The sequence below is a fragment of the Algoriphagus sp. PAP.12 genome, from assembly GCF_026652115.1.
Taxonomy (GTDB): domain Bacteria; phylum Bacteroidota; class Bacteroidia; order Cytophagales; family Cyclobacteriaceae; genus Algoriphagus.
The window spans coordinates 1-115343 of record NZ_JAPPSQ010000007.1; the positions used below are offsets into that span (position 1 = coordinate 1).

At 41.7% G+C, this 115343-nt stretch carries 112 protein-coding genes, 2 pseudogenes and 1 riboswitch (1 of these 115 running past the window's edge); of the genes and pseudogenes, 88 read left to right on the top strand and 26 right to left on the bottom strand.

The genetic code is table 11. The features are described 5' to 3' along the window. A partial coding sequence (locus O0V13_RS09930) for a hypothetical protein (protein WP_268034828.1) occupies window positions 1-380 on the top strand: 380 nt, incomplete at its 5' end. Between the two features lie 342 nt (window positions 381-722). Here the strand turns inward: O0V13_RS09930 and O0V13_RS09935 are convergent. The 16 genes from O0V13_RS09935 to O0V13_RS10010 form a co-directional block, all read right to left on the bottom strand. Beyond that, window positions 723-1793, bottom strand: a complete 1071-nt coding sequence (locus tag O0V13_RS09935; RefSeq protein ID WP_268034829.1) for a DUF3137 domain-containing protein — start codon at window positions 1791-1793, stop codon at window positions 723-725. After that, the gene (locus tag O0V13_RS09940) at window positions 1794-2603 is read right to left on the bottom strand and encodes a DUF1266 domain-containing protein (RefSeq protein WP_268034830.1); all 810 of its coding nucleotides are present in this window, start codon (window positions 2601-2603) and stop codon (window positions 1794-1796) included. 3 nt (window positions 2604-2606) lie between these two features. Continuing rightward, window positions 2607-3173 (bottom strand): LemA family protein, encoded by a 567-nt coding sequence (locus tag O0V13_RS09945; protein ID WP_268034831.1) that lies wholly within the window; start codon window positions 3171-3173, stop codon window positions 2607-2609. A gap of 19 nt (window positions 3174-3192) precedes the next feature. Next, window positions 3193-3918, bottom strand: a complete 726-nt coding sequence (locus O0V13_RS09950) for a hypothetical protein (RefSeq protein WP_268034832.1) — start codon at window positions 3916-3918, stop codon at window positions 3193-3195. Beyond that, on the bottom strand, window positions 3915-5786 hold the full coding sequence (locus O0V13_RS09955) for a hypothetical protein (RefSeq protein WP_268034833.1): 1872 nt from the start codon (window positions 5784-5786) through the stop codon (window positions 3915-3917). The genes O0V13_RS09950 and O0V13_RS09955 overlap by 4 nt, the downstream gene beginning before the upstream one ends. A gap of 18 nt (window positions 5787-5804) precedes the next feature. After that, window positions 5805-6830, bottom strand: a complete 1026-nt coding sequence (locus O0V13_RS09960) for a hypothetical protein (protein WP_268034834.1) — start codon at window positions 6828-6830, stop codon at window positions 5805-5807. Window positions 6831-6838: 8 nt separating this feature from the next. Then, complete coding sequence (locus O0V13_RS09965) at window positions 6839-7108, bottom strand: hypothetical protein (RefSeq protein WP_268034835.1); 270 nt, start codon at window positions 7106-7108, stop codon at window positions 6839-6841. Window positions 7109-7198: 90 nt separating this feature from the next. Beyond that, a complete protein-coding gene (locus O0V13_RS09970) occupies window positions 7199-8329 on the bottom strand; it encodes a hypothetical protein (RefSeq protein ID WP_268034836.1) in 1131 nt (376 codons plus the stop codon). 4 nt (window positions 8330-8333) lie between these two features. Continuing rightward, on the bottom strand, window positions 8334-9755 hold the full coding sequence (locus tag O0V13_RS09975) for a hypothetical protein (RefSeq protein ID WP_268034837.1): 1422 nt from the start codon (window positions 9753-9755) through the stop codon (window positions 8334-8336). Window positions 9756-9864: 109 nt separating this feature from the next. Continuing rightward, complete coding sequence (locus O0V13_RS09980; protein ID WP_268034838.1) at window positions 9865-10923, bottom strand: hypothetical protein; 1059 nt, start codon at window positions 10921-10923, stop codon at window positions 9865-9867. Then, window positions 10913-11998, bottom strand: a complete 1086-nt coding sequence (locus tag O0V13_RS09985) for a trypsin-like peptidase domain-containing protein (RefSeq protein ID WP_268034839.1) — start codon at window positions 11996-11998, stop codon at window positions 10913-10915. Before O0V13_RS09985 ends, O0V13_RS09980 begins: the two co-directional genes overlap by 11 nt. A gap of 2 nt (window positions 11999-12000) precedes the next feature. Then, window positions 12001-13206, bottom strand: a complete 1206-nt coding sequence (locus O0V13_RS09990; RefSeq protein WP_268034840.1) for a hypothetical protein — start codon at window positions 13204-13206, stop codon at window positions 12001-12003. 109 nt (window positions 13207-13315) lie between these two features. Further along, the gene (locus O0V13_RS09995) at window positions 13316-13882 is read right to left on the bottom strand and encodes a hypothetical protein (protein WP_268034841.1); all 567 of its coding nucleotides are present in this window, start codon (window positions 13880-13882) and stop codon (window positions 13316-13318) included. A 17-nt stretch (window positions 13883-13899) separates the two neighbouring features. Then, a complete protein-coding gene (locus O0V13_RS10000) occupies window positions 13900-14124 on the bottom strand; it encodes a hypothetical protein (RefSeq protein WP_268034842.1) in 225 nt (74 codons plus the stop codon). Between the two features lie 212 nt (window positions 14125-14336). After that, window positions 14337-15074 (bottom strand): LytR/AlgR family response regulator transcription factor, encoded by a 738-nt coding sequence (locus O0V13_RS10005; protein WP_268034843.1) that lies wholly within the window; start codon window positions 15072-15074, stop codon window positions 14337-14339. Next, window positions 15071-17260, bottom strand: coding sequence for a tetratricopeptide repeat protein (locus O0V13_RS10010; protein WP_268034844.1), 2190 nt, complete (start codon window positions 17258-17260; stop codon window positions 15071-15073). Before O0V13_RS10010 ends, O0V13_RS10005 begins: the two co-directional genes overlap by 4 nt. Window positions 17261-17652: 392 nt before the next feature. Between O0V13_RS10010 and O0V13_RS10015 the strand changes: the two genes are divergently transcribed. The 5 genes from O0V13_RS10015 (at window position 17653) to O0V13_RS10035 (ending at window position 25753) form a co-directional block, all read left to right on the top strand. After that, window positions 17653-18270 carry an RNA polymerase sigma factor gene (locus O0V13_RS10015; protein WP_268034845.1) on the top strand — a complete coding sequence of 206 codons (618 nt, stop codon included), beginning with the start codon at window positions 17653-17655 and terminating at the stop codon, window positions 18268-18270. Window positions 18271-18378: 108 nt separating this feature from the next. Then, a complete protein-coding gene (locus O0V13_RS10020; RefSeq protein ID WP_268034846.1) occupies window positions 18379-19389 on the top strand; it encodes a FecR family protein in 1011 nt (336 codons plus the stop codon). A 175-nt stretch (window positions 19390-19564) separates the two neighbouring features. Then, complete coding sequence (locus tag O0V13_RS10025; RefSeq protein WP_268034847.1) at window positions 19565-23077, top strand: SusC/RagA family TonB-linked outer membrane protein; 3513 nt, start codon at window positions 19565-19567, stop codon at window positions 23075-23077. 11 nt (window positions 23078-23088) lie between these two features. Continuing rightward, the gene (locus tag O0V13_RS10030; RefSeq protein WP_268034848.1) at window positions 23089-24855 is read left to right on the top strand and encodes a RagB/SusD family nutrient uptake outer membrane protein; all 1767 of its coding nucleotides are present in this window, start codon (window positions 23089-23091) and stop codon (window positions 24853-24855) included. Between the two features lie 55 nt (window positions 24856-24910). After that, on the top strand, window positions 24911-25753 hold the full coding sequence (locus O0V13_RS10035; protein WP_268034849.1) for an endonuclease/exonuclease/phosphatase family protein: 843 nt from the start codon (window positions 24911-24913) through the stop codon (window positions 25751-25753). A 74-nt stretch (window positions 25754-25827) separates the two neighbouring features. Here O0V13_RS10035 and O0V13_RS10040 read toward each other — a convergent pair whose 3' ends face one another. Continuing rightward, window positions 25828-26691 carry a glycerophosphodiester phosphodiesterase family protein gene (locus O0V13_RS10040; protein ID WP_268034850.1) on the bottom strand — a complete coding sequence of 288 codons (864 nt, stop codon included), beginning with the start codon at window positions 26689-26691 and terminating at the stop codon, window positions 25828-25830. 97 nt (window positions 26692-26788) lie between these two features. After that, a riboswitch (cobalamin riboswitch) is annotated at window positions 26789-26990 on the top strand. Window positions 26991-27150: 160 nt separating this feature from the next. Between O0V13_RS10040 and metE the strand changes: the two genes are divergently transcribed. Then, window positions 27151-29454: a 5-methyltetrahydropteroyltriglutamate--homocysteine S-methyltransferase gene (gene metE, locus O0V13_RS10045; protein ID WP_268034851.1), complete on the top strand. Its 2304-nt coding sequence runs from the start codon at window positions 27151-27153 to the stop codon at window positions 29452-29454. 14 nt (window positions 29455-29468) lie between these two features. Next, window positions 29469-29636 (top strand): hypothetical protein, encoded by a 168-nt coding sequence (locus O0V13_RS10050; protein WP_268034852.1) that lies wholly within the window; start codon window positions 29469-29471, stop codon window positions 29634-29636. Window positions 29637-29675: 39 nt separating this feature from the next. Here the strand turns inward: O0V13_RS10050 and O0V13_RS10055 are convergent, their stop codons facing one another. Beyond that, the gene (locus O0V13_RS10055) at window positions 29676-32300 is read right to left on the bottom strand and encodes an ABC transporter permease (RefSeq protein WP_268034853.1); all 2625 of its coding nucleotides are present in this window, start codon (window positions 32298-32300) and stop codon (window positions 29676-29678) included. A gap of 2 nt (window positions 32301-32302) precedes the next feature. Further along, window positions 32303-32641 (bottom strand): PadR family transcriptional regulator, encoded by a 339-nt coding sequence (locus tag O0V13_RS10060; protein WP_268034854.1) that lies wholly within the window; start codon window positions 32639-32641, stop codon window positions 32303-32305. A gap of 359 nt (window positions 32642-33000) precedes the next feature. Between O0V13_RS10060 and O0V13_RS10065 the strand changes: the two genes are divergently transcribed. Then, window positions 33001-33561: a helix-turn-helix domain-containing protein gene (locus tag O0V13_RS10065; protein ID WP_268034855.1), complete on the top strand. Its 561-nt coding sequence runs from the start codon at window positions 33001-33003 to the stop codon at window positions 33559-33561. A gap of 85 nt (window positions 33562-33646) precedes the next feature. Here the strand turns inward: O0V13_RS10065 and O0V13_RS10070 are convergent, their stop codons facing one another. Continuing rightward, on the bottom strand, window positions 33647-35968 hold the full coding sequence (locus O0V13_RS10070) for a DNA topoisomerase 3 (protein WP_268034856.1): 2322 nt from the start codon (window positions 35966-35968) through the stop codon (window positions 33647-33649). Window positions 35969-36298: 330 nt separating this feature from the next. Between O0V13_RS10070 and O0V13_RS10075 the strand changes: the two genes are divergently transcribed. From O0V13_RS10075 to O0V13_RS10105, 7 genes and pseudogenes are all read left to right on the top strand, one after another. After that, window positions 36299-37612, top strand: a complete 1314-nt coding sequence (locus tag O0V13_RS10075; RefSeq protein ID WP_268034857.1) for a site-specific integrase — start codon at window positions 36299-36301, stop codon at window positions 37610-37612. Between the two features lie 13 nt (window positions 37613-37625). Next, entirely contained in the window at window positions 37626-38462 is an 837-nt protein-coding gene (locus O0V13_RS10080) for a hypothetical protein (protein ID WP_268034858.1), read from the top strand. Between the two features lie 87 nt (window positions 38463-38549). Continuing rightward, window positions 38550-38831 carry a helix-turn-helix domain-containing protein gene (locus O0V13_RS10085; RefSeq protein ID WP_184496410.1) on the top strand — a complete coding sequence of 94 codons (282 nt, stop codon included), beginning with the start codon at window positions 38550-38552 and terminating at the stop codon, window positions 38829-38831. Window positions 38832-38938: 107 nt separating this feature from the next. Next, window positions 38939-39961 carry an AAA family ATPase gene (locus O0V13_RS10090; RefSeq protein WP_268034859.1) on the top strand — a complete coding sequence of 341 codons (1023 nt, stop codon included), beginning with the start codon at window positions 38939-38941 and terminating at the stop codon, window positions 39959-39961. A gap of 192 nt (window positions 39962-40153) precedes the next feature. Then, window positions 40154-41179: a toprim domain-containing protein gene (locus O0V13_RS10095; RefSeq protein WP_186300122.1), complete on the top strand. Its 1026-nt coding sequence runs from the start codon at window positions 40154-40156 to the stop codon at window positions 41177-41179. A 168-nt stretch (window positions 41180-41347) separates the two neighbouring features. Next, window positions 41348-41863, top strand: coding sequence for a LexA family protein (locus tag O0V13_RS10100; protein ID WP_268034860.1), 516 nt, complete (start codon window positions 41348-41350; stop codon window positions 41861-41863). Between the two features lie 10 nt (window positions 41864-41873). Next, window positions 41874-41969 (top strand): annotated as a pseudogene (locus tag O0V13_RS10105) (Y-family DNA polymerase); the annotation flags it as partial. 188 nt (window positions 41970-42157) lie between these two features. On the opposite strand, the gene O0V13_RS10110 reads toward O0V13_RS10105, so the two are convergent. Further along, window positions 42158-42931 (bottom strand): SDR family NAD(P)-dependent oxidoreductase, encoded by a 774-nt coding sequence (locus O0V13_RS10110; RefSeq protein ID WP_268034861.1) that lies wholly within the window; start codon window positions 42929-42931, stop codon window positions 42158-42160. A gap of 531 nt (window positions 42932-43462) precedes the next feature. Between O0V13_RS10110 and O0V13_RS10115 the strand changes: the two genes are divergently transcribed. The 37 genes and pseudogenes from O0V13_RS10115 to O0V13_RS10295 all read left to right on the top strand — a co-directional run bounded on the left by O0V13_RS10115 (window position 43463) and on the right by O0V13_RS10295 (window position 81254). Continuing rightward, the gene (locus O0V13_RS10115; RefSeq protein WP_268034862.1) at window positions 43463-44260 is read left to right on the top strand and encodes a phage integrase SAM-like domain and Arm DNA-binding domain-containing protein; all 798 of its coding nucleotides are present in this window, start codon (window positions 43463-43465) and stop codon (window positions 44258-44260) included. Next, the gene (locus O0V13_RS10120) at window positions 44257-44709 is read left to right on the top strand and encodes a site-specific integrase (protein WP_268034863.1); all 453 of its coding nucleotides are present in this window, start codon (window positions 44257-44259) and stop codon (window positions 44707-44709) included. The genes O0V13_RS10115 and O0V13_RS10120 overlap by 4 nt, the downstream gene beginning before the upstream one ends. 59 nt (window positions 44710-44768) lie before the next feature. Continuing rightward, window positions 44769-45155, top strand: a complete 387-nt coding sequence (locus O0V13_RS10125) for an ArsR/SmtB family transcription factor (RefSeq protein WP_144606302.1) — start codon at window positions 44769-44771, stop codon at window positions 45153-45155. Continuing rightward, on the top strand, window positions 45152-45541 hold the full coding sequence (locus O0V13_RS10130) for a metal-sensing transcriptional repressor (RefSeq protein ID WP_144606304.1): 390 nt from the start codon (window positions 45152-45154) through the stop codon (window positions 45539-45541). The genes O0V13_RS10125 and O0V13_RS10130 overlap by 4 nt, the downstream gene beginning before the upstream one ends. 34 nt (window positions 45542-45575) lie before the next feature. Further along, window positions 45576-45779 carry a hypothetical protein gene (locus O0V13_RS10135; RefSeq protein WP_268034864.1) on the top strand — a complete coding sequence of 68 codons (204 nt, stop codon included), beginning with the start codon at window positions 45576-45578 and terminating at the stop codon, window positions 45777-45779. A 42-nt stretch (window positions 45780-45821) separates the two neighbouring features. Beyond that, window positions 45822-46421 carry a mercuric transport protein MerTP gene (gene merTP / locus O0V13_RS10140; protein WP_268034865.1) on the top strand — a complete coding sequence of 200 codons (600 nt, stop codon included), beginning with the start codon at window positions 45822-45824 and terminating at the stop codon, window positions 46419-46421. Continuing rightward, window positions 46422-46634 carry a GDCCVxC domain-containing (seleno)protein gene (locus O0V13_RS10145; protein WP_073094976.1) on the top strand — a complete coding sequence of 71 codons (213 nt, stop codon included), beginning with the start codon at window positions 46422-46424 and terminating at the stop codon, window positions 46632-46634. 149 nt (window positions 46635-46783) lie between these two features. Next, on the top strand, window positions 46784-47164 hold the full coding sequence (locus tag O0V13_RS10150) for a hypothetical protein (RefSeq protein WP_268034866.1): 381 nt from the start codon (window positions 46784-46786) through the stop codon (window positions 47162-47164). Window positions 47165-47336: 172 nt separating this feature from the next. Next, window positions 47337-48635 carry a hypothetical protein gene (locus O0V13_RS10155; protein WP_268034867.1) on the top strand — a complete coding sequence of 433 codons (1299 nt, stop codon included), beginning with the start codon at window positions 47337-47339 and terminating at the stop codon, window positions 48633-48635. 233 nt (window positions 48636-48868) lie between these two features. Continuing rightward, window positions 48869-49303, top strand: a complete 435-nt coding sequence (locus O0V13_RS10160) for an HYC_CC_PP family protein (protein WP_442780918.1) — start codon at window positions 48869-48871, stop codon at window positions 49301-49303. A gap of 106 nt (window positions 49304-49409) precedes the next feature. Continuing rightward, complete coding sequence (locus O0V13_RS10165; protein WP_268034869.1) at window positions 49410-53234, top strand: efflux RND transporter permease subunit; 3825 nt, start codon at window positions 49410-49412, stop codon at window positions 53232-53234. Between the two features lie 10 nt (window positions 53235-53244). Further along, window positions 53245-54669, top strand: coding sequence for a TolC family protein (locus tag O0V13_RS10170; protein ID WP_268034870.1), 1425 nt, complete (start codon window positions 53245-53247; stop codon window positions 54667-54669). A gap of 21 nt (window positions 54670-54690) precedes the next feature. Further along, window positions 54691-56472: an efflux RND transporter periplasmic adaptor subunit gene (locus O0V13_RS10175; protein WP_268034871.1), complete on the top strand. Its 1782-nt coding sequence runs from the start codon at window positions 54691-54693 to the stop codon at window positions 56470-56472. Between the two features lie 147 nt (window positions 56473-56619). Next, entirely contained in the window at window positions 56620-57132 is a 513-nt protein-coding gene (locus tag O0V13_RS10180; protein ID WP_268034872.1) for a DUF3347 domain-containing protein, read from the top strand. Window positions 57133-57270: 138 nt separating this feature from the next. After that, entirely contained in the window at window positions 57271-57507 is a 237-nt protein-coding gene (locus O0V13_RS10185; RefSeq protein WP_268034873.1) for a 5-fold beta-flower protein, read from the top strand. 253 nt (window positions 57508-57760) lie between these two features. Next, entirely contained in the window at window positions 57761-58198 is a 438-nt protein-coding gene (locus O0V13_RS10190; protein ID WP_268034874.1) for a hypothetical protein, read from the top strand. A gap of 24 nt (window positions 58199-58222) precedes the next feature. After that, window positions 58223-58687, top strand: coding sequence for a nuclear transport factor 2 family protein (locus O0V13_RS10195; protein WP_221444439.1), 465 nt, complete (start codon window positions 58223-58225; stop codon window positions 58685-58687). Window positions 58688-58706: 19 nt separating this feature from the next. Beyond that, window positions 58707-59393 (top strand): hypothetical protein, encoded by a 687-nt coding sequence (locus O0V13_RS10200; RefSeq protein ID WP_268034875.1) that lies wholly within the window; start codon window positions 58707-58709, stop codon window positions 59391-59393. Between the two features lie 10 nt (window positions 59394-59403). Continuing rightward, on the top strand, window positions 59404-61758 hold the full coding sequence (locus O0V13_RS10205) for a multicopper oxidase domain-containing protein (protein WP_268034876.1): 2355 nt from the start codon (window positions 59404-59406) through the stop codon (window positions 61756-61758). Between the two features lie 10 nt (window positions 61759-61768). After that, window positions 61769-63082, top strand: a complete 1314-nt coding sequence (locus O0V13_RS10210; RefSeq protein ID WP_073094959.1) for an APC family permease — start codon at window positions 61769-61771, stop codon at window positions 63080-63082. Continuing rightward, on the top strand, window positions 63079-63792 hold the full coding sequence (locus O0V13_RS10215; RefSeq protein ID WP_014771899.1) for a PepSY domain-containing protein: 714 nt from the start codon (window positions 63079-63081) through the stop codon (window positions 63790-63792). Before O0V13_RS10210 ends, O0V13_RS10215 begins: the two co-directional genes overlap by 4 nt. After that, complete coding sequence (locus O0V13_RS10220) at window positions 63789-64379, top strand: DUF2911 domain-containing protein (RefSeq protein ID WP_245531142.1); 591 nt, start codon at window positions 63789-63791, stop codon at window positions 64377-64379. The genes O0V13_RS10215 and O0V13_RS10220 overlap by 4 nt, the downstream gene beginning before the upstream one ends. Before the next feature lie 18 nt (window positions 64380-64397). Beyond that, on the top strand, window positions 64398-66455 hold the full coding sequence (locus O0V13_RS10225) for a copper-translocating P-type ATPase (RefSeq protein WP_268034877.1): 2058 nt from the start codon (window positions 64398-64400) through the stop codon (window positions 66453-66455). Window positions 66456-66535: 80 nt separating this feature from the next. Then, a complete protein-coding gene (locus tag O0V13_RS10230) occupies window positions 66536-66931 on the top strand; it encodes a hypothetical protein (protein ID WP_219956399.1) in 396 nt (131 codons plus the stop codon). Window positions 66932-67077: 146 nt separating this feature from the next. Then, on the top strand, window positions 67078-71454 hold the full coding sequence (locus tag O0V13_RS10235) for a CusA/CzcA family heavy metal efflux RND transporter (RefSeq protein WP_268034878.1): 4377 nt from the start codon (window positions 67078-67080) through the stop codon (window positions 71452-71454). 15 nt (window positions 71455-71469) lie between these two features. Further along, window positions 71470-72672 carry an efflux RND transporter periplasmic adaptor subunit gene (locus O0V13_RS10240; protein WP_268034879.1) on the top strand — a complete coding sequence of 401 codons (1203 nt, stop codon included), beginning with the start codon at window positions 71470-71472 and terminating at the stop codon, window positions 72670-72672. An 11-nt stretch (window positions 72673-72683) separates the two neighbouring features. Then, complete coding sequence (locus tag O0V13_RS10245) at window positions 72684-73103, top strand: Fur family transcriptional regulator (RefSeq protein ID WP_442780919.1); 420 nt, start codon at window positions 72684-72686, stop codon at window positions 73101-73103. Window positions 73104-73195: 92 nt separating this feature from the next. Continuing rightward, window positions 73196-73530: pseudogene (locus tag O0V13_RS10250) on the top strand (YnfA family protein). Between the two features lie 25 nt (window positions 73531-73555). After that, window positions 73556-76057: a heavy metal translocating P-type ATPase gene (locus tag O0V13_RS10255; RefSeq protein WP_073094237.1), complete on the top strand. Its 2502-nt coding sequence runs from the start codon at window positions 73556-73558 to the stop codon at window positions 76055-76057. A 63-nt stretch (window positions 76058-76120) separates the two neighbouring features. Further along, a complete protein-coding gene (locus O0V13_RS10260) occupies window positions 76121-76300 on the top strand; it encodes a hypothetical protein (RefSeq protein ID WP_268034880.1) in 180 nt (59 codons plus the stop codon). Window positions 76301-76311: 11 nt separating this feature from the next. Then, window positions 76312-76731, top strand: coding sequence for a Fur family transcriptional regulator (locus O0V13_RS10265; RefSeq protein WP_442780920.1), 420 nt, complete (start codon window positions 76312-76314; stop codon window positions 76729-76731). A 112-nt stretch (window positions 76732-76843) separates the two neighbouring features. Next, window positions 76844-77149, top strand: coding sequence for a hypothetical protein (locus O0V13_RS10270; protein WP_084121512.1), 306 nt, complete (start codon window positions 76844-76846; stop codon window positions 77147-77149). A 23-nt stretch (window positions 77150-77172) separates the two neighbouring features. After that, complete coding sequence (locus O0V13_RS10275) at window positions 77173-77790, top strand: hypothetical protein (RefSeq protein WP_084121511.1); 618 nt, start codon at window positions 77173-77175, stop codon at window positions 77788-77790. Window positions 77791-77803: 13 nt separating this feature from the next. Beyond that, entirely contained in the window at window positions 77804-79756 is a 1953-nt protein-coding gene (locus O0V13_RS10280; RefSeq protein ID WP_268034881.1) for a heavy metal translocating P-type ATPase, read from the top strand. Window positions 79757-79796: 40 nt separating this feature from the next. Next, the gene (locus O0V13_RS10285) at window positions 79797-80132 is read left to right on the top strand and encodes an RteC domain-containing protein (protein ID WP_268034882.1); all 336 of its coding nucleotides are present in this window, start codon (window positions 79797-79799) and stop codon (window positions 80130-80132) included. Further along, window positions 80119-80628 (top strand): hypothetical protein, encoded by a 510-nt coding sequence (locus O0V13_RS10290; protein ID WP_268034883.1) that lies wholly within the window; start codon window positions 80119-80121, stop codon window positions 80626-80628. Before O0V13_RS10285 ends, O0V13_RS10290 begins: the two co-directional genes overlap by 14 nt. Before the next feature lie 2 nt (window positions 80629-80630). Continuing rightward, a complete protein-coding gene (locus O0V13_RS10295; RefSeq protein ID WP_268034884.1) occupies window positions 80631-81254 on the top strand; it encodes a hypothetical protein in 624 nt (207 codons plus the stop codon). Between the two features lie 16 nt (window positions 81255-81270). Here O0V13_RS10295 and O0V13_RS10300 read toward each other — a convergent pair whose 3' ends face one another. Next, window positions 81271-81399 carry a hypothetical protein gene (locus O0V13_RS10300; RefSeq protein ID WP_268034885.1) on the bottom strand — a complete coding sequence of 43 codons (129 nt, stop codon included), beginning with the start codon at window positions 81397-81399 and terminating at the stop codon, window positions 81271-81273. 460 nt (window positions 81400-81859) lie between these two features. Here O0V13_RS10300 and O0V13_RS10305 point away from each other — a divergent pair, with 460 nt between their 5' ends. Together O0V13_RS10305 and O0V13_RS10310 are read left to right on the top strand one after the other, a co-directional pair. Further along, a complete protein-coding gene (locus tag O0V13_RS10305) occupies window positions 81860-82330 on the top strand; it encodes a JAB domain-containing protein (RefSeq protein ID WP_268034886.1) in 471 nt (156 codons plus the stop codon). 225 nt (window positions 82331-82555) lie between these two features. After that, window positions 82556-83068 carry a hypothetical protein gene (locus O0V13_RS10310; RefSeq protein WP_268034887.1) on the top strand — a complete coding sequence of 171 codons (513 nt, stop codon included), beginning with the start codon at window positions 82556-82558 and terminating at the stop codon, window positions 83066-83068. Between the two features lie 195 nt (window positions 83069-83263). Here the strand turns inward: O0V13_RS10310 and O0V13_RS10315 are convergent, their stop codons facing one another. The 3 genes from O0V13_RS10315 to O0V13_RS10325 form a co-directional block, all read right to left on the bottom strand. Continuing rightward, complete coding sequence (locus O0V13_RS10315) at window positions 83264-83533, bottom strand: hypothetical protein (protein ID WP_268034888.1); 270 nt, start codon at window positions 83531-83533, stop codon at window positions 83264-83266. Between the two features lie 7 nt (window positions 83534-83540). Next, the gene (locus O0V13_RS10320; RefSeq protein WP_268034889.1) at window positions 83541-84287 is read right to left on the bottom strand and encodes a ParA family protein; all 747 of its coding nucleotides are present in this window, start codon (window positions 84285-84287) and stop codon (window positions 83541-83543) included. 67 nt (window positions 84288-84354) lie between these two features. Then, window positions 84355-84762, bottom strand: coding sequence for a helix-turn-helix domain-containing protein (locus O0V13_RS10325; protein WP_268034890.1), 408 nt, complete (start codon window positions 84760-84762; stop codon window positions 84355-84357). Window positions 84763-85447: 685 nt separating this feature from the next. Here O0V13_RS10325 and O0V13_RS10330 point away from each other — a divergent pair. The 28 genes from O0V13_RS10330 (at window position 85448) to O0V13_RS10465 (ending at window position 107193) form a co-directional block, all read left to right on the top strand. Then, window positions 85448-86011: a GNAT family N-acetyltransferase gene (locus tag O0V13_RS10330; RefSeq protein ID WP_268034891.1), complete on the top strand. Its 564-nt coding sequence runs from the start codon at window positions 85448-85450 to the stop codon at window positions 86009-86011. A gap of 2 nt (window positions 86012-86013) precedes the next feature. Next, window positions 86014-86940 carry a helix-turn-helix domain-containing protein gene (locus O0V13_RS21655; protein ID WP_326492715.1) on the top strand — a complete coding sequence of 309 codons (927 nt, stop codon included), beginning with the start codon at window positions 86014-86016 and terminating at the stop codon, window positions 86938-86940. 146 nt (window positions 86941-87086) lie between these two features. Next, window positions 87087-87452 carry a plasmid mobilization protein gene (locus tag O0V13_RS10340; protein WP_268034893.1) on the top strand — a complete coding sequence of 122 codons (366 nt, stop codon included), beginning with the start codon at window positions 87087-87089 and terminating at the stop codon, window positions 87450-87452. Then, window positions 87449-88777, top strand: coding sequence for a relaxase/mobilization nuclease domain-containing protein (locus tag O0V13_RS10345; RefSeq protein ID WP_268034894.1), 1329 nt, complete (start codon window positions 87449-87451; stop codon window positions 88775-88777). The genes O0V13_RS10340 and O0V13_RS10345 overlap by 4 nt, the downstream gene beginning before the upstream one ends. A 10-nt stretch (window positions 88778-88787) precedes the next feature. Further along, window positions 88788-89438 (top strand): ParA family protein, encoded by a 651-nt coding sequence (locus tag O0V13_RS10350; protein WP_268034895.1) that lies wholly within the window; start codon window positions 88788-88790, stop codon window positions 89436-89438. After that, window positions 89417-89761, top strand: a complete 345-nt coding sequence (locus O0V13_RS10355; protein WP_268034896.1) for a hypothetical protein — start codon at window positions 89417-89419, stop codon at window positions 89759-89761. Before O0V13_RS10350 ends, O0V13_RS10355 begins: the two co-directional genes overlap by 22 nt. A gap of 2 nt (window positions 89762-89763) precedes the next feature. Further along, window positions 89764-90150, top strand: coding sequence for a hypothetical protein (locus O0V13_RS10360; RefSeq protein ID WP_268034897.1), 387 nt, complete (start codon window positions 89764-89766; stop codon window positions 90148-90150). Beyond that, a complete protein-coding gene (locus tag O0V13_RS10365) occupies window positions 90147-90476 on the top strand; it encodes a DUF4134 family protein (protein WP_268034898.1) in 330 nt (109 codons plus the stop codon). The genes O0V13_RS10360 and O0V13_RS10365 overlap by 4 nt, the downstream gene beginning before the upstream one ends. A 50-nt stretch (window positions 90477-90526) precedes the next feature. Beyond that, window positions 90527-90832, top strand: coding sequence for a DUF4134 domain-containing protein (locus tag O0V13_RS10370; protein ID WP_268034899.1), 306 nt, complete (start codon window positions 90527-90529; stop codon window positions 90830-90832). Further along, window positions 90832-91113: a DUF4133 domain-containing protein gene (locus O0V13_RS10375; RefSeq protein WP_268034900.1), complete on the top strand. Its 282-nt coding sequence runs from the start codon at window positions 90832-90834 to the stop codon at window positions 91111-91113. The genes O0V13_RS10370 and O0V13_RS10375 overlap by 1 nt, the downstream gene beginning before the upstream one ends. 2 nt (window positions 91114-91115) lie before the next feature. Further along, window positions 91116-93488, top strand: a complete 2373-nt coding sequence (locus O0V13_RS10380; protein WP_268034901.1) for a TraG family conjugative transposon ATPase — start codon at window positions 91116-91118, stop codon at window positions 93486-93488. Between the two features lie 11 nt (window positions 93489-93499). Further along, window positions 93500-94162, top strand: a complete 663-nt coding sequence (locus tag O0V13_RS10385) for a hypothetical protein (RefSeq protein ID WP_268034902.1) — start codon at window positions 93500-93502, stop codon at window positions 94160-94162. After that, complete coding sequence (locus O0V13_RS10390; RefSeq protein WP_268034903.1) at window positions 94159-94812, top strand: hypothetical protein; 654 nt, start codon at window positions 94159-94161, stop codon at window positions 94810-94812. Before O0V13_RS10385 ends, O0V13_RS10390 begins: the two co-directional genes overlap by 4 nt. Then, window positions 94809-95471 carry a hypothetical protein gene (locus O0V13_RS10395; RefSeq protein ID WP_268034904.1) on the top strand — a complete coding sequence of 221 codons (663 nt, stop codon included), beginning with the start codon at window positions 94809-94811 and terminating at the stop codon, window positions 95469-95471. The genes O0V13_RS10390 and O0V13_RS10395 overlap by 4 nt, the downstream gene beginning before the upstream one ends. After that, window positions 95468-96250 (top strand): hypothetical protein, encoded by a 783-nt coding sequence (locus tag O0V13_RS10400; RefSeq protein WP_268034905.1) that lies wholly within the window; start codon window positions 95468-95470, stop codon window positions 96248-96250. The genes O0V13_RS10395 and O0V13_RS10400 overlap by 4 nt, the downstream gene beginning before the upstream one ends. After that, the gene (locus O0V13_RS10405) at window positions 96247-97401 is read left to right on the top strand and encodes a plasmid transfer protein (protein WP_268034906.1); all 1155 of its coding nucleotides are present in this window, start codon (window positions 96247-96249) and stop codon (window positions 97399-97401) included. The genes O0V13_RS10400 and O0V13_RS10405 overlap by 4 nt, the downstream gene beginning before the upstream one ends. Window positions 97402-97403: 2 nt before the next feature. After that, window positions 97404-98012, top strand: a complete 609-nt coding sequence (gene traK / locus O0V13_RS10410; RefSeq protein ID WP_144605577.1) for a conjugative transposon protein TraK — start codon at window positions 97404-97406, stop codon at window positions 98010-98012. Next, window positions 97990-98421, top strand: a complete 432-nt coding sequence (locus tag O0V13_RS10415; RefSeq protein WP_268034907.1) for a hypothetical protein — start codon at window positions 97990-97992, stop codon at window positions 98419-98421. The genes traK and O0V13_RS10415 overlap by 23 nt, the downstream gene beginning before the upstream one ends. Beyond that, complete coding sequence (gene traM / locus O0V13_RS10420; RefSeq protein ID WP_268034908.1) at window positions 98411-99634, top strand: conjugative transposon protein TraM; 1224 nt, start codon at window positions 98411-98413, stop codon at window positions 99632-99634. The genes O0V13_RS10415 and traM overlap by 11 nt, the downstream gene beginning before the upstream one ends. Window positions 99635-99640: 6 nt before the next feature. Continuing rightward, complete coding sequence (traN, locus tag O0V13_RS10425; RefSeq protein WP_268034909.1) at window positions 99641-100477, top strand: conjugative transposon protein TraN; 837 nt, start codon at window positions 99641-99643, stop codon at window positions 100475-100477. Window positions 100478-100509: 32 nt separating this feature from the next. Next, the gene (locus O0V13_RS10430; protein ID WP_268034910.1) at window positions 100510-102501 is read left to right on the top strand and encodes a type IV secretory system conjugative DNA transfer family protein; all 1992 of its coding nucleotides are present in this window, start codon (window positions 100510-100512) and stop codon (window positions 102499-102501) included. Window positions 102502-102512: 11 nt separating this feature from the next. Beyond that, window positions 102513-103142 carry a M23 family metallopeptidase gene (locus O0V13_RS10435; protein WP_268034911.1) on the top strand — a complete coding sequence of 210 codons (630 nt, stop codon included), beginning with the start codon at window positions 102513-102515 and terminating at the stop codon, window positions 103140-103142. 10 nt (window positions 103143-103152) lie between these two features. After that, window positions 103153-104079 carry a DUF4099 domain-containing protein gene (locus tag O0V13_RS10440; RefSeq protein WP_268034912.1) on the top strand — a complete coding sequence of 309 codons (927 nt, stop codon included), beginning with the start codon at window positions 103153-103155 and terminating at the stop codon, window positions 104077-104079. Further along, window positions 104057-104722, top strand: coding sequence for a hypothetical protein (locus O0V13_RS10445; protein ID WP_268034913.1), 666 nt, complete (start codon window positions 104057-104059; stop codon window positions 104720-104722). The genes O0V13_RS10440 and O0V13_RS10445 overlap by 23 nt, the downstream gene beginning before the upstream one ends. Before the next feature lie 63 nt (window positions 104723-104785). After that, window positions 104786-105511, top strand: coding sequence for a hypothetical protein (locus O0V13_RS10450; RefSeq protein WP_268034914.1), 726 nt, complete (start codon window positions 104786-104788; stop codon window positions 105509-105511). A gap of 88 nt (window positions 105512-105599) precedes the next feature. After that, window positions 105600-106091 (top strand): hypothetical protein, encoded by a 492-nt coding sequence (locus O0V13_RS10455; RefSeq protein WP_268034915.1) that lies wholly within the window; start codon window positions 105600-105602, stop codon window positions 106089-106091. Window positions 106092-106216: 125 nt separating this feature from the next. After that, window positions 106217-106720 (top strand): hypothetical protein, encoded by a 504-nt coding sequence (locus O0V13_RS10460; RefSeq protein ID WP_268034916.1) that lies wholly within the window; start codon window positions 106217-106219, stop codon window positions 106718-106720. A gap of 251 nt (window positions 106721-106971) precedes the next feature. Then, window positions 106972-107193: a hypothetical protein gene (locus O0V13_RS10465; protein WP_268034917.1), complete on the top strand. Its 222-nt coding sequence runs from the start codon at window positions 106972-106974 to the stop codon at window positions 107191-107193. A gap of 38 nt (window positions 107194-107231) precedes the next feature. Here O0V13_RS10465 and O0V13_RS10470 read toward each other — a convergent pair whose 3' ends face one another. After that, on the bottom strand, window positions 107232-107999 hold the full coding sequence (locus O0V13_RS10470; protein ID WP_268034918.1) for a hypothetical protein: 768 nt from the start codon (window positions 107997-107999) through the stop codon (window positions 107232-107234). Between the two features lie 251 nt (window positions 108000-108250). Here O0V13_RS10470 and O0V13_RS10475 point away from each other — a divergent pair, with 251 nt between their 5' ends. The 5 genes in view from O0V13_RS10475 to O0V13_RS10495 are tightly spaced (at most 13 nt apart) and all read left to right on the top strand, a layout consistent with a single transcriptional unit that may run on beyond the window. Further along, on the top strand, window positions 108251-108442 hold the full coding sequence (locus O0V13_RS10475; protein WP_268034919.1) for a helix-turn-helix domain-containing protein: 192 nt from the start codon (window positions 108251-108253) through the stop codon (window positions 108440-108442). Between the two features lie 13 nt (window positions 108443-108455). Next, entirely contained in the window at window positions 108456-110249 is a 1794-nt protein-coding gene (locus O0V13_RS10480; RefSeq protein ID WP_268034920.1) for an ATP-binding protein, read from the top strand. Window positions 110250-110252: 3 nt separating this feature from the next. Then, complete coding sequence (locus tag O0V13_RS10485) at window positions 110253-112025, top strand: site-specific DNA-methyltransferase (RefSeq protein WP_268034921.1); 1773 nt, start codon at window positions 110253-110255, stop codon at window positions 112023-112025. A 2-nt stretch (window positions 112026-112027) separates the two neighbouring features. Continuing rightward, the gene (locus tag O0V13_RS10490; protein ID WP_268034922.1) at window positions 112028-113029 is read left to right on the top strand and encodes a virulence RhuM family protein; all 1002 of its coding nucleotides are present in this window, start codon (window positions 112028-112030) and stop codon (window positions 113027-113029) included. After that, window positions 113029-115343: the 5' portion of a DEAD/DEAH box helicase gene (locus tag O0V13_RS10495; protein ID WP_268034923.1), read on the top strand. It continues 295 nt past the right edge of the window; the window shows 2315 of its 2610 coding nt (coding positions 1-2315); it begins with the start codon at window positions 113029-113031; its stop codon lies beyond the right edge, outside the window. Before O0V13_RS10490 ends, O0V13_RS10495 begins: the two co-directional genes overlap by 1 nt.

The following is a 115343-nucleotide window of genomic DNA, read 5'->3' on the forward strand; positions in this document are numbered from 1 at the left end:
TATGTAAAAAGAAGAAAGGAAATAAAGTGATTCTATCGAAATTGAAAAAAGATAAACCAACTAGAAGCAAGAATAGAGTTAATCTTATTTTAAAATGCCCATCCTACGAAATAGTTAGAATTAAAGAAGATGATAATATTCCAAATGAGATTTCATCTAGAATAAGAATTTATGATCTGATTGATCATACTAGCATGGATAATCTAAGGCAAGCCGTTCATTATCTTGAAACAGAAAAGGAGGATGAAGTCACATTGGTTGTTAAGGTGAAAACAAAAAAATTAAGATGTAACTACTTGAAATTTATTATTGAAAACAGAATGAGTTCTGATTATTACAATAGTTGTTTTGATGTTACTTGTGAATGGATTGTTGCCTGATATAAACTATTAAAGATTAACTTGACACTTTAATCCCGGGGAATTCCTCGGGATTTTTTAAATAAGGATAGTGTCTAATAAATCTTTATTACTTTTTACTTTTTAGTAAGAAACACATGATTTGGAAAAATAGTAAAAAGAATTAGTAACTTGTCTTACTCATAACGAACCAAAATAATTCAAAGGAAATGAGACTTTAAAGGTGACCTGATAATAATTTATCATTGTAACTATTTGATTGCGAGGTATTAATGTGTTTAGGTTCAAATCCTATCACCCCGACAAAGACAGTCCAAATGGGCTGTCTTTTTTGATTTAAAAAAGAGAAGGTTTTTCTTTTTTTCAAAACCTTAAATCGGCTTTTACCCCTAATGCCGTTTCTATCTCCTTTGTTAATTCCTCCAATACCTGAATCCTTTCCAAATTCCCTGACGGAAAAGAGAATAGTCCGTTTTCATTTTTGACAGCCAAGTACATTTGCTTATTCTGAAAAGAAAGAAAAATAGGACGGTCAAACTTTTCTTTCAAATCAAGAATTCTCTCCATTATTGAGGTGGACAAAACATATCGAGCCTCAACTTGATCTGTGCCATAAACAATAAAATTTTCAGTGAATCGGGGATCCTCCAAAAAGACCTCCTGCTCCTCTTTAAACCTAAAGCTGGACCATCTATCCAATTTGATTCCTTGATTTCTGGAGAAAACTACCGTATGGCCTTCAAGCTTTTTTCTGAATTTTAGCCAACAAAACATCCCTCGAAATGAATAGGGGAGATTATCCTGAAGATTATTTGAAATTAGATTTTTGAACACATATTGATAAATGACTACTATGAGATTTAAGATTGGAACCTGCCCCAAGGCTCCAATAGCTTTATTGGATAGGTTGTTTTCTATAATTCCAATGTCAGCAAGATTGAATTCCACTTCCCTCGATCTGCTTCGCATTTGACCGAAACTATAAACAGGAACATCATTTTTAAGCCAGGCAAATAGCTTGCTGCTTTGTATCTCTTTTATCGGGGCATTGGCTCCCTGGGTAAATTCTAAATCAGGAAATAGCTTTTGAACCATGTTTGCCATGGTTTTCAATTCTTGGGTTTTGAATTTCTGAAAGGCTCGAATGAAAAAGGAAGTGGAGAAATAGATCAATATCATCAACCCTGCAAATGGCAAGATCTGAGCATATGGATTATTTGCCGAAGGCTGAATCGAAGCTACAAAGTCTCCGAAAGGCTCACCTAAATCTGATATATAAGGAGAAACCAGAATGGAGATCATCCACAAAATATAAATACCCGTAATCCCCCAAGTGATTTTTTGATATAGATGCGTCTTTTTTCTCTTTGACTGAATATCCTTTAATGAGTCTTGGACCTCCGTAAATGTTTCCTGAAGTAAATGCTGATCCATTTATGAAGGCCAGTTAATGGTGTTCCAAGGGCTGGATTGATCATTCAATACTTGTTTGTAGATGTGGCAAACCTCCTGATAATAGTTGTTATAATCCCTTTTCATATCCAAGGCAAAACCCATTACAAAGCTTTTTCCAAAATCCTCCCAGGAACTGAAGTTTTCTATGGCCAAGCCTTTTGCAAAATCAATGACTTTCCAAGCCTCTTCCTCTGAAATAACATTACCAGTGAAAGCAATTCTTGCTTGGCCGACCAACATCGCAGCATCATATCCTGCCAATCCCAATTCCATGTCGGAATCAAAGGTGATAATCCCTTTTTCCTTCAAATCATTTAATATTTCACCTGAGCTTAATAAATCAAGATATTTTTGAGCCCGCTCGTTATTTCCAAACTTTTGATCCATCAATTCTTCCCATTTCTCTTTGGGTTCAGATTGGATCATTTGGGTGATAAAGTCAAAATACCAGCGTCTTCCGTCTTTCATGAAATACTCAGTCAAGTTCCAGTAACCAGCTGGGGTTTCTATGCTCCAACCTTCCAAATAGGGTTGAATAGTTTTGGCATCTTTAAAGATCAAAGTGTTGGTATAGGCTCCCCACCATTCTGATATCGGGGTATAAAGTGCGAGAGAAAAGAGCTTTTCCAGATCAATATTACTATCAGAGGAATTTTTGAATTTGGCTTTCTCAAAATCAGGTTTATCGTATTCTTCTTTGCCGATTTTAAAATATTTGTAAGCGTAGGAGGCGATTGCCAAAGCAAGGATGACATACCCGTACCAAGGTAGATTTTCGAACATTTGCATGGTTTATGAATTTAAAAGTTGATCGAGGTTTACTTCTTTTTGATCGGATTTTGGGATCTCCAAAAACAGTGATTTTTCATCTTTGCGGAGCCCTGCGATTAGGTTGGAAGGAAACATCTGGATTTGATTATTGTATTGTATCACTGCGGCATTGTATGCTCTTCGAGCTGCCGAGATTTGATCTTCCATCTCACTTACCTCATATTGAAGATGATGGAATTGCTTGTCTGCTTTGAGATCGGGATAGTTTTCTATATTGATATTCAGTCCGCCTAGCATCTTTGTCAGCTGATTGGAAGCTTTAATTTTTTCTTTTTGGTCAGTAGCTCCTTCTATTTGGGACCTGAGTTCAGTGATTTTTAGAAGAATTTCCTTCTCATGCGCCATGTATTTTTTGACCATAGCAGCCAAGTTTGGTACTAGGTCGAATCGCTTTTTCAAATAAATCTCAATACTCCCATAGGCTTGGGATACTTGATTCTTTTTGAAAATGATTTTGTTATTGATAATGACAGCAATAATTACAATCAAGGCCGTTATTGCTAAAAAGACCATTAGACTTGTGTTCATATCTTAAATAATTTAATTGTCATATGTGTAGATTTTGAAATAGCCATTTGAAAGGTTCATTCAATGATTTTATGGTTTGTAATTGAGATAATTCAAATTTTATGACTTGATTTTGGAGTACTTTCTCTTCATTTTCCTCATCACTACCGGAGGAATTTATTGTCATCTTTCTATTCTGAAAATCAATAGTATAGCTAGTTTCATTACCGGAAACCCTCTGCATATCCACTTTTTCGAATCCTGTCAATTCAAATGCTTTGTTTTGATATTTAAATCGGTATTCATAGGATGACCAGGAAGTACATTCCCTGCATTCCCATATATAAAAATTAATTAGAAGCTCACCATTTGGGCTTATCTCAATGCCTTTAAATGGTTCATCCATCACAGGAGTATATCTATTGATGATAAAGGTGTTGGATTGCAATATTTTTTTGAATTTCCCTTTTCGTTTTCCAAAGTAAATCCCTAATAATCTGTGATTTATATTTACTGTATCACTTTGATACCCATCATTGTACTCTATAGTTTCTTTTATAGGGCTTTGAATAGCAAAGACTACATCTTCGAGTCCATCCCCATTAAGATCTCCTCTGACTTCAGATAATAATTGCCAGCCCGATGGAATCAATTCTTCTATACAACTTCCACTTCCAGACAATTCAGGATATCTGGATTTGCTTTGTGCAATTAGCCCATGGGCGAGGAAAAACAGCCATAAAAAGTGAGTTTTAATATTAGTCATGGGCTATTTGTCTTTAAAAGCAATTGATTCCCTTGATATAGATATATGGCATTGTTGATAAGGGAGCTGTTTTCTTCACCGGGTTTCAATGTCAATTGGTTTGATTTAATAGAGAAAACTAGACTGTTCCCTATCTCTTGAATATCTACTATATCGATTAGGAATTTCTCTTCCTCTGTATCTTCGATATCTAGGGTTCCTATGTGTTTTAGAATGCCTTTTTCAAGAAAAAAGACCTCTCCACCAAAAGGGTATTCAAAAGCTTTTTGGCATATAATAATGATTCTATTGGAAGCGTCAGTTTTATAAAAATGGGGCTCAAAAAGATAGAAGTCGCCATAGCCTTGTGACTGAAAAATTATGTTGTTTAAAGAATCTAGGGCTACCAATCGATCACCCCAATTGTATTTTGATTCATCTGATGGATTATAATGCTTCCCCTTTTCGGGAATGTAATTGCCAGTTATGATTTTTTGACCATTTAATTCAAAAGCCTGGTCTACATGGAATTTGTCTAGTTGGAAGTTTTCTAGTTTCCGGGGATAAATTTGTGAATAGGATTTGGTTTCAATTTTACCCTCAACTTCGGAATACTTCGTGCCATCAAACTTCAGGATTGAGTTTTTGATGAGATAGGTATTTTCATATTGACAATCCTCTTCCTCATCTGTATTGTTTTTTGTTTCTGTGATTTTTTTATTGACTAAAAGGTCAAAATAGCCCTTGGTTTTATCTGGACTGGAGAATACTATTTTTTCCTCTCCAACAAATTCACCATTGCAATCGCCATCCCATTCTCCTCCGAAATCTTTAATAGAATAATTGGAAAGGATTTTTTCAAGCTTATCACCTGATTTAATGAACAGCGACAATGTTTCATTTGAATAGGGATTTACCCTTGACGATCCTAAATAATCGACACGAATTCCAAAAGCATTTTGATCGGTGGAAAGTGGATATTGGGTCGAGTCAATGCTTATTTCGAGCAATTCAATTGCATCAGAGACCCATTGATTGCTATGATTACTTTCAAAAAACTTGTGCGTTATTTTTCCGATTTGGTTGTCGAAAATTACAATATGGCTGTTGAGTTCAAAATATTGTTCCCCTTCATCGACTATTTCAGGGATGAGTAGTATTGTCTCATTCGGATTTTCGGGGTAAACCATTGTCGTGATCATATTGGATTTTGTGTTCACCCAATCCAATTTTAGTTCAGTCAAAACATCATCAATCAGCTCAAAATCTTTAAAGAATTCATTTAGGCTTGCTGCCGCTACTTTTTCAATGGTGCCATCCCATCGGATTTCGAACTCTATTTGTTCGACTTCTTTGGTATTGCCCCAATAAATTCGGTTGACCGTAAGCATGCTTTCACTGATTCGCGATACTACCTGTGACATGCTTTCGGCAATATCATCATAGGCTACCAATTCATGATCGATAATATTTCCATCAGCATTGTAATTGATGAGAATGCTTTCCATTTCATTTTCACCTTTTAGAAGAGTTACTACCACAGAATGAAAACTTTCCCGAATTGGCAGGGTGTATAGGTCGATTGCCTTGAAATTGGCATCTTCAAAATTGATTTCAGGGTACAGTCGATCTAATTTCAATGCCTTGACATCAATTTGTTTATAGTCCTTTTTATCGGTGAAACTGTCGAAATTGGTTTTCTCCAGTTGGGGTAGTTTTTTCTTTTTTGCAGAATCAAGCATATCAAAAAAGCCATTTTCAACACTTTGGGTCATAGCCTTTTTGGCTCCATCTATTCGCTCAATGGCTCCTGGAGTATTATTTTCCTGACGGTTTTTAGGACCGCAGGAAAAGATTAAAAAAAACAATGCTATAAATAGTGTTTTCATAATGGGTTTGCATCTTTGTCAATAGGCGTTATCATGATCATGATCATGATCAGGATTTAAATCAATTTCATTTTCCACTAAAACCGATATTTTGGAATCGATTAATGAGATATGATCTTGGGTGTATTCAAACAGATCGGTCTGTGTCCAAGCCCAAGATTTTGATTCCCGTAGGTTTACCTTGTCAATTTTAGATTTGACAGTAATCGTTTTTTTGAATTCATCTTTTTCGATTAGAATCTCGTCAAAAGTGCTCTGAATGGTTGCAGTATTGGGAATTGTAGGGCAGCTTTTCAGATTATCAGACGCCACGCTGTCCTTGGAAAACCACTTTCTTAAAAAGTTCAACTGGGTATCCGAACACTGATAATCCAGATTCAATGCGCTTACTATTTGGCAGTAGAGAATCCGGTTTCCATCAGAGTCCTCAGCCCATTCACATTCGTTTCCAATATTATAAGCGACATAGCCCAAAGCAGCCCTTTCCGGTTGGCTGATATTGTAAAGGAAGGATTGATTGATGACGATAGCACTGACTGTTGCCTTGACTGATTCATCATATCTATTCACTCTTGTAAGAAATTGAATAGGGAGCTTTCCAGAAGCTATTTTTTTTGCTTCAAGGACTCGTTTCTCTTGCTTTACAATCTCTTCGTCCCCAGCCATTTGAATGCTGTCCAATTTCCATTGAATGAGGATCAAGTCTCCCTGTCTGAAATTGTAATCTTGATTTTCTGTCCAATCCCAATTGTAGACAAAAGAGAGGTTTTTACCATTTTTTTCTCCGATTAGATACCGATAATCAAAGTCATCCTGGTAGTCAATAAATTTTAGGGTGTCTGTCTGGAATCTGTTAAAAAGCTTGGGGTCAAACTGAGAGATTATGCTATCAGGTTGATTTTGCTCCTGTTGATTTTCTAAAGTGTCCATCTTTTCATTTGCCAAACCCCCTTTAGAATCTTCAATCTCAGGGATGGTTTTCTTATGGCCACTTTGTTGGCAGGAATAGAGAAAAATAAAGGATAGGATAAACAGGTATTTCATTCTTTTTTTTAGATGACATCTATTACTTTTTCCAGAAAATAATGAACAATGGCTACTGATACAGTAATTGCCAATAAAACGACGATCTGAATTGTGATTTTTTGAGGGTTGTTTCTCAATTTCTTTCGGAGATAAAACACATCCAGTAATAAAAAACATGAAGCAATTACAACTCCGATCAAAAAGCCTACATGCAACATTCCGATATCAAAAAACAAATGAAGTAAATACCAATAACCATCCTCTGATACATCATTTGGACCCAATACAATCCTCATATATATCATTCCTAATAACAAGGATAATATGATCCAAAATAGGTAGGTCAATATGTGTTTTATGAGTGTCAAATTACTTGTTTACTTTATTTACTCTTTGGTACATAATACTTCCCTTTCTGCTTCCCCAGGCATCCATTTGATCTGTTCAGAAAATAAGTCGTCGGCCATATTTAATCCTTGTTTTACATCACAGACATAGATAAAAGCGTCTTCTTGATTGCTACTTTGGGTCTTGTAAACAGAATGGGTCAAGATCCAATTTTGGTCATCATAACTTATGTGATGATAGGCCTCTAATATTCCACCATCAGGAAATGCCGTGGTAATTACAAAACCGCCTGGCTCTGATTGTATGTCCACAATTTGGTTGCCTCCATCCTCTGAAAAATTGATGGTTTTAAGCGCAAACTCATATCCTTCTCCCTTTTTTATAAAGAGAAAAAGTTCATCTCCTTGATATCGCGAAGCACTTACTATTTTATCAGGAAACTTGTCGTTGTTTATATCGATATCCCTTATGAAATAGTGTTCCACATTCTCAAAATCAGATATGTTGTAGGCTTTTGATCCTTCAAAATCTATTGGATCTGGATTTTCATTGTCATCGAAAAACCCCGACTCAAAAAGCTCTTCCAATATTTCTTGTTTTGTAGGGCTGAGATAGGAGGCAAAATCGGAATCAAACTTTGGATGTGGTCCGTCGAAAAGGAAAAAAAGAACAGACTTTGCCTTGTTGGAGGATAGATTATTAATTAGCTCATACCTTTTCTCAACTTTGAGGTATTTCAATGTAAAATCTTGAAAATAATTCACCACATCCTCTTGCCAGAACCCATTCTCCGTAATACTTAATATTTTTGATTCAAATTCTCTATACCTCTTTTGAGACAGCAAATCAAAAAAGTAACGTATGTATGTGTAACTTTCTTCGTAAAGCTCGTTGGGTTGACCCCTTTTAATGTTCCATCCGAAATACTCGTGGAATTGTTGAAAATCAGCTGGAAATTGTTCTAAAAATTGAGTTTCGTTTTTGGACTTATAGGCCTCTTTTAGTTTTTCACTATCAAAAGTCTGATTTGAAATAAGCTGGTTGGTCTGAGAAGCTTTCTGTGATGATTCAATTACCCTTTCTTTATTTACATTACCATTCTTACAGCCTATAATCATCAGGGAGAAGGCTATCAATAACCCAGGTCTTATGTTCTTAAGTTTTTCCATAAGCTTAAAAACAAGTGGTTACAGGGTTTCCACAAAGTGATTTTGAATCTACCCAGCCTGTTAAACCCTGATATTCGATTTTTACCCAATCCTGCTTTAAATCGATAATATTTAAATCCGAGTCCATTGGGATTATGCCAATCTGCTTTCCAGTTTTTAGGCTGTCAAAGACCGATGTTTCTCGGTTTGCTCTAATTCCTAAATCGGTTTGATGTACCCATGCAATAACTTGCGGTATAGTAAAAACACCATCCTCTATTGACTTAATTTCTAAAACCCGCAACCAACCATTTTCTCCACTGACTATACTGATTATATAGCCATCTCCTTTTGTATTGAGAACTTGGATTACATCGCCATCAGGCTTGTCTCTTAGTTTGATTCCCTCGGTAGCAGTGCTTCTGTTATATGCCTCCAAAACAGAATATTTGGGATTCTTTAAAATAGAATATTCAAGCTCTCCTTTTTGATTTACTTGGAGGACAATGGATTCATGGCTTAGGGTATCAATATCATCTTGATTGTCTTGAAGGTCCGATCCCCAGGTCACTTTATTAAAAACCAACGAATTGTCTTTACTGGTCTTATAATCTATAGTCAGGCTTTTGCCATTGTCAAAATCCATGGCCTTTCCAATGTAGAAGGAGTCAATTACCTTGAAGTTCTGGTCATGGGAATAAAGGAAATAGTCTGAATTTGAATCTGTATGTTTCAATAGACTTAAAATAGCCTCATTGTCATTTGTCAAGGCTATTCTCTTCGAATCGAAATTTCCATTGAAATCAAATTCGCTTAAAATTTCGGGATAATAGGTAGCTACAGCTTCATTATCCAATAATCCATGGAGCGGTAAAGTGCTGTCTTGGTTTGTCTTTTTTTGTGAATCCGGAGGATTTTTCCCCTCAATATCGATGGAAATAAGATTGGTAAGATTTTCCACTCTATGATGTTCTCCCTCTCTGAAAAAATTGATTTCTCCGCAATACAGCGAACTGTCATGAAGGCATGATTCATAGTAAAACTCGGCCAACCTATAATTGATATACATGCCCAGTTCTTCACTTACAAAGCCACCCAAGTCCTCTTCATGATCTATAAAATAGCCCGTGCCGGCATCACCTAGAAATCCAATGGTCATTCCTCCCAACTCGTAAAAGTAGATGGCGTTTTCTCCCGTATAAGAAAGTTTTTTTCCGATTTTATGTTCGGACTTTAAATGCTCCCTTATTTTTTCTTTAATGGCTTCTTCTACTACTGAATAGTTCTCATCAGGGTATTTTACCAAATACAGATTGGGATATACCTCTGACTGGATAAACCGCATGTCTTTTAAAAAGAAATGGTTGATAAGGATACCTGTAACACCAAGTGCCATTAAGACAAAAAAAACCTGAATTCGATTTTTACTTTTAAAGGTCCACTTCATCAATTTAATGCCCAATAAAAGGAAAAGAATTACAAGCGTAATGAGTATGACCAGAATCAGTATAAACACAAGGTTTGTCTTTTATATTTTTCAAATTGCATTGGAAATTCTATTGATCGATAAAGGTTTTGACAATATGTATTTTGTATAAAAGCCCCTCTTCAAAATCAGAATTCTCATCGATCACCCGGATCAAATACTGCCCTTTTTTCAAAATTTTACTGAATGAATCTGTTTTGACCATATCCAAGTTTAGATATTCTTCCAAAGTGCGGAACGAATCATTTTTTAAAATCGAAAACTGAAAGTTTTGATTTGGATGGTTCGAATCCATGACTATTTCTATTTTACTGTCCTCCTCTAGAGAAATCAGGAAAAATGTAGCATTGGCATAATAACCAAATGGGCTAGATTCAAAAGACTGATTTTCATTAAAATCCACTGCATTAGCAATAAAAATTGGCTCAAAAAAATTAATGATCCTAAATTCACCGCTTTGGTCCTCACCTTGGAAGCTATAAAGCCCACTGGTAAACTTGAAAGGTAAATCAGGTTCTTTTTCCTGAAAATCTCCTTCAAATATTAATTTGGTAGGTAACGGAGTTTGGTACCAATTCTCTATGCCTGCGAAGCTATTGTATTCCACTAGCTCTAAGTAAACTTTCTTTTTGTCAAAATCCTTCGGATAAACACTCTCAATGACTTCATATTCCCCTAGATCCTGATTTAGAATTTTATTATCAATTTCCTCTTGAGAACTGCCTTCGAACATGAAAAATTGGTTTCTAAAGGTTCCGTTTTTTCTAAAAACCAAGTTTTGAATACCCTGACTGCTTTTCAGACCAAAGTGAATGAATTTTCCTTTTTTCACCTTGTAGATAGGATTGAACTCGCTGAATTTATCCGAGCAGCCCACACATTCTGATAGTAGCAATCTTTCTGGACTACCTGCCGATTTTTTCCAATTCTCCAAATTTGAAATTTCCTCATCTTGCAAAAAATCGGAAATGGTATTGGTCCCATTTCCATTTTTGATTTCAGCAAAAGGATAGTTGATTTGATTGAGGCTCTTAAAGACATTTGATTCTTCCACTGTTGGTTTGACAGCATTGCAAGAGCTCGATAAAATCAATGAAATGAGCAATATGTGAGGGGGATTAAGCCTCATGTTGCTTACTGAATTTTGTCATTTTTGCTCCAAAATCGCAGATAAACATATTGTCCAATTCATCGGCTTTTTTAGCTAATTGAGCCAGATTAGTTAGAACTTTATCATTGTGTTGGGAATACAAATCGCTGATATGGACCCGATAAGATAGAAATATCTGATTGTCAGAGATGGAGAGGCGATGTTCTCCTGTATCTGTGCGCATGATATATTCATAAATCTCTGCTAGGTTTTTCCTTGGAAGCTCATTCAATGGAGAAGTTGCAAATAGGTAGTTGTTGTCATAGACAAACATCCTAATCTCAGCACTCCCTAGATGGAATCTCCAATATTCACTTCCAGTCCTAGCCAAAACCGGATCTATTTTCAAATTCAGGATGGCCTTTTCCACTTTCTCACTGAAATCCGAGATAGGACTCTCTTCAAACAAATTTTCTTCGATGTCATTTCCACAGTTGGGGCAATAGGATGCCTTTTCAAAAATCAAGGAATTACAACTGGGGCAGCCGATGGTTAGATCCTCTGAAAGCTGATCGATGATTTCAAGTTCTTCACGGACTCTTTTCATCGGAATCGCAAATCCCATGTTGTCAGCATCAGAAAACTTTGAGGTAACGATTCCAAGTAATTCTCCTTTTTCATTGATGACAGGACCACCGCTATTACCGGGATTGATTGCAGCGTCTGTTTGAATGTAATCATTGCCTCCTATAATTTGTTGAGGGTTAGAAACAGTCCCTTCAGTTACTGTAAAAGGCATTCCGTAAGGGAATCCCATCACCAGCAATTTGTCTCTTGTAGAAACTATGGTGTTATGGTTTGTATTGACGGAATGGATAGGAATAGGGAGATTTTCCGCCTTCAAAAAAGCGATGTCTTTCCCGGGGTTTGCATAAATGACTTTTGCCAGATATCTGTTTTTCTCACCATCTTCAACGCTTACAGATAAACTACCTGAAACGACATGAAAATTGGTGATGATTACTTTGTCTTCGAAGCTGTAAAACCCTGTCCCAGAGCCAAATGCCGTATTTATTTTATAAACTGAATTTTCTAAATTTTGTATGGTGTTCATTTTCAATTAGTCTTAAAGTTTGCCATCATCTGTTGAATTGCAGCCATCGATTCTTGCATTTGAGAACCCATGATTTTGGATAGATCCATACCGAATTCGTCCCCAAATAAGGAGTCCTCCATGATGGATTCCATTCCATTCATTAAAATTGGGGCTGCAAGATTCCAATCCATTTGGCTTGCTTGGGCCATAGCGTCAGTAATGGGTTTGCTGATTGATTCATTGACCAGATTGTAATAGAAAAGGCCATAAAAGCAGGATTGTATCAGGTTGCAGGCATCTTCAAACTGGAGATTTGAAATTTTATCTTTGGCCTCGTAATAGCTATCCTCCCAGTTTTCTCTGATGTTCTCTTTTTTACCGCTGTATTTGTGTGGGACGAAAGTTTCTGCCTGATAGAGATCGGACAAGAATTTTTCTTTGGGATAGTTTTTCAGCTTTTCCAGACTTGATTTTCCATTGAGTAATCTAGTATGAAATTGAATTCTTCGATCCTGAATTCCAACCACGGCTTTCTCTATTAGTGTTCTTAAATAGCCCTGAGGTTCTGCGTAAAACTCCAACTTTTTGAAAGTGATATTGAGTGTATACCAGGCATTGGAAGATTGTCTTTTTTCCATGTAATAGGTGAACCTCTCTATACCTTCTGAGAGAATAGTCTGACTATTGTTGAATGCTTCCTCTTTTAAATTTTCAGGGAACGGCGAGATGATTGGTTCATGAAGATGCTCCGCACCAAACTTTTCGATTAATTCATCATCATAGCTGTCGGCATAAAGGCAAATCTCGCGCAAGACGCTGTAAATTTTATAAGGCTCGCAAAGATGAATGGGACAAGAAAATGTAAAAAACACCATGTCTCCCTCTAACACCAAATTGGCCAGATTGAGTGGATTCATCCGCAACTCCGCCAATCGTCTCATCAGGGGTACTTTCTTGGCATCTTCTATATTTAAAAATGGACATTTGATGATCAGTTCCTGGTCTAATTGGGAAATGAATATCACAACAGATCCGTGTGCTATTTCATAGGTATTTCCCTTTTTCTTGGTCTTCAGATGACTATCGATGTAGTCTAAAAGTGTCGGGACAACCAGTTCATATTTTCCGGAATTGAATAAGGCCATTGATTCATCCCACTTTTCATCCTTTTTTGTGGATGCCTTTTTGGGATTGATGGGAGGGAAGTAGCTTAAATTTCTATGCATGGTTTTTGTTTTTGCTAAAGTTTCAGATGACCTCTAGCTTGATTGAAAAATATTGTTTCCGTTTCCTTAAAGATTGAAGAGAAAACTTAGTTGGTTTAGTGGTCTTTCTTTAATAATCCATGGAAATGAATTCTCCATATAGGTCATAGCTATAGGTGAAGGTCGTTCCTCCATTTTCTGGCTGTAGTAACACTAGGTATTCTATCTTTGATCTTTCACCGTCTTTTGGGATTTTAACAACTGCCATTTGAAGGGAAGGATTTGGAATTTCCTTTTCCGACTCCAATTTTTCTTTGGATTTTTCTACCAACTCTCCCAATTTCCCGAGGTCGATTGGGTCACCTAATCGGAACATAAAGTCAGAGGCTTGCATGCCTACTGGTACTTCCAAAGTGATATCAGAAGTTTGAGTCCAGGTGTCATTGGCATGTGTCCACTGGCCCATTTTTAGAGAGGCTGGATCACTTGTAGCTGTCACTGCTATGATGTTTCCAATCGATTTATTATGGCTGATGTTTAGATCGGTGTAGTAGGCATTGTCACCAAATTGCTCCTTCAGTGCTTCTTCTATGACAAGAAATCCATCCGCATTTGCTTCCTGATCGTTTGCGCCACCACTACAGGCATTGAGGAATGCCAGCAAGAGAAATAGACAAAGTAGATTAAGGTTTTTCATTTCTTGAATGTTGAAGATTAGTCTTCTTCTTCTTCTTCGGTATCCCTTCCGTACATGTAGAATAAAGCTCCACCTACCCCGATCAATAGGATACGAATTACCCAGCCCATTCCAGTGCCCCACATGTCTACCCAAGCCAATAGTCTTATATTGTAATTGAAGATTGAGAGTACAATGGACATTATGCCCATCGCTGCTAGTATTAACCCTCCTTTTCCCAATTTTAATTTGATGTCTTCCATTTGTATTGTTTTTTATGGTTTTAAAAATTGCTTCAAGGGAAATACGATTCCTTGAATTCCTAACTTCTTATTTCAATATTGGAGGTTTTTAGTTTTGAAAAAATAGCCGGTCTATATCCGTCATGCCCAGCTTTATATTTGTAAAAAATCGCTGAGTTTTCGTTTTCTTAAAAAAATGGAAAATGAAGATGATTTTGGGTATAGTTGGATTTCTAGTGCCTGTTGAACTCTAGGAATGTAGCCAGGAAAGCTTCTTTTTTTCTAAAGGATACGGGTATTTGCTTTCCATTTTTTAAAAAGATGGTGCCTGATTTATCATACTTATCAATGAATTTCAGGTTTACCATGAAAGATTGATGAGGCCTGGTAAAATGAACTTTTTCAAGCTGCTCTTCATAGGTTTTGATGGGTTTGGAAGCAATGTATTTTTTTCCATTTGATAGATGAAAAGTAGTATATCCTTTGTCAGACTCGCAATACAATAATTCAGAAAGATCGATGACCTGGAAGCTGTCACTTAAAGAAAGTACAAGGGTGGAATCATCTTGATACCAAACCTTCTTTGTTCGATTGATCTCTTGTTTTTGTTGGACTGAACTTTTGCTTTGTACTTTGTTCAAAGCGAGTTGAAGCTCTTCCGGATCAACTGGTTTCATCAGGTAGTCTACGGCTCCGATTTTCAGTGCTTTAAGTGCAAATTCCTCATAGGCAGTGATGAAAATGACCTTGAAGTCCAGACTTTCAGTTTGATCCAAAAAATCAAATCCTGTTCCATCCGAAAGGTTGATGTCCAAAAATACCAGTTCGGGTTTACAGGCCTTGGCAACTATTACCGCCTCTTTTACAGATTCACATTCACCAATGATATTGATATCAGAACTCACTGAGTTAAGCAAGTTAATCAGTCCTTTTCTGATATAGGCTTTATCTTCTATGACCAGGGCATTCATGATTCTTGGGTTGGTTTGTATGGGATTGTTAAAGTCACTATTGTTCCTTTTTCATTGTGGTTGGATCTGTCCTCGATCTTCATGTCTCCTTTCATTTTCAAATCTTTGGAGAGAATTTTTAACCGCTCTGAAGTAATGGTGGTAGATAAGGATTTTTTGTTTTTTGATTGGCCTCCTTGTTGAGAGGCTATCCCTACACCATTGTCAGCAATTGTACAGGTAAGATGTTCTTCTTCATATGTAAGAGAAATGTCAATTTTACTATCCCCTGATTGTCCCTCAAAGGCGTGTTCGATTGCATTCTCTACAAATGGCTGAATCAACATGGGGGGGATCAACATGGATTTTGTGTCAATTTGCGGGTCCACATAGATGGAATAGTCAAATTGATTGTCTTCCAGATTATGGAGGGATAAATAGTTTTCTATGGCTGCAATTTCCTTAGAAAGCAAGACTAATTTGTCCCTGGAGTTTTCCAATATGATTCGAAGTAGTTTGGAGAATTTGGAAAGGTAGTTTATTGATTTACTTTCCTCTTTGTTGAGAATCATCCCCTGAAGTACAGACAGAGAATTGAAGATAAAATGTGGGGTCATTTGGGAACGAAGTAACTTTTGCTCCACGATTACATTCTTGGTTTTGGATTTTTCATTTTTAAGCTTTTCTATAAAAATCAAGGTTCCTAAAACAATAGAAATCAATAATACAGCAATGATGGCCCAAAGGTAATTTTGTCTAGTTTTAGCCAAATCTTGGGAGGTGTCCAGTACAGTTTTTGTCAACCTTAGCTCTCTGATGTTTGCCGAATCCAATGCCTGCTTGTATTTGTACTCGTATTCTAATTGGGCGATTTTCTCTACATTCTCCTTATTAAATAGACTATCATTCAGTATTTTAAACTGTTGGTGGTTTTCGAGTGCCCTCTTGTAATCACCTCTTGCTTCGTAAATTTTAGAAAGGATTTCCGAGGTTTCCTTTTGATGGTCTAAAAAACCAAAATTTTTGGATATTTCGTAGGCTTTCTGGGCATTGGACAATGCTTGATTATATTTTTTTTGTCTCGAATAAATTATGGATTTCCCAATATAGGCTCCAGATAAGGTTTCTTTGTTTTCAATGTCTTCGCTGACTTTTTCTGATTCAGAAAAGTAAAAATTTGCATTTTCAAGGTCTTCAAGAATTAGATAGATGCCGCCAATATTATTCAGGATAGGAGGGATTTCACTGATTGCCTCTATTTGTTTACTTATTTCTAAGGCTTTAGAATAACTTTTTAAGGCATTTTCATAATCCTCCAAATCTTCATAAATGGTTCCGATTCCATTTAGGGTATTGGAAATGCCCTGCTTACTATTCATTCGTTCATAGATTCCCAAGGATCTATCAAATGCATCCATAGCCTTCTCAAAGTCTTTCTGAATCTTATAAACCGCACCTATATTTCCAAGATTATGGGCCATGCTGATACTATCCGCTAACTTTTCATTCATGTATAGCGATTCTTTGAATTTCTCATGGGCGAGAGGATAATTGCCCAATTGCATATAGACATTTCCCAAATTATTTAAACTGTAGGAAACCCGTTGTTCGTTTTGATCAGCCTCAGCTATTGCACGCGCTTTATCCAAATAGGTAATGGCTTCATCAAATTCACCTAGGCCTTCATAAACAGTTCCTAAATTCAAAAGGCTTGCAGAAAGATTGTCACTTCCGATTTGTTCTTCTATGGTGATTGCTTTTTTGAAATTCGCAATCGCATTTCTGAGCTCACCTTTGTTTCTAAAGGTGATCCCCATGGCATTGTAGGAGCTAGCTATTCCTTTTTGATACTGTATACCTTCATACAGGTTAAGTGCCATATCATAATATTGAAGGGCTTGGTCAAAATTGGATTGTATTGCCTCGGTGATTCCCCTGATGTAAATTCCTCTGGCCCGTCCTTTGGTGAAATCTAGAGCATCGGCCAACATTTTAGATTCGTCCAAGTAGGCTATGGATTTGGCAATGTCTCTACTGAAATACGAAAATGCCAGGTCATTTAAAAGGGTGACTCGGATGGTATCTTTTTTTGGATGAAGTTCTAATTCTGTTTTTAGACTATCAATTGTCTGAGTTTGTGCGATTGAAACTGTCCAAATCAAAAAGAAAAACAGTAAAGTAAGAACAGTTCTAAAAGTGAATTGCATGTTTTTTCTGAGAATGTTGATTAGGATCCTTCCCAAGTTTGAAAATGGAATTTGGCAAAGGATTTATGCTCGTTATATGTCCTTTTTGGATTAGCTGAAGGTTTATGGATTCTAGTCTTGACCAAAATAATTGTTTCTATCTCTATTTGGTAAGAATGATGGAGTTTTCTGAACGAAACCTGTATTTCAAAAAATATGCGTCTCATTTCAGTCAATATTCGTTCGGCTGAGCAATTTTCCCTAAATGAGATTTTTTAATAGCGGGGAGGTAGAACGAGGAGTCTGTGAAACTTATTTTAATCCCACATTACCTTTTTATTACATGTGACAAGAGGTGTTTGAGGAGGCTTATGGATTATTTTATTTTGGATAAGGCATAATACTTTTCAATCGTGGAGAAACTTGATGAGGTCAATTTGGAGCAGCTGGTGAGTAAGATTTCCCAAGGGGATGAATCGGCTTTTGCCGAGTTATATGAGCTTTTTTCCACCAAGATTTACCATACTTCGAGAAAGATGAATCTTGAGCATGAAGAAGCCGAAGAAATCGTTCAAGAGGTTTTTTTGAAGATTTGGAAATATCGGGAAAGATTGGATCCAGAGCGATCAGTCAATGCTTATATGCTGGCCATCGTCAAATCTTTGGTCATAAAGAAAGTAAGAAAGGAAGCTCGATTTTTTGCTTTCCAAAAATACCAAATACCTATAGAAGAAGAGAAGAGCATAAGTGGTCCTGATGAAGATTTGATTTTTTCTGAATTTCACGGAATCTCTATGGATTTGATTGATCAGTTGCCACCTGCTCAAAAAGAGGTTTTTAAACTGAAACATATAGAAAATCAATCAGTTGAAGAGATTTCCCGAAAATTGAATGTTTCTCGTAGAACAGTTGAAAACCAGATTTTTCGATCCACAAAATCCTTGAAGGAAGGATTGAAAAAATGGGAAATTGTTACAGTAAGTGTTTGGTTTTTAGGTTTTGAATATTTTGTTAAACATCTTGTTAAGTAATTGTTAAGAATTATTATTTGGCGTTAACAATTATTTTCCAAATATTTTTCTTTGGTTAATGAGTATAACCATGGCTCTGGATCTATATAGGGTAGAAACAAGCCCAATATGGACTACAAAAATAAGATCAAGGATTTTTACGAAGGAAAATTGAATCAAGAAGAGGTTCGTGAGTTTTTAAGGTTTCTGGAAAGTGCAGAAGCAGAAAAGGAATTGAACCGTGAGATTATCCAATTATGGGTTTCTGATGTAAAGAATGAGCAAATCCAATGGGATCAGCAAAAGCTTTGGCATAAAATCATTTCAAAACGTAAAGAGGATTCTGAAAAGCAGATAAAGAAGAAGCCATTCCTTCGAAAGCTGGATAGTTCTACTTGGACCAAAGTAGCAGCGGCAGTATTGATCTTTGGTTTGGTCGCTTTCTATTTTTTAGAGAATCGTGTTAATCAAAATGTGCAGGAGTCTCCTTTGGTTGAGCAGCAGTTTATCACCAAATCCAACGCAAAAGGGAAAAAGACCAAAATTGTTTTAGAGGATGGTTCAGAAGTATATCTCAATTCTGAAAGTAGCATCCGATACCCCAATGACTTCAAAGAAAACCGGAATATTTCCCTCGAAGGGGAAGCCTATTTTAGAGTAGCAAAAGACTCTATTCACCCTTTCACGGTCGATGCAAAAGGAGTGCTGACTACAGCTCTAGGGACTTCATTCAATATATCCACTTTTCATTCTGATGAGATGGTAACGGTGACCCTTTTGACTGGAAAAGTGAAACTCAATCAAGAAGGGAAGGATGGTTTCATAGAGTTAAACCCGGGAGAGGAATCTTTTCTGTCATCCTTTATTCCTGTTCTTGAAAAATACCAAGTCTCTGGGGTGGACAAGATTCTCTGGACTAAGGGGATTCTGAAGTTTCAAGACGCCTCTTTGTTCGAAATGAAAGAGATTTTAGAGAGATGGTACGGAGTCGAAATTTTCGTCAAAGGACAACCTAAAGAACTGAGAGCTTCTGGGGTATTTGACCCTCAAGAGTCGCTGGAAAATGTGCTAAAGGTCATGGGGGAAACCCTTGAATTTGAATTTGAGATGGAAGATCAGATGATCACAATCAATTTTTAACTACTGCCTATGTAAAAATAAGAAAGCAAAAAAACAGGAACGTACGGCAATACGCTCCTGTCAAATCAAAACAAATTAAATCCCTGACAAATCAGAATTGCGGTCTGGAGCCAGGGAACCGATGTTTCAATCTATTCAATCCAAAAATATGCAAAAAATATTACCGTTAATAGTTATGTCTATTAAACTATTGGCCAGAGGAATAGCAGTTTTATGCTTGACTGTTACTCCACTTTTCGCAAATACTTCCAAAGCCCAAATCAAAGGGATAGATGAGGTAGTTGTAGAATTGAAAGAAGAACCAAAAACGCTTCTTCAGTTTTTTAAGGCCATCGAGAAAAATTCAGAATTCAAATTCTTCTACACAGAAGAGGCATTGAAGTATTCAGGTGAAATCGAATATCTCCAAGCTGGAAAGACTGTAGAAGAGCATTTGTACAATGTTGCCAAACAAACCAAATTGAGGTTTAAGCAGGTGAACAATACCATTAGTGTCATTGTTCAGGACGATTCCAAAGTGAATTTGATTACCAAGGAAATCGCCGAAATAAGAATTTCTGGTGTGGTAAAAGATGAATTCGGAGAGCCTATTCCAGGTGTTTCAATCTTGGTAAAAGGAACAACGAAAGGAACTGTGACGGACTTAGACGGTGCTTACAGCCTGGAAGCTCCCCAAGGGCAGGTTTTGGTGTTTTCATTTATCGGTTATGAAACTCAGGAATTGGGTATAGGAGCCGCATCGGTCATGGATGTGACATTGAGACCAACTGCCAATGATTTGGAAGAAGTCGTAGTTGTTGGATATGGCCAGCAAAAGAAAGCTAACCTAACAGGTGCTGTGGACCAAGTTGATTCAGAGGTCTTCGAAAACCGTCCAATAACAAACGTTTCCCAAGGTCTTGTTGGGGTAATTCCTAACCTTAACATCAAAATGTTGGATGGGAAACCAACTCAATCTCCTTCATACAATGTTCGTGGTACTACCTCAATTGGACAGCAAGGCAGCGCCTTGATCCTGATTGATGGAGTGGAAGGTGATCCAAGAATGCTCAATCCTAATGATATTGCGAGTGTTACTGTATTGAAAGATGCTGCTTCAGCTTCTATTTATGGTGCCCGTGCAGCATTTGGGGTAGTTTTGATTACTACCAAATCAGCAGCAGAAGGAAAGACTTCAATCACTTATTCTTCCAATTTTTCAGCAAAATCGCCAACAGCTGTTCCGGATAATATCACTGAATCTTATCCTTGGGCAAAAAGCTTTAGCGATGCCTGGTCCAATTGGAATGACAATGGAAGAACCCCTACTTCCATTAACAAGACTTTGTCGTTTTCTCCTGAATATTTAGAAGAAATCAAAAGAAGATGGGAAGATCCATCGCTACCAAGAATCGAGGTAGATCCAGCAACAGGTCAATATCAATATTTTTACAGTACTGACTGGTATCAGCAATTGTACAAGGATAGCTTTTTTGCTCAGGATCATAATTTGACATTGACAGGTGGAGACAAAAAGACTACGTTCTATGTCAGTGGTAGATATAATGGTCAGGACGGATTGTTTAGATACAATACTGACACCTATGCAATGTATAACCTTCGGGCAAAAGGTACGATTCAACTGACTCCGTGGCTTCAGGTAGAAAACAATACTGAATATTCTCATATGACTTATCATCAGCCTCTTAACGTGGGTGAAGGAAGTGGTATCTGGAGAAATATGGCAGATGAAGGACACCCATTGGCACCTTTGACCAACCCTGATGGCTCACTTTCTTTCCCTGCAGCATATACAGTTGGTGATTATTACATTGGAAAAAATGCTATCGATAATGTGCAGCGCTTCTTGAAAAACAGATTGGCTGCCAAAGCTGAATTGTTTGATAAAAAATTGACTCTTAACGGAAATTTCACTTTTCAAACAAGAGACAATAGGGCTTTCCAAAAGCGCGTGCAGGTTCCTTATAGCAGATATGAAGGTGTGACTGGTTATACCGGTACCAATACGAATGATCTTCAGGACAGAAGAAATACCACGGAGTATTACGCTACAAACTTGTATGCGAACTATTTGAAGTCATTTAACAATACTCACAACCTAGGCTTGTTGTTGGGATTCAACTACGAGACTTCTGTTTATGAGAATTTGACTACCAGAAGAAATGGTATTGTTTATCCAGATGCAGAGGATATCAATTTGGCATTGGGACAAAGTATTGTTACCAATGGAGGTTATCAAAAATGGGCCATTGCCGGAACATTCTTCAGGGTAAACTATGATTACCAAGGAAAGTATTTGTTGGAAGTCAATGGACGATATGATGGATCTTCTAAATTTCCAACCGAACAACAGTGGGCATTCTTTCCATCTGCATCAGTAGGGTGGGCCGTATCTGAGGAGAACTTCTGGGAAGTAAATCCAAAATTATTCTCGAATCTGAAAGTAAGAGCCTCTTATGGTTCTTTAGGGAATGGAAACATCCGTCCTTATTCATTTACAGAAAACTTCTCCATCTCTCAATTAGATAGAATTATCAATGGACAGCGTCCACAGTCTACAGGTATGCCAGGGGTAGTTCCTCAAGGTTTGACTTGGGAAACATCTACCACGGCCGATTTAGGTTTGGATTTTGGAATGCTTGAAAACAGACTTCAGTTTACGGGGGATTGGTACCGTCGCTGGACTTCTGATATGTTTACAAATGGTCCGACTTTACCAGCAATTTATGGTACCACAGTTCCAAAAGGGAATTACGCGGACTTGGAGACAACTGGCTGGGAAGCCACTGTGACCTGGAGAGATGAATTCACGATGGGGGAAAAACCTTTCAATTACAGCGTGAGACTTTCCATGTCTGATTACAAAGCTTATATCACCAAGTACAATAACGCTGAGAAAAACCTCACGGATTATTATGAAGGTATGCGAATCGGAGAGATTTGGGGATATCAAGTTGAAGGGTTGTTCCGATCAGAAGAGGAGATTTTGAATTCACCGTCCCAATCCAATATTCCAAATACCAATACTAGAAAGAACTATGTAGGGGACTTGAAGTTTAAAAACCTGGATGGAGATGATATTATCTACCATGGATTGAATAAAGTAGGTGATTCTGGCGATAAGACCATTATTGGCAATTCGGAGCCTCGATATACTTATGGAGTTAATTTAAATGCTGAATGGAATGGTTTCTTTATCGGGGCATTTTTCCAAGGCGTCTTGAAACAAGATTGGTATCCATTTGGAGAGTCTCGTTTCTGGGGACAGTATAACAGACCTTACAACCAATATCCAAGCTGGCATGAAGAGAATATGTTCCGAGAGGAATTGGGAAATTTTGATGCCTATCTTCCTAGGTTAGTCGGTTATATTGCTTTAGGAAACAGGGTGCTAAGTACTCCGAATGACCGATACCTTCAAAACGTTGCTTACGTGAGATTGAGAAACTTGCAAATCGGCTATACACTTCCAAAGCACCTAACAGAGAAAATCCATGCAACTGATGTGAAATTCTATGTGTCTGGAGAGAATCTTTGGACTTGGTCGCCTTTATACAAATGGACTAGAGATACAGATGTAACTAGTATCTATGGCTCTGACCGTGACTTAAGTGGTGGTACCAGTGGCGATGGATATAACTATCCTATGCTAAAAGCATTCTCAGCTGGACTAACCGTTAATTTCTAATCTGAACTATCATGAAACTATTTCATTATATACTTTCAATTTTACTGATTGCTGCTGTCACATCTTGTAATCTGGATGAATTTCCAGTAGATACAGCAGATAATCAGGCTATTTTCGGTTCAGCAAGCGGGCTGGAGCTTTATAGCAATTCCTTCTACAATATCTTGCCAGGAACCGATGTTGGTGTTTTCCAAGGAGATGACAATTCTGATTTGGTAGCAAGAAATGGTGTGGATACCTATTTGGCTGTAAATGCATTGAGTCCTGTTACCAGTTCTGGTTGGTCTTGGTCTGCTTTGAGAAATATTAATTATTTCATCGAAAATGCAGAAAATAGCCCAGTAGCTGAAAAGGATCACTATATCGGAACGGCTAGATTTTTCAGGGCCTTATTCTATTTTGATAAGGTAAAGCGCTTTGGAGATGTACCATGGATAGATCGTACCATTGATATCGCTGATAGCTTGACGCTTTATGGTGGTAGAGATGATCGTTTTGAAGTGATGGAAAAGGTTTTGGAGGATTTGGATTTTGCCATTGAAAATATAAGCTTAACCTCAGATGCTTCTTCTACCAGAATCACCAAAAATGTAGCAAGAGCCTATAAAACTAGAATTGCTCTTTTTGAGGCTTCTTTTAGAAAATACCATACTGAATACGGCATGCAAGGAACAGCAAATGCATGGTATGAAGAAGTTGTAAATACAGCCAATGAAATCACTGGGTTTACTCTTCATAAGGGTGCGAATAATGAGCTTTCCTATAGGGAAATGTTCATTGCAAAAACTCCTTATGCTGATGAGACAATTTTAGCTGTTGCCTTGGATGCAAGTTTACAGGTTTTCAGTTCTGCCAATCGTCGATTTATCAGTCCAACTTATGGGAACAGACCTAGCCTTACCAGAGGGTTTGTAAACACCTATCTCAATTTGGACGGGACTCCATTTACTTCTGATGCTGGATATCAAAATACGCCTTTTGTAGATGAGGTGAAAAATAGGGATTTGAGGCTGAAGCAGACGGTGAGATTGGGTGATTATCATCGGACCGAAAACGGTGTTTCTGTAGTTGCTCCACCTAATTTTACCCAGACATTTACTGGCTATCAACCGATAAAGTGGTGTTACGATGAGCGTTTTCCATATGATGATGAAAGCCGAAATGACAATGCTCATATTATCATGAGGTTTGCTGAAGTATTGCTGAACAAAGCCGAAGCTTTGGCTGAATTGGGAGCAATGACTCCTGGTGATTGGTCAGAAACAATTGGTGCTTTGCGAGAAAGAGCTGGAATTACCGGTTCAACCTTGACTACTGTACCCTCCGAAGCAGATCCATATCTCGTTGATTATTATTTAGGTAAATTCACTGATCCTATTCTTTTGGAAGTGATCCGAGAAAGAGCAGTTGAAATGGTGTTCGAAGGACTACGACCGGATGATTTGAGAAGATGGCATATCGGAGAGCTTTTCGAACAGGCTCCAATGAATGGAATGTATGTACCTGCTTTGGGTGAGTATGATCTCAACGAAGATGGTGTGATGGATGTCTATTTCTATCAAGGGGATAGACCTGAGTCCTCTAATCCTGCGATAGCTTTTGTGGATGTTACTCCTTCGTCAGCAGCAGGGAGGATTCAACTTTCCAATGGTACCTCAGGTGAGGTTCTTTGGAATCCTGGAGCTCGTGAATGGTTGGATAAAAAGTATCTTTATCCTATACCTGAAAATGACAGAATCATGAATCCAAACTTGGGCCAAAACCCAGGTTGGGAATAAACAGAATTAAATTGATCTCCAGATTTATTTTCTGGGGATCTTTATATTGACAATTATGAAAAAACAACTCTTAACATTATTTGTATTCTTGATATCCATTACTGCTTATGCACAAGGTTCTGAGGATATCAAAGTCTCAAGTTTTAATTTGAGAATGGATACACCCCGTGATAGCATTAATGCTTGGCCGAACCGAAAAGAAATGGTCAAATCATTGATCCAGTATCACGATTTTGACATAATCGGAACTCAGGAAGGCTTTATTCATCAATTGACAGATTTGATGGAGATGCCTGGATTTGCCTTTATCGGAGCAGGACGAGATGATGGAAAGCAGGGTGGCGAACATTCTGCTATCATTTATAAAACTGATCGATTCAAAGTGCTTGAATCTGGAGATTTTTGGTTGAGAGAAAATCCAGATGAACCAGGATTGGGTTGGGATGCGACTTGTTGCAATCGAATAGCTTCTTGGGGGCTTTTAAAGGACTTGAAAAATGGAAATGAGTTCTATGTATTCAATGCTCATTTTGATCATCAAGGGGTAGTTGCAAGGAAAGAATCTGGAAAGTTGATGGTGAAAAAAATGAAAGAAATCGCCAAAGGAAAACCAGTCATATGTACAGGTGATTTTAACTCCACACCTGATACGGAGCAGATTATTGGATTGTCCCAGTTTCTGAATGACTCGTATGAAGTTTCAAAAATGAAGCCTTATGGGCCGGTTGGAACTACCAATGCATTTGTTTTTACGGCACCCATGAAAAACAGAATTGACTATGTTTTTGTAAGTGATGATTTTGAAGTATCCAAATATGCAGTATTGACGGACGCTTTGAATCAGCGCTATCCTTCTGATCATTTGCCTGTTGTTGCGACTGTCAATTTCAAAAAATAAAAAGTCAACATTATAAAATTTCTGAATGAGTGTTCAGTAGATTTTCAATCTAAGCCCGGTTCTGCTGGGCTTTTTTATGGTTTTTCTAGTTCTGGATTTTTCAAATATTCCCGCAAATCCTTGGGGTGATCTGTTTGCAAAGCATTGACACCTTTTTTGATGCAAGATGCCCAGATTTCTGGAGATTCATTAGGGGATTGAATGTCAATCCAGATTTCCTTTCCCAAGAATTGGGCTGCTTGAATCATCTCTGGTGTGTAGTCTTGGCATTTTCCATCGAAGTAATCTACATCAGTTTCGCTGATGAAATCTTTCAGGCTTTCTATGTCCTGAACAGAATCGGGTAGGCTCATCATCAATGGGACATTTGGAGCTGTTTTTCCCCAATCTTTTTGTTGCAAAGGATGGTTTACATACACCAAGATTTGATCATCCATTCCGAATTTCTGGATCAGTTTCCATGTTTTTTGAACATCCGCTGTTTTAAAATCCAAGTAGATCTTCACCCTTCCCTTGCTGATTTTTAGGACTTCTTCAAAAGTGGGAATTCTATACTCTTTGTTAAGTTTACCTTGATGGAACAATGGCATGTTCTGAAGTTCTTTCAGATCGTAATCACCAAAATCTCCTTGAATTCCGGTCATCCGATCTAAGCTGCCATCATGAAAAACAGCAAGGTAGCCGTCCTTTGTAGTCCTTAAATCCACTTCAATGTAATCGACTCCAATTTCTATTGCTTCTTCGAAAGCCTGAATTGTATTTTCTGGCAATTCGGTATGAGCACCCCTGTGAGCTATTACTTTGATTTTTTGAATTGAGTTTTCTGAAAAAATGAGAGGTGAATACCCTTTCAAAATGCTAATAAACAAGGAGAAATAAAGGATCATATTCATACTATACAAACTACCTGCTTGAGGATTGAATGGGCTAATGATCATTTCTATTAATTAAGAAGATTACAGATTGTGGAAAATAAACACCTCCAACTACCAATTTTCTGATTACTTTTGGCCCTCTCGTTCTTTGGTTCAATTATAAAATCAAAGCCGTTGTCGGTTTCCCTTAACGGGAATTAATAAGGAACCATGTGAAAATCATGGACTGTCGCGCAACTGTAACCCTGTTCCGAATTTTCGGAAACAAGCTTTTTTCAAAAATGCCATTGTTTGCATCCTGCAAATGAGAAGGCGGAAAAGGTCAGGGAAGTCAGGAGACTTGCCACAACGCATTGACATTGCTTTCGCGATTTGAAGTTTTTGTCAGGCATTGAACTCTATCTTTTCCATTTTTTCATGGAATAAGTGCGTCCAATTCTGTCCTCCTTCTTTTCATGTAAGCAATTGATTTTTCCATTCTGACGAGTGTTAATCAATTTTCTAAATTTTAATGCTTACATCATGTTGACAAACAACTTGGGCTATCCGCGAATAGGTAGCTTACGTCAATTGAAAAAAGCCTGCGAAAACTATTGGGCAGGCAAAATCAGCCAACAACAATTGTTGCGTGAAGGCCATTTGATCAAAAAGGCCAATTGGGAACTTCAAAAGGAGTTTGGGATTGACAAAATCCCATCCAATGATTTTTCATTTTATGATCAGGTGCTGGATATGTCCCTAATGGTTAATGCTATTCCTGATCGGTTTCATGAGGTGCTTTTGAAGGAATGTAAATCTGAATTGGATTTATACTTTGCCATGGCCAGAGGTTACCAAAAAGAAGACTTAGATATTGTTCCCCTCGAAATGACCAAATGGTTTGATACCAATTACCATTACCTGGTCCCAGAATTCCAAAAAGGTCAGCCTTTTAAGCTTTTTTCCACCAAGGTGATAGATGAATTCAAAGAAGCCAAGTATGAGGGGATCCATACCAAGCCTGTTCTGATTGGTCCGGTTTCCTATCTTTTATTAGGGAAGGAAAAGGAAAAAGGGTTCAATAGGATTGATCTGATTTCAAATCTGTTACCTGTTTATCTCGAAATTCTGAAAAAGTTGGAAGAGGCAGGTGCAGACTGGATTCAATTGGATGAGCCGAGCTTGGTGATGGATTTGCAGAATGATGAAATCGAGGCTTTTCAAGAAGTCTATAAGGTGATTAGAAAAACCTTTCCTAATCTGAAAATCTTGGTGGCGAGCTATTTTGGATCAATTAAGCATCAGTTGGACTGGTTGTCTTCCTTACCCATCTGTGCCTTGCATGTGGACCTGACTAGGGGAGAAGATCAATTGTCAGATATATTGGCTCATATTCCATCTGAAATAACCCTGTCTTTGGGTGTAGTAGACGGTAGAAATATCTGGATCAATGATTTCTCCAAGTCTATAAATCTCCTTGAGGAAGCCATTCAACAGAGGGGAGAGGAAAGGGTTTGGATTTCCCCTTCCTGTTCTTTGATTCATGTTCCTTGTGATTTGGAATTGGAAACGGATGAAGAATCACTCAAGCCGGAAATCAAGGCTTGGATGGCTTTTGCCAAGCAAAAATTGGAAGAATTGGTATCCTTGAAAAACCTATTTGAGTCTAGAGAGAGCAATTTATTTGAGGAAAACCAGAAATTGATCCAGGCTCGAAAGTCTTCTAATTTGGTTCATAATTCCGATGTTAAAGAAGAAACTTGGTCCTTGTCTAGAGGTTCAGACACTCGTAAAAATCCATTTTCAGTCAGGAAGATTTTGCAACAAGCTCATCTTGATCTTAATGCATTTCCTACAACCACAATTGGCTCTTTCCCACAAACCAAAGAAGTGAGAGCTTGGAGACTACAATTCAAGAAAGGTCTGCTAGGGAAAGTAGAATATGAGAATTTGTTGAAGCAAGAGATCAAAGAAACCATTCAATGGCAAGAAGAGGTTGGCTTGGATGTTTTGGTCCATGGGGAGTACGAGCGAAATGACATGGTGGAATACTTTGGAGAAAAGCTGGATGGATTTGCATTCACCCAAAATGGATGGGTTCAGAGTTATGGCTCCCGATGTGTGAAGCCTCCTGTAATTTATGGCGATGTTTCTAGGCCTGAAGCCATGACGGTAGAGTGGACTTCCTTTGCGCAAGCTTGTACAGATAGATTGGTGAAGGGGATGCTTACCGGACCAGTGACCCTATTGCAATGGTCCTTTGTGCGAGATGATCAACCAAGGTCTGCAACAGCCCTTCAAATTGCCATAGTCATTAGAAAGGAAGTCTTGGATTTAGAAAATGCAGGAATCAAAATCATTCAAATTGACGAGCCTGCTATTCGAGAAGGATTGCCATTGAGAAAAGAAGAATGGAAAGCTTACTTAGATTGGGCGATCCGTGCATTCCGAATTTCATCTTCTGGTGTGAAAAATCAAACCCAGATTCATACACATATGTGCTATTCTGATTTCAATGACATCATCTCAGATATCGCTGAAATGGACGCAGATGTTATTACCATCGAGTGTTCCAGATCCCAAATGGAGTTGTTGGATGCCTTTGCTGCATTTCAATATCCCAATGATATAGGTCCAGGAGTCTACGATATACATTCTCCGCGAGTTCCTTCAGAGGAGGAAATGGTAGATTTATTGGAAAAGGCAATTGCCTATCTTCCTCACGAGAATGTTTGGGTCAATCCCGATTGCGGTTTGAAAACCCGGCAATGGCCAGAAACTACCGAAGCTTTGAAGAGAATGGTCAAAGCTGCTCAGCAGATGAGAGAAAAGCTGCTGGTTAATTGAATTCCTTGATTGGAATGAAGAAAAAAGCTGATTTACTTGAAATGATGGCTTTGGATTTATTCTTGGAAGGAGAAGAGAAGAAAGAAGTTTTCAAGAAACTACTTTTAAAATCTGGAAAACAACGGACTCATCATCCTTTGTTGAGCTGGAAAACAAGATGGGCTTCTGATTCCAACAATTGAAAGGTAAAGAGGGTGAGCTAATGTCTCACCCTCTTTTATTTATTCGCTTTTCAAGTTTTTCACTGGATTGCTCCAGGCGGCCTTTAGTCCATGGATGCCAGCAGTGGTAAAAGCAATTCCGATAGTTGCAACCATAGCCACTGCCAAAGCCCATATCGGAACCGAAATATGGTAGGCAAAATCATCCAGCCATTGGTCCATGACCCAATAAGCTACCGGTGTTGCTACTACAATCGAAAGAATTACTAGTTTGACGAAATTTCCTGAAAGCATTTGAAGAACCTGCCAGGTAGATGCTCCCAATACTTTTCTGATACTGACTTCTTTGAGTCTTTGCTGGATCATGTAAGAGGAGAGCCCGAAAAGTCCCAAACAGGCCAAGACTATGGCCATGGAAGCGAAAATGTTCATGACTTTACCCAATTGCATTTCAGATTGGTACATTCTGTTATAGTCTTCATCCAAAAACGCATAAGAGAATGGTCTGTCGGGCATGAATTTTCCCCAAACCTCCTCGATATATGCCAAAGTTTCAGGTAAGTTTTCACCATTGATTTTTACCAATAATTTAGATCCCCAAGAGGAAGTGAAAAGAACCAGTGGGTTGAGATCATTTCTTAAGGATTGAAAGTGGAAATTTTTGACTACTCCTAATACAGTACCCTCCTCGTTCAAAATCATTCTTTTTCCGATGGCCTCATCCGGGCTCCAACCTAATTTTGCTGCAGCATTTTCTGTCAGGATATAGTTAAACTCATTGTCTTCCCATTCTTCATTTTCAGTCATGTGAATCATGCTTTCAGTGAAGTCCTGACCGGCAATCAATTCCAGTCCCGTCACCTTAATGAATTCATCATCCACAGGATTGGCATTGACAGAGATATATTCATTCTCTGGACGGGTCGGTAGATTCATACTATAGCCACTTTGGATATTGACGGGGCTATTGGCAGTTCGGCTGACATTGATGATTTGTGAGTGAGATTTCAGTTCCTTTTTGAAAGTCGAGATTTGTTTGTTGTCCTTGTTCCAGCCAATTGAAAGGGCGATGATTTGGTCTCTATCGTAGCCTAAATCCCTGTTTTGGATGAAATTTAGCTGACCGCTGATCACCAAGGTTGCAATGATCAGAAAAACTGAAATTCCGAATTGAAATACCGTCAGGGACTGCTGGAGCCACTTTGCTGTATTGGTATTTTTGAATACTCCCTTTAAAATGGAAATAGGTTGGAATTTGGAAAGAATCAATGCCGGATAACTACCTGCCACCAAGCTAATGATCAAAGTCAAACCAATGGCGAACGCTAAAAAAGTAGGTTGGATTAACTCAGAAACGGAAAGGTTTTTACCAATCAAAGAATTAAAATTAGGCAGTAACAGATAGGTCAGTGCAATACTGGTGATCAATGACAAAAAGGTCAATAAGGTAGATTCTCCAATAAATTGCCAGAATAGTTGACCTTGGTCAGCACCTGAAACTTTCCTGATACCTACTTCTTTGGCTCTTTCTACCGACTTTGCAGTGCTCAGATTGATATAGGTAGAGCATACAATTATTAAAATCAAAAATGCGATGGCTCCCAACATATATAGGTATGAAATGCTAGTATTCGGAACCATGTCGCTATAGGGAGAAAATAGGTGAACGTCCTTAAAGTGCTCCAAATGAAAGTCCACTGAAGCTCCCATTTCCTCAGATTCTTTGAGCATAAATGGATGGATTTTTTCATCCAGAGTATAAAAAGCATCCTTATTTGTTAATAGGAAATAAGTTGTGTAATTGGCATTCCAATAGGTTTCCTCTTGATTGGCACCCATGGTTGAAAAAGATGCCAAGAAGTCGAAATAGAACTGGGAATTTTTCGGGTAGTCCTTGATGACAGCTGTGACAGTGAAAAGGTCTTTTTCTTCTCCAACTTCCAATCCCTGACCGATGGGATCTTGATCGCCAAAGTATTTTTGAGCCATGCTCTCTGTTAAAACCAACTTATTGGGACCGTTTAAAGCGGTTTTGGGATTGCCGTCTAGCATTTCATAATAGAAGGCATCAAAAAAGGTGGAGTCAGCATAGAGAAAATTGGATTCCAATACAGGTTGATTGTTCAATTGGAGGATGGCAGATGCATCATTCATCCGCACCGCTTTTTCTATTTCTGGAAATGTCCTGGAAAAAACAGGAGCCACTTTGGTACTTGTGAAGGTTCCTTTTTGAGATCCCCCATCTTTTCCCATTGAATATTCCATGACCACCCTGGCTATCCTGTCAGCGTTGGGTTGAAATTTGTCAAAGCTAACTTCATGAAGTACAAAAAGGGCAATCATCAAACAGGAAGTCATTCCTACTGTCAAGCCCAACATATTGATGATGGTAGAGGGTTTGTTTTTCCAAAGTGTCCTTCTGGCGATTTTAAAATTATTGCGAAACATGTCTATAAAGTTGGTTTGGTAGTGGTTTTTCTTTCTGCCGATTATGCCCGGTCTAAATAGGAATAGGACGTCTTTCATAAAAAGTAGATCAGCCTTTCTTTTGCCTTTTTCTTCCAATCTTTGATCATACAATTCGAAAAGATCCCCTTCTATAAACTGATGGATTTCTGGGTCACAAAACCATCTAAAAAAGGAGATAAAAAATTCAGGCGGTCCTTTGGATTGATTTCTGTTCATGGCTACACCATTTTAAGTTTCCAAGCGACCTCCGGGATAGCATTCCAAAGGGATTCACGGGTCTCTTTACTGTATTCCATGGCTTTTTTGCCCAAGGCTGTGATTCTAAAATACTTTTTTGGCCTTCCTGCTCTTTCCTCGGTTCGCTCACCATCCTGGGATTTGAGATAGCCTTTCTCTTCCAATCGCTTCAGTGCAGTTTGCAAGGCCCCTACGCTGACGTTTCTTTGGAGGCGTGATTCTATTTCGGATTTGATAGAAACTCCATAAGCTTCATCAAACAAAATACCCACGGTCAGCATGACGATTTCTTCAAATTCTCCTAACTGGTACTTTTTCATGCATAGATAATAAATTCCTATTTGTAGTATTTAAAATCTATGCCAAAATAAAAAAATGCTATTTGGGTTGTTTGATGAGGTTTTTGGGAAAAATGAGAATGGATTGTCCGAACAGGTTTGTTCGGTGGCGGACTATTTTAATTTGGAATTAATACTTTTTCAAGTAAGAATTTTATCGAGGAGATGATTTTAAAAGTAGGTTGAATTGGTTTTTGGATAACATGATTTTTATTAAACACGTACTTAAAAGGGAACCAGACATTAGGTGACAAAGCAATTGTCATAGAAAAGTCTGATGGATGTCGATGTTAATTTTTGATCTAATTTTTATTTTTAAATAGCACAAACAGGAGGTAAAGATGAACTGGATTGCAAAAAGGATTAGCGAGGCCCGAAAGCTTAAAGGCCTTTCTCAAGAACAGTTGGCTGAACAGGCAAAGATAAATCTGCGGACAATCCAGCGGATAGAAAAATCCGAATGCGAACCGAGAGGAAGTACTTTAAATTTAATTTGTGATGCTCTTGAAATTGATTCGAAAGAATTGATAACTAGTGAAGAATCATTTAGAGGAAGAAATGTGCTCATTAAAATTGTCAATGGACTTTTTCTTGTTGCTCTTAATTTAATCTTGATGGGTGTCATAGGTTTTTTAACCTATGATATTAGTGCTAATTTAAACAGTAAATTTGGAGGCTTTTTGATAAGTGTTTTTCTACCGTTTTCAATTGTGGCTTTTACTAAAGACTTGAGCGGTATAGAAAGAATGGTGAAATTTGGAACAGGTTATTTTGCCTATTTCATTTTAGTGATGACAACCAATGGATTCGCAAGAGGGTTTATTTCTGGCTTATTTCCCTGTCTTCTAATTAGCTTAGCAGTATTATACTTTGGAGGGAGACTTCTTAAAAACAAAGATTAAGTCTATAATTTCTTTGTTTGGAATAATATCAATTTGCTGAAATTAGATTTTTAATTTTTCAAGATGATTTGCCAAGTACAAAGGATCAAACCCCCACACTTTCCTTTAGTAAAGAAATCACTAGCTCCTCGGTTAATGGTCTTTTGTTGGCTTTTTCTCGGATGGTTTCAAAATGGTATCTAAAATCACAACCTTCTTTGTAGGCGCTACATCCATAAGCAGTTTTTCCTTTTATAATCGTTCCTTTCTGACACAAAGGACATGGAATTACAGGGGGAGATTTTTTAGATTCTTGGGTGCTTTTAGTTTTCTTTTCTTCCAAAACGAGTTGAAAAGTTTCATCGAATCGAAGTAGACCTTCTTTGTCTCCAGCCTGTGTTTTAAATCCTTTTAAATTGACAGTAGAACCTTTTAGGACTAAACGTAAATACTGATTTTCTGAAATTTTCTTGCCCTCGAATGAAAATGGAAGTAAAAAGTTGCAGCCCTTCTTATAGGCACTACATCCGTAGCTTGATTTTCCTTTTAGGATAGATCCTTCTTTGCATTTTGGGCAATCAAATCCCACGAGTGTAGAACTCGTTTTTTCCTTTTCTTGAGGATTTTCTTTATCAGGAGACTTGGATTCGGTAGGAGGTGCAATGATGGTTTGGTTTTGTTCCCTCATTACTTCATACACCAAATGCTCCACCATGATTTTCATGTTTTTCACAAAAGAACCTGCATGAAAATTTCCCTTTTCGATCTCTCTCAACTGTTTTTCCCACTTTCCTGTCAGTTCCGCCGAGGTCAGCATATTGTTTCGAATGATTTCGATCAACTGGATGCCTGTTTCGGTAGGTAAAATCTGCTTTTTATTCCGCTCGATATATTGCCGTTTAAAAAGCGTCTCAATGATACTTGCCCGGGTTGAAGGACGTCCAATACCATTTTCCTTCATCAATTCACGCATTTCCTCATCGTCTACCTGTTTTCCGGCTGTTTCCATTCCTCTTAGCAATGTCGCCTCAGTGTAGTGCTTGGGGGCTTTGGTTTCTTTCTCCTGAAAAGAGGGTTCATGAGGTCCTTTCTCTCCTTTTTTGAAGATAGGGAGCTCATCTTTTTCCTTTTTGTCTTTTCCATCGGCAGTTTCAAAAACAACTTTCCAGCCTTTTTCTAAAATGACCTTGCCTGTTGTTTTAAAGGAAACTGTATCCACCTGTCCAATTACTGTGGTATTGGCAACTGAGCATTCATCATAAAAAATCGCAATAAACCGTCTTGCGATAATATCATAGACTTTAAGGTGGTTCCCATGCAGATTTCCCTGAATTCCCGTGGGTATGATTGCATGGTGGTCGGTTACTTTTTTGTCATTAAAAACCTTGGTCGACTTTTTTAATTTTTTACCTAAAACTGGTCGGGTTAACCCTTCGTAATTGGTTAGCTTCTGCAGAATTCCGGCTGCTTTGGGATAGATGTCATTTGGTAAAAATGTGGTATCTACTCTTGGATAAGTAATGACCTTTTGTTCGTAAAGTTGCTGCGCAATTTTAAGAGTTTCATCGGCAGAAAGCCCAAACTTATTATTGCAATAAACCTGTAAACCTGTCAAGTCAAAGAGCTTAGGGGCGTTTTCTTTTCCTCTTTTCTTTTCAACTGAGATAACTTCAAAGTCATGTTCTTTTACCTGGTTGGCAAAAGCTTCTCCGTCTTCTTTCTTTAAGAATTTCCCTTCTTCGCAATTGAAAGTGGTTTCTCTATAGACAGTCTGTAATTCCCAATAGGGTTGTGGCTTAAAGTTTTTTATCTCTTTAAAACGGTTCACAATCATCGCCAGAGTAGGAGTCTGAACTCTCCCGATCGATAGGACTTGTTTGTATCCACCATATTTGACTGTATAAAGCCGAGTGGCATTAATCCCTAGCAACCAGTCACCAATGGCTCTGGAAAATCCCGCATAGTATAGATTATCATATTTGGAGGAGGGTTGGAGCTTTTCGAAGCCTTCTTTGATCGCTTCTGTGGTCAAGGATGAAATCCAAAGGCGTTTGACTTCTCCTTTGTATTCTGCTTGTTCTATGACCCATCGCTGGATTAGTTCACCTTCTTGGCCTGCATCCCCACAATTGATCACAACTGTTGCGGTTTCAAAAAGCTTTTTTACAATATTGAATTGCTTCTGTATTCCTGAGTTGTCAACCACTTTGGTTTTGAACTTTTCGGGTAGCATGGGCAAGTGACTGAGACTCCAGCTTTTCCAAAAAGGTTCATAATCGTTGGGTTCAAATAAGGTGCAAAAGTGACCAAAAGTATAGGTTACGATATATCCATTTCCCTCGTAATATCCATCATGTCTGGCAGTGGCTCCAAGTACAGAGGCGATCTCACGGGCGACGCTTGGTTTTTCAGCAATACAAACTTTCATCTAAAACAAAACTAGAAAAAATAGTCTTAGCTCACCAGACTGGAAGCTTAGGAAAGTCTCAGATTTGGTAGCAATCTCCTAAATTTGAGAAGAGTGGGGTTAAAACAAAAAAGCCCAACACAATGTGTCAGGCTTTGATGCAGAGAGTGGGGGATTCGAACCTTTTTTTCAAAAGTGTGCAAAAATGCCCCTATATTCCCAAAATAAAGGGTTTAAGCTTATTAGGATGAATGATTTGTAAGAATTTGATCACTTTTGGATGATCTTTTCGCTACTAAAATCGCTACTGAAATTTTCATTCAGTATCTTTATCTGAGAAAATTTCAGATAATGGAGGCAACAATAAGATTCATTTTAAGGCACGATTTACAAAACAAGAAAGGTGAACAGCCTTTGATGCTTGTTGTCCATTTGGGAGGGCAAAGGAAAGTGATTTCAACTGGAATTCGGTTATTGCCCGATCTGTGGTCTTCCGAAAAGCAGGAGATCGTGGATATGACAGCAAAACAAAAAGCAGCTCTCGAAAAGAAGTTTGGTTCTGCCGTGCCGCCCAAAAGCTATCTTCTCCAATATCAGGATGACTTACTTGAAATCAGAAATAAAGTCAGACAAATCGAAGAAGGGTTTCGAGTAAAAGATCAACCCTATGATCTCGAAATGCTGATAGCGAAGATCAAGGAAACCAAGAAAGAGGTTATCAAGAAATCTGAGCCAGTAGAATTGGTTTATAACTTCATCGATCAATACATCGAAGAAAATGGAGTGACCCGGGTAAAGGGCAGTATGGTGGTCTATAAATCCTTGAAGAAGCATCTCAAAAATTTCCAGGAAAAGACAGGAACACCAATTCGATTTGAAAACATGGATTATTCCTTCATGCAGAGTTTTCAAAATTTCCTGATTGACTGGAAAGAAGTCCACCCGACCACTGGAAAAGAGAAGTCTATTAACAATATCACAATTGCCAAACAGTTAAGTACGCTTAAGACCTTTATGGGCTATGCAAGACGGAGAGGAATAAAGATCCATGATGGATACAAGGATTTTTCTGTAAAGAAAGAAAGACTTGAAGTCATTGCACTTAATCAGAAGGAATTCGATTCTTTGTATGCTCTTGATGTAAGTGCAAATCCAAGGTTAAGTCAAGTCAAAGATGTTTTTCTCTTTAGCTGTGTGACAGGCTATAGGTTTTCTGATTTACTCCAGCTAAAGAGGGAACATATCAAGCAAAATGAAATCAGGTTGACGATAACCAAAACGAAAGAACCATCAATTGTTCCTCTTACCAGAATTTCCAGGGAAATACTGAAAAAGTATGAGGAAAGGATTCAGCCTTTACCAATGATCTCAAACCAAAAGTTTAATAATTACGTCAAGGAATTATGTGAATTGGCAGGGATTAAAGACCCTGTCGAAATTGTAAGATATAGAGGGGCTGTAAGGGATTCCAAAATTTATCCTAAACATGAACTGGTAAGCGCTCATACCGGTAGAAAAACATTTGTTACCCTATCGCTTGCCAAAGGAATTCCGGCTGAGGTGGTGATGAAAATTACTGGCCATTCTGATTACAAAAGTTTTAAACGATACGTCGAGGTAGATGAAGGAAGAAAAAGAGATGCCATGAGCCAGGCGTGGGACTAAACCAATTCTAAGCATGAAAAAATTCGGATCAGATCTTTCACTTGGCCAATACAAGGCAAAAGAATCATTCTGGTATTTTGATGAGCTCTCTGAGGAGGAACGCATTTTGGCTTATAGATTAGGTTGGCAGATTTTTGATCGCCATAAAATGTTCTTCGAGGATTTTTCAGCCTTTCATAGAAGGAGAGGATACTTGCTTCAGAGTCTGGGATATCTCATCGCTCTTACCCTTTTTGCAGCTGTCTTTTTCATCATCCTGGTTCATCCATCGGTTTTAAAATATGCTTTAGGGTTATTCGTTTTTGCTGGATCAATTATGACATTTATTGTGATCTTGGGGAAAGCCAGAAAGAATCTACGCGAAACGAAGCGATTTTTTAATTACATAGATCCCATTGTTAAACCTGAAAATCACAAGGCTTTCCTAAACCTGGATCTAGATGATCACGAAGGAGCCGAAGCCTTTTACTCCAACTTAAGAAAAGGCATTGATTACAAGGAGGAGCTAATTGATTTGGTGGAGTATGACAAAACCATCTCCCTTCTTGCCATCGATTTCCTCCTTGGGAGTCCAGGCTCATTAAATGAGTTGAAGCAAAAAGCGCTGCAACAGGATCCGGAATTAACCAGCGGAGGATTTGACAAGGTAATCTCAAGTGTGATTGGCGGAACCGACAGGGGAATCCGCGATTATTTTTCTAAGATTTCCCATGATATCCTGACTACAAAAGACCTAAGCGGCAAAAGAAAAGAACAACTTTTTAAAGTCAGAGAAATTTTTGTGAAAGCAGGCTTGAAAAGAAAAGTTGCCTCTATCGACGATTTTATCGGTAATCGGTCAGATTTGTAATCCTATCATTCTTTTTGGATAGTATCCCACTAACTATCCAAGGTCATTTTTGGGCAGATTCGGCCAGAAACAAATTTTCAGCCGATCATGAACAATGTCATCTTAAGTCCCATCGACAAAGGGCAACTCATCAATGAAATAGCGGAAGCTATCGTCAACAAATTATCCAAGGTTTCAAATCCTGCTATCCCTGAAGAAGAATTCATCAAGATCCCCGAAGTGATGAAGCTCCTGGGTAGATCCCGAACCACCATTAATAATTGGAGAAAAGAAGGATTCCTGAAGGAACACATGATCAACAGCAGTGTGTACTTCAAGAAATCAGAGGTCCTTAATGCTGGTCGACAGCGAAACCCCAGAAAAAAATAAAGCGAGCCCTTTCGAACTCGCCCAATTCTTTTGTGGATTCAGTATCCTGTTTGACGACTTAAAGATACTGTTTCTGCATTCTTTATCAAACCCTTACATGCAGAAATATGACTTCAATAAATCATAGTACAAATTCCAATGATCCAAATTCCGGTGACTTTCTAATCATCAAATCCGCCAACGAATGGATGGATGAAGCCAAGACCAAACCTATTCCAAAAAAGATCTTTGGTCCGTTTTGGTATGAGGAAGAGCTATGCATTCTCTTCGCTGATACCAATCAAGGTAAGTCTTTACTTGCTGTCCAAATCATCGACAGTGTATCCAAAGGAGTACCAACCCTAGGGTTGGAGATGGAACTGAAAGCGTCCAAAGTCATCTACTTTGACCTGGAACTGACGGCCAAGCAATTTGAAATGAGATATGCTCAATACGATAAGGAAAAGGATATACTTTTTGATCATTTCGAATTCAGTGACCTTTTCCTGAGAGCAGAAATCAATCCCTACGGATTTGATGAGGCTTTTGAAGAGTATGAAAGCTTTCTTTTTAAAGAGATAGAGGTTCAGGCCTCAAAGTCCGGCGCAAAAATCCTCGTAATCGACAATCTGTCTTGCGTGATTTCAGATAATGAGAAGGCCAGAAACACCACTCCTTTTTTAATCAGGCTAAACAATCTGAAGAAGATTCACGGCTGGTCGATATTGCTCATTGCCCATACTCCAAAAAGGAACCTGTTTGCTCCGATCAGTAGAAACGATATCCAAGGTAGTAAGAGCTTTATTAACCTGATTGATTCTTGTTTCGCGGTAGGTGAAAGTCAAAAAGACCCTTCCATTAAATACCTGAAGCAGATAAAAGTCAGGTACGGTGCTTTTAAATATCCCTCCGACAATGTCCTGGTCTGTAAAATTGGCAAAGACTCAAATTTCAGCTCGTTTCGCTTCCTCCAGTTTGGGAAAGAATCGGATCATTTAAAGCAGTTGTGTCCGGTCGATAAATCTCAAATGAAGACCAAAGCCTTGGAACTCAAAAATGAAGGCCATACCAATGTGAAGATAGCTCAGGAACTCGGAGTGTCAGAGGGAGCTGTAAGGAAATGGCTCAAGCAACTTGAGTTAGACGAGTAGCACCGATCGTAAAAATCGAACTGTACGAGGGGTACGAGGTGTGCGAATCGTACGAATTCCTCTTACCACTACCCCTCTTTTTCTTTTTGCAGGTAATCTGACAATTCACGACAAAAGGAAAGATAAGGCCTCTTTAAATCAATAAGATGCATTATTTATGTATAGATGTATTTATATAAAAATGTAAATATTATGAACTACTCTGAAGTAAAACAAGCAGCTGCCAAGATCAAAATGGAATTTCCTGTGCTTGATTATTTCCATAGCCTGGTCAGATCTGGGCTTCTGAAATACGAAGGAATCCACGGCAAAGAATCTTTTTTCGGCTTTTTGGATCAGCGAACTGGCTCTATAGCCGTGGATGACAAAGCAAATGTGTGGTATGATCATGCTGCAGGAAAGGGCGGAGACGTAATCGCAGCAGTGCAGGAATTTGAAAACAAAACCTTCTTCGAGTCAGTGGAAAGCCTCTCCGGTACTGTTCCGGTTAGAGAATTTCTTCCCAGACAAAAACCAGAGATCGGTCCAAAGATAGTGGTGGAGAAAGTTTCCGAGATAAGCCACGATGCACTTATCCAATACATTCGAGGCAGGGGGATTGATCTTCAGGATATTGCTCCTTTTGGTAAAGAGGTTCATTGGCAGAACAAGGGCAAGCGATATTTCGCAGTTGGTTTTCCGAATAAATCGGGCGGTTGGGTACTCCGATCCTCTATTTTCAAGGGTAATATTTTGGGAGGCGGAATTTCGATTCAAGTCCTTGGGGCCGTTAAATCCATCAAAGTTTTTGAAGGCTGGTTTGACTTTCTGAGTTATCTGAAGCTTTCCGGAGAGACTGATTTCAAAGCCATCATTTTAAACAGTACGGCCAATCTAAGTATGCGGCTAATGCTTGATATTTTAAAGGAAAGGCAGAAAGTAGAGCTCTACTTGGATAACGACGCTACTGGGGAAGCTTACACCAACGGATTTATTAAGATTGCTCAGTTGTACCAATACTCCCTCCAAAATGGATTGGGTACCGACTGGGATTTGAAGTCTTTGAGAGGATATCGGAACAAAATTTGTAAACTGTTTACCGACTTGAAGATCATTTCCTCAGAGGCGAAGAAAATTTGGAAGATCCAAACAAGTGTTTCCGATCAAAGAATCCATTATAGCGATTTTGAGGATGTTAATGAATTTCTGGTAGCAAGTATTAAAAACGGCTTTACTTGATTTTAGCGTTTTAAGTTGAATATTTTAGTATTGAAGACAAAACGCACTTTCTGATTTAAACTTAACAGATTGAGCCTGCTGGCGGAACTTGGCGGGCTCATTTTTTAAGACTAAACCCAGATTTTTAGACGAAAATGTTCATTTAATAAACATAAAAATTTTAAAAAAATGACATTTATAGTCCTGCCCTTACTTTGGAATGTTATTCAGGTAGCTTTGGATTCTGGGATTGGGAGCTATTACTATGATTATTCACAAAACAATGTATTTGATCTTTACCGGGCTGAGGCTGACCTCGCTCTGGAGATTCCGTATTTCTCTGCAGGGGTCAGTGCCGGTTTTCCCTCTCCGGCCAGGGATTTTGAGGAACTGAAGATTGATCTCAACAAGCACCTGATCCGAAATCCCTCAGCTACTTTTTTCGGAAAGGTCAAAGGACAGTCCCTCAAGAACGCCGGTATCGAAGACGGAGATCTGATGATCATCGGCCGGAGTGTCTCTCCGAAGAACAACAAGAATGTCGTGGTCTTTTTGGATGGTGAGTTTACCGGCAAGCGGATCGAAAAGAGAGGGACAGAGCTGTGGCTCATTCCGGAGAATGATGCCTACTCGCCCATTCGGGTAGGAGCCCACAACCAGTTTGAAATCTGGGGTGTAGCATCCTATGTCATAAAGTCCTTTTGATGTACGCCCTGTGGTCGATTGGAACAACTTTTACGCCTCCTGCGAGCGGGTCTATCGGCCCGATCTCGTCGGCAAGCCGGTAGTTATCCTGAGCAACAATGACGGAACCCGTTTATCTACCCGATGATCCCTGCATTCCGGTTTCTTCTGATTTCCATTCTTTTCGTAGCTTCCGTCTCTGCTTCGGAACAGGCGGATAGTAAGGTATTTGTTATCAAGTCCGGCGCATAAAACCACCGGGCTACGCAGACCGGAAGGGTGGCGACGGTAACTTAGGCAAAGGATAGGGGCTTACTACTTGGCTAAAAATCCTCCATCCACAGCAACAACCTGACCTATTATATAGTTGGAGCCATCACTGCATAGCCACAGGACTGCGTTAGCAATATCCTCGGCGATACCAAGTTTTCCCATGGGTACGGCCTTGACCATTTCTCCCAACATGTCACGATAGCCACCGGTGACTACATCCGCCATTGGCGTGTCAATCATTCCGGGAGAGACCGCATTCACCCGTATTCCCTGACTGGCATAATCCAATGCGGCACTTTGGGTAAGTCCCACTATACCATGCTTGGTTGCGCTATAGGGAGCTCTGCCCTGAGCACCAACCATACCGCCAATTGATGAACAATTCACGATGGTTCCTGATCCTTGTTTTATCATCCAGCGCAGCTCATGCTGCATACAATACCAAACACCGTTTAGGTTGATGGAAACAATACGATTGTAGTCAGCCATGGAAACGTCTGCGCTGGGAATACCTACGGTGTTGATCCCGGCGTTATTATAGGCAGCATCCAGTCTGCCAAAGGTTGTTACTGTTTCATCAATCAGTGCTTTCACTTGTATCTCATCCGATACATCGCATTGAACGGTGAGTACTTTCGCACCGATTTTGGCAATTTCCTCTTTCGCAAGTTGCAAGCCTTTTGTACTGACATCAGCGAGGACTACGGAGGCGCCAGCACGGGCAAATGCTTTTGCAGTAGCAAGCCCCATTCCCTGTGCTGCTCCTGTTACCAAAGCAACTGCACCTTCAAAATTATAGTTGACTTGTCTTTTCATTGATAGATTTTTCCGAGTATTTAAAATTACCTAAGCTTATATGCGACCACTGATTTTCCAAAAAGGGTCGGGACATATACTATTCGCTGGATGGGATCGTATCCAATGTCAGCCGAACTTTTCTTTTGTTCACGGGTGTCAATCAGCATTTGCATATTCCCCGCTTTATCCAAATAATAAATCAGGCCTATCCAACACGAAACAACATAATCACCGTTGCCTATGGGTTCGATTCCATCTCCCCCGACAACAAAGGTTCATCAGAACCCAAAAGCCTGCAAATCTTACGATTTGCGGGCTTTTTTATTTTTTATGTATCAGTTCGATTTAGACAATTTCAGCAAAAATGAGACCTATCCGGTGAACCAAATGAATAGTTTATTTTAGTTCACCAGATTGATTCAAATAGCTGTAAAACAGATAGTTGCATTGAGTATTTTGAACTGCTTTAGGTCTGTTTGAGTGGCCTTGTGGAAGCAGTTCACCACGAGAGGAATCATTTTAACACAAACACTCAAAAGCTGAATTGTTATGAGAACTACAAACACCTTCGGAGTTCAGTTCATCACAAGAACTAACAAGGCCAAGGATGGCCTCCTCCCAATCTATGCCAGGGTCACCGTTGATGGCCGCAGAGTTGAAATATCATTGAAACGCTGGATCAAACCAGGTGACTGGAATGGCAGCAAAGGCATGGCCAAGGGCAGCCGGGAAGAAATCAAATCGCTGAATCATTATTTGGATGAGGTTCAGGCCCGTATCATGGAATGCTATCAGGAGATGCAGGTACAAAAGCGATTGATCACTGCAGATGCCATCAAAAGCATGTTCCTGGGTACAGACCAAAAGGACTTCACCTTATGCAAGCTGGTGGATTATCACAACCAGGCTATGAGGGATACACTGACTTGGGGCACGATGAAAAACTACTTCACCACTCAGAAGTACATCCACAGATTTTTGAAAGAGCGCTTTGGTACTACCGACATGTTTCTATCCGAGCTCTCCTATAAGTTCATCACCGATTTTGAATTCTACCTCCGTAACTACAAACCCAAAGACCACCAGAAGCCACTTGGCAACAATGGAGTGATGAAGCACTTGGAGCGTTTCCGGAAGATGGTGACCATGGCCGTAAAAATGGAATGGGTAAGTCGGGATCCATTTGATAAGTACCAACTCAAATTTCACCGAGTGGATAGAGGATTCTTAGATGCTGAAGAATTGGAAACATTGGAAAGCAAGGACTTCAAGATTGTTCGTTTGCAATGGGTAAGAGATCTGTTTGTATTCAGCTGCTATACCGGACTGGCTACATTGATGCCATGAACCTGACACCATCCAATATTACGATTGGCATTGATGGGGAATACTGGCTTTCCACCTGCAGGCAAAAGACTGACCAGCCAGTAAGGGTTCCCATTCTTCCCAAAGCCTGGGAGATCATAGAGAAATACAAAACCCATCCAAGAGCTGTGCAGAGGGGGGCAATATTCCCAATGATTTCTAACCAAAAGCTGAACTCTTACCTGAAAGAAATTGCTGATCTGTGCGGAATTGAAAAGAACCTCACATTTCACCTAGCCAGGCATACTTTTGCTACTACAGTTACCCTTTGCAATGGTGTGCCTTTGGAAACTGTGAGCAAGATGCTTGGTCATTCAAAAATCACCACTACCCAGGTTTACGCAAAAGTGGTGGAGAAGAAGGTAAGTGAAGACATGCACACTCTCCGGGAGAAGCTGGCAGCACCAAAATTGATGAGAAGGGCGAAATAGCCCTTTTTCTATTTAAGTGTTTGCTTAAATACATTTAATTCCTTAGCTTTGTTAAGCAAATGCTTAAATACGAAGTTATGAATACATGTATCCGTGTCTTTGCCGATAGCGACCAGATCAATAGGTGCAGGGAAGACTTGAAAAGCAAAGAGGAAGGCTTTTTAGAACTGGCGGATGTACTGAATCTAGCCGGTAATGCTGTTCGCCTCAAAATCCTGTACCTCTTGAAACAGGAAAATGAACTTTGTCCGTGCGACTTATCAGACATCTTGGGCATGACCGTGCCGGCCGTCTCCCAACATCTGAAAAAGCTGAAGGATGCTGGGATCGTGACGACCAAAAAATCCGGACAAACCATATTCTATTCAGTAGAAGCGCAAAGTCAGCGAATCATTTCATCAGTGCTCGATTTGTTTAATCTCCCAAATTCAATTCCAGCCCTATGATACCCCATGTTCTCACCCAAAGCATAAAAGTTTCCTTAAAAACAGCAACTGGTCAACTGGGATACATCCTTAGCAAATTAGATGATGCGGACCAGGTTGAAAATATCCTTTTGCAGCTAAAAGCTGTGCAATCCATGCTTGCTAAGACTACTTACGAGTTATTGGATGATGCCTACAGGAAAGCACTAGCAGAAAGGATCTCGTCAGCTTACCAGAGCTGCCCTGGTAACTGTGGTAATGAAGAAACAATAGAAAAGCTGAGAAAACTATTTCCAGAGCTTAGACTCGAAGAAGTGCCTGAAAAACTACGAGAAGCCCGCATGGTGGAAGAAGAATTGAAGAAATTTTTATCCGAACGTTTGGACACCCCCTCCCCCCGTGACTGACCTTTGGAGAGATGTTTCATTAAAATAGATTGATATGAAAAGTAAACTCATGGTTTTCGCCACAGCGGGTATTCTCGCAATTGGTGGCCTTGCTTACGGGATCAACTCATCTCCAAAAGCTTGTCCTTTGGAAGGTACTCCAGATTGTCCAAAAGTTACCTGCCCTTTGGCAGGCACTCCTGAATGTCCTTATGACATGAAAGTGGCGGAAGTACCCGCCTGCTGTAAGAAAAAGTAACTGGGAGGGCGCAGAGCCCTTCTTTTTTTGAAAATTAAGTATATGAAAAATTCCCTTTTAACCAGCGGCCTTTTAGCCGCTTTAGTAAGCTCCCTTTGCTGCATCAGCCCGGTGCTTGCATTAGTGGCCGGTGCAAGCGGGATTGCGTCCACTTTCTCATGGCTCGATCCGGCAAGGCCTTTTTTTGTCGGCATCACAGTGGTTGTATTAGGCTTTGCCTGGTATCAGAAACTCAAACCAAAGGCCAAAAAGGAAAAAGAATGTGCCTGTGAGGAGGACCTTCAGCCCTCCTTTTGGCAAACAAGAAAGTTCCTTTCAATAATCACGGTCTTTGCTGCCCTGATGTTGGCGTTCCCGCTTTATGCTCACATTTTCTACCCTAAATCTGAAAAGCAAGTGATCATCGTTGATAAGTCAGACATTCAGACCGTAAATTTTCAAATCAAAGGCATGACTTGTCAGGGGTGCGCAGCGCATGTAGTGCATGAAGTAAATAAGCTCAGCGGCATCCTGAATGTAACCGCCTCCTACGACCAGGGCAATGCCATCGTAGAATTTGATAAATCCAAAACGGACGTCCTTGAAATTGAACAAGCCATCAACTCAACCGGATATTCAGTGACCAATAAAACAGAGAAATAAATGGAAATCATCTTAGAATCTACCATCACTTGCCCCAACTGCGGACATCAGAAAGAAGAAACTATGCCGACTGACGCCTGTCAGTATTTCTATGAATGTGAAAACTGCCACCAGGTGCTAAAACCGAAGGAAGGGGATTGCTGCGTGTATTGCAGCTATGGTTCAGCACCTTGTCCACCAGTACAATTGGATTCTGATCAAGCATGTTGCTAGGGTAGACAATGCTTTATGTGACATACATCATGTTTTGACATGTGCAATGTCATAGCCCTCTCAATAACCGTTGCGTACTTTCGAGTCATATTGAAGGGGATAACAAACATATACCCCTTCACTAGATGGTATTTTACATCAAAAGGCTCATGAAGCGCAACTTATATATCGTCCTGCTCATTGCAATGCTCCTCCCTGGCAAAGGGATGGCAGTGTTTCAGCACTTTTGCGGGGGCGAACTGATTAGCTTCGAGCTTTTTCTAAAACACTACGAACCATGCTGTGACGATCACAGCAACCCTTGTGATGGCTGTGAGGATCAGGAAGCCGTCTTCTCTCTCGATGATTTCAGGACACCTCATTCTGACATTCTGGTCATTGATTTTTTACATGCGGCAATGGCTCAGCCATCTTTCCATTTGCCTTCTACACATTTTTTCGAGTCAAGAAACTACACAACTCCTAAAAAGGCTCCCCCCGGCTGGTCAGGGCGGTATCGCTCTATCCTGTTCCAGTCATTTCTTCTTTAGCTGACATCTGATTATCAGTTAGTTGCCGGGGTTACGAAACCCTTGGGCAATGTCGGAAATAGTTCAGTATAATATAACTGCTCCGGGATATCCGAACAGCATTAGACACGATCTATCTGACAAAACTATCATCAAATTTCTTTAGTCAGCCTTTCAACAAAATGTTAAAATCATGAAAACGTTTCATAAAATTCAATTGGTATTCATTGCCTTGACACTGATAGTGATCAATACCACATACGCCCAACAACGAGGCTTGCAATATTTCAGGCCAAACGATAAAAACGGCCTGAATGTATTCGAGCCCTCAAAAGAGGATACAGTTATCTTTGATGGATTAAAAGTGAGGGTTGGTGGCGATTTCGCCATGCAGTTTCAAGGTATTAGGCAAAGCAATACGGCAGGTAACCTGACCAAACTGGGATCAGACTTCAATTTGCCGTCTGCCAACCTCAACCTGGACGTCCAGGTATTGGACGGAGTTCGCATGCATCTTAGGACCTATCTTTCTTCCAGAGCTCATAATGAATCCTGGATCAAAGGTGGTTATATGCAAATTGATAAACTGGATTTTATCAAGCCTGAATTCCTAGAAGGGGTAATGAAATATACCAGTATAACGATTGGGTTGGATGAGTTCAATTATGGTGATGCCCATTTCAGACGTTCTGACAATGCCCGGGCGATCTTCAATCCCTTTGTTGGCAACTACATTATGGATGCTTTTTCAACTGAAGCATTTGGTGAAATTACTGTTCAAAAAAATGGTCTTTTGGCTGTGGTTGGGCTCACAAACGGTAAGCTAAATCAAAATGTAACGGTGAACGACAATACAGACAATAAGCCATCATTTTATGGCAAACTTGGATTTGACAAGCAACTTAATGAAGACTTCAGAGTGCGGTTAACAGGTTCCTGGTATATCAATAATGGTACATCAACTGGAACCTGGTTATATGGTGGTGACAGGGCAGGGACCAGGTATTATAATGTATTGTACACATTACCTGATGCCAATGGAGTTGCTGAAGGAGGTCCAAGAGATGGAAGGTTCAATGCCAGATTCACAAAACTTACCGCCTTACAGATCAATCCATTCATCAAATTCAAGGGACTGGAATTCTTCGGGATATATGAGTTGGCCAATGGCAACAATGAATTTACCCAGCCCCAATCAGATACTGAAGGGGGCTTCACACAGCTTGCCGCTGAACTTCTTTATCGGTTTGGTACAAATGAAAAGTTCTACATAGGTGGAAGGTACAATACAGTAAATGGCAAGATGAGAGAAAGTGCCACAGAAGATTTGGAAATCAGCAGGGTCAATTTTGGTGGAGGCTGGTATCTGTCAAAGAACGTTTTAACAAAAGTTGAGTACATGAAGCAGCAATATGAAGGCAATGCTTGGACAGGGCGTTTTGCCGGGGCTGAATTTAGTGGAGTCGTGGTTGAAGCGGTGATTAGTTTCTGACGGAACTCCCGTGTGGATGAGTTCACCCACACGGGGTTCTTTTCATTCCTGATCATTCCTGAATAAGAGATAACGACTTTAAAAATAAGCATCAACAGACCAAAATTTTTAGATGGAAAATAAATCTCAAACATCTACATATTGAGGTATTTGAAATACAAACCATCATTTTTGATATTAAAATCGAACATTCTGAACTAAATTCCGTAGATTCGTATTAGACTTTCTCCAAAGTGCAACGTTTTAGAAAAATATCGGCCATCCTGCTTTCCATATTGGTGCTGCTCAGTTCCACGAGCTTCACCCTTGGGATGCACTTTTGCATGGGGCAGTTGGAGAACATTGCATTCTTTTCAGGAGCTGAGCCATGTGAAATGGTCACACAGAAATCACCTTGTGCCACGGATAAGCATGATCCAGATTGCGAACATCAGCAGGTCACTAAAAAGGGTTGTTGCGAAGACCAGGCTGTAGTAATGGAAGGACATGAAGACCTTACCCAAGTGTCCAAAGTGGCGGTTCCTGACTTTCAAATGATCGCAGTGCTCTACGCTGTGGTATCCTTTCTTTTCAGCGCTCCTGCAGTTGATTATTATTCGTATAACGATTATTCCCCCCCTCTGATTGAGCGTGACATACCTGTGCTCGTTCAATCCTTCCTTATTTAAGCTTTTCATTCAATTCTTTCACTAGGCATAGCATTATGCTGCGCCACAAGTGCATGCATTTGTATGCGCTCAAGTCAATCCAGTTTTAAAGAAAATTGAATGAAAAATGCTCAATTCCATAATCAAATTCTTTCTCGAGAATAAGCTCGTTACCGTTCTCGTATTGCTACTCATTGTAGCCTGGGGCATTGTTACAGCCCCGTTCAACTGGGAGGTGGGCTTCCTCCCTCGTGATCCTGTGCCTGTAGATGCCATCCCGGATATTGGAGAAAACCAGCAAATCGTTTTTACCGAATGGATGGGGCGGTCTCCGCAGGATGTGGAAGACCAGATCACCTATCCGCTCACCACGGCTTTGCTGGGCCTTCCCGGTGTAAAAAGTGTGCGGAGTAGTTCAGCTTTTGGCTTTTCCAGCATCTACATCATTTTTAATGAAGACATTGAATTTTACTGGAGCCGGTCACGGGTGCTGGAAAAACTCAACTCTTTACCGGCAGGTTTGCTTCCACCGGATGTGCAGCCAAAACTTGGCCCTGATGCTACCGCCCTGGGGCAGGTGTATTGGTACACGCTGGAAGGCCGGGACAAAGACGGAAACCCTACCGGAGGTTGGGATCTCCACGAACTGCGCACCATCCAGGACTATTACATACGCTACGCCCTCACTGCAGTGGAAGGGGTGGCAGAGGTGGCTTCTGTGGGTGGATATGTCAAAGAATACCAGGTAGATGTTGACCCTGCCGCACTGAAAGCGCATGGGGTTAGCCTCATGGATGTGATGCAGGCCGTAAGAAACAGCAATATCGATGTGGGAGCCAACACCATTGAAGTAAACCGGGTGGATTATTTCGTAAGAGGCCTGGGTTATGTAGAAGAGCTGGCTGATCTGGACAAGGCTGTAGTAAAAGTAACGGACAATGTCCCGATCCGGGTAAAAGATGTTGCCAAGGTAAACATTGGCCCCCAACCAAGAAACATGAGCGGCATCCTGGACAAATCAGGAGCCGAAGCAGTGGGCGGTGTGGTCATTGCCCGCTACGGTGATAATCCGCTGAAAATCATCAATGCGGTAAAAGAAGAAATCAATACCATAGCCGATGGCCTGCCATCCAAAACACTGGAAGACGGCACGGTTTCTAAAGTGACCATTGTCCCTTTTTACGACCGCACCGGATTGATCTACGAGACACTCGGTACCCTGTATGAAGCCATCAGCCTCCAGATTCTGATCACCATCATTGTAATTATTGTGATGGTGTACAACCTGAGGGCTTCTATTCTGATATCCGCCCTCTTGCCGCTGGCGGTGCTCATGTGCTTCATCTTCATGAAGTACTTTGGTGTAGATGCCAACATTGTGGCACTTTCCGGTATCGCCATTGCCATCGGAACCATGGTGGATCTGGGGATTATCCTGAATGAAAACATCCTCAGGCATCTGGAAATTGCTCCCGAAGGCCAGTCAAAATTAAAAACCGTGTATGATGCCACCACTGAGGTGGCCACTGCGATTCTAACAGCCGTCAGCACGACCATAGTCAGCTTTTTGCCGGTATTTACGCTACAAGCTGCTGAAGGAAAGCTATTTGGCCCGTTAGCTTATACAAAAACCTTTGCGTTGGTATCAGCGGTGATCTTTACGCTGGTCATCATGCCTGCCTTTTCGCACTGGATATTTTCCATGAAAAAAGCAAAGGGAAAAACGGGACTCTATCTAAACTATCTGCTAATGGTAGCAGGCCCTGTTGTCGCATTCACCGTTTGGTCATGGGCAGGCTGGGTATTATTTGGTTTTGGTCTGGTGAATGTACTGCTGCAGCACTATCCTGACAGACTGGGTAAATACCGGAACCTGATGATGGTAGGCGTTACCGTGGTGGCTGTAGCCTGGCTGCTGACTACAGAGTGGGTGCCCTTGGGGGTATCCAATAGCCTGCTTGTCAATTTTCTGTTTATTGCTGTAATCCTCGGCCTGGTGCTTGGCACCTTCGCTCTATTCCTCAGGGTTTATCCGAAAATACTCATGTGGTGCCTGGACAATAAAGGCTTGTTCTTGGTTACACCTGTTGTCATTATTTTATTGGGGGCCAATATCTGGCTGGGTTTTGACAAGGTATTCGGCTTTTTGCCAAAAGCAACAGAAAAATTAGGCTGGAACTTAAGGGAAACCTCAGGATGGACGGCTGTATCTGAAGTGTTTCCGGGCTTAGGCGAAGAGTTCATGCCGTCTCTCAATGAGGGTTCATTTCTCCTGATGCCCACATCCATGCCGCACTCCGGCATAGAAGTAAACCGTGAGGTACTGCAAAAACTGGATATGATGGTAACGGCCATCCCCGAAGTGGAAATGGTGGTCGGTAAAGCCGGCCGGGCAGAAACAGCCATTGATCCGGCTCCCATCTCGATGTTCGAAAACACCATTAACTACAAAAGCGAATACGTATCCGATATCAATGGAAACAAGCTGCGGTTCAAAGTAAATGATGATGGTCACTTTGAACTGAAAAATGGAACCACCTATAACCCGGAGACCATGTCCCCGGAACAAATTGATGTCAATCAACTCATTGAAGACCGCAGTGGCGAGTATTTCCGCCAATGGCGGGCTCATATTAAAACGCCTGATGATATCTGGGATGAAATTGTTTCTGTGGTCAATATTCCGGGTGTTACATCCTCTCCCAAACTTCAACCGATCGAAACCCGGCTGGTCATGCTCCAAACGGGTATGCGGGCGCCTATGGGGATTAAAGTTTATGGGCCGGACCTGAAAACCATTGAAGAATTTGGGTTACAATTGGAAAAGTATCTCAAGGAAGTTCCCTCTGTCAAGAAAGAGGCTGTTTTTGCCGACCGTATTGTCGGCAAGCCCTACCTCGAAATTGCCATTGACCGAGATCAGATTACCCGCTACGGGCTCAATATCCGGGATGTACAAGACTATATAGAAACGGCTATTGGCGGAATGCAAATCAGCACCACGGTGGAAGGCCGGGAACGCTTCCCGATCAGAGTCCGCTATGCCCGTGAGTACAGGGATGACCCTTCGGCCATAGAGTCCATGCAAGTACCTACGCCACTGGGCAATTATATCCCACTTGGGCAGCTTGCAGACATCACCTACCGGCCTGGGCCCGAAATGATCAGGGGGGAAAATAGCTTTTTGGTGGGGTATGTACTCCTGGACAGGCTCCCGGAATTTGCGGAGGTAACAGTAGTGGAAGATGCGCAACGCCACCTTCGCGAGAAAATTGATTCGGGCGAACTCATTGTACCTGCCGGGGTTCGTTATGAATTCTCAGGAAGTTATGAAAATCAAGTAAGGGCTGAAAAGCGATTGGCCATAGTGGTTCCGCTTTGTCTTGCGGCTATTTTCCTTATCCTGTATTTCCAGTTCCGGGCTGTCTCAACCACCTTGTTTGTATTCACGGGGATTGCGATGGCTTTTTCAGGGGGCTTTATGATGCTCTGGCTTTACGGTCAGGACTGGTTCATGGATTTTACTGTCTTCGACACCAACATGCGGGAGCTTTTCCAAATGAAGGTGTATAACCTGAGTGTGGCCGTTTGGGTCGGGTTTATTGCCTTGTTCGGGATTGCCACAGATGATGGCGTTGTAGTGGCCACCTATTTGAAGCAAAGCTTCGAAAAACGGGAACCGGAAAGCGTGAAAGAGGTGCGTAACGCAGTTTTGGAGGCCGGACAAAAGCGGGTATTGCCAGCCATGATGACCACAGCCACCACCTTGTTAGCACTTTTGCCGGTGCTTACTTCATCAGGCCGGGGTTCGGATATCATGATCCCAATGGCCATTCCCTCATTCGGGGGTATGATCATCGAGATCATTACAGTACTGCTGGTGCCAGTCCTATACTGCTGGTGGGCAGAGCGCAAGTTAAGACGCAATCCCGAAGTATTTACTGAATCATAAATAGAGGAAGATGAAAAAAATAGCAATCATATTCCTGTTGTTTTTAGGAGTTCAGTCCACAAGCTTTTCACAAAGCCTGGATGAATACCTGAAAGTAGCAGCAGAAAACAACCCGGAGTTAAAAGCCTACTTCAATGAATATCTGGCCTCTTTGGAAAAAGTACCTCAGGTGGGAGCACTTCCTGATCCTGAACTGACCATGGGTTTCTTCTTTCAACCAATGGAGCGGTTCATGGGCAACCAGCAAGCCGACATCCAGTTGATGCAGATGTTTCCCTGGTTCGGCATGCTGAAAACCCAAAAGGATGAAGCAAGCAAAATGGCACTGGCGCAGTACGAAGTGTTTCAGGATGCCAAATACCGCTTGTTTTATCAGGTAAAAAACACCTGGTATCAACTGTATCGGCTAGAAGAGGAAATCCGCATTACGGAGGAAAACCTTGAGATTCTTAAACAGTATGAGCGGCTGGCGCTCATTCGTTTTCAGAGTGCAGATATAGGAACCGGTTCCGGCCCTAGCAATATGCAGCAAGCTACAAGCATGAACAGCGGTTCCTCCACCTCATCAGCATCGTCAATGGGTGGAATGAGCGGTGGAATGACCAGTGGCACTTCCGGTAAAAGCAGTTCAAAAGGTGGTTCTTCAATGGGTACTTCCTCATCAATGAACGGGGGCGGCTCAGGCATGAGTGATGTCCTGAGGGTCAGGATTGAGATTAAGGAGCTGGAGAATACATTGGCACTTTTGGAAGATTCCCGCTTGCCCTTGCAGGTAGAGTTCAACCAGTTGCTCAACCGTGAATACGATCATCAAGTAACAATCTCCGACACCCTGGCAGAAACTTCCGTTCCTTTTGAGCGGAGGGCTATCCTGGATAGCATTTCACAGAACAATCCGATGCTGAAAATGCTGGATGCCGAAGCAGAGGCCTACGAAGCACAGAAGAAAATGGCAAAACTAGAGGGCAGGCCTATGCTGGGTGCCGGGGTAAACTATATACCTTTTAGTCCACGCACTGAAAACGGAATGCCGATGGGCGGCAATGACATGGTGATGCCCATGTTGAGGCTGACTATACCCATCTATCGGAAAAAGTACAATGCTTTACAGAAAGAGGCGGAATTGAAACAATTGGCCGTTCAGCAGCGCAGGGAAAACACCGTCAATCAGTTGACCACCCGATGGTCAACCGCCTTGCGGGATTTGGACGATGCAACCAGAAGGACAAAGCTGTACCGGGAGCAAACCGACCTGGCCAGGCAAACTCTGAACCTGCTGATGACCAGCTACGCTACTGACGGACGGGATTTCGAGGAAGTGCTGCGGGTACAACAGCAATTGCTCGATTATCAACTCAAGCTGATCACTTCAATAGTAGATCAGCACGTCACCATTGCCATGCTGGAAAACCTGGCAGCAACAGAACTGAATTAATTGATCTAAAAAGTTAAAACGATGAAAGAAATATTTAAAAATAAAAAACTCCTACTGATCGTGCTCGTAGCGCTGACATTGGGAGGCGTACTCGGCTGGATGGTAAAACCATCTTCAGGTCATCAGGAGACGGAAGCAGCCGTGCATAACCATGATGAAGGTAATGAGGTTTGGACCTGTTCTATGCACCCGCAGATCAGGCAATCGGAACCCGGCCAATGTCCCATTTGCGGAATGGACCTGATACCAGCTTCCACTAAACGGTCATCAGCCAGTTCGAATCCATTGATTCATGAGATGACCCCTGAAGCGGTGGCCATGGCCAATATCCATACCTCCAGAGTTACAGGAGTGTCACCTGAAGGTGAGCTTTTCCTTACCGGTAAAGTGAAGGCCGATGAACGCCAGTTGGCTTCCGTTACGGCAAAATTTCCCGGGCGAATAGAGCAGCTCTTTGTAAACTTCACAGGGCAGGTGGTAAGAACCGGGGAACGATTGGCCACCATTTATTCGCCTGAGTTGGTTACAGCCCAAAAGGAATTATTGGAAGCTGCCTCCACGAAAGAGACCTACCCTGAGCTTTATACCGCTGCACGTGAGAAGCTCAGGCTTTGGAAACTCAACGAAAACCAAATCGATGAGATAGAAAAAACAGGAAAAGTAAGGGATCAATTTGATGTGCTGGCCGACAAAAGTGGTATTGTAACCCAGCGGAATATTTCAGTTGGTGATTATGTGAACACTGGATCAGTTTTATTTGATATAGTTGACCTGAACCGGGTATGGATAATGATTGATGCGTATGAATCCGATCTCCCATTTGTAAAAATCGGTGATGAGGTCAACTTTACCGCAGCAGGCATTCCCGGAGAGACCTTTAAAGCTAAGATTACCTACATAGATCCGGTCATAAATTCTTCAACCCGTGCAGCCTCTGTGAGGGCTGAGGCCTCCAACAGCAACGGAGAGCTGCGACCTGAAATGTTCATCAACGCCAGGGTGCGGACCACTTTACGCAAAGGGCAATCCTCTTTGGCCATAACTCGCACCGCTCTGCTTTGGTCGGGCAAGCGTTCAATCGTGTATGTAAAAGTACCTGATACTGAATTTCCAACTTACGAAATGCGTGAAATCACCATAGGCCCCCGAATGGGTGAAATGTGGTTGGTGGAAGCTGGGCTGGAGGCCGGGGAGGAAATAGTGACCAATGGTGTGTTTGCCATTGATGCTGCAGCCCAACTTTCCGGTAACTACAGCATGCTGATGCGCCCTGAAACAAAGACTATGGAGGTGCCTCAGGAATTTCGTCAGCAAATGACTGCCATAGCCGATGCTTATTTCCCAGTGAAGAACGCCCTAGTGAAAGATGATTTTCAGGAAGCCCGATCCGGTTTGTTAGAAGTGGAAAATGCATTGGCAAAAGTAGAAATGCGTAACCTCAAAGGGAAAGCGCATGATCATTGGATGGCGCTAAAGGAACAATTGGCAGGAGCTGTCACCATGATGAAAGGAGCAAAAGACCTGGAAGCACTTCGTCAGCACTTCGCTATGCTTTCAGAAAGCATACTGGAAGTGACAGAGTCCTTCGGGTTGGAGAAAGATAAAGTATACAAAGATTTCTGCCCCATGGCTTTTGACAATAAAGGGGCTTTTTGGCTCAGTGAATCGGAAGAGATTCTCAACCCCTATTACGGAGAGGCCATGCTGTCTTGTGGAGAGGTGAAAGAAACTTATCTGAAGGGACAAAAAGTATTTGAAGAAGGAGGCCCTGCCAAGCAAGCAGCCAGTGGACATAACCATTAAGAGATGAAAAGTTGCTGTAAAACCGGAGATGAAAAAGCTCCTTCAACAATAAAAAAATGGGTCAGCCGGATGGTCTGGGGAGTAGTCATTCTTCTGGTCACTGGTTTAGCCCTGATTCAAGTATTTAACCTTTAAACAAATAGAAAAATGAAAAAAACAATGATCATGCTATGCCTGGCTTTAGTAAGCTGGGGAGCAACCGCACAACATGACCATGCAGCGCATGGAGCACAAACGAGCAGTCAAAAGATGGAACCAATGTTCAAAGACAAGGCATTAGGTTCTTCCTACACACACTACATCACTTTGAAGAATGCTTTGGTGGCGTCTGATTTTCAGAAAGCAAAATCTGCTTCTGAATCTTTGGTGAAAGCCATTCACAATGTAAAAGGCAGTGATAAAGTCCATACAGAGGCGGCCAAAGTTGCGCAGGCGGGTTCACTGGAAAACCAGCGAAAGGCTTTTACTGCCTTAAGCAATGAGATGACCATTTTGGTGAAGGGTGCTGATATCAGCATGGGTGAACTCTACCTGGAATACTGCCCGATGGCCAACGGCAACACAGGAGGCTATTGGCTATCCAATGAAAAGGAGATCCGCAACCCATACTTCGGTGACAAAATGCTGAAATGCGGGAGTGTAAAAGAGACGATCAATTGAATCAAAGACCTGTATGAATCGGATGGAATGGACTTTTGTACTACTCCCTCCTTTTCATGCAGGTACAAATTAAATGTATCGTGAACAAGCACATCATTTTCAGCATCGTATTCCTTGGAGGAATGCTGCTGGTAGCACATGGGGGTCTTGGCACAGCCAAGTAGCAAGACAGAGCAACGCCTTATTCACATCAATGGAAAAGGAGAGGTATCGGATGACCGGGGCACCAAGCTCGGGTACATCAGTAAAGAAGACATAGTCTTTAACAATCAGGGTCAAAAACTGGGCTTTATCAAAAATGGTAAAGTGTATGATGCCGAAGGTAATTCCCTAGGCAAAGCCAAAAAAGATGGCCGCTATTACAACAACGATTGAGTCTTCATCCTGAGCACCAAAACGATAGGGGATAAATGCGAGATTCTGGATCCGGAAGGTCACAAGAAAGGCACAGTACACAAAAACTATAAGCTTCATGCGTGTGCTACACACTGTTTCTTCTTGGAAAAGGAAATGAAAAAAGAGGAAGATAAGTAAAAAAGTAAAGCCCTGTTGGAGAGTGGCCCTTGTGTAGGTTGTCATGCATACAATCTTGCCGCCACTCTTCCATCAGGCACCAAACGGAAAAGTCATGAAGAAGAAAAGCAACAAGGACAACCCTAAGACATCTACCCGGAATCTGGTGTATGCCTACCTGACCATTGCGGCATTATTAGTGACAGCCACAGCATTGGTGTATTGGATTAACCATCAGCAGCTACAGTCTTCTATAGGCTATAGCCCAGATGAAATTGAGCGACCGGTGGAACCAAGCCTGGTATGCATGGTGAATGACGCCTACATGGGCAAGCAGCAAATCCCGGTACCGGTCAATGGCAAAACCTATTATGGTTGCTGTGAAATGTGCGTGGATAAGCTTAACAACCTGGAAAGTGCAAGGATCGCCATTGATCCGTACAGTGGTAATCCTGTAGATAAATCGGAGGCTTACATCGTGCTGATGAACCCGCAAGGCGCAGTTGCCTACTTTGAATCAGAGGCTAATTACAACGCATTTAAGAAAAACTAAAAACAATCCTTTAACCCAAAATCTATGAAATTGAAACTGCTTTTTTTTGGTCTTGCTGCCATAGTGGCCGTGAAGACTCAAGCGCAACAGTCGGATGAAATTAACCAGGTAAAACAAGTCCTGGAATCATACAAACAGGCCATTGAAAGCCTCGATACAACCGGCACAGGTAATTTATTTGTATCGCAATCAATTGTTATTGAATCAGGCAAAGTTGAAGGCCGATATCAGGACTATCTGGCCAACCACCTGGGCCCGGAGCTCCATCATTTCGAATCTTTCAAGTTTAGTGACTATGAAGTAGCCATTGAAGTCGCTTTGCCATTTGCCTTTGCTACTGAAACCTACAAATACACCATTGTGCTAAGCAAGGACAAGTCAGTTATTGAGCGAAAAGGAGTTGCCTCCAGCATTTTGAAAAAAGAAAACGGTCAATGGAAAATATGGCAAACCCATTCATCAGCAAGAAAACCACAGACCAATCATTAACCAACTAAATAATATGACAATGAAAAATACTCTAAAAGCAGTTGTACTGGTACTATTTGCTACAGCAACCGTATCGGCTCATGACGGCCACAAAAGCAAACAAGACAGTACCGCCCAACAGGCGGATACCGTGATGAATGCTCATTCCACCGAGGAAGGGCATAAAGACCACACCCATACCAGCGAGGCAGACAGCCATGATGCGCATCCACAAGATGCACACCACGAAAAAAAGGTCACGGCTGATTTGGCAGATTTCCCCACAATCCACCCGCTAATTGTCCATTTCGCTATCGTATTGCTGATTGTGGGAGCCCTTCTGGCGGTCGTCAATATCTTTTTCATCAAAAGGGAATTGGCGTGGACAGCATTCGCTTTGGTGCTGGTAGGTTTTGTAGCTGCTTACTTAGCTGGCAGAAACTTCCATCCGCATACTCACGGACTAACCGAACATGCCAAGCTCGTGCTCGAACAACATGACTTCTGGGCTGACTGGACGATCAATCTTGGGTTTATCGGCCTGCTGTTACAAGGGATCAATCTATTTATTTTCAAATCGAAAAGATGGGCAATGGCTATTGTGGCAGTTGTGCTATTGAGCGCAGCGTATGCTGTGGCACATGCAGGGCATTACGGAGCACAATTGGTACACATAGAAGGTGTAGGTCCGGAAGGTAAATTTTTAGAACTGGAGCATGAACATTAAACATCAGATAATGAAAAAATTCCCTAATATAATTTTAGCAATTTTCGCATTTGCCTTGTCTTTTTTATTATCAGGGCTAACTAATGCGCAAAACCTCACTGAAAAATCAGTCGAAGGCAACACTGATAATCTTCCTGTAAGAGAATATGCCATTTCCATAAATGAGCTGGCAGTGAACAAGGCAGGCAAAGAAGTCATGGGAATGGCCATTAATGGCAGTGTCCCGGGACCCACACTTACTTTTACTGAAGGTGAATATGCCGTAATATATGTAAAAAACGAGATGGATGAAGAAACTTCCATTCACTGGCACGGTTTGTTGTTGCCAAATTTTTATGACGGGGTTCCTTACCTCACCACTCCGCCCATCGCGCCTGGGGAAACACAGAAGTACGAATTTCCCCTGAAACAAGCCGGTACCTATTGGTATCATTCACATACCATGCTGCAAGAGCAGAGTGGTGTTTTTGGCTCTATTGTCATCCATCCCAAAGAAGAAACCCTGGCTTACGATAAAGAACTTGTCATAATGCTATCTGACTGGACAAATGAAAAGCCCATGAACGTACTCCGTTTTTTGAAACGAGGAACTGAATGGTACAATTGGCGAAAAGGTACGGCTACCCCCTTAAATCAGGTTATTGCCAGAGGCGCTTTGGCAGCACAGTTAAACTTCTGGAGGCAGAGAATGGAAAGTGCTGACATTGCCGACATTTATTACCCGGCCTTTTTAGTAAATGGAGAACAAATTCAGGAATATCCCAATTTCAAACCGGGAGAAAAGGTTAGGCTAAGAATTATTAACGGGGCAGCTTCTACCTCGTTTTGGATGACGTTTGGTGGTGAGGAGCCCACTTTAGTTGCGGCTGATGGACTAAACGTTGAGCCGGTCAAGCGCAATAAAACGTTTATTGCCATAGCAGAGACCTATGATTTTATCGTCAGCATTCCGAAAAGTGGAAAGATGGAATTTCGGGCCACCGCTCAGGATGGTTCGGGAACAGCCTCTGCTTTTTTGGGCCAAGGTGAAGTTTTAGCCGCCGAAGATGTTCCCCGCCCTGATAAAATAGGGATGATGATGCAAATGGCAAAAATGGACATGCGCATGGGGGCTCCTGCCCTAAAATTTAATCCTAAAAAGGACGATCCCCAAAAAATGATGGAGAACTGGGGAATGCAAATGAAAGGCGACAAAAACCCGGATAATGATATGCCGGGTATGAATATGGCCGGAAATAAGGAAGAGGTCTCCCAAATGGATCATTCCTCAATGGATATGTCTGATGATAAAAACTCCAAAATGGATCCGCCAAGTGCTCCCATGGCTGAAATGCCCGGGATGGAAAACATGGATATGTTTTCAGAATACAATTACAATTATCTGAAATCACCTGAAAAAACGGTTTATGGTAAGGATGTTCCAGTCAATGAAATCCTCCTCAATCTTACAGGGAATATGAACCGCTACATCTGGAGCATGAATGGTATTCCCCTATCTGAAACAGATAAAATAAAAATCAAAGAGCGGCAAATTACCCGAATCACACTTAACAACCTGACGATGATGCACCATCCCATGCACCTGCATGGTCATTTTTTCCGTGTCATCAACGAAAGCGGTGATTACTCGCCCCTGAAGCATACGGTGAATGTGCCACCCATGCAAAAAGTAACCATTGAGTTTTACGGGAACGAATATGGAGATTGGTTCTTTCATTGCCATATTCTCTATCATATGATGGGAGGTATGGCACGGGTAGTCAGCTATGATACACCGGAAGACCCTAGAATGAAACCCTTTCCAATTTCCAAACTGATTCACGAAACCAACCGCTTCTATAGTTGGGGAATGGCAGATGTTGCCTCACATAATACAACAGTCAATCTGACCACTTCAAACATTCGCAATCAATTCAATTTATCAATGGAATACGGATGGAATCAGAACCTGGAAGCTGAATTTTCTTATGAGTATTATCTGTACGATTATTTGAGGGTTTTTGGAGGTATTAATGTTGAGAATACCACCAGGAATAGTTTGGATGATATGAAGACAATTGCCGTGGCTGGTATCCGGTGGTTTACACCTTATATGTTCAATGTTGACCTAAGGATAGATAATGAGCTTCGGCCTAGAATTGGAATCGGTCGATCGCTGATGATATTTCCGAAGTTATCAATTTTTGGCTATTACGAATATCAAATTGATGCAGGATTGGTAAACGGTCTGGAGGCCGGCCAAAATTACAAAGAAGAAATTGTATGGAGTGCCGGTGCACAATACATGCTTTCTAAGAATTTTTCACTGATGACAAGCTATGACAACCGCTTCGGAGCAGGGGGCGGATTATCTGTCATGTTTTAATTAGGAAGTTATGGAAGAAAGTTATAAAAAAGGAAGTTTAAGTTTATTAGGATCAATTGCTTTAGGCACTGGTGTAATGATCGGTGCAGGAATCTTTGCATTATTGGGCCAGGTGGCTGAACTGTCAGGGACCTGGTTTCCTTACATTTTCGTTTTGGGAGCTCTCATTTCAGCATTTAGTGCTTACTCCTACATCAAAGTTTCAAATACGTATCCTTCGGCTGGGGGGATAGCCATGATTTTGAAAAAAGCTTATGGTAAATCAACCATAACAGCTTCTGCATCATTATTAATGGCACTATCCATGGTAATCAACGAAAGCCTGGTTGCCAGAACTTTTGGCTCTTATACCCTACAACTGTTCGAAGTTGAAAACAAGGAACTTTGGATTCCCATATTGGGTGTTGCTCTTTTGGTTAGCGCTTTTTTGATTAACATATCTGGCAACAAGCTGATAGGAAAGTCATCACAGTTCATGTCATTTATCAAAATTATCGGAATTCTGATTTTTGCCATAGGAGCTCTCTGGGCAGTGGGTTTTTCTCTGGAAGGGTTGATACCAAAAGCCATCAAAAACACTGATTATTCAGCAACCAGTTATATTGGGGCTTTAGCACTTTCCATTTTGGCCTACAAAGGATTCACTACAATAACTAATAGTGGTGGCGAAATTACAGAACCTCAAAAAAATGTTGGCCTGTCTATTATTATTTCTTTGTTGATATGCACAGTGGTGTATTTTCTGGTTGCTTTCGCTGTAAACTCAAGCCTTACAATCTCTGAAATTATTCAAGCCAAAGATTACTCCCTTGCTGAAGCTGCCAGACCTGCTTTTGGAGATTTTGGTCTTCATTTTACCGTTGCTATTGCCATAATAGCTACTATTTCGGGAGTGATTGCCAGCATTTTTGCAGTCTCTCGTATGACGGCTATGCTTACAGATATGGAACTTATTCCACATAGTCATTTGGGCATGTCAGGCCGAATACAGAAGCATATGTTGGTGTATGTGGTGTTTATCGCTATCATCCTGACTATTTTCTTTGATCTGTCCAGAATTGCTTCCATAGGAGCCATTTTTTATTTGGTGATGGACATCATTATTCATTGGGGTGTATATAAGTATTTGAGGAAAGAGGTGAAAGCCAATGGAACAATTGTACTCACAGCGATGGTGTTGGATTTCATCGTATTGGCAGCTTTCTTATGGATCAAGGCATCATCTGACCTTTTGGTTCTTATTGTTTCTGCATCTGTGATGCTAATAGTTTTTGCAGGTGAAAAATGGTTCTTAAGTCGAGCAGATAAATCTACCCAAAAATGAAACGAAACAGAAACTACTACATCCGAAAAACACACCGGTATCTGGGGATTTTTATAGGCATTCAGTTTATTGGGTGGACGGTCAGCGGCCTCTATTTCAGTTGGACGGATATTGACGAAATCCATGGAGACCAGTTCCACCATGAGCATGTCACGACCCATTCACCCCGGAACCTGATCAGTCCGGCACAATTGGATTCAACGATTGGTATTTCATCCCTTGAGCTTCGCTACATCAATCACCAACCGCATTATTGGGTCAACGATAGTCTGCTTTACAATGCCCTGACCGGGCAAATCAAAAAGGGCATAACCGAAACGGAGGCGGCCGAAATCGCACAGAACCATCTCGTGAAAAACCTGGAAATCCTGAAAACCGAATGGATTACTGAAACCGACAACCATCATGAATACCGTGGCAGGCCGCTACCAGCCTGGGCTGTCCACTTTGAGCATCCCGAAAACCTTACGGCCTACGTAGATGCCCGTAACGGCAACTTCGAACGGGTACGCCACAGCCGTTGGCGTTGGTTCGATTTTCTTTGGATGTTCCACACCATGGATTATGCCGGGCGGGACAACTTTAACAATTGGCTGCTCAGGGCATTTTCAGTCTTTGGCCTATTTACAGTGCTATCAGGCTTTACACTTTACGCAGTATCCTCTAAAACTTTCTTAAAAACCACTTCAAAACTTAAAAAGAATAAATGATGAACAAACTGATTTACACACTTGCACTGGGATTGCTGATCGTATCCTGCCAAAACAAAAAAGGTGAAAATGGTGGTCACGAACACCATCAGCCGGAAGCCGCAACCTCTACGGTCGACCAATCGGATAATTCAAAAAAGAGCATCCCTCAGGAAGCGCATGGCAATGTGGGTGATGCCCACGTTTCTGTGTACTACCACTCACCTGCGGTTCGAAGTAGGGTCATTTGGGGCGGCCTGGTACCTTTTGACGAAGTTTGGGTTGCGGGTGCCCACAGTGCCACCAGCATAGAATTTTCCAAAGCAATCGAGATAGAAGGTACGACCATACCCAAAGGGAAATATGCATTCTTTACTATCCCCGGACAGGAACGCTGGACGTTGATCCTAAACAAAAACTGGGAGCAGCACCTTGCTGATGATTACGATCAGGCAGAGGATATTATCAGGATCGAGGTAACACCTGAAACAGAAATGCCGCTATCAGAACGGCTTACTTATACCATTGAAGACAAAAGAGAGGGTTCGGGCGCTATCCGCATGTCTTGGGAAAAGCTAAGTGTTTCCCTTCCATTTAAAACAGATTAACCACTAAAATTTTTACTCATGGAAAAGCATAATCACGAACATCACAAGCACCATCACCACGATGATGACCACCAAAAGAGCCAATCATCAGATGATCAAACCGTCAACAAATCAGACCATCAGCATGGACACCACGACCATCATGCCATGATGATCGATGATTTCAAGAAGCGTTTTTGGATTTCTCTGGTGCTCACGGTACCGATCCTGGCATTATCTCACATGATCCAGCAATTACTGGGATTTGAGCTGACCTTTTTTGGTGATCAGTACGTCCTTTTTGGGCTTTCCTCTATTGTCTTCTTTTATGGGGGCTGGCCTTTTCTTAAAGGACTTTGGGACGAGCTAAAAGACAAAAACCCGGGTATGATGACCCTGATCGCAGTGGCCATTACCGTGGCTTACGTATACAGCTCGGCAGTGGTTTTTGGTTTGGAGGGAATGGACTTCTTCTGGGAGTTGGCGACACTGATTGTCATCATGCTGCTAGGGCACTGGATCGAGATGAAATCAGTAATGGGAGCATCGAAGGCTCTCGAATTATTAGTACAGATGATGCCGTCCGAGGCGCATTTGGTACAGGGTGATGATATCAAGGACATCAAAGTGGATGAACTGAAAAAGGAGGATATCATCCTGATAAAAGCCAATGAAAAAATACCTGCGGACGGTACAGTGGTGGATGGGGAAAGCCACCTGGACGAAAGCATGCTCACCGGTGAGAGCAAGCCGGTGAAAAAATCCAAGGGCGACCCGGTCATTGGCGGATCAGTAAATGGCAGCCAATCCATCAAGGTGAAAGTGTCCAAAACCGGGAAAGAAAGCTACCTCAATAAAGTGATCACGCTGGTGGAAGAGGCTCAGAAAGCCAAATCGAAAACCCAAAACCTGGCCAACATTGCCGCCAGATGGCTCACGTTCATCGCCATTGGTGCCGGTACAGCTACGCTGGTGACCTGGATCAGCTTGGGTAAGCCTTTAGATTTTGCATTGGAACGAATGGTGACCGTCATGGTTATATCCTGTCCACATGCGTTGGGTTTGGCCATACCACTAGTTGTAGCCATTTCCACTGCTGTTTCAGCAAGCAAAGGCTTGCTGATCCGCAACCGTACTGCTTTTGAAAATGCTCGGAAGATTACCGCAATGGTGTTTGACAAAACAGGCACGTTGACCGAAGGCAAATTTGGTGTCTCACGATATGAGAGCCTTTCTGATGATATGAACAAAAATGAACTGCTGTCCTTTGCCGCTTCGCTGGAGCAGCAATCGGAGCACCCAATTGCACAAGGCATTGTGAAAGCAGCGAAAGAGGCAGGCCTGGCATTGAAAAAGGTTGAAAATTTTGAATCGCTGACGGCCAAGGGCATTCAGGGCAAGATCGATGGACAAAACTGGAAAGTGGTCAGCCCCGGCTATCTGAAAGAAAACAACATAAACATCCCTGAACAGGCAGGATCTGATGCCGCAGAAACCATAGTTTTTGTGCTTTTGGAAGAAAAGTTGATTGGCTTCATAGCCTTGTCCGATCAAATCAGGGAAGAAAGCCCTAAGGCCATCGAAACGCTTCGGGAAAAAGGCATGAAACTATACATGGCTACCGGTGACAATGAGAAAACGGCCAAAGCAGTAAGCGACAAACTTGGGCTGGATGGCTACTATAGCGAAGTGCTTCCACACCAAAAAGTAGACATCATCAAGAAACTTCAGAAAGAAGGCCACTTTGTGGCTATGACGGGTGATGGGGTAAATGATGCCCCTGCACTGGCACAAGCCAATGTGGGTATTGCTGTAGGTTCAGGTACCGATGTGGCAGCCGAAACAGCCGATATCATATTGGTTAACAGCAACCCAAAGGACATTGCCAACCTGGTACTGTTTGGCAGAGCCACCTACAACAAGATGATCCAGAACCTCGCCTGGGCTACCGGCTACAACGCAATTGCATTGCCTTTGGCCACAGGATTTATTCCGGGTCTGGTGATTAGTCCTGCTATAGGCGCAGTATTCATGAGCCTGAGTACGGTCATAGTGGCCATTAATGCGCAATTGCTGAAAAGGAAGATGAAAAGCTGAACTATTTAGGAATCTCCCAAGGGTACTTGCCGACTTTTGCAATACCCTTGCACCTTAATTTTGCCTATATTTGTAGGCAAATGAATTCCATTCTATCCATATCGTTCAGCTTTCTGTTCCTGATGCAGGCAATGGGACCTACTTTGGATTTATGTTGTGAATTAGCAAAGCTTCCGGTGCTTTTTGAACACTACGAGGAATATGCAGAACATAATGGAACTTCATTCGCAGAGTTTATTGACTTTCATTATGGTGACGGGCAAAATGCAAAAGGCCACCATGATGACGAACATGACAAAAACTTACCTTTTCACGGTCAGCACCAGTGCTGTCACGGATACACTTACATAGCTCAACTATGGGGGTATACAGAAATGACTCCCATTCACATTACAACAGAAATAAGAGCAACACGCTATAGTTTTTCTCTTTGTTCTGAGTACTCAGAATCCCCTTTCCAGCCTCCCAAGGCCTGATTTACCGGACACATTTAAATGACTTTTACTTCGTTGCACTGCGTAATGAAGTAAAGTGTAGTTTTTCTATTGCCGTCCGGCATTCCTCTGATGGGCATTTTCGCCCCAAGTCAATTCATTAAATCAGGATTCAAAATGCAAAATAAATGCTGGATAAAATCATTCAATTTTCAGTCAAAAACAAACTGATCATTGGCCTGCTCACGCTGGGCCTGGTCATTTGGGGAGGCTACTCGCTTACACAGCTTCCCATTGATGCCGTACCGGATATTACAAACAATCAAGTACAGGTTATCACCTCTTCCCCATCTCTGGCGGCAGAAGAAGTAGAACGTTTAATCACATTCCCCATCGAAATCACCATGGCCACCATCCCAGAACTGGACGAAATCCGTTCTTTCTCCCGTTTTGGGCTGTCTGTGGTGACCATCGTGTTCAAAGAAGATGTGGATGTGTATTGGGCTCGTCAGCAGGTAAACGAACGCCTGGCCGATGTGCAAGCCCAAATCCCACCGGGAGTGGGGCAGCCGGGTATGGCCCCCATTACTACCGGATTGGGGGAAATTTATCAATATGTGGTAGGTACCGAACCGGGCTATGAAGATCAATATGACGCCCGTGAGTTACGGACGATCCAGGACTGGATTGTGCGAAGGCAGTTGCTCGGTACTCCAGGGGTGGCGGATGTAAGCAGCTTTGGAGGCTATCTCAAGCAATATGAAATTGCCATAGACCCGGACAGGCTCAAGGCCATGAACGTTTCTATAGCCGATATTTTTCAGGCACTGGAAGAAAACAACGAGAATACCGGAGGGGCTTATATCGAGAAAAACCTCAGTGCCTATTTCATCCGAAGTGAAGGTCTGGTAAGCGACATGGATGACATCCGTAACATGCTTATCAAAAATAATCAGGATGGAATTCCTGTCCTCATAAAAGATGTGGCAAAGGTACAGCTTGGGAATGCAGTACGGTATGGCGCCACTACTCGGGATGGTGAAGGCGAGGTGGTTAGCGCCATTGTAATGATGCTGAAAGGAGAAAACTCAGCTGATGTTATTGAGAATGTGAAGAACCGAATCGCTGAGATACGCAAAACATTACCGGAGGGAGTTACCATTGAGCCTTTTCTGGACCGTACAAAATTGGTAAACACTGCCATCGGTACAGTGAGCAAAAACCTGGCTGAAGGAGCCTTGATCGTGATCTTCGTTTTGTTGCTGCTGCTGGGAAATCTCCGTGCAGGTTTGATTGTAGCATCGGTAATTCCCCTTGCGCTCATTTTTGCCTTTGGCATGATGAACCTCTTTGGTGTGTCGGGCAACCTGATGAGTTTGGGAGCTATTGATTTTGGGTTGATTGTGGACGGAGCGGTGATCATTGTGGAGGCTACCCTCCATCACCTGGGTTTACTGAAACTTGGAAGAAAACTTACCCAGCAGGAAATGGACCAGGAGGTTTATCAATCTGCAAGCAAAATAAGGAACTCAGCCGCATTCGGGGAGATCATTATTCTCATCGTGTACCTGCCCATCCTTGCTTTAGTAGGGATAGAAGGCAAAATGTTTGGCCCTATGGCACAGACTGTAAGCTTTGCTATACTGGGTGCTTTTATCCTTTCGCTTACCTATGTACCCATGATGTCCGCTCTTGTACTAAGTAAAAAGACGGAATACAAACCCAATATTTCAGACAAGATCATGGCTTTCTTTCATAAACTGTACGACCCGACAATTCGTTGGGCGATGCAAAAACGGCCATTGATGTTAGCCATTGCACTTGGATTATTTGGCACCTCCCTTTGGGTTTTTTCCAATATGGGAGGGGAATTTATTCCAACACTTGAGGAAGGCGACTTTGCGGTAGAAACCCGGGTGATTACAGGAAGTTCCTTACAAAATACGGTTGCAGCTACTACCCAGGCGGAAAAAATTCTACTCGAACAGTTCCCGGAAGTAAAGCAGGTAGTATCAAAAATTGGTGCAGGAGAAATCCCGACCGATCCCATGCCGGTAGAAGCTGCTGACATGATGGTGATTCTAAAAAACAAAGATGAATGGGTCACAGCCTCTAACAGGGAAGAACTGGCCAACAAAATGGCCGAAGCTCTGGAGGTCATTCCGGGAGTTACTTTTGGATTTCAACAACCCATCCAGATGCGTTTTAACGAACTCATGACAGGGGTTCGTCAGGATGTAGCGGTTAAGATATATGGAGAGGATCTCAATGAGCTTTCGGAGTATGCCGAACAGATAGGACGGCTGGCTTCTGGTGTGGAAGGAGCTGAGGATTTGTACATAGAAGAGGTAACTGGTGTACCGCAAATTGTCATTAATTACAAACGAGACCAACTGGCCAAGTATGGCCTGAGCATTCGGGATGTAAACCGTTCGGTACAGGCAGCCTTTGCCGGGGCTTCAGCCGGACTGGTATATGAAAATGAAAAGCGTTTTGACCTGGTGGTCAGATTGGATAAGACCAACAGGGAGGATGTAGAGTCCGTTCGGAACCTTTACATCGCCCGCAAAGATGGGCACCAAATACCGCTCTACCAGGTGGCCGAAGTGGAAATCCAGGAAGGCCCTTACCAAATCCAGCGAGACGACACCCGCAGACGGATCATTGTAGCTTTCAATGTACGTAACCGGGATGTAGAAAGCATAGTAACCGAGCTTCAGCAGAAAATTGATGAATCGGTGGTATTTGCTCCTGGCTATACCGTTTCTTACGGTGGCCAGTTTGAAAACCTCGTGGAAGCCCGTGAACGACTCTCCTTTGCCGTGCCGTTGGCCCTTCTATTGATTTTTGTATTGCTCTATTTCACCTTCGGTTCTATTAAACAGGGTATCCTCATTTTTACAGCCATCCCACTTTCTGCTATTGGTGGCATCTTCGCTTTATGGCTCAGGGATATGCCTTTCAGTATTTCGGCAGGCGTTGGTTTCATCGCTTTGTTTGGGGTAGCGGTGTTGAATGGGATAGTGCTCATCAGCGAGTTCAATCACCTGAAAAAAGAGGGCATCTCCGATATTTTCGAGCGGATTTACAAAGGGACAAGTGTACGTCTGCGCCCGGTAATCATGACGGCTGCCGTGGCTTCCCTGGGCTTTCTGCCGATGGCACTTTCCCAATCAGGTGGAGCAGAAGTACAGCGTCCACTGGCCACCGTGGTGATTGGCGGGTTGATCACTGCTACTTTCCTGACACTGGTTGTGTTGCCTATCCTTTACTATTATTTTGAAAGAGGGATTAAAGTAAAACCCGGAGCAGTAGCACCTTTGTTGATTATCGGTCTCTTTTTCTTCCAGTTTCAAGAAGTAAAGGCACAGGAATCACCTGCTTCCTTTCAGTCACTGGATGAGGCGATACAAGTAGCGATTCAAAACAATCCGACCCTGAAGGCAGCAGACCTGCAAACCCAACAGGAACGAGCATTAAAAGGTGCCAGCTGGAATTTGTCCAAAACCAATTTCAGCCTTACACATGGGCAGTACAACAGCATTTACGACAATGACAACCAGTTCAATATCTCTCAATCCATCGAATTCCCTACGGTTTATGCCAATCAAAACAAGCTGGCCAAAGCGAGGATGGAAGCAAGCGAATGGCGGAAAAACGCCACCCAAAATGAACTGGTGCAGCAGGTAAAGGCTACCTGGTACATCCTCTGGCTGGAGAAAAGCAAAAGGCAGTTATTGCTGGAGCAGGACAGCATTTACCAACGGTTCGTAAGGGCTGCCAGCCTTCGCTTTGAAACCGGAGAAAGCAACCTGCTGGAAAAAGCCACAGCCGAATCGCAGGTAGCTGAAATCAAGGCTATGCTGCAACAAAACCTGTCGGATATAGAAATTTATCAGACACAGCTACAAACCCTGCTCAATCTGGATACCCAAGTAGATATCACAGTGGGTAAGCTGGAAACGATGGAGAGTGATGCATTGCTGGATACGCAAGACATTGCCAATAACCCTACGCTGGCCTGGTTTCGCCAACAAATGGAAGTGGCTGAAAAAGAAAAGTCGGTAGAGAAATCACGACTGCTACCCGACCTGACGGTGGGGTATTTCAACCAATCGCTCAATGGCCCGGGCCAGAACATGGACGGAAATCCAGTGACCTTTGCGCCCAGCGACCGTTTTACCGGTTTTCAGGTAGGTGTGGCCATACCCATTTTTGGGGCTAAGTCGCAGGGATCGGTCATCAAGGCTGCCGAACTGAAAAAGCAGGAAAGTGAGGCAAGACTGCAAGCTACGACCAATGAATTACAGGGCAGGCTAAGGGCACTCATTCAGCAGCATCAAAAATTCCAAACCAGTCTCGATTATTACGAGCAAAACGCCCTTCCACAGGCAGAGCTAATTCTTAAACAAGCTCAAAGGGGTTTTGAAAGCGGTGAAATTGGCTATGTGGAATATATCCAGGGGCTTAACCGGGCATTGGGTGTCCGGTTTAATTACCTGGACATCCTCAACCAATACAATCAAACCATTATCGAGATCGAGTTCATTTCAGGTGTTCAATAAAAAAAGAAATCAACAATGAAAAATACATTCAAATACATTAGTAAAATTTCGATGGCCCTTCTCTTAGGAATGGCTATAACATCTTGTGGATCAAAAAATGAGGAGGCCACAGAAGAACATCACGAAGAAGGTGAAAATACAGTGGAACTGTCGCAGGCGCAATTTGAGCAGGCAGGTATCAAAATAGGAAACGTGGAACAGCGGGTTATTGGCTCAGAACTTCGGGTCAATGGAGTTATTGACGTGCCTCCGCAAAGCAATGTCTCCATCAACATGCCCTATGGAGGCTTTGTGAAATATACTGAGATGCTGCCCGGCACAAAGGTGAAAAAAGGGCAGTTGTTGGTGGTGATTGAAAACCCGGAGTTCATCCAGTTTCAGCAGGATTACCTGGAAAGCCTCGCCAACCGGGACTTTCTGAAAGCGGAGTTCGAACGTCAAGAGGAATTGTACAAGGAGAAAGTGGCTTCCGGCAAGAACTATCAGCAGGCGAAAAGCGACTATCTGGCCAATGAAGCCCGTATCAAAAGCATGGAGGAAAGGCTGAAATTAATCGGCTTCAGTACTTCCAAAATCAAAGAAGGTAACGTTTCTGCGTCTGTCAACATCTATTCACCGGTAACAGGCGCTGTTCGTGAGGTGTATACCAATGTAGGTAAATACATCAACCCGCAAGACGTCATCATGGACATAACCAACTCGGAAGACCTGCACGTGGAACTCACGGTTTATGAGAATGATGTACCACGGGTCAAAGAAGGTCAGCGCATCCGTTTTGCCCTGGCGAATGCTCCCGGTGAGTGGCGGGAGGCCGAAGTATTCCTGGTGGGCAGTGGAGTTAGGGAAGACCGTTCGGTAACTGTGCACGGACATTTGAAACAAATGTATGAAGATTTGAAACCAGGTATGTATGTGGCGGCCAAAGTGGAAACTGATAGCAATGAAGTCTGGGCTGTTCCGGAGGAATCCATTGTGCGGTTCGGGGGCAAGCACTATGTTTTTGCATACGCAGGCGAAAAATCAGAAAACGATGAAACCATGCACGATTTTGAAATGCTGGAAGTCATCAAAGGCTATACCGAGGATGCTTATACTCAGATTTCGCTGGGTGATTCAGCGCAGGATTTGAGTGCCATTGAACTGGTCACCAAAGGTGCCTTTACCCTCTTGGCGAAGGCCAAAAATACTGAAGAAGAAGGCGGTGGACATGGGCATTAAAAGAGTCAACAATGGTGATCAAAGAACTTGAAAATAAACTCAAGCAAAAGGATATCCGACCAACAGCCATGCGGCTGTTGGTGCTGGAAGCCCTGTCCGGTCAGGAGGCTGCCATCAGCCTTTCCGACCTGGAAAAAGCATTTGAAAAGTCTGACAGGGTGACACTATTCCGCACCATGAAAACCTTTCAGGAAAACGGACTGGTACACAGCATTGATGACGGTAACGGAGCGCCAAAGTATGCGCTTTGCGAAGAGGGATGTGAATGCAATATCGAAAGGGACTTGCATGTGCATTTCCATTGCCGGGTGTGCAGCGAAACCTTCTGTTTACCCAAATACAAAATCCCGGAAATTAATCTGCCAAAAGACTTCAATGGCGAAGAAGCTAACCTGGTAGTAAAGGGGGTTTGTGGAAAATGTGCGGATTAAAAATTGCAATGGCTGTGCATCGGGTTTACACGTATTTTCAGGTAAAGCACTTAACGAGATGAGATCAATACAAATTATGAACACAATAGAATATGATCGTGATCCTTAAATCAATCAGCATTTTCATACTGGCCGGTCTTTGCGAAATAGGCGGTGGCTACATGATCTGGCTCACTTTACGTGAAGACAAGCCTTGGTGGGTGGGGGTATTGGGGGCTTAATTCTGATCGGATATGGTATTGTGGCTACATGGCAACCGGATCATTTTGGCCGGGTCTATGCCGCCTACGGTGGAATATTTATCGTAATGGCCATTCAATGGGGCTGGAAAATAGAAAGGGTTGTGCCCGACGGGTATGACATAATAGGTGGGACAATTGCTTTAATAGGTATGCTTATCATCATGTATGCTCCAAGGCCCTCATGATTTTGAATTAAAAAATAACATTCACATGAAAAAACTACAAATTAAAATACCGCTTCTCCTGCCCGAAGTACCTGATGAGAGGGATCAATGTGTGCAAAAACTTATTCAACAGCTTCAGGATACAGAAGGCCTTGAAAAAGTGCATATAGCAGACGAAACAGATAAAGGTGTGCCTCAGCTATGTTTTCATTACGACCCTGAGTTAATCTCCCTAGACCGTATCCAGTCGTTAGCCGAGCAAACCGGGGCTGAAATCAATGAGAAATTTGGACACAAACTCATAGAAGTAGAAGGCATTCGCCATACACGCCACGCCCGTCATGTAGAGCGTGACCTTCGGGATATAGCGGGTATTTTAGAAGCCTCCGTATCGGCATCCGGTATGGTGCGGGTTGAGTATGATACGGCCAAAGTGGATGAGGCGGAAATTATGAAAGCACTGAGAAAAGAGGGGCTTGATATACCGGATACCCAAGTAAGTGCCGAACGTTTTCTTAAACAAGTAAAAGAAACTGAAAAAGGCGAAGATCAAGAAAGAGGTAAAAAGGAACATGACCATGAGGAAGGTGAAGATGATGAACATTCGCACGGTGGCATTTTCGGTAAAAATACAGAGCTGATTTTTTCCATTATCTGTGGAGCATTGCTGGGAATTGGCTTTGGATTGTCTTATGTAGAGGCTGTGCCTTCCTGGGTGAGCCTCGCATTATACATCGGAGCCTATTTCTTTGGCGGATATTTCACGGCCAAAGAAGCCATTCAAACAGTGGCCAAAGGAGGTTTTGAAATTGATTTCCTGATGCTCGTAGCCGCCATTGGAGCGGCAATTCTGGGCGAATGGGCGGAAGGTGCATTACTCCTCTTCCTTTTTAGCATGGGGCATGCGTTGGAACACTACGCCATGAACAAAGCCCGTAAATCCATTGCTGCTTTGGCAGAGCTCGCTCCTAAAACGGCATTGCTCAAGAGAAATGGTAAGACCGAAGAAGTCGGTATTGAGGAATTGAGCATAGGTGACATCATCGTGGTGAAGCCCAACAGCAAAATCTCAGCCGATGGTGTGGTTGTAAGCGGTACAAGCAGTGTCAACCAAGCTCCTATCACCGGTGAAAGTGTGCCGGTAGATAAAGAACCAGTGGATAATCCTGATAAAAACTGGTCGGAGGAAAAAGACATCAAAGACGAGAACCGGGCTTTTTCGGGTACCATCAATGGCAACAATACGCTGGAAATCAAAGTCACTAAAGTAGCGAAGGACTCTACCCTCTCTCGCTTGGTGAAACTGGTCAATGAAGCCCAGACCCAGAAGTCACCTACACAACGGCTCACCGACAAATTTGAGAAATATTTTGTGCCGTCTGTACTGGTTTTGGTAGTCATACTCAATTTCGCATTTCTGGTACTGGACGAAACCTTTAGCGAAAGCTTCTACCGTGCGATGGCCGTATTGGTGGCAGCCAGTCCATGTGCTTTGGCGATAGCCACCCCAAGTGCAGTGCTAAGCGGAGTAGCCAGGGCAGCCAAAAGCGGGGTGCTTATCAAAGGTGGCCGTCCGCTGGAAGATCTGGGTGTACTCACCGCCCTGGCTTTTGATAAAACCGGAACATTGACAGAAGGAAAGCCTAAGCTCACTGAAGTAGTTGCTTTAGGTGATGTAAAAGAGGACGAACTGTTGAAAATAGCAGTAGCTGTAGAAAGCCTGAGCGACCACCCCCTGGCCAAAGCCGTGGTACGGGATGGCAAAGAGCGATTGGATGGTTCTGATGTGCGTGATGCGAAAGACCTGGAAGCGGTGCTTGGTAAAGGGATCAAGGCCACCCTGGATAATGACAAAATATACATCGGCAACCTGGACCTGTTTGAATCCCTGGATGACAAAAAGCCCGAAAAGGAAACGGACGAAAAGGTAAAGTCGCTGGAGTCAGATGGCAATACTACCATGCTGATCCGTCAAAATGACAAATACATTGGCATTATTGCACTGATGGATACGCCCAGAAAGGAAGCTAAAAATACCCTGGAGCAACTGAAAAAGATTGGTATCAAGCGTATGGTCATGCTTACCGGGGATAACCAGAAAGTAGCCGATGCAGTGGCCAAAGAAATTGGACTCACGGATGCCTGGGGCAGCTTGCTGCCGGAAGAAAAGGTAGAAGCCATTAAAAAGCTCAGGGAAAAAGAATCTAAAGTAGCGATGGTGGGTGATGGCGTAAATGACGCCCCGGCCATGGCCAACAGTACCGTAGGTATTGCCATGGGAGCGGCAGGCAGTGATGTAGCCCTGGAAACAGCCGATATCGCCCTAATGGCTGACAAGCTGGAAACCTTGCCTTTTGCCATCGGTTTGAGTAGAAAGGCCAAAGGCATTATCAAAGAAAATCTTTGGGTGAGTTTGGGCATAGTAGCCTTGTTAATACCCGCTACGGTTTTCGGCTTTGCTAATATCGGTATCGCAGTGCTGATTCATGAAGGCTCTACTTTGGTGGTGGTGTTTAATGCATTGAGGTTGTTGGCTTATAAGAAGTAGGACTCAATATTTGAAATTATAGCATAGAATTAACAAAACAATAAGACTGAAAATGGCCAAACGATGCACGATTTTGAAATGCTGGAAGTCATCAAAGGCTATACCGAGGATGCTTATACTCAGATTTCGCTGGGTGATTCAGCGCAGGATTTGAGTGCCATTGAACTGGTCACCAAAGGTGCCTTTACGCTCTTGGCGAAGGCCAAAAATACTGAAGAAGAAGGCGGTGGACATGGGCATTAAAAGAGTCAACAATGGTGATCAAAGAACTCGAAAATAAACTCAAAGAAAAGGACATCCGCCCTACAGCCATGCGGCTGTTGGTACTGGAAGCCCTGTCCGGTCAGGAGGCTGCCATCAGCCTTTCCGATCTGGAAAAAGCCTTTGAAAAATCGGACAGGGTTACCCTGTTCCGTACCCTGAAAACCTTTCAGGAAAAAGGACTGGTACACAGCATCGATGACGGTACCGGAGCGCCTAAATACGCTCTCTGCGAAGAAGGCTGTGAATGCAATATCGAGCGGGACTTGCATGTGCATTTTCATTGCCGGGTGTGCAGTGAAACCTTCTGTTTACCCAAATACAAAATCCCGGAAATTGACTTGCCAGGTATGTTCATAGGCGAAGAAGCTAACCTGGTAGTAAAGGGGGTTTGTGGAAAATGTGCGGATTAAAAATTGCAATGGCTGTGCATCGGGTTTACACGTATTTTCAGGTAAAACACTTAACTGGGTGTGATTCAATGCTCATTATCACCCATGTCCCGGACTTCTTAAAACCAACACAATGGACAAAAACACGATCAATTGCAAACTCACAACTACTGAGCTGAGGCAAAGAAAAGCTACTGTGATAGCTTCATTAAAAGTGCGGGTATTGGAAAAACAGGAACTTGCCAATGGGTTCAGGTACAGATTTGACAGCTCGGATCAAACACTAGATCTGCTGAACAATTTCATCAAGACCGAACGGCTTTGTTGTGACTTTTTAATACTGGGTCTTACAGTTGCCCATCAGGATTCTCCGGTCTGGCTCGAATTATCAGGCCCGGAAGGCGCAAAGGACTTTATCAAAAACGAGATTGAATTTTAGAATTTAACCCAGGCCGATCAATCATGACCACTTTACTCACCGGTACCATCATGCTCAGCCTCCTTCATGGGCTGATCCCCAGCCACTGGCTGCCGGTACTGGCTTTGAAAGAAAGGTTTGGCTGGCAAGGAAGCAAGACGGTTCGCATTGCCTCTGTGGCGGCTTTGGCCCATTCGTTGAGTACGTTTATGCTAGGTGTATTTCTGGGCTTGTTCAGCCTGTCATTGGCGGAAACGCTGAACAGTTACACCCGTTGGGTCATTCCCTCATTGCTTATCGCCATCGGCTTGTATTTTATCATCCAGCACCACCATCACCACCACTTTCACATTGCTGAAAAACAAAAACTGGAAAAAGCTGGAGCAACACAAGTGGTGACCTTGCTGGTATTCATGATGTTTCTTTCGCCCTGCCTGGAGATTGAAGCCTACTTCCTGATGGCAGGGACGTACGGCTGGCCGATGATCCTGGCAGTGGGCCTGCTTTATACCATCGTTTCCGTGTTGGGGATCACCTTTTGGGTGTACCTGGCACAAAAAGGACTGCACCGCTTCAACTGGCACAGGCTGGAACACAATGCCGGGCTGGTTTCAGGAGGCATACTCATTCTTACAGGGATCATTTCCTTTTTCACACATTAAAACTGACAAGATCATGGCCAATACAAACAATATAGAAGACAAAGCTTGCTGTGATACCGACCAGCAACCAAACAAACAAAAGAAACAAGAAGAAAAAACCTCCTCCACTTTCCTGCAAACCTGGGGAAGTGGTATTGTAAGCCTTGTCATTCTGCTTGCAGGAATAGCCGCTGATCAATGGGGACAGCCTGCATTTTTCCAGGGATGGATCCGCATAGGCTGGTATGTGCTGGCCTATTTGCCTGTGGGTTGGCCGGTATTGGTCAAAGGCTGGAAGTCCATACTGAAAGGTGATGTGTTCACTGAATTTTTCCTCATGGGCATAGCCACTCTGGGAGCTTTTGCCATAGGCGAATATCCCGAGGCTGTGGCGGTGATGCTTTTTTATGCCATCGGTGAGCTGTTTCAGGATGCAGCCGTGAACCGGGCCAAACGCAACATCAAAGCCCTGCTGGACATTCGTCCCGAATCGGCCTCCGTGCAGCGAAACGGCCAAATGATGACCGTACACCCGGAGGAAGTACAAACAGGGGAAACCATACAGGTAAAACCCGGGGAAAAAGTGCCGCTTGATGGGAAAATGCTGAGTGAAAAGAGCAGTTTTAACACCTCAGCTTTAACAGGTGAAAGCAAACCGGCTACCTACAACAAAGGAGAAAATGTGCTGGCCGGAATGGTGAACCTCGACAGGCTGATTGAACTGAAAGTAACCAGGCTATTCAATGAAAGCTCACTGGCACGCATCCTGGAGCTGGTGCAGAACGCCACCGCCCGTAAGGCAAAAACCGAACAGTTCATCCGCAGGTTTGCGCGGGTTTACACGCCCATCGTTACTTTTCTTGCAGTTGGACTGGCCTTCCTGCCCTACTTTTTTGTAGAAAACTATGTGTTTGAAGACTGGCTTTACCGGGCATTGATCTTCCTGGTGATCTCCTGCCCCTGTGCGCTGGTGATCTCCATACCACTCGGCTACTTTGGAGGGATCGGGGCAGCTTCCCGCAAAGGGATACTATTCAAAGGCTCCAACTTTCTCGACCTCATGACAAAAGTCAATACCGTGGTGATGGACAAAACCGGAACCCTGACCAAAGGAGTATTTGAAGTGCAAAAAGCTGTAACCATGGACGGCATCACTATCGACTGGCTTAGCCTGGCGGCAGACATGGAAAGCAAATCCACCCACCCCATTGCCAAAGCGATTGTGGAGTATGCCAGGACGCAGGGCAAAGACATTTCAGAACCCGAACAACAGGAAGAAGTGGCAGGGCATGGCCTGAAAGGCAAGGTGCAGGGAAAGCAAGTGTTGATCGGCAATCAAAAACTGATGGCCAAGGAAGGAATCGTTACCTGTGCTGATGCTGCCGGGGAGGTCAATACCGTCATCCATGCGGCAGTAGGCGGAAAATATGCGGGATACCTGGTGATAGCAGATGAACTCAAAGAGGATGCCTCACAGGCCATAGAAGTCATACGCAAATCAGGGGTTCGGGAACTGATCATGCTGTCCGGAGATAAGGACGCTGTGACCCAGCAAGTGGCAAAAACACTTGGTATAGACAAGGCATTTGGCGACTTGCTGCCCGAACAAAAGGTACAGAAAGTGGAAGAATTGAAAAAAGACGCCAACCGTGTCATCGCCTTTGTGGGAGACGGCATCAATGATGCCCCTGTATTGGCACTGGCCGATGTGGGCATGGCCATGGGCGGCCTGGGCAGTGATGCCGCCATCGAGACGGCCGATGTGGTCATCCAGACCGACCAGCCTTCCAAAATTGCCACGGCCATCCAGCTCGGCAAGCAAACCAAACGGATCGTATGGCAAAATATCAGCCTGGCCTTTGGGGTGAAGCTCATTGTGTTGGCACTGGGAGCCGGAGGCCTGGCTACCATGTGGGAAGCTGTATTTGCCGATGTGGGTGTGGCACTGTTGGCGATATTGAATGCGGTAAGGATACAGCGAAACTAAGAATACTTTAAGCTATGAAAATAACAAACTCACTTTTTAAATGTCTGAAATTTACAACCACCTATATGAAGATTTAGAGGACAAGCTTAGAATGATTGATCTGGAAGAAGACAACATTCTCAAAAAATCAGAGCAAAGTTTTCAGACAGCCCTTCAGGCAATTAATCAGTTGAGAGATGATTTGAAGGGTGATCGATTGCGTTTACAAAGCGATGAAATCTCGTTTTTTAAGGAAATTAAACCAAAATTTGTTAGTAAGCTCATCTATCACCTCAGTGTGTTCAATATCGAAACCAACAAACCCAACGGAGGGATCAACAGAGGGAAAGGCTTTAAGAACTATTCAACATTTGATGAAATCTATGGTGGAGAGTAAGCAGAGCAATCTTGATTGGCTGAAAAAAAGATGCCCAATTCGTCCTAAAAAGTGGCATACTGAAAAGGTTCTCAGAATAAATGAAATTGAGAACTATAGGTTCTATTCTCGGAATTCAACAAAGACTTACAGAGGAATCATTAGTCCGCTAGATATAAAAGGTATTCAATACGCCTATGCTTATAACGATGAGAGTGATATTACCTGGATTGACTTATTGAACAATTTGAAAAGGTTTAAGGATATTCGTCATTCAAACATGACTCATGAAGAGTTGATCGAGCACGCCCAAAGTGATTACAACGAATCCAGAACAGTTTCAAAGTTTGGCTCTCTTTATTTTACTACCACCGGCCAGCACAGAATGACTTTGTGCAAATTTCTCGATTTGGAAAAAGTTACAGTCCAGATTAACGAGTATACCTTTGATCAAGAAGAAAGGCAATTGGCACAAACCATAAAAATGTTCTTTGCGATTTTACCATCAGCCGTTTAATCATGAATAAAAAAGTACATCTAGGTTTCGAATATCCAAAGGGTTTTCCTCAAGAAATCATCGATGAAGAAATAAGCGAAGTCAAATCAGAAAAACTTTATTTTGAAATTGGACGGCAAGAAAATGAAGTGTACGCTGCGATGGAATGGGTCGTTCCAACATTATTCGCAACATATATTTTGAAACCATATTTTGAATCATTTCTCAAAGAAGCGGGTAAAGATCACTACGAAATGCTGAAAAGTTTTTGTAAGAAGCAGCTTGCAAGAGGGAAAACAATGGATTCTCATCTAATTTCTGCCGACCAATCAAATCTAAAAATATCTAAAAATTATACTCAATCACACTCTGTATCAATTACTTTTCAATCTAAAACAGGGCGGCAAGTGAAATTATTATTTGATAATAATTTAGAGTTAAAAGATTGGGAGAATGCATTAAAAGAATTCTCGAAATACATCATTGAACACTATTCTAATTTCCCAAACGATCAATTTACAGATAAAATCAAGGATCTTTCACCTAAAGAATACTTTGTAATTTATATCAAAATTAATCCAATATCAAAAGAACTTGAATTCCATGATGATCACACACTAATACTTGAATCGAAAAACTGCGGCTAACTTGACTATTTTTTTCCTAAATCCCATAATGCTCCGCCACGGCCTTCAAAATCATATCCCGCATTGATAATTTGGTCTCCCGGCCGATTTCATACTTGAGCTTGTCAAACATAGCTGTAGGAATCCGTAGGGAATAGATCTTCACATCTTCGGTGTCAAATTCCTTGCTTGATACTTTTTCTTTTTGCCGAATTTCTGGTTCGGGATTGATCAGTACTCCGATTCCTCGCTGTTTGGTGCCGAGGTTTTTATTGCCCTTGCTTGGGTCGTTTAGCTTCTTAGCAATGGTTTGCTCAATTTAATCTGTTTATAGTTTCATCGATTAGGATTTTTTAATGCCTTGCCCTTTTTCGTGGATTATTCTAAAGTGCATTCTCCGGGAAATGTCCTTGAGTCAATTACACTTTTTGATTTAAAAAAAAAGGAAGGTGTAGGTGTCCCTGAATTCCGGAATAAGTTAGCCCTTTATCCTCGGGACGGCCAAGAGCTTCCGGCATAAACCTCGCGCGCAATCCTCAGCTGGTTTATTCCTTTTCCTCTTGGCCTTGCTCGGAACAGGGCTGGGATCATTCCATAATTCATGTTTCACCAAAACTCAAGAAATTATGGAAGCTTTAACTCAATCATTCCACTTTAATGAAGTCGCAGAAATCACACTAGCTTATCGACCAAAAATCAAGGCAAGCCAACGTCCAAAAGTTACTTGTTCCAGGCAAGTATATGATGTATTGTTGAAATTCTGGAATTCCGATTCGCTGGAATATGTCGAACAGTTCCAGGTGATGCTACTGAGCAGAGGTAACCGGGTATTAGGAATTTGTACAATCAGTACTGGCGGAACCTCGGCAACTGTTGTAGATCCTAAATTAGTCTTTGCTGCCGGATTGAAGGCTAACGCATCCTCCTTAATTCTTAGTCATAACCATCCCTCTGGAAATCTTCAACCTTCCGAACAGGATAGAAGACTAACCCGAAGACTGGTAGAAATCGGTCGTGCTTTGGATCTACCCATTGTGGATCATGTTATTCTGAGTTCTGAAGGATACTTTTCCTTTGCAGATGAAGGGGAGCTTTAGGCTTCCTTTTTTTACTTTATTAATAGGAGCTATTCAATTGAGAGAAGGCAAAATTTATTCGATCTTAAAAATTATTTTTTCTCGATTTTTCATAAAAATATTGTTGCCCAATAAGATAGTTTAGATGAATTTATTAATTTAGACCCAGATAGGACAAGCCCTTTCCTTCAAATTAGCTATTCAACTCAAAAAGCTATTTTGGAGAGGAGTATAAAAAAAATATTGATGCATAACATTCTAGAAAAAGTAGATATGAGACGGCTAAACAGATTTTTGACCATTTTATTTTTGTTTTCAATGTTCATGTTTCAAGGTTGTGAAGACAAAGAAAATCCCATGTTTGATGACCAAGCTATTTGGGAATGTCATTATGAAAACAACTGGGACTATGAGACGACTAAAAATAACGTAGTCGGACTTTGGGAATGGAAATATATCAAATGTTGTGGTGAAACAACAACTCCATATCAAAATGGTACCGAGTCAAAAGGACTTAAAATTGAGTTTAGTGCGGATGGCAGTGGTGTTGTCGTGGATCAAGATGTGATTTATGAATTCAGTTGGGACCTTGGACTTCTTGTAAATGAAAATGGACTCTTCGAATTTCAGACCACTCCTTCAATCGCACAACTAAATGGACGACTTCTATTCTGTGACAACCTAATGATGAGTAACGGTAGCTATAGAGATGGTGCAGACAACTTTCTTGTAAAGGTTGATTCGGATACTACTAAATAATTTTGACTCCTAATTCGTTTTGAGGAGATAAGACCTAATAGTATTTTTATCCTAGATCAAACTGAAGGTATTTTATCATGTTTGGCTTTTAATTTGGTTTACACATTGTGACAAAAGCACAGATCAAAAAGAATGCGATTGTTAAAATTAAAAGTTTTTAAAGTTGTTCATCCATTGAAAAAGAACATCTTTAGCTTAAATCCCATAATACTCCGCAACCGCCTTCAAAATCATATCCCTCATGGAAGCTTTGGTCTCCCGACCGATTTCATACTTGAGCTTGTCAAACATGGCGGTAGGAATTCGGAGAGAATAGATCTTTACATCTTCGGTGTCGAATTCCTTGCTTGATACTTTTTCTTTTTGCTGGATTTCTGGTTCGGGATTGATCAGCACTCCGATTCCTCGCTGTTTGGTGCCGAGGTTTTTATTGCCCTTGCTTGGGTCATTTAGCTTCTTAGCCATGGTTTTGTCAGTTTAATCTGTTTAGAATTTCCTCGACCAGCATTTGATAATCCTTTGCCCCATTGGATTCAGGCGCATAGTCGAAAATGGTTTGGCCTTGGAGTTGGGCTTCAGCCAAGGCAACATTGATCCGGATTTTGGTATCGAACACTTTATCCTGGAGATCCTCAGTAAGTTTCTCCACAATGGTTTTGGTCAGGATTCGGTTTGGGTTGATTTGGGTAATGAACACTCCTCCTATTTCCAATTTATCGTTTAGGTTGTCCCGGACTTCATTGACTATTCCAAGGAGACGATCAACTCCCTTGTAGGCAAAATACTCCCCTTGCAGCGGTAGCAGAATCGTATCACTCGCTACCATGGCATTAACGGTTAATAGTCCAACTGAAGGTGGGCAGTCAATGATGATGTAGTCGTATTCTGAGTGGATTGGCTTTAGCAGTTTATGGAGGATTTGCTCCCGGCCTATTTTTGATACGATCTCCATTTCAGCGCCCAATAGGTCGATGGAGGAAGGAACTAAGTCCAGGTTTTCGGAGACATGTAGGATCGGTAGCTTTTTGTTCTCGCGGATAGAATCATAAACAGATAATTCCGGATCACCTTTTCCCAATCCCTCAGTCAGATTTGCTTGAGAATCGATATCCAATAACAAAACTTTAAGACCTTTTTTGGCAAGCCCAGCACCAATGTTGATGGAGGAGGTGGTTTTACCCGTTCCTCCCTTGTGATTCATGATGGAAATTGTCTTCATAGCTCTTTGGTTTAACTAAAGATATGAAAATGTGTTTCCATAAAAAAGTATTTATATAAAAATGTATTTACTTTTGGTTGATTCTGGATTCCAAATTCTCGATGATCAAGTTCTTGGATTTTACCAATTCGCTGTAGGAGCTGTTTTCGGCAGAGAGTCTTTTTACCTCATTTTGAAGTCTCTCGATTTCGGATTGGAGCCGCTCAAAGAAGTGCTGTTCGCTGCCAAGTTTGTCTGAATCCATTTCACGATCCTCGATGGTAGCAATAAACATTTCACCTTCTCCGGTTTCCAGCCACCGGAGATTGATGTTGTGTTCTCTTTTGAGAAGAATCTTGATTTTTCCGGAAACGCTGTTCTTGCCTCGTTCTATGTCAGAATACCCTGCCTGAGTCAATCCCAGGGAAGCCCCAAAGTCTGCTTGGGTCTCTTTAAGGAATTTTCTAACGATTTTTAACCGTTGATTTTCAGTCATATCTGAGTGATTCGGATTTTAAAACGATAAATGCTTTCCAAAATATAGCAAAACCATATATTTTTATTAATGGATATATTCAAAGGAATTATCCTTGGCCTATTCGGATTGCTCAATTGAGCCGCTCTGTTTGGCCTTTCCATTCTTTGATTTCTTGAACTCAGGGCTACCATCAGCAAATAGAGTCTGAGGAATAGGATTTGTCTATTTTCCCTTTTGCTGATCTATTTCAGATCACTCATGACAAATATATACTTACAAATGTATTTTGAAAGGTGATTATTGGTTTTCTATATATGTAAATATCTGCATATCTATATATATCGAAATACCGATATAGGGATATTTCGATATCCTTTTTCTAATGATCTGAGGTTTGTTCCGATTTTAATCAGTACGCCACATTTAATTTTCAGCCAAAAATTTTGGTGCCTTTTCCCGGTAGTGGGGAAGCTATGGCCTTGAGGGATATCGAAGAATTGACCTTGCTTTTTTCAGCATGTGAAGAAGGATAAAAGTGTTGAGGAACCTTTTGCGTGTTCTTTGCAAGTTGTGTATTTGTGACACAAATTCTGCCGAATTTTTCTCCCAAACACGCACTTGCCATTCCGGTGATTCTTATCAGAATCATCCAAAATGGAGGGATTTAACCTCGCAACTCGGTAAAATATAAATTGACTGAACCATGAGAAAATTCATTGAACAGGATCGAGAAAAAATCATTAACATCTTAGTGAACTCTTTTGAAGGCAATAAATCCGTGGATTTTGTCGTGGGCAAATCAGCTACAGGAAGGAGAATTCTTATGGAGTACAGTTTGGCAAACTGTCTGGAAAACGGAGAGGTGTATCTATCCGATAGCGGAAAATCCTGCGTCTTGATCAAGTTTTCTGATCGAAAGCGAAAGCCATTTAATCTTTGGATTTGGGACCTGAAACTGGCCCTTCAGGGAATTGGGATTTCAAGAATTTCGAAGGTGCTCAAACGGGAATCCAGCATCGAAGCTGTCCAGCCCAAAGAGCCATTTCTATATGTCTGGTTTATTGGTGTAGAGCCAGAAAACCAAGGTAAAGGAGAGGGCTCCAAGCTACTCAAGTCAGTTCTTGACATTGCTGAAGACAAGAAGCTTCCTGTTTGCTTGGAGACTTCAACAGAACGCAATTTTAAATGGTATGAGAATTTTGGGTTCTCAGTGTATGCATCTTCCGCTCAATTTGGTTTCCCATTTTACTTCTATAGAAAGGATTAATTATGACAGTGTTTGGAACTGACATGCACCTGGCGACTTTTATTTTTGTCGTGTGCGAGGTGCTATTTTTTGTCTCTCAGCTGGTTTTGTATCTCCAAAATCCCGCTGAAAAGAATCGTCAATACTATTTGATTCTCCTGGGTCTCTTGATCATTTACAATATTGCGGGAGGTTTATTTCCAGATCCCGCTCTCCCGATTGATATCAATTTGCAGATCAATCTTGCCTACGGGACTGGCTTTGTAATGGGGGCGTATTTTCCCTATTATTTTTATCGAGTTTTTGAACTGGATGATTTGAGATGGAATGCGCGCATCGGCGTTTGGATATTTTTGATAGCTCCATTCCTGCTTTTCTTTTGTATTGGGCTTCCATTATTGGATGACCTTCCAGCCACCATCTGGTATGGTTTAGCTATTCCTTTGGTTTATGCGATTTATTTGATTGTGATCATTTTTCTGAGTATCCGAAAGAAATTTGAAGGATCACAAAATTCATTGGAAGCAATTTTGACTTATTCGGCAGCGGTACCTTGGGTCTTGTTACCGGTTTTTAGTTATGTTGATGCCTCCCAATTCGTCGAGGTGATTTGTACCAATGGAGGCTTTATCATCATCACGTTTTTGTTTATTCGAAAGATGATCTTCGAAAACAGAAAGGTCTTCGCAAAACTCAATGATTCTGACCTGAGACCTCCGGTTGATCCCAGTGCTTTTTTCGGCCAACGATGTGCCGAATTGGGTTTGACAAAGCGAGAATGCGAGGTTGCGGAGAAAGTAGCCCAAGGCCTTACCAGCAAAGAAATCGCTGAAGAACTTTTTATTTCAGAACGAACTGTCAACAAACACCTTCAGGCGATTTTTAAAAAAGCTGACAGCAAAAACCGAGTTGAGCTGATCAACGCCCTGAATTCCTACTCATCATCCTGATTTTCTAGGCTTTGTCCTCTGATTAAGTATATCTGCGTATAGGGGTTTCTCTATACGCAGATATGCCTATTTATCCCAATTACGCAGTTTTAGGTATTTTTTTTCGGCTGCGAAATCCAATCCTTTACCCCCATCAACATGTCGCCATGATGGAGAAAAGAGAAAATCTCTCTTGGGTATCAGTCCGATTAAAGCCGGATGTTTTTGCCCGATTGAAGGAGGAAAGTAGATCCCTTGGAGTGTCCCTAAGTCACTTGATCAGAATGAAGCTCAGCGCTGACACGATCAAGATCATTGACACTAAGGGAATCCTAAATGCAATCGATAAGGTGGTTGCAGAACAGGCCAGGGTGAACAATAACATCAACCAGCTGGCCAAGCACGCCAATACTTATCGAGACAAAATTTCCCCGGAGGTTTTCACGAGTCACACGATCCAAATGGCCAAGCATCTTGAGCATCGGGATTTCATGAACAAGTTTTTGAAGCAGATCTACCAGGCAATCAAATGAGAGTTAAAATCCTTTCCAGCGCAAGTTCATTCAATGGGGTAACCTACAACACGAACAAAACCCAAAATGAAAAGGGGGAACTAACCAGGCTCCGGAATTTTGGGTATTTGCAGGATACCAAGGATGTGGGCCCGAATGAGGTGAAAAACTTCCTGATAGCTCATTCGAACAGAAATACACTGGTCAAAGACAAGCAGTTTCATGCTATGATCAGCTGCAAGGGGAGGGAGTATTCCAAAGAAGAGCTGACCGACATTGCCCATGAGTGGATTGATAAAATGGGCTATGGAGACAATCCCTTTTTGATCGTTTTTCACAAGGACACGGCCAATAACCACGTCCACATTGTGTCATCGAGGATCGACCGGGAAGGCAAAAAGATCAGTGATTCTTTTGAGAAGCTCAGAGCACAGGAAGCAATCAACGAGATCATGAGACTCAATCCCAAGCATGAAGCAGTGAAGGCTGCGGATAGCTTGATGGAGTTTCGATTCAGTACCAAAGCCCAAGGATTCCTGTTCCTGGAAAATTTGGGATTCAAAGTGCGGGAAAAGGGTGAGCAGATCGAATTGATCAAGTATGGTTCGGTGCAAGGTCAAATTCCAGTTTCAGAATTCAACCAAAAGATCCAGTCCTATCAGTTGGATAAGGATCGGGCCAAACAGCTAAAGGCGATTTTGGATCGGTACTCCAAGGTTTATCAAACCCTGCCCACATGTCTTTTTGAGCCGAAACCCGGTGGAAAAAAAGGAAACCTAACTGGGTATCGCTCGGATCTCGGTGATTTTATCCGGGACAAATTTGGGCTTCAGCTCGTATTTCATGGAAAAGATGGGAAAAGGCCTTATGGTTATTCCCTGATTGATCATGCCAACAAGATCATTTTTAAGGGAAGTGAGGTGTTTCCGATTCAGCGATTTTTTGAGCAGGAAGGTGAGCGTAAAACCTATCAATCCCAGAAACCAAATAAGGATAAACCGATCGATTTGCTCGAGGCAAAAGTAAAGCTCCAATCTGCTATCAATGACTTCTCGACTGTTCGGCTAGGCTTGGAGCACCACGCTTTGAATCTAGAGCATCGGGATGGGAATTCTTACCTGAAAACAGCCCAAGGAGATATCGCAGCCAGCGACATTCTTTCTGCCGAGCAGCAGCTGGCCTTACGACAATACTTCCAAGAAAGCGAAGCTTATCGAGAGGTACAGAGCCAAGGGATTTTTGACTTGAGTCCTGTGCTCAATATCGCTGATGACATCGACGATGAGGCTGTGCACGGAAGAAAAAGAAGCAAAAAGCGCAAGGGAGACAATGAAATCACCAGATAAAGAATTTACCATGATCATTCTATTCGCAAACCAAAAAGGCGGAGTGGGAAAAAGTACTCTAGCGGTGCTCTTTTCAAATTTTGCCGTCCAGAAAAGGAAAAGAAAGGTGAAAGTCTTTGATATGGACTTTCAGCAGTCGCTTTACAACAAGTATCTCAATTCAGACCTCTTGGAAAATGAAAAGCTCTATGAAGTCGAGCTATCGAGTATTCCGGGGTTCAAGTCTATCCGAAAAAGAGCCTCCCAAGATCCCAGAATTCTCACCGTCATTGACCTTGCCGGGAGAATGGATGACGACAACCTGGTCCCGGTACTTAAGGAATCAGAATTGATCATCTGTCCATTTTGCTACGATGAATACAGCGTCACCAGCACCTTTGAGTTTTGCTATGTGGTCAAAAAGGTGAATCCCGAGAGCCGGATCATCCTGATCCCCAACAGAGTCAAAACATCGGTCAAGTACGAAACCATGGAAAGTGTCAATCAGGCACTCGGCCAATTTGGTGAGTTGACCTCCCCGGTATCGGATCGGATAGACTTCCAAAGACTGACTACCTCTTACACTCCGGAATCCCTCGTGCCTATCCTGGATCCCATTTTCAACAAATTATTTGATGATCACATAGAAGCAGACCAGCCATGGGAAACGGAGACTACATAAGCAAACTTGTCCAAGGAGTCAGGTCAGATCTGGTACTGCCTGAACATGAGGCGAAACCTTCTATAAATTCCAAAAGAAAAATGACTGTCAAAACCAGAAGCCGTGGAATCAATAATCTGATAACTGCTATAAAGGATTTTGAAGTAAACGGAGATTCCAAAAGGCTGATTCGGATGGACGCTCGAACCGAAGAAGTCCTGAAGCTACTCAGTCCCACTTTTGGAGTGGACGTGACCTCCTTTGTGAATTTCCTATGCTGGGACTTTCTGGAAAACAATCCGGAACTGGTCAACGAAATCAAACAATCCATACAAAAACTATAACCATGAGCTGGACAGACTTCTTTCTATACCTATCCCTTTTCTATGTGGTGTACTATGCAGTAAATGTCGTCATCGATGTTTTGCGCAAACCACAACTTTCAGAAGTGTCGGCAGGGAATGCCTACACCTTTCAAACGGACCTCAATGAGTTTGACGAAAGTCCAACGGTGATTGAGGATAATGAACCGAAGCTTGAACCTGTAAAGCCCAAAACAGAATCGACTTCAGAAGTATGGGTCAACAGCGAGGAGGATTCTGAGGAAATCGAATTTGAAATCAACGATCCCAGCCCGGTCAAATCTACAGGAGGGGTGACTACACTCAATTCCCTCTTTGTACTCGCCAAGGAAGGCAGTATTGAAATGAAAAAGAAAGTCGTGTTCTCATGAAGCTTTCCCATCGCTTAATTCTATGCGCTTTCCTTTACCTCTTTTTCTTTTTGTCGGCAACGGAAACTTTTGGCCAATCCCCTCCCGGAGTCTCAAAATTTCAGGAGGTGGAGACCGATATGAAAAGTTTCTACGTGGCTCTTTCCCGACTCTCCTTTGTCGTGGGCGCAGTATCAGGATTACTTGGAGGTCTTCGGGTTTACAACAACTGGCAAATGGGAAAGCATCATGTCGATGTTCAGGTCATCAGTTGGTTCGGAGCCTGCCTTTTCTTGGCCACCATGGGCTTTTTTCTCAGCGGATTGTATGCTGTCCCATTGACTTGATACCCCCCAAAAAATCAAAATCAATAATTTCTCAATAAACTATGAAAACCATGTTCAACAAAACCAAAAAAATGATCGCAAGCGCATTGTTTGCGATGCTTGCAACCACAACCGCCAATGCTCAAGGTGTTCAGGGAATCACTGCAGCCGAATCCTCTCTTCTCGCCTATGTCGATCCCGTGGCCAGTCTTTGTTTGGTGATTGGGGAGGTAGTAGGGCTGATCGGAGGGGTAAGAGTTTACATCAAATGGAATTCCGGTGATCAGGACATCAACAAAGAATTGATGGGATGGGGCGGTTCCTGCCTGTTTTTGGTCTTGGTCAGTGTGATAATCAAAGCGTTTTTCGGTGTCTGATGGCTAAGCAATTTCCGATATATAAAGGGCTTCAAAAGCCTCTTATATATCGGGGCTTTCAGGGAAAATTCATCGGATGGGGAGTCGCTTCCTTAGTTATCGCGGTCATCTCAGGAGGATTAATCGGAAGCTTAACCAGTATGGTTTTAGGCGGGGTGATTACCCTTTCCGTCATGACAACCGGACTTTTCATCACCTCTCAGCAACAGAAAAAAGGCCTGCATAGCAAAACAAGGTATAAAGGGGTATTTCAGATCGCTACATCCTTAAAATCGAAGTAATCATGTTCAGGAAAAAACGGAATGAATTTAAGCTTCCCTATCTGGGGATTGAAGATCAGATCCAGGGTTTTCATTGTCTATTCAATCTGAAGGGTGACTTTGGTGTCATCCTTGGATTGGACAATCCTGTCTTGCAATATTCAGCGGATTCTTCCAAATACGATTCCTTTCACCAGCTATACACCAACCTGATCAAAATTCTTGGTGAAGGGCATTTGATCCAAAAGCAGGACATTTTTTCCAGAAAGACCTACAGCGAAAAACTCTCAAAGGAATACCTACAGCGAAAGTATGATGACCATTTTCAGGGGCGGCCTTACACTTCGCTGAAGACATTTTTGGTGATTACCAAAAGGGCAAAAGGCAGATATAGTCAAAAGTCGGTAATGGACTTTATCCAGACATTAGGTAAGGTAACCGACCTTTTTGAACGTGCGGGAATCAAGGCAGAAGCACTTTCAAAAATTGAGACTGACCGCTATGTGAAGCGGATTCTCAGTATGAATTTCCACGAGGAAAAGATTGTGCTGGACAACTTGCTTGCCGAAGAAAGCGAGGTGGAAAGCGGGGAAAGAGCTTTTCGGTCGATCACCTTGGTAGATACCGACAAAGTAGAACTTCCGGAAAAGGTATCCACTCATTTGGAGCGAAACGATAAGGATAGCCTTAAGGGGTTTCCTGTGGATAATATGGCCTTCCTTTTCGATGTCCCCAATTTTCAAACGATAGTTTATAACCAGGTCATTGAAATCATTGAGCAGCGATCCACGCTGAACAAGCTGGAATTGAAGCGAAAGCGACATTCAGGGATACCCGATCCAGCCAATAATATCTGTGTGGAAGATATCGACAGGCTATTGGAAGACGTGGCCAACAAAAATTCCTATAACCAACTGGAGCTTTTCAGGACACTGCTTCCCTGCAATACCGCTGAGTTGAAAGCTTACGATTACTTCCTTACCACCTCAGATGCTGCAATATGTTTTTTCCTGAAAGAGTCACTGAACAAGGATGAGATAAGTGGTTTCCAGATCCGTTTTACAGACCGACAGGGAATCCCTTTGAAGATAGATCCTGCTGATTTGCCTATGCAAACCAATCGGATCAACAATCGAAACAAGTTTGTGCTTGGGCCTTCCGGTTCGGGGAAATCATTCTTTATGAATGCCCTGATCGAACAGTACTGCATGTGGAATAAGCGACCCAATCCGAAATGGCTGATGGATGTGGTCATTGTCGATACGGGACACTCTTATTCAGGACTTTGCCAATATTACCAAGGGAAATACATCACTTATACTGAGGAAAAGCCAATAACTACCAACCCCTTTTCCATCACCGAGGAAGAGTACAACATCGAGAAGAAAGACTATCTACTGACCCTGATTTCACTTTTGTGGAAGACAGCGGAAGGAACAGTCTCTCAGGTCGAAGCGGATGTTATTTCCAGTACGATCTCGGCTTACTATTCCTCTTTTTTCTCTAAGGAAAGCACGATCGACCGGCTTTGCTTCAACAGCTTTTATGAATTCGCCTTGAAGAAAATCCCCGAAATCAAGGAGCGTGAAAGCATTGGGTTTGAACTTGAAGAATTCCGCTTTGTACTCAAGAAGTTTTACAAGGGTGGTGAGTTTGAAATCCTGCTCAATGAGGAAGTTGACCAGTCCTTGTTTACCGAATCTTTTGTGGTTTTTGAGATTGATAGCATTAAAGAGCACAAGGTGCTTTTCCCGATTGTCACACTCATTATCATGGATGTATTTATCCAGAAAATGAGGTTCCGAACCAAATACCGGAAAGCGCTTATCATCGAAGAGGCTTGGAAGGCCATAGCCTCCCCGCTCATGGCAGGCTATATTTTATACCTCTATAAAACAGTCCGAAAATTCTGGGGGGAAGCGATAGTGGTAACCCAAGAGCTGGGAGATATCATCGGAAATGCGGTGGTCAAAGACAGTATCATCAATAATTCGGATACGATCTGTCTTTTGGATCAGACCAAATTCAAAGACAATTATTCCCAGATCGCCTCCCTTCTTTCCATCAATGAAAATGAAAGGAAGAAGATCTTCACGATCAATCAGCTGGATAATCATGAGGGCCGAGGAAGATTCAAGGAAGTCTATATCCGAAGAGGATCTGCCGGTGAGGTGTATGGGGTGGAAGTATCCTTGTACCAATACCTGACCTATACCACGGAAAAGCCCGAAAAATCAGCAATCGAAATCTATATCCAAGCTTTTGGAGGATATCAAAAAGGACTGGACGCTTTTGTTGAGGATTTCAAAGCTTCTGAGCTTTCTCTCCATGAGTTTTTTAGCGAGGTCAACAAGCATGGAGCTCCGGTCAGAGAATCACTAACTGCCACTTTTTAACCAAGACAATTATGAAAAGCTTGAGCATCCTGGTATTTCTGATCCTCTCGGGATCTTCTTTTGGGCAGACTGTCTATGTGGATCCCGCGGTAGCGGGTGCTACGGCGGCACATTCTGCGGTCATCAATTCCCAACTGAATGCCACCAATGAACGATTGACTTTGATTGAGCGAGGACAACTGGCAATTACCGGAAACCTGACCATTGTCAACACGATGCAGGACAAAATCTACAAGGGACTTTCTGAGGTCAGTTCGATTTTGACCAATCTTTCCAATGTGCAGGAAATCGCACGAATAGCCACCGGGATTTCCAGTGACCTCAGTCAGGTGATGGACTTGGCTGGAGAGAATCCAGCTTTACTCCTATTTGCCGAACGGAATGCTACCCTGTTTCAGCAAAGGGCCACTTCTTTGGCTTTGGAGGTCAGTTCTTTTGTGCTAAAAGGAGGAGAAAATAACCTCATGGATGCAGGAGAACGGTCCAAGCTGATCAATCAGATTTTGACTGAAATGGTCATCCTGCGATCCTACACTTATGGCATGTATCGGGCCATATATTTCGCTCAGATGAAAGGATTTGTGAGGGCATTAAATCCTTTTCAAGGGTACATCAATGTAGATATCCAGCTTGCTCAGGATATAGCCAGAAAAGCCAAAACCCTGCAACGATGAAATCTTTTTGGCTTTTTTCCTTCATTTTGTTGGCAACCCTTGAGATAAGTTTTGCCCAAACCAATGTGGCTCTTCTCCATCAGCTGGTCGAGGAATCCAAGTCTGAATACAACCTTCAAAAAGAGGCGAAGGAAAATCAAGGAAGGAACGCGGTCAACGAGGAGGTCAATACCAATTTGCTCAAGTCGGTAAAGGAGAAATACCGAGCCGTTCAAGACAGATTCGCTAAACTCTCGATTGTTATTGATGCTTTTGGAATAGGTGCTTCGGCTGAGCCCTTGGTCAACTCCATTATTGATAACCAACAGCAAATTGTTTTCTACTGTAGCCAAAATCCGGAGTTAGTACTTTTTGCGCTAGAGTCTGAAAAGGTTTTCGTCGAAAGATCCTATTCACTTTTGAATTTCCTCTTTGGCCTCTCGGCAAGTATCGGAGTGGTCAACCAGATGAAAGTTTCGGAAAGAAGAGTCCTTTTCCAGCACATTCTGAACGAGCTGAGGGAGATCAATGGACTTTCCTACACCGTTTCCAAATCACTTCAACACTATCTGGAAAGGAAGCGAGGAGTCAATCCTTACCTACAATATGTGGCCACGGAAATGGCTTTGGTAGAAGAAATTATTCAAAACGCCAAAACCCTAACCCGATGAAAAATCTCCTTATACTCTTCAGCTGTTTCGCGGTGATTGAATCCTATGGGCAGACCGTAATATTTGACAGAGAGCATTTTTCGACAGTCAATGCCAATGCTGCGGTACGAAATGCAAGTGAAATAGGGTATCACCAAACCTTGGATATCATCAGGCAAAACACCGATGATATCATTCTCAATTCATCCAGCCTGGCACTGGTTCAAACCATGATTGTCAACTCCCTGACCCAAATTAATGAAGGGTTCAAGGATGCAATTCAGGTAAGGATGATCGCTGAGACGGTCTTGGATATCAGCTCCATTTCCGCAGAAGCTTTCCAATTGGCTGGTGATAATCCCATCCTATTTCTTTTTGTGGAAGAATACACGGCTCAGGCGAAAAGCAGAAGTCTCAATCTGGCTACGGAAGTTTCTTCCTTGATTCTCAAAGAGGGCGATAACCTCCTGATGAATTACAATATCCGGGATGAGCTACTTGATTCGGTTCAAAAGGAATTACAGGTAATTCTTGCCTTGGTACTTACAGCAAAGAACAGCATCTACTGGGCCAAGACCAATGGGGTAATCCGATCTCTCAATCCTTACCAGACCTATATCAATCGTGATTTAGGATTGATCAATGAAATCATCATCAAACATAAAATCCTTACCCGATGAAGCAAGCTCTCCCAATTTTGATCCTTTTTTCTGTTTGTATTCACAGCTATGGACAGACTCCCATTCATGATAGAGCGATTGTCGCTCAGCAGGAACGCATGGTCTTTAAGCAATGGGATGAAGATAAATTCTATCCCGAACCCAAAAGATTCCTTGGAATCCCAACGAATCCGATTTGGTATATCACCTGGGGCTTGCATCCCAATTACCCTGATCTAGACAGAAGGCCTTTATCTCCAAGGGGTGAACAGACTCAAAGGCTGGGATTGGCAGCAGCCATGCAGATTTCATCGAACTACTACAAGCAGCACTCAGATACGGTCAAGAACTTGGCAAGAGCTGAGATCGCCCGTATTTCAGGCGCTTTTTCATCAGCAGATCCGCTATACCAATTCTATTATAAGCGGGAGTTGAAGCCTTTGGAAAGTCCTGAAGCCACAGCTTTTCATGGCGTTCCTGCAGAAGTAATCCAGTACATGACTGATCACGGGGCATACCAATGGTATGTAAACAACTTGGCTTCGCTTTCAGAACGATATGAGTTTGCCAAAAGCCTGGATATGGAAAGAGGGCAACGGATTCTGATGTATCACAGAATCATGCTCGAAATGAGAGATGTCCTTAAAAAGTGGCAATACAAGCTGGATATGTCTTCCAATATGCTTGCCTTCCGAAAGTTGAACCAGCGAAAAATCAGCGGAGAGATCATCCTTTCAGATCCAAAAAGCGAGGAGGATAGAGCCAAGAAAATTGCTAATCAAACCCAAGGGATAAAATGAAGAAGCTGATCACAGGACTATCAATTTTCCTTGGGGTATCCATCTCCGGATTTGCACAATCGGCCAACCATGACCAGTACAAGGAGACCATAAGCTATTTGCAGGGAAACAGCATTTATGACAGAGGAGTGATGACCTTCTTTGAAGAAATGAGGGATTATGGCTTTGCACACTCAGATCCTTTCATGAGAGATGCTCAGACCTTGGCCTGTATTTTCATACTGATTTTTTTCAGTCTGAAATGCTACGAAATGATGGCGGGGGACAAGAAGCTTGAAATTATGCCCCTCCTGAGGCCATTTGCTTTGGTGATTCTTCTGATGTGGTGGCCAATTTTCTGCCAGATCATCGCTTTTCCCACCGATTTGATCGCAGCCAAAACGGAAGCGCTTTTCGGGACCCAAAACGATATCAATAATGGGTTGCGGCTTGACCGCGCCGCCTACATGATCGAGATGGCCGATCAGCTAGTGGAATATCAGGCAGTGACGGAGATGGCATCGGAACAGGCGCAGGAATCCGATAAGGATTTGGGGACGGTGATTGTGGATGGGGTGAAAGGATTTTTCTCCGACCAGATTCTAGCTCCTATTGTCCAAATGCGAATCAGGATGCAAACCAGCCTTCAGCTTCTCGCTACCCAAATCATCGAATTGGTGGCCATATGGATTCTGAGAGTGTGTGTCTATATCATTTTCATGTTGCAGATCATCTACTCGACAGTCTTGGTGATACTCGGACCTTTTTCAGTGGTAGTGAGTATTCTTCCAGCTTTTCGGGATGCGTTCACGACTTGGATAGCCAGGTTCGTTTCGGTTAACCTCTATGTAGGAGTAGCCTATTTGATTCTCTACATCACAGGAAGACTTCAGCAATACGCCTTGGAGGTCGAAATTGACAAGTACGAGTACTTGCTTTCAACCGGTGGGGGAGCGGATCGACTTGAAAAAATGGCTTGGCTGGCATCCAATGGTTTTTTGAGTTTTGGGCTGGTGATTGTAGCATTCTTTGTCAGCGCCATTGCCATTACTACTGTGCCCTCGATTTCCACTTGGATCATTTCCACTTCAGGAATCTCCTCGGCAGCAACCACCGCCGGAAGGATGGGATCCTCTGCTTCAAAATCAATTTCCAGAGCTAAACTAATCTAACCATGATCATCCAAAATATTGAATCCAAAATCAGATTGGCAACGGTTCTATCCTTGGGAAGCCTGCTTACCTCAATCATTATCTGTGGATTTGTTTCGGTTTACGCTTATAAACAGGTAGCCAATGCTAGGCAGTCCATTTATATCCTGGATAATGATATTCCCATTTTGGCCAAGCAGGCCAATATGCAAATGAATAGGCCAGCTGAGTACAAAGCAGCCGTGGACTTATTCCATAGCCTTTTTTTCAACCTGACTCCCGACGATAAGCACATCGAATATCAGATGAGCCGGGCCATGTATTTCGTGGATGAGACAGGGGTCGGCCAATACAATAACCTGAAAGAAAAGGGCTACTTCAATTCCATTCTTTCTTCAAGTTCTGTGCTTTCAATCCAGACGGATTCGATTGTCCTGGATCAGAACAGGTTCCGGTATTACGGCAAGCAAAAGATAGATCGAAGAAGTGCCACGATCACCCGATCGATCATCACTGAGGGCGAACTGATCGATATCCCGAGAAGTGAAAATAACAGCCATGGGGTTTTGATCACGAATTGGAAAACCATCGAAAATAAAGACCTGAGCAATGTTTCGAAAAACACTTTCTAAGGATCCAGAGACTACCATTTTCCAAGAGCTGAAAAATGAGCTTTCCCCTCATTTGACAGGCGTAAATACCCAGGTGAAAGGGTTGTTGGTTAGTCATGCCAAAATCATTTTTTGTGGCATGCTCCTTCTCATCGTAGCGTCTTTCATCCTGACCTTTTTTGTGTTGAAGCCTGACTCGGAGAATCAGGCTAACAATTTCAAGAAAGAGCTAAAATCCATCCCTGGAGAGCTTTCAAATGAATTTTCAGCCTTACAGGATTTGACCCTTAGGGCTGCGAAAATGGCAGAGTTGAAGACTGAAATCGAACGGATTATTGCTCAGGATTCCATTTCAAAGATGGATTCCACCTATCTGGAAAAAGCAATTGAGCAACTGCAATACTTTAACACCCACTCCCATGAAAATTGACTTCAAGCAACCCAAATACATCCTGCCAATTATCATGCTGCCGTTTTTGTGTTTGCTGTTTTACGGCTATAAATCCTTTAGCAAAGACGGTCCGGATGAACCTGTTCATGGCCTCAGTGGAATCCAATCTGAGATCGGCAAAGTGTCGGAACAGATCCAGAAAAAACCGCTTGACTCCAAACTGGACGCATCAAGAGAAACCTATAAAAGGGCAAATGATGGATACACGGCAATCAAAGGCTTGGAACTCGAGGTGGAAGAATCCAGCCAAATCAAAACACTGTATAATGAGGAGGAAAAAAGGCTGCTGGATTCCATAGACAACGCTTTAAAAAGTGCAGGTCTGTACTCGGGAAAACCCGATACTGGCAATTCGATTCCATCGGTTACTTCCCAACCTTCCAGACATCAAAGCTTTTCCAGGGAAGATGAAGAATTGCTGAATGCCATCAATCAACTGGAAGGGAAAAAGACCGGAGTTCCCGCCAACAAATACGAAGATCCTATGGAGCTATTCAAAGCTCAGATGGCTGTGATAGACTCCATTTCCAAAGCGAATGATCCTGCTTATCAAGAGCTACAGCAAAAAGAAAAGGAGAGTCAACCCGTAGCAAATGAGACCGAAAACGTGGTTTATCGAGTCCAAAAGTCAGAGGGGGCAGCGACCTTATTCAATACCTTCACCAGAGAAAAAAAGGAGAAGTTCATCAAGGCAATCATTGACCAGGATATCAAGAGTGGTACCCTAGGAGCTAGATTGAGAATCCGACTTTTAGATGATATCCTGATCGGAAATGCCATTGTGGGCAGAGGAACTTACCTCTATGCCTTGATTTCCGGATATGAAGCTCAGCGGGTGAAACTGACCATTTCTTCGGTCATGATCAATGATCGAATCTTCCCGATTAAACTCTCCATCTATGACGTTGATGGGATGGAGGGGCTGTATGTTCCGGCCAGTGCCTTCCGGGAATTTTCCAAAGAACTAGGAGGAAATACCACCGGGGGCATGAATCTGACCATGCAGCAAAACTCAGATGCCTTGAGCCAATTGTACATGTCTGCACTCCAACGAATGTTCACCTCAACTTCCCAGGCTGTTTCCAAATCCATCAAAAAGAACAAGGCCAATATCAAGTATGGGACTTCAGTCTATCTGATTGATACCAACGAATTGCAGGAAAACGGAAAAATGATCCAAAACCAAAACTGACCTATCATGAGACAAAAGATTATAACCTTTATCCTTTGGGCGATATCCATTTCGGGCTATGCCCAGCAAAACGGAACGCTGCTGAAAAGCCAACTTCCCAAGATCTACATCGACGAGGAAATCTCGCTACACTTTCTTTCTCCCGAACCTATCCAATACGTGGATATCTCGACCGACAATATGATCGGTGATATTCCTTTGGAGAGTGTATTTCGGGTAAAAGCAATCCGAGACAGTGTGTCTAACCTCAATGGATACAATAAGTCTTTGGGAGTGGTTACCATTGTCGGGCAGAAATTCATCGCACAGTACGATTTATGGTATGCCCATGATGAGCGACAGCTGAAAACTCAAATCGAAATTCTTCCTATCCACACCAGTCCCTTGGAGGTCGGTAAAATCCCCATGAGCGAACAAGAACTTCGGTATTTTTCGATAGAGGCATTTAAAAGAAAAAAGAAGGACAAGATCACCAAAAGCAGCCAGTATGGGATTTTCGGTCAGGTGAATAGCATCTACACGGTGGACGATTACATCTTTTTGGACATCTCCTTTATCAATAAGACCAATCTCAAATTTGATCTGGACCAGTTGAGGTTTAAGATCGAGGACAAGCGAATCACCAAAGCAACCAATGTCCAATCCATTGAGATAGAGCCCGAGTACCAGCTTTTCACCCCGGAGAGCTTTGAGAAGAAATACCGAAATATCTACGTGTTTAAAAAGTTCACCTTCCCCAATTCCAAGGTGTTCACCATCGAGCTTTCGGAATCCCAAATCAGTGGAAGAACGCTCTCTTTGGAGATCAAGTACGCAGACCTTTTAGCGGCAGACACACTTTAAAAATGATTTTCCCCTTCAACTGAGCCTTTGCCATGAATGAGAAAAGAGAATTAAAAAGCCTTCACGCGACCTTTCAATTCATTGTCTACCTGATGGTGTTTCTGGACATTCTGATGTTTGTCTACGCCCCACAGTTGTTGGCCATGGATGGGGTAGGAAGGTTTCTTTTTCCTCTTTTCGAAAAGCTACAAAACCTGAAGATTTACAGTAATGTGCTTCTTGGAAAAGTGGCCATTTTGATAGCAATTTGCCTTTCAGCTATCGGGACAGTGGCCAGAAAGAACCTGGATTTAAACCCGAGAAATCAGATCATTTTTCCCTTGACAATCGGCCTGATTTTATTCTTTGGATCGATCTATCTCTACACGCTGGAAGATTCATTTTTGGTGATGGACTTCACTTCCATTCAAGACCTGGGGTACAGCCTATCATTATTTATAGGGGCTGTTTTGATCCATACTTCCTTGGACAATGTATCGAAACTGATCAAATCGGGACTGGGAAAAGATGAATGGAATATCGAAGGAGAGTCCTTCATGCAAGACACCAAAAAAATCGAAAATCCCTATTCCGTCAACATCCCCATGAAATTCTATTTCAGGGGAAAAGTCCGAAAAGGTTGGATCAATTTGGTCAATCCATTCCGAGGAACTTTTGTGATCGGAACCCCGGGTTCCGGGAAGTCCTTTGGAGTGATCAATCCTTTTATCCGACAGATGATTGGCAAGGGATTTACTATGTGTCTTTACGATTTTAAGTTTCCTGACTTGGCTCAGATTGCCTATTTCCACTATCTGAAAGCTCAGGACAAAAAGAAAAATCCAAATTTCAAATTCCATGTGATCAATCTGGATGAGGTTGAATATTCCAGAAGGATCAATCCGATCAACAGAAGGTATTTGAAGACGGTCGCCAATGCTTCTGAAACCGCTGAAGCTATTTTCCAATCCCTTCAAAAATCCGATTCCACAGGAGGAGCAGATAAGTTTTTCGAGCAATCCGCAATCAACTTTCTTTCTGCCTGTATCTTTTTTGTGTCTCGATATGAAGAGGGTAAATATTCCACCTTCGCCCATGTGCTGGATTTTCTCAACAGGGACTACGAGGATATTTTTAACTGTCTGACCAAATATCCCGAACTCAGATCCATGGTATCTCCCTTCCGAAGTGCCTTTGAAAAGAAGGTTTACAAACAGCTTGAAGGGCAGGTCGGCACTCTGAAGATTTTCCTTTCCAGACTGAATACCAAAGAAACAGCTTGGGTCTTCAGTGACGATGATTTCGATCTGAAAATCTCGGATCCCAATTCTCCTTCCATTCTAGTGCTGGCCAACAGCACCGAGACCCAGAGCATCACAGGTACTTGCTATTCGGTGATCATTAACCGGCTGACCCGATTGATCAACACTAAGGGCAATCTGCCAACCGCCTTGATAGCCGATGAAGCGCCGACTTTTTACATCCATAAAATCGAAAACCTGATTTCTACTGCCCGAAGCAATAAAGTAGCGGTTTTGCTCGGATTGCAGGAATTGCCTCAATTAAACCAGCTTCAGGGAAAGGATACGGCATCGACCATGACTTCGGTGATCGGAAATGTCCTTTGCGGTTCAGTTCGCCATAAGGATACGCTGTCCTGGTTGGAGATGATGTTTGGAAAGCGAAAGCAGCTGGGGCAAAGCATTTCAATTGATCGGGATAAAACCTCGATTTCGTATAGTGAGCGATATGATCCGCTGATTCCTGCGGGTAAAATAGCGTCTATGCATACCGGGGAAATTGCGGGAATTATCGCCACAGAAGGGACTCAATTTGACGGGAAATACAAAACATCCAATGTTCATTGTCGGGTCAATTTGGATATGAAGGAGATCAAGCAGGAGGAAAACTCTTACCGAAGCACTCCGAAATTCTATGATTTCCAAGGCAAGAAAGAAGAGATTCTGACCAAGCATTTTGAGAAAATTCACCGTCAGGTTACCGAGATTATAGAAAAGCACCGGGAAATGGCAATCCTAGATTAAGCCTTGAAATCATGCAAAGGAAACTTTCAATCATTCTTTATTTTGTTGCTCATCAAGCATTTTCCCAATTCAATTCCATTGAATTTCGAAAGGAAATGACTTCAGTGAACGTGATCAAGTCCGCTGAATTCAAGCAGGAGGAGAAAGGAACTGAAATTTATCCTTTGTCCCAAGGAGAACTTCACATGGAAAAAGGGAAGGAGCTTGTGCTGGCTTCCCTTCCCTTGGAGGATTTTTTCCTGACTTCGGGCTTTGGCTACCGATCCGATCCATTTTCCGGAGAAACGAAATTTCATCGGGGAATCGATCTAAAAACCAAGCGTTCAAAGGTGCTTTCCATGCTTCATGGAACTGTGGTTTCGGTGGGCAACGATCCGCTTTTGGGAATTTTTGTAAAAGTCCAACACGGCAACTATGAGTCGATTTACGGCCACCTTTCACAGTCCTTTGTAAAAAAGGGAGAGCGTGTCTTACCGGGAACTATCCTGGGGATTTCCGGAAGTACGGGAAGAGCTACCGGAGATCACCTTCACTTGACTATCAAAAAGGGAAAAGAATATGTCAATCCAGTCTTATTCATTCAATTGATTTCAAAACTATCGACTAAAGAAGAGGCAATCACTTATTTATCAAAACCATAAAGCAAGCAACATGGCAAATCAAAATGGATTACCGATGAAGGATTTGGAGATTTTTGGAGTCATCAAGAACGGAAAATTTACCATTCCTGAAAAAGAAGTCAACGCCCTGAAGAATGGCGGAATGACCGATATCGTGGAATTAACCGACCTGAAAGGGAAGGATATTTTCATCGATAAATTACCGGCTAGACTTTCCATAGTAAGGGGTGAAGATGGAAATCCAGCCTTGAGGATTGATCCCGTTTACAGGGACCCCAACTTACATCCCAATTTGAATGACGTTGAGCGAAATCAGCTGGTCCGGAAAGAATTGGCAAACATTAAGAAAAGCTTTGTGGACAAAGAAGGGAACATTCAGACTGAGATCATCGAGTACGATCAGCAAACCAAACAATTTCTCTCCTACAATCCTCAAGACATCAAAGCTCCTCAATCCGTCAATGGGCAAGAACTCGATCCACAGCAAAAGAAGAAATACAAGGAAGGGGAAACGGTGCTCTTGGCAGATGGGACAGCTTTTCAACTTTCGCCATCTGCTCCAAAAGGCCTCAGATCAAATAAGTCAGGGTTAGTCGTTTCGGTTTTGCTGGATGGAGGGGTATCCTACTTACTGATTACCGGTGTTCAGAAATTGCTCGGAAAGCAAAGCAAGGAGGATAAGGCATATACCGAAGGATACCTTCAAGCCATCAAGGAGGTACAAAAGCAGACAGAGCGACGGATTTCTAAAAATCCAAATGACAGGGATGCGATCCGGGATTTGAACAACATAAAGGAGGAATACTCCAAAATTTCGGCTGATTCCTCACTCCCCAAAGCCGTTAGGGATGAATTCGATATCAATGCCATCAAACGGCTAAACAGTATCGATACGGAAGAAGGAAAGAACCCAAGAAAACGCTTCGAACAAGACAATGGCTTTGACAGAGACCTTTGATATTTTGAGTTACAAAGGGGTGGACAAGGCTATTCAAGGTCAGTTTTCCAAGTTTGCCTATCAGGATAAAACAGGCCAGATCGTTTTTGACTTCTTTAATGAGAAAGGAGGGAAAGTGGATTGTGAAATCTTGAGTCTTTACCGGAATAAACAGGCTTCGAGAGGGATTTCTGTCCTTAATCTTTCAGAAGATTCTCGGGCAATTTTTGTCTCTGATTCCTATGCTTCCCTGATCTGCTTTGCCAATCAATTCAAAGCCAGAATTTCATTTGATGAAGCTGGTTTCTTGATCATCGGGGCTGAGTTTGAATCGAGCTTGCTGACCCCAGCTTTCAAGAAGATTTCAAAAAACGCCAAGATCAACACGGTTTTTAGCTCCTCGATTTTGGGGAGGGTGATGGATTGTAAGGTTCAGGATCTGGTTTATGATCGGGACTGCCGGTATTATTTGTCTGATGATTGGGTTCAGCTTAAAAACCAAAAAAGGAATAAAATCTCGAAGGAATCGATTTTTACCTTTTCACTTCGAACCTACTGCATCTCGCAAGCGATCACTCAAACAGTCCGAACATTTAAGCCTAAGCAAAAGGGAGTTGAGTCCTTTTATCAGCTAAATCAACTGCATTGGAAAGATCTCAATTAATATGGTTTTGCTATATTTAAACGCTTGTCACTCAAAATTATGGAGAATAATAATCTTGAATTCATGAAAAAGAGCCTGAAATTTCTCGGCTTTGGCACTTCGTTAAATGCCGCACTTGAAGCTAAAGTTTCTGAGCGACAGGAGTTCTTTAAAATCGGAGTTTCTGCCGATTTTAATGCCAGGCAAAAAGATGGAAGTCCGGGAAAGGACAAGGTTAATTATGAGCTGAATTTTTCGAGATCTTCGAAGCCTTATAATTATTCTTTGGATAGGGTAAAAGTCACTCTTAACGATCAGACCCAGAACACATTTTCGTATGGCAAGGGAAATGACGTGACGGCAAAGGAAGCTTACAATTTGCTTAGAGGGGCATCTATCCATAAAAAAGCTATTCTAAACAGGCAAATGGATAATGGGTTATTGGCTTCGGGAGAAGTCGGTCAGATGAAGGAAGGCTCAGGAGAAAAGATTGATTCCATCTGGATCAAACTGGATTTTGAAAGGCGGAATGAGCAGGGGAATTTCTCCTACAAAAAGTTCTATCCTGATCATGGATTCCACCTGGAAACTGAACTGAGCAGATTCCCGATTAAGGAGCTTGAAAATTTTCAGGAAAAAGAAATGCTGCTCTCCAGCTTAGGACGGGGTAATACCCAAAATGCCACTTTGGAAAATGGTCAACCCGTATTTATCGAAGCAGATCCTGAATCAAAGAAAATCCAGTTTTATGACATGGATTTTAGGAAATTGGACGTTTTACCTACTCAGACGCAAGAAATGGGTAGGTGAATTTAAGTCTGCCAAATCATTTATTTTATTCATATCAAGTCTTTTACATTTAACTATTCCAAGTCTTTAAACTAAACCATTTTAATCCATGAGAAACCTGAATTACCTGTTTTTAATCGCAATTACCATTTTTTTTGTTAGCTGTTCTTCGGAGAATGAGGAGCCTAAATTGGTTGAGAAAATTGTCACCATTGAAGTAGAAATGGAGGGGAATTACACCGACTATATGGTGACCTTTTCAGTTCATAGTATGCTCAGTGGCACCTCAACTTTTGTTGCTCCGGTGTTGGATCAGCCGACTGAACTCAACTGGACCCAAGTGATCGAACAAGGCAATTCCTATACGCTTTCTTTTGAGCCTGAAGTCCCGACTATTTCAGCCACTTCTTCAGCTCCGATTCATAGTTTAGGTCTAGTTTTTAATGCCGTTTATTTAGGAGGAGAAACCGATGATTCTTTCCAGCCACTTTCTGCGACCGTCAATGTTTTGGCTGATGGGGAGGTCTATCGACAATTTGAATATGAAGCCTTGGCTCCTGGAGAGGTTTCTGTGCCGCTGGCCGAGGAGATTACATTTTAATATAATAAGTAGGAACTCTTGTTTTAAACAATCGAAGGAAAGCTTGCCTAGTTTTTTTAACTGCAAAAAGAGAAAGTATGGTAAATCGACAAATTCAAATCAGGCTTAGAGCGCTAAAAATAGCTTTGGACGAAATCGATATTGCATTCCGTGAAACTAAAAAAGATGCATTTTTAGAGATAGGTTTTAAATACGATGTTCCTTATCCGGAAACGTCACAGAATAGAGCCCTTCATAAAAAGGTCGACTTAATTAGAAGGGAGCGTGAGGATATTTTGTACTACCGTATTTTTTGTTTCACACAAGTTGTTTACTCCTTAAAGGATTATTTGAAGAAAATTTATCCTTTAAAAAAACGGGAAATTGAAAGCTTTTTTTCAGATCAAATTGATGGATCAATTCCTAAGAAGGGCCTGGCTAATGATTTAAAGCATAATCCCGATAAGGATATGAAATTTGGGTTTGTGGAAAAGAGCAAAAAAACTGAAATCGTCAATCGATCAAAAATCACAACGATCAATTTTAATTTTAACTGGAAATATCAGGGCTTGGATACAATTGATCATTGTAAAACTGTTTTCAAAGAAATTCATCAATTTGTAAGAGATGAGATAGATTCTGTGTCCTAAGCGAATCAATTTGATCTCTTCAAAATTCTTGATTTCCCCTCTTGTTTTCTGATGATGCCCTATTCCGGTTTTATCCAATTGTATGCACAAAGGTCGGATAGCCTGTCAGTTTCAAAAAATTGGGGCTTGCAGCAGATTTCTAAAAACAGGGTTTCCTACGGACTGCCTCCCAGTTTTTAAATTCTATTTTTTTGGCACTTTCCCGGCCATCCTAAATGACCTGCATAAATTTTAACTAAAACCAAAATACAATGGCATTCTCAAAAAAGTACATCGGTAAAGGAAAGCAAGTCGAAAACATGGAAATTGTTGAAGTGAGCCTGAACATGGCAGAGCTTCAAAACCACACCTTCGAATATGAAGGAGAAACCTTCCTCAAGTTCAATGTCGCCAAGCTAAAGGAACCTGACCAGTACGGAAAAACCCACACGGTTTACGTTTCCGTCAAAGAACCGGATTCGGAAGAATCCTGAGAAAAGCCCGAAAGGGCTTTTTTCATTTTAATTCGAAATTAGCCAATTGCTTCATATAAGTATTTAGTCATTTTCGACTCTCTAGCTAGGTTCAGCCACTTTTTTTCGAGTGTCCAATATTTATCTCCGGGCTGGACATAAATCATATTTCTTATATCATTTTCATCATTCCCGTCTGCCTTCATCCATGAAACCATCATTTTTCTCAAATAGGCTGACCCAATAGCCGTGTAAAATTCAAACTGCTCCCAAGGGATGGCGTCATCGGAGTATTCTCCGAATTCCCTTTCGTTTAATTTGTGAATAAACCACTTTTTAAAATCAAGTAAATTCCGATTTCGATCTGAATATTTTATTAGGGCTCTTTTTACATCATTCTGGAGATTATTAAGGTCATTTAAGAAATTAGCCCATTCGCCAAAGTTTTTCCTTCTAATAGATGAAATTTCTTCAAGTTTTTCTTTAAAACTATTCGAGATCAAGCCTTCTTTTGGATGCTTTAGCAGGATTCTAATAAATGCAAAAGTCAAATTTGATTCTATATCGAATTCTCTTTCAAAATCCTTGTCAATTAGTGATTGAGCATGATCCCATGGGTAGTGTAAAATTATTTCTGGTTTAAGACTAAAAATCTTATTTATCGCAGCCTGAACCTCGGATAATTTGTTCAGATTATTAGGCGAAAATGCCAATTCCATTAAGGATAAATAAGTGCACACCAGCGTGTATTTGTTCGGGTCGGGAACTTGGAGATTATTTTTACTCAGCCCATACCAGATCATGGTATCACAGATTATTCTTGTCATTTAGGTGGTGGTTTTAGTATTTCAGATGGAATAAAATTAGCTTAATTCCTCCATCTCAGACTTCTACCGCCATTAAATGAATTAGAAATAGTTGACACTATTTGTCATTTCTTATGACTCAAATTGAATCATGTTTTTTCAATATCTAACTTTTGATCAGAATAGAATTTGAAGTATTTCTTAATTGTTTTATCTCAAAAAATGAGATAGTCCATTTATTTTTCTATTTTTAGTTTCAGTCTTTTTCGGGAATGAACAGAATCAAAGAAGTGCTTGAGGAAAAAGGGATTACCCAAACTTGGCTTGCCGAACAACTCGGCAAAAGCTACAATATGGTCAATGGCTATGTTCAAAATCGGAACCAACCACGATTGGAAGTGCTTTTTGAAATTGCCAGAATCCTAGGTGTGGACCCTAAAGATTTAATCCAATCTAAACACTAATAATTTTTAATGAATGAAAATAGTCAGTTTAACAATCGAAAACTTCAGGAGTTACAGAAACCCAACTACCATCACTTTTAATGATTTGACGGTTTTAATAGGTAAGAATGATATCGGGAAATCCTCAATTCTAGAAGCCTTAGATATTTTTTTCGACAATAGGAAAATGGAATCTGATGATGTAAATATCATCGCTAGAAGAAATGGGGAGTCTGCAAAAATTTCAGTTGTTTTTTCTGGAATTCCGACTGAATTGGATATTGACTCTGGAGGGAAAACTAACTTGCACGAAGAATACCTACTAGATGTTGATGGCAATCTCCATATCAAGAAGGATTTTTCAAGTATTTCTAAGCCAAAAACATATATTCTCTGTAATCATCCTTCTAATGAAAATGCCAACGATCTTTTTTACCTAACAATCGCACAATTACAAAAGCGTGTAAAAGATCTGGGTGTGGAAGGTGATTTTAAGGCCAATACAAAAAATGAAATCCGAAAAGCTATTTGGAATTCTTTGGGGGACGCCATTGAATTATTGCCTGCTGAATTGGAAACTGGGAAGGATGGAGTGAAGGATATTTGGGAAAAACTGACTCCTCATTTACCATTGTATGCCTTATTTCAGGCCGATAGAAAGAATGATGAAAAAGACAAAGAGATTCAAGACCCTTTGAAAGTTGCAGCAGAGCAAGCTCTAAAAAAGCATCTTGTTAAACTTGATGAAATTAAAAAGGAGGTCGAAAAGGAAATTGAGGAAATAGCTAATCTCACCATAGAAAAGCTGAAGGAAATGAATGCTGAGGTTGCAGAGCAACTAAAACCGCATTTTGCTCCTGAATTGAAATGGGCAGATCTTTTCAAGCCAACACTTACCAGCGATGATATTCCAATGAATAAACGAGGAAGCGGTGTTCGGCGACTTTTGCTCATTAACTTTTTTAGAGCTGAAGCCGCTAGGAAACGAAAGGAAAAAGGTGTTCCAAATATTATTTACGCTATCGAAGAGCCTGAAACTTCACAACATCCAGACTGGCAGATCAAATTAATGGATGCTTTGAAAACGCTTGCCAATGAAGAAGCTGCACAGATTATCACCACTACTCATAGTCCGGCACTTGCGGGATTGGTTGAAGTCGAGAATATTCGATTTATCTACAAAGAGATGGGCGAAAACATAATTGAAATAGGAACGGAAGAGAACGTCCAAAAAATTGCAAATACTCTTGGGGTATTGCCTAACATCCCTGACGAACTGGATAAATTAAAGGTAATCATCTGTTTGGAAGGACCTACGGACATCGCCTTTATGTTTAACATCTGTGGTCATTTTGGTATTGATCTTAAAAATGACAAAAGGATTCTTACCATATGCATGGGAGGAGGCACCTTGGCATATTGGGTGACGCACAACTATTTGAGTAAACTGAATCGACCTGAGATTCACATCTATGATAGTGATGTGAAAAAGTACCAGAAATTCATTGATATGGTCAATAAAAGAGGCAATAATAGCTGGGGAGTCCTGACAATGAAACGGGAGATAGAAAACTATGTCCATCCAGAAATAATCACTTCTCTATTGCAGCTTGAAAAAGCCTTGCATGATACATCCATATCTGGATGGCAATCTAGCTGGGATGTACTTGATGTGGAAGTGGAATTAGTCAAGCACAAGAGAAATAATATAAAAGGCTCAATCTCAGAGCATGGGGCTTCGAGAATGACTATTGACCTATTTAAAGACCTTGACGCCTTCGATGAGGTAAATAAATGGTTTGAAGAGATAAAGAATAGACTGAACTAAGCAATGCCTACACTACACTGGATAGGAAAGGAAAAAGTAATCAATCACCACCTAGACGTGCCCTTTAAGGTACTGGAGCATAGCTATGGATTTGATAATGGAACACAGACCAGAACCGAAACGCAAAGCGGAAACAAGATCATCCATGGTGACAACCTGGAAGCCCTTAAAGCTCTACTTCCAGAGTATGAAGGTCAAATCAAGTGCATTTATATAGATCCTCCTTACAATACAGGTGAGGAGAAGTGGATTTATAATGATAATGTTAATGATCCTAAATTAATTAAGTGGCTTGGTGATGTGGTTGGAAAAGAGGCTGATGATTTGACTAGGCATGATAAATGGCTATGCATGATTTATCCGCGTTTGCAGCTTTTAAACAAATTACTTCATCCACAGGGAAGCATATGGATTTCAATTGATGATAATGAGCAGAGTAGTTTAAAACTAGTTTGTGATGAGGTTTTTGGGCGTGGCCAGTTTGTTGCTGCTAATGTTTGGCAAAAACGATATTCCAGAGAAAATAGAGAGGCAATTGGAGATGTACATGAATATATATATGTCTATGCTAAGGATCAAAAGTTCTTTAAAGAGAATAGAAACCTCATTCCTGGAAACGAAAAGCAATTGAAAGTATATAGGAATCCAAATAACGATCCAAAGGGTAGATGGAGGCCCATTCCAATGACTGCTCAGGCTGGTCATGCAACTTCTGAACAATTTTATCCAATTGAGACACCTACTGGTGCAATTCATTATCCACCCCAAGGTAGATGTTGGGGTATTGCAGAGAAAACCTATAAAGAATTATTGTCGCAGGGACGTATATATTTTGGATTAGACGGATCTTCTCAACCAAATATTATCAGATACTTAAGCGAGGTAGAAGGATTTGTTCCATGGACTTGGTGGAATCATGAAGAGGTAGGTCATACTGATGAAGCAAAAAAGGAGATTTATAATATTTTGTCAAAATCTGTAGATTTTGATACTCCTAAACCATTAAGATTGATAGAAAGAATATTAAGAATAGCTACTAGTAGGGATGATTTGATATTGGATTCTTTTGCTGGTTCGGGAACGACTGCTCAAGCCGTTTTCAATTTGAATCAGGAAGATAATGGAAATAGAAAAGTGATTCTGGTAGAGATGCTAGAATATGCGGAAGGGATTACAGCAGAAAGACTAAGGAGAACTATAAGTGGCTATGAATACGATGGGAGTAAGAAGGATGTTTTGTTCTCCAAAAAGCTGAATTTTAATACAATAAAGAAAGGAGGAGAGTTGGCAAGAGATATTGATTTATTAAAGGAATCGAATAAGGCTAACTATGATAAATTTTCTGTAAAAATTGAGGAGGGAGAAATTATATTATATGGCGAGTCGAAAAAGAAAGTTGTTGTTGAAGGTACAGGAGGTAGTTTTGATTTCTACGAATTGGGCCAGCCTTTATTTGGTGAAGACGGAAATCTCAATGAATCGGTAGGGTTGCCAAAAATCAGAAACTATGTGTGGTACACAGAAACCAAAACTTCCTTGAAGGAAGGGAAGCATGTAGACAATGCCCATTTTTTAGGGAACCATGTCAATACTTCTTACTACTTCTACTACGAATCGGAGGCCATTACTACACTGGACCATAGCTTCCTGGCAAGTATCAAGACCAAAGCTGAGCAATATGTGATCTACGCCGACAATTGTTTGCTTACCAAAGAATTTATGGTCAAGCATCATATCATTTTCAAGAAGATACCTAGAGACATTACCAGATTTTAAGCATGAGCGACCAACAAAATAATTTCTTGCTCTACACCGCCCCTTCCGGGGAAGTACGAGTGCAGGTTTATTTACAGGATGAAAGTGTTTGGCTGACTCAAAAGGCAATGAGTTTGCTCTTTGACACTACTACCCAAAACATCACCATTCACCTCAAAAACATTTTTGAAAGTGGTGAATTGGACGAAATGGCAACTTGTAAAGAAATTTTACAAGTTCAACAAGAAGGAGAGCGTCAGGTCTCAAGAAAACAGAAATTCTATAATCTGGACGCAATTATCTCAGTCGGGTACCGCGTCAATTCATCCAAAGCAACTCAGTTCAGGATTTGGGCGACCCAAACCTTAAAAGAATTTATCATCAAAGGGTTTGTGTTGGATGATGAGCGATTAAAGCAAGGAACTACCGCTTTTGGTAAGGACTATTTTAAGGAGTTGCTCCGAAGGGTTCGATCCATCCGTGCCAGCGAACGAAGGATATACCAGCAGGTGACAGATATTTTCGCTGAATGCAGTATCGACTATGATCCTAAGTCAGAGATCACGAAGAATTTTTATGCGATGATCCAAAACAAGTTTCATTTTGCCATCACGGGAAAAACGGCTGCTGAAATAATTCATATTTCAGCTGACGCCAAAAAGGAAAACATGGGCCTGACTACCTGGAAAAACAGCCCGGATGGGAGAGTGCTAAAATCGGACGTGATCATTGCCAAAAATTACCTGCAGGAAAAGGAAATTCAACAACTGGAAAGGACCGTGACCGGATATTTTGACTACATCGAAGGGCTGATCGAGCGGGAAAATACCTTTACTATGGAGGGCTTGGCTGAAAGCGTCAATAAGTTTTTGAATTTTAATGAATATCGAGTCCTTTCCGGCAAAGGCAGGATTTCTAAAATACAGGCGGACAAAAAAGCGGTAAAGGAGTACGATGAGTTTAACAAGACTCAAAAGATCATCTCTGACTTTGACAAAGAAGTTAAAAAATTGAAGAAGAAGTAATGGAACTGAAGCCCTATCAACAAGAAGTCATCAATGATTTATCTCTATTCCTGGAGAAAGTGCAAGAAACCAAGGACACTGCCCAGGCATTCTATGATTTTTGGTCTGAGCATCCCAAAACGCCATTGATGCCCTTCTCGGGAACAGCCATTGAACCTTACAAAAACAATGTGCCAAGAGTACCCCATATTTGTCTGAAAGTGCCAACCGCGGGAGGGAAGACTTTTATAGCCTGCAATGCAATCAAAACTATTTTTGATGCCTTCAACTACGACAAGCCTAAAACTGTAATGTGGTTAGTTCCATCTAGTACTATTCTGGAGCAAACCATTAGAAATCTTAAAGATCCCTCACACCCCTACCGACAAAAAATCAATTCCCACTTTGGTAATAAAGTTGAGGTTTTTGATAAATCCACCTTGCTCCAAGGTAGCGGATTCAATGCCACCTCGGTAAAGGAGCAATTGAACATCATGGTCTTTAGCTTTGATAGCTTAAAGGCCAAAAACAAAGAAGACAGAAAGGTTTTTCAAGAAAATGGAAATCTGCAATCCTTTGAGAGTTTGTTGGAGAAGAATGAGGATATCACGTTAGGGGCTGTAATAAAATACCTTAATCCGTTGGTCGTGGTAGATGAAAGTCACAATGCCGAAAGTGATCTGAGTGTGGAAATGCTGAAGGAGATCAATCCATGTTTTATTCTGGACCTTACCGCAACACCTCGCAAAAACAGCAATATCATCAGCTTCATAGATGCTCTGGATCTGAAAAAGGAGAATATGGTAAAGCTACCGGTGATTGTTTATAATCATCAGGATAAGACTGAAGTGATCAACTCTTCCTTGCAGCTACAAAGGCGACTTGAAAAACAGGCACTGGATGAAGAGAAAAACGGAGGGAAATATATTCGTCCGATTGTGCTTTTTCAAGCCCAACCCCGAAATGCGGATGATAACACAACTTTCGAAAAACTCAAGGAGAAGCTCATCGAGTTAAAAATTCCGGAGGAGCAAATCAAAATCAAGACGGCCAATCTAAATGAATTAAAGAATATTGACTTGATGAGTCGGGACTGTGAAGTGCGATTCATCATTACGGTAAATGCACTTAAGGAAGGGTGGGACTGTCCCTTTGCCTATATTTTAGCTTCTCTGGCAGACAAAAGTTCGGCAGTGGACGTGGAGCAGATTTTGGGTCGTGTTTTGAGACAGCCCTACGTAATGAAGCACAAATTCCCCTTGCTTAATGTAAGCTATGTTTTGACCGCTTCTTCCAGATTTTTAGAGACGCTGGACAACATTGTAAAGGGGCTGAACAAGGCGGGTTTTAGTGACAAAGATTATAAATTGGCTGATTCCACTGCCGTAGAACCTGCTAAACCGGCAGATCCTTTACAACAGCTTACCTTAATTCCATCACTTGGTGTGACTCAAAATCAGTCGGAATCAGATGAGGATATCACTTCAGATATTGATGTGTCAAGAATTATAGTTTCGGACGATTCCCCGGAAGTGGAATCGGTATCGGAAATTGAAAACACGGCGATTGAACAAAATGAAGCTTTTGAAAAAGCAGTCACTGAAATGGAATCCAGTGGTATTCCAGTATTGCCCAACGAAATCCAAAAATTAGTGAAAAGATATACGATAAAAGAGGTTTTTAAAGAGGAGGCGGAAAAAGTAAATCACCCTCAGTTCTATCTCAAGGTGCCTTCCAATGATTTATTCAGCTCAGGGATAGAAGAACTTCCTTTAGAAAAAGAAAACTTATTGGAAGGCTTTGCTTTGAGTAAAGCAGACACCAACATCGCTTTTGACACCATTACTTCAGAGCTCTACAAAGTAGATTTGGACGAGACCAAGAAGGAACATACCCCAACTTTTGTTCGCTTAGATGGAGTAGTCAAAGAAAGTGTCATGGCCTATCTCCTTGATCCAGCCAGAAAAGAGAGTAGGATTAAGAATTTTACAAGGAGGATCATGGATTTGATTGGGAACATGTATCCTATCGCTGACAAGGAAATAGAGAAATATATCAATCGGATCTTGGAGGACTTTACTGATGAGCAATTTTCTGCTTTCGCAAACAACGAATACACCTATAAGGATAAGATAAAGCAAAAAATTACTTCTCTTTCTGAATCTTACGCTGAACAAAAATTCAAAGACTTTTTGGATACGGATAAGGTCTTCATCAAATCATCCTACTCGCTGCCCAAAAGCATATCCCCTGGAGATACGGCCAAGGATATCACCAAATCTCTTTATGAGAAAGAAGGGAAGATGAATGGATTTGAAGAGCAGGTAATTAATGA

Coding starts and splice junctions, on each gene's coding strand:
- O0V13_RS10065 (WP_268034855.1), top strand. CDS start 33,001: ATGAACTGGATTGCAAAAAGGATTAGCGAGGCCCGAAAGCTTAAAGGC.
- O0V13_RS10465 (WP_268034917.1), top strand. CDS start 106,972: ATGGCATTCTCAAAAAAGTACATCGGTAAAGGAAAGCAAGTCGAAAAC.
- O0V13_RS10100 (WP_268034860.1), top strand. CDS start 41,348: ATGACATTTATAGTCCTGCCCTTACTTTGGAATGTTATTCAGGTAGCT.
- O0V13_RS10025 (WP_268034847.1), top strand. CDS start 19,565: ATGTCTATTAAACTATTGGCCAGAGGAATAGCAGTTTTATGCTTGACT.
- O0V13_RS10005 (WP_268034843.1), bottom strand. CDS start 15,074: ATGAATGCCCTGGTCATAGAAGATAAAGCCTATATCAGAAAAGGACTG.
- O0V13_RS09965 (WP_268034835.1), bottom strand. CDS start 7,108: ATGAGGATTGTATTGGGTCCAAATGATGTATCAGAGGATGGTTATTGG.
- O0V13_RS09980 (WP_268034838.1), bottom strand. CDS start 10,923: ATGAGGCTTAATCCCCCTCACATATTGCTCATTTCATTGATTTTATCG.
- O0V13_RS10010 (WP_268034844.1), bottom strand. CDS start 17,260: ATGCAATTCACTTTTAGAACTGTTCTTACTTTACTGTTTTTCTTTTTG.
- metE (WP_268034851.1), top strand. CDS start 27,151: ATGTTGACAAACAACTTGGGCTATCCGCGAATAGGTAGCTTACGTCAA.
- O0V13_RS10455 (WP_268034915.1), top strand. CDS start 105,600: ATGAGAAACCTGAATTACCTGTTTTTAATCGCAATTACCATTTTTTTT.
- traK (WP_144605577.1), top strand. CDS start 97,404: ATGATCATCCAAAATATTGAATCCAAAATCAGATTGGCAACGGTTCTA.
- O0V13_RS10285 (WP_268034882.1), top strand. CDS start 79,797: ATGTCTGAAATTTACAACCACCTATATGAAGATTTAGAGGACAAGCTT.
- O0V13_RS10345 (WP_268034894.1), top strand. CDS start 87,449: ATGAGAGTTAAAATCCTTTCCAGCGCAAGTTCATTCAATGGGGTAACC.
- O0V13_RS10450 (WP_268034914.1), top strand. CDS start 104,786: ATGAAAAAGAGCCTGAAATTTCTCGGCTTTGGCACTTCGTTAAATGCC.
- O0V13_RS10020 (WP_268034846.1), top strand. CDS start 18,379: ATGGACTACAAAAATAAGATCAAGGATTTTTACGAAGGAAAATTGAAT.
- O0V13_RS10490 (WP_268034922.1), top strand. CDS start 112,028: ATGAGCGACCAACAAAATAATTTCTTGCTCTACACCGCCCCTTCCGGG.
- O0V13_RS10360 (WP_268034897.1), top strand. CDS start 89,764: ATGAGCTGGACAGACTTCTTTCTATACCTATCCCTTTTCTATGTGGTG.
- O0V13_RS10205 (WP_268034876.1), top strand. CDS start 59,404: ATGAAAAAATTCCCTAATATAATTTTAGCAATTTTCGCATTTGCCTTG.
- O0V13_RS09945 (WP_268034831.1), bottom strand. CDS start 3,173: ATGAACACAAGTCTAATGGTCTTTTTAGCAATAACGGCCTTGATTGTA.
- O0V13_RS10330 (WP_268034891.1), top strand. CDS start 85,448: ATGAGAAAATTCATTGAACAGGATCGAGAAAAAATCATTAACATCTTA.
- O0V13_RS10040 (WP_268034850.1), bottom strand. CDS start 26,691: ATGATCATTAGCCCATTCAATCCTCAAGCAGGTAGTTTGTATAGTATG.
- O0V13_RS10340 (WP_268034893.1), top strand. CDS start 87,087: ATGATGGAGAAAAGAGAAAATCTCTCTTGGGTATCAGTCCGATTAAAG.
- O0V13_RS10275 (WP_084121511.1), top strand. CDS start 77,173: ATGACCACTTTACTCACCGGTACCATCATGCTCAGCCTCCTTCATGGG.
- O0V13_RS10050 (WP_268034852.1), top strand. CDS start 29,469: ATGAAGAAAAAAGCTGATTTACTTGAAATGATGGCTTTGGATTTATTC.
- O0V13_RS10165 (WP_268034869.1), top strand. CDS start 49,410: ATGCTCAATTCCATAATCAAATTCTTTCTCGAGAATAAGCTCGTTACC.
- O0V13_RS10390 (WP_268034903.1), top strand. CDS start 94,159: ATGAAATCTTTTTGGCTTTTTTCCTTCATTTTGTTGGCAACCCTTGAG.
- O0V13_RS10385 (WP_268034902.1), top strand. CDS start 93,500: ATGAAAAGCTTGAGCATCCTGGTATTTCTGATCCTCTCGGGATCTTCT.
- O0V13_RS10240 (WP_268034879.1), top strand. CDS start 71,470: ATGAAAAATACATTCAAATACATTAGTAAAATTTCGATGGCCCTTCTC.
- O0V13_RS10365 (WP_268034898.1), top strand. CDS start 90,147: ATGAAGCTTTCCCATCGCTTAATTCTATGCGCTTTCCTTTACCTCTTT.
- O0V13_RS10245 (WP_442780919.1), top strand. CDS start 72,684: ATGGTGATCAAAGAACTTGAAAATAAACTCAAGCAAAAGGATATCCGA.
- O0V13_RS10130 (WP_144606304.1), top strand. CDS start 45,152: ATGATACCCCATGTTCTCACCCAAAGCATAAAAGTTTCCTTAAAAACA.
- O0V13_RS10265 (WP_442780920.1), top strand. CDS start 76,312: ATGGTGATCAAAGAACTCGAAAATAAACTCAAAGAAAAGGACATCCGC.
- O0V13_RS10290 (WP_268034883.1), top strand. CDS start 80,119: ATGGTGGAGAGTAAGCAGAGCAATCTTGATTGGCTGAAAAAAAGATGC.
- O0V13_RS10085 (WP_184496410.1), top strand. CDS start 38,550: ATGAACAATGTCATCTTAAGTCCCATCGACAAAGGGCAACTCATCAAT.
- traN (WP_268034909.1), top strand. CDS start 99,641: ATGAGACAAAAGATTATAACCTTTATCCTTTGGGCGATATCCATTTCG.
- O0V13_RS10445 (WP_268034913.1), top strand. CDS start 104,057: ATGGCTTTGACAGAGACCTTTGATATTTTGAGTTACAAAGGGGTGGAC.
- O0V13_RS10470 (WP_268034918.1), bottom strand. CDS start 107,999: ATGACAAGAATAATCTGTGATACCATGATCTGGTATGGGCTGAGTAAA.
- O0V13_RS10435 (WP_268034911.1), top strand. CDS start 102,513: ATGCAAAGGAAACTTTCAATCATTCTTTATTTTGTTGCTCATCAAGCA.
- O0V13_RS10325 (WP_268034890.1), bottom strand. CDS start 84,762: ATGACTGAAAATCAACGGTTAAAAATCGTTAGAAAATTCCTTAAAGAG.
- O0V13_RS10060 (WP_268034854.1), bottom strand. CDS start 32,641: ATGAAAAAGTACCAGTTAGGAGAATTTGAAGAAATCGTCATGCTGACC.
- O0V13_RS10225 (WP_268034877.1), top strand. CDS start 64,398: ATGGAAAAGCATAATCACGAACATCACAAGCACCATCACCACGATGAT.
- O0V13_RS10405 (WP_268034906.1), top strand. CDS start 96,247: ATGAAGAAGCTGATCACAGGACTATCAATTTTCCTTGGGGTATCCATC.
- O0V13_RS09985 (WP_268034839.1), bottom strand. CDS start 11,998: ATGAACACCATACAAAATTTAGAAAATTCAGTTTATAAAATAAATACG.
- O0V13_RS09970 (WP_268034836.1), bottom strand. CDS start 8,329: ATGGAAAAACTTAAGAACATAAGACCTGGGTTATTGATAGCCTTCTCC.
- O0V13_RS09950 (WP_268034832.1), bottom strand. CDS start 3,918: ATGACTAATATTAAAACTCACTTTTTATGGCTGTTTTTCCTCGCCCAT.
- O0V13_RS10230 (WP_219956399.1), top strand. CDS start 66,536: ATGAATTCCATTCTATCCATATCGTTCAGCTTTCTGTTCCTGATGCAG.
- O0V13_RS09975 (WP_268034837.1), bottom strand. CDS start 9,755: ATGAAGTGGACCTTTAAAAGTAAAAATCGAATTCAGGTTTTTTTTGTC.
- O0V13_RS10125 (WP_144606302.1), top strand. CDS start 44,769: ATGCTTAAATACGAAGTTATGAATACATGTATCCGTGTCTTTGCCGAT.
- O0V13_RS10175 (WP_268034871.1), top strand. CDS start 54,691: ATGAAAGAAATATTTAAAAATAAAAAACTCCTACTGATCGTGCTCGTA.
- O0V13_RS10170 (WP_268034870.1), top strand. CDS start 53,245: ATGAAAAAAATAGCAATCATATTCCTGTTGTTTTTAGGAGTTCAGTCC.
- O0V13_RS10395 (WP_268034904.1), top strand. CDS start 94,809: ATGAAAAATCTCCTTATACTCTTCAGCTGTTTCGCGGTGATTGAATCC.
- O0V13_RS10310 (WP_268034887.1), top strand. CDS start 82,556: ATGCATAACATTCTAGAAAAAGTAGATATGAGACGGCTAAACAGATTT.
- O0V13_RS10355 (WP_268034896.1), top strand. CDS start 89,417: ATGGGAAACGGAGACTACATAAGCAAACTTGTCCAAGGAGTCAGGTCA.
- O0V13_RS10315 (WP_268034888.1), bottom strand. CDS start 83,533: ATGGCTAAGAAGCTAAATGACCCAAGCAAGGGCAATAAAAACCTCGGC.
- O0V13_RS10075 (WP_268034857.1), top strand. CDS start 36,299: ATGGAGGCAACAATAAGATTCATTTTAAGGCACGATTTACAAAACAAG.
- O0V13_RS10080 (WP_268034858.1), top strand. CDS start 37,626: ATGAAAAAATTCGGATCAGATCTTTCACTTGGCCAATACAAGGCAAAA.
- O0V13_RS10375 (WP_268034900.1), top strand. CDS start 90,832: ATGGCTAAGCAATTTCCGATATATAAAGGGCTTCAAAAGCCTCTTATA.
- O0V13_RS10485 (WP_268034921.1), top strand. CDS start 110,253: ATGCCTACACTACACTGGATAGGAAAGGAAAAAGTAATCAATCACCAC.
- O0V13_RS10295 (WP_268034884.1), top strand. CDS start 80,631: ATGAATAAAAAAGTACATCTAGGTTTCGAATATCCAAAGGGTTTTCCT.
- O0V13_RS10035 (WP_268034849.1), top strand. CDS start 24,911: ATGAAAAAACAACTCTTAACATTATTTGTATTCTTGATATCCATTACT.
- O0V13_RS09995 (WP_268034841.1), bottom strand. CDS start 13,882: ATGAAAAACCTTAATCTACTTTGTCTATTTCTCTTGCTGGCATTCCTC.
- O0V13_RS10150 (WP_268034866.1), top strand. CDS start 46,784: ATGAAGCGCAACTTATATATCGTCCTGCTCATTGCAATGCTCCTCCCT.
- O0V13_RS10145 (WP_073094976.1), top strand. CDS start 46,422: ATGGAAATCATCTTAGAATCTACCATCACTTGCCCCAACTGCGGACAT.
- O0V13_RS10215 (WP_014771899.1), top strand. CDS start 63,079: ATGAAACGAAACAGAAACTACTACATCCGAAAAACACACCGGTATCTG.
- O0V13_RS10095 (WP_186300122.1), top strand. CDS start 40,154: ATGAACTACTCTGAAGTAAAACAAGCAGCTGCCAAGATCAAAATGGAA.
- O0V13_RS10430 (WP_268034910.1), top strand. CDS start 100,510: ATGAATGAGAAAAGAGAATTAAAAAGCCTTCACGCGACCTTTCAATTC.
- O0V13_RS10220 (WP_245531142.1), top strand. CDS start 63,789: ATGATGAACAAACTGATTTACACACTTGCACTGGGATTGCTGATCGTA.
- O0V13_RS10475 (WP_268034919.1), top strand. CDS start 108,251: ATGAACAGAATCAAAGAAGTGCTTGAGGAAAAAGGGATTACCCAAACT.
- O0V13_RS10070 (WP_268034856.1), bottom strand. CDS start 35,968: ATGAAAGTTTGTATTGCTGAAAAACCAAGCGTCGCCCGTGAGATCGCC.
- O0V13_RS10235 (WP_268034878.1), top strand. CDS start 67,078: ATGCTGGATAAAATCATTCAATTTTCAGTCAAAAACAAACTGATCATT.
- O0V13_RS10185 (WP_268034873.1), top strand. CDS start 57,271: ATGGGGGTCTTGGCACAGCCAAGTAGCAAGACAGAGCAACGCCTTATT.
- merTP (WP_268034865.1), top strand. CDS start 45,822: ATGAAAAATTCCCTTTTAACCAGCGGCCTTTTAGCCGCTTTAGTAAGC.
- O0V13_RS10380 (WP_268034901.1), top strand. CDS start 91,116: ATGTTCAGGAAAAAACGGAATGAATTTAAGCTTCCCTATCTGGGGATT.
- O0V13_RS10280 (WP_268034881.1), top strand. CDS start 77,804: ATGGCCAATACAAACAATATAGAAGACAAAGCTTGCTGTGATACCGAC.
- O0V13_RS10210 (WP_073094959.1), top strand. CDS start 61,769: ATGGAAGAAAGTTATAAAAAAGGAAGTTTAAGTTTATTAGGATCAATT.
- O0V13_RS10350 (WP_268034895.1), top strand. CDS start 88,788: ATGATCATTCTATTCGCAAACCAAAAAGGCGGAGTGGGAAAAAGTACT.
- O0V13_RS10200 (WP_268034875.1), top strand. CDS start 58,707: ATGAAAAATACTCTAAAAGCAGTTGTACTGGTACTATTTGCTACAGCA.
- O0V13_RS10320 (WP_268034889.1), bottom strand. CDS start 84,287: ATGAAGACAATTTCCATCATGAATCACAAGGGAGGAACGGGTAAAACC.
- O0V13_RS09960 (WP_268034834.1), bottom strand. CDS start 6,830: ATGAAATACCTGTTTATCCTATCCTTTATTTTTCTCTATTCCTGCCAA.
- O0V13_RS21655 (WP_326492715.1), top strand. CDS start 86,014: ATGACAGTGTTTGGAACTGACATGCACCTGGCGACTTTTATTTTTGTC.
- O0V13_RS10400 (WP_268034905.1), top strand. CDS start 95,468: ATGAAGCAAGCTCTCCCAATTTTGATCCTTTTTTCTGTTTGTATTCAC.
- O0V13_RS10480 (WP_268034920.1), top strand. CDS start 108,456: ATGAAAATAGTCAGTTTAACAATCGAAAACTTCAGGAGTTACAGAAAC.
- O0V13_RS10195 (WP_221444439.1), top strand. CDS start 58,223: ATGAAATTGAAACTGCTTTTTTTTGGTCTTGCTGCCATAGTGGCCGTG.
- O0V13_RS10120 (WP_268034863.1), top strand. CDS start 44,257: ATGAACCTGACACCATCCAATATTACGATTGGCATTGATGGGGAATAC.
- O0V13_RS09955 (WP_268034833.1), bottom strand. CDS start 5,786: ATGAAAACACTATTTATAGCATTGTTTTTTTTAATCTTTTCCTGCGGT.
- O0V13_RS10190 (WP_268034874.1), top strand. CDS start 57,761: ATGAAGAAGAAAAGCAACAAGGACAACCCTAAGACATCTACCCGGAAT.
- O0V13_RS10135 (WP_268034864.1), top strand. CDS start 45,576: ATGAAAAGTAAACTCATGGTTTTCGCCACAGCGGGTATTCTCGCAATT.
- O0V13_RS10305 (WP_268034886.1), top strand. CDS start 81,860: ATGGAAGCTTTAACTCAATCATTCCACTTTAATGAAGTCGCAGAAATC.
- O0V13_RS09940 (WP_268034830.1), bottom strand. CDS start 2,603: ATGCAAATGTTCGAAAATCTACCTTGGTACGGGTATGTCATCCTTGCT.
- O0V13_RS10270 (WP_084121512.1), top strand. CDS start 76,844: ATGGACAAAAACACGATCAATTGCAAACTCACAACTACTGAGCTGAGG.
- traM (WP_268034908.1), top strand. CDS start 98,411: ATGAAAATTGACTTCAAGCAACCCAAATACATCCTGCCAATTATCATG.
- O0V13_RS09990 (WP_268034840.1), bottom strand. CDS start 13,206: ATGCATAGAAATTTAAGCTACTTCCCTCCCATCAATCCCAAAAAGGCA.
- O0V13_RS10440 (WP_268034912.1), top strand. CDS start 103,153: ATGGCAAATCAAAATGGATTACCGATGAAGGATTTGGAGATTTTTGGA.
- O0V13_RS10055 (WP_268034853.1), bottom strand. CDS start 32,300: ATGAACAGAAATCAATCCAAAGGACCGCCTGAATTTTTTATCTCCTTT.
- O0V13_RS10260 (WP_268034880.1), top strand. CDS start 76,121: ATGCACGATTTTGAAATGCTGGAAGTCATCAAAGGCTATACCGAGGAT.
- O0V13_RS10155 (WP_268034867.1), top strand. CDS start 47,337: ATGAAAACGTTTCATAAAATTCAATTGGTATTCATTGCCTTGACACTG.
- O0V13_RS10370 (WP_268034899.1), top strand. CDS start 90,527: ATGTTCAACAAAACCAAAAAAATGATCGCAAGCGCATTGTTTGCGATG.
- O0V13_RS10180 (WP_268034872.1), top strand. CDS start 56,620: ATGAAAAAAACAATGATCATGCTATGCCTGGCTTTAGTAAGCTGGGGA.
- O0V13_RS10255 (WP_073094237.1), top strand. CDS start 73,556: ATGAAAAAACTACAAATTAAAATACCGCTTCTCCTGCCCGAAGTACCT.
- O0V13_RS09935 (WP_268034829.1), bottom strand. CDS start 1,793: ATGGATCAGCATTTACTTCAGGAAACATTTACGGAGGTCCAAGACTCA.
- O0V13_RS10115 (WP_268034862.1), top strand. CDS start 43,463: ATGAGAACTACAAACACCTTCGGAGTTCAGTTCATCACAAGAACTAAC.
- O0V13_RS10030 (WP_268034848.1), top strand. CDS start 23,089: ATGAAACTATTTCATTATATACTTTCAATTTTACTGATTGCTGCTGTC.
- O0V13_RS10090 (WP_268034859.1), top strand. CDS start 38,939: ATGACTTCAATAAATCATAGTACAAATTCCAATGATCCAAATTCCGGT.
- O0V13_RS10415 (WP_268034907.1), top strand. CDS start 97,990: ATGTTTCGAAAAACACTTTCTAAGGATCCAGAGACTACCATTTTCCAA.
- O0V13_RS10110 (WP_268034861.1), bottom strand. CDS start 42,931: ATGAAAAGACAAGTCAACTATAATTTTGAAGGTGCAGTTGCTTTGGTA.
- O0V13_RS10000 (WP_268034842.1), bottom strand. CDS start 14,124: ATGGAAGACATCAAATTAAAATTGGGAAAAGGAGGGTTAATACTAGCA.